96 protein-coding genes (1 of these 96 running past the window's edge) are annotated in these 115,343 nt (G+C 66.6%); 39 read left to right on the top strand and 57 right to left on the bottom strand.

Annotated elements, in window-relative coordinates:
* The 28 genes from ABE424_RS06020 to ABE424_RS05885 form a co-directional block, all read right to left on the bottom strand.
* Positions 1-1,335: the 5' portion of a FliI/YscN family ATPase gene (locus ABE424_RS06020; protein ID WP_179458998.1), read on the bottom strand. 45 nt of this gene lie to the left of the window's left edge; 1,335 of the gene's 1,380 nt are visible here — the first part of the coding sequence; it begins with the start codon at positions 1,333-1,335; its stop codon lies off the left edge, out of view.
* Positions 1,332-1,967, bottom strand: a complete 636-nt coding sequence (locus tag ABE424_RS06015) for a FliH/SctL family protein (protein WP_176989032.1) — start codon at positions 1,965-1,967, stop codon at positions 1,332-1,334. Before ABE424_RS06015 ends, ABE424_RS06020 begins: the two co-directional genes overlap by 4 nt.
* Positions 1,964-2,950 carry a flagellar motor switch protein FliG gene (gene fliG / locus ABE424_RS06010; RefSeq protein ID WP_176989152.1) on the bottom strand — a complete coding sequence of 329 codons (987 nt, stop codon included), beginning with the start codon at positions 2,948-2,950 and terminating at the stop codon, positions 1,964-1,966. The genes ABE424_RS06015 and fliG overlap by 4 nt, the downstream gene beginning before the upstream one ends.
* 13 nt (positions 2,951-2,963) lie before the next feature.
* On the bottom strand, positions 2,964-4,604 hold the full coding sequence (gene fliF, locus ABE424_RS06005) for a flagellar basal-body MS-ring/collar protein FliF (RefSeq protein WP_346479826.1): 1,641 nt from the start codon (positions 4,602-4,604) through the stop codon (positions 2,964-2,966).
* A 12-nt stretch (positions 4,605-4,616) separates the two neighbouring features.
* Complete coding sequence (fliE, locus tag ABE424_RS06000) at positions 4,617-4,979, bottom strand: flagellar hook-basal body complex protein FliE (RefSeq protein ID WP_346492157.1); 363 nt, start codon at positions 4,977-4,979, stop codon at positions 4,617-4,619.
* A 271-nt stretch (positions 4,980-5,250) separates the two neighbouring features.
* On the bottom strand, positions 5,251-6,747 hold the full coding sequence (locus ABE424_RS05995) for a sigma-54 dependent transcriptional regulator (protein WP_346492158.1): 1,497 nt from the start codon (positions 6,745-6,747) through the stop codon (positions 5,251-5,253).
* Positions 6,744-7,121: a response regulator transcription factor gene (locus ABE424_RS05990; RefSeq protein ID WP_346492159.1), complete on the bottom strand. Its 378-nt coding sequence runs from the start codon at positions 7,119-7,121 to the stop codon at positions 6,744-6,746. The genes ABE424_RS05995 and ABE424_RS05990 overlap by 4 nt, the downstream gene beginning before the upstream one ends.
* Positions 7,122-7,135: 14 nt before the next feature.
* Entirely contained in the window at positions 7,136-8,548 is a 1,413-nt protein-coding gene (gene rpoN / locus ABE424_RS05985; RefSeq protein WP_346492160.1) for an RNA polymerase factor sigma-54, read from the bottom strand.
* 263 nt (positions 8,549-8,811) lie between these two features.
* The gene (locus ABE424_RS05980) at positions 8,812-9,444 is read right to left on the bottom strand and encodes a response regulator transcription factor (protein WP_121036749.1); all 633 of its coding nucleotides are present in this window, start codon (positions 9,442-9,444) and stop codon (positions 8,812-8,814) included.
* Positions 9,445-9,531: 87 nt separating this feature from the next.
* Positions 9,532-10,113, bottom strand: coding sequence for a PilZ domain-containing protein (locus ABE424_RS05975; RefSeq protein WP_346492161.1), 582 nt, complete (start codon positions 10,111-10,113; stop codon positions 9,532-9,534).
* Positions 10,110-10,406, bottom strand: a complete 297-nt coding sequence (locus ABE424_RS05970) for a hypothetical protein (RefSeq protein ID WP_176989026.1) — start codon at positions 10,404-10,406, stop codon at positions 10,110-10,112. Before ABE424_RS05970 ends, ABE424_RS05975 begins: the two co-directional genes overlap by 4 nt.
* Positions 10,403-10,819: a flagellar export chaperone FliS gene (fliS, locus tag ABE424_RS05965; RefSeq protein WP_179458989.1), complete on the bottom strand. Its 417-nt coding sequence runs from the start codon at positions 10,817-10,819 to the stop codon at positions 10,403-10,405. Before fliS ends, ABE424_RS05970 begins: the two co-directional genes overlap by 4 nt.
* 128 nt (positions 10,820-10,947) lie before the next feature.
* Positions 10,948-12,330, bottom strand: a complete 1,383-nt coding sequence (gene fliD, locus ABE424_RS05960; protein ID WP_346492162.1) for a flagellar filament capping protein FliD — start codon at positions 12,328-12,330, stop codon at positions 10,948-10,950.
* A 453-nt stretch (positions 12,331-12,783) separates the two neighbouring features.
* Positions 12,784-14,031, bottom strand: a complete 1,248-nt coding sequence (locus ABE424_RS05955; protein WP_346492163.1) for a flagellin — start codon at positions 14,029-14,031, stop codon at positions 12,784-12,786.
* Positions 14,032-14,116: 85 nt separating this feature from the next.
* On the bottom strand, positions 14,117-15,352 hold the full coding sequence (locus ABE424_RS05950) for a flagellin (protein ID WP_346492164.1): 1,236 nt from the start codon (positions 15,350-15,352) through the stop codon (positions 14,117-14,119).
* 72 nt (positions 15,353-15,424) lie between these two features.
* Entirely contained in the window at positions 15,425-16,657 is a 1,233-nt protein-coding gene (locus tag ABE424_RS05945; protein ID WP_346492165.1) for a flagellin, read from the bottom strand.
* A 370-nt stretch (positions 16,658-17,027) separates the two neighbouring features.
* Entirely contained in the window at positions 17,028-18,230 is a 1,203-nt protein-coding gene (gene flgL / locus ABE424_RS05940) for a flagellar hook-associated protein FlgL (RefSeq protein WP_346492166.1), read from the bottom strand.
* Complete coding sequence (gene flgK / locus ABE424_RS05935) at positions 18,227-20,107, bottom strand: flagellar hook-associated protein FlgK (RefSeq protein WP_346492167.1); 1,881 nt, start codon at positions 20,105-20,107, stop codon at positions 18,227-18,229. Before flgK ends, flgL begins: the two co-directional genes overlap by 4 nt.
* 8 nt (positions 20,108-20,115) lie before the next feature.
* Entirely contained in the window at positions 20,116-21,330 is a 1,215-nt protein-coding gene (gene flgJ, locus ABE424_RS05930; RefSeq protein ID WP_346492168.1) for a flagellar assembly peptidoglycan hydrolase FlgJ, read from the bottom strand.
* Position 21,331: 1 nt separating this feature from the next.
* Positions 21,332-22,450 (bottom strand): flagellar basal body P-ring protein FlgI, encoded by a 1,119-nt coding sequence (locus tag ABE424_RS05925; RefSeq protein ID WP_346479159.1) that lies wholly within the window; start codon positions 22,448-22,450, stop codon positions 21,332-21,334.
* Between the two features lie 43 nt (positions 22,451-22,493).
* Complete coding sequence (gene flgH / locus ABE424_RS05920; RefSeq protein WP_176989016.1) at positions 22,494-23,186, bottom strand: flagellar basal body L-ring protein FlgH; 693 nt, start codon at positions 23,184-23,186, stop codon at positions 22,494-22,496.
* A gap of 22 nt (positions 23,187-23,208) precedes the next feature.
* Positions 23,209-23,994, bottom strand: coding sequence for a flagellar basal-body rod protein FlgG (gene flgG, locus ABE424_RS05915; RefSeq protein ID WP_102788470.1), 786 nt, complete (start codon positions 23,992-23,994; stop codon positions 23,209-23,211).
* Positions 23,995-24,098: 104 nt separating this feature from the next.
* Positions 24,099-24,854 (bottom strand): flagellar basal body rod protein FlgF, encoded by a 756-nt coding sequence (locus ABE424_RS05910; protein WP_176989015.1) that lies wholly within the window; start codon positions 24,852-24,854, stop codon positions 24,099-24,101.
* A 32-nt stretch (positions 24,855-24,886) separates the two neighbouring features.
* Positions 24,887-26,110, bottom strand: coding sequence for a flagellar hook protein FlgE (gene flgE, locus ABE424_RS05905; protein ID WP_346492169.1), 1,224 nt, complete (start codon positions 26,108-26,110; stop codon positions 24,887-24,889).
* Positions 26,111-26,141: 31 nt separating this feature from the next.
* A complete protein-coding gene (locus ABE424_RS05900) occupies positions 26,142-26,828 on the bottom strand; it encodes a flagellar hook capping FlgD N-terminal domain-containing protein (RefSeq protein WP_176989013.1) in 687 nt (228 codons plus the stop codon).
* A 26-nt stretch (positions 26,829-26,854) separates the two neighbouring features.
* Complete coding sequence (flgC, locus tag ABE424_RS05895; RefSeq protein WP_088435081.1) at positions 26,855-27,262, bottom strand: flagellar basal body rod protein FlgC; 408 nt, start codon at positions 27,260-27,262, stop codon at positions 26,855-26,857.
* A 3-nt stretch (positions 27,263-27,265) separates the two neighbouring features.
* Positions 27,266-27,661 carry a flagellar basal body rod protein FlgB gene (flgB, locus tag ABE424_RS05890; RefSeq protein ID WP_176989011.1) on the bottom strand — a complete coding sequence of 132 codons (396 nt, stop codon included), beginning with the start codon at positions 27,659-27,661 and terminating at the stop codon, positions 27,266-27,268.
* A 79-nt stretch (positions 27,662-27,740) separates the two neighbouring features.
* Positions 27,741-28,685 (bottom strand): chemotaxis protein, encoded by a 945-nt coding sequence (locus tag ABE424_RS05885; protein WP_176989010.1) that lies wholly within the window; start codon positions 28,683-28,685, stop codon positions 27,741-27,743.
* Between the two features lie 105 nt (positions 28,686-28,790).
* Between ABE424_RS05885 and flgA the strand changes: the two genes are divergently transcribed.
* The 4 genes from flgA to ABE424_RS05865 all read left to right on the top strand — a co-directional run bounded on the left by flgA (position 28,791) and on the right by ABE424_RS05865 (position 31,494).
* The gene (flgA, locus tag ABE424_RS05880; RefSeq protein WP_179458976.1) at positions 28,791-29,438 is read left to right on the top strand and encodes a flagellar basal body P-ring formation chaperone FlgA; all 648 of its coding nucleotides are present in this window, start codon (positions 28,791-28,793) and stop codon (positions 29,436-29,438) included.
* Between the two features lie 109 nt (positions 29,439-29,547).
* The gene (flgM, locus tag ABE424_RS05875; protein ID WP_319209369.1) at positions 29,548-29,850 is read left to right on the top strand and encodes a flagellar biosynthesis anti-sigma factor FlgM; all 303 of its coding nucleotides are present in this window, start codon (positions 29,548-29,550) and stop codon (positions 29,848-29,850) included.
* 2 nt (positions 29,851-29,852) lie between these two features.
* Entirely contained in the window at positions 29,853-30,185 is a 333-nt protein-coding gene (locus tag ABE424_RS05870) for a flagellar protein FlgN (RefSeq protein ID WP_172407607.1), read from the top strand.
* A gap of 85 nt (positions 30,186-30,270) precedes the next feature.
* Positions 30,271-31,494, top strand: coding sequence for an ATP-binding protein (locus tag ABE424_RS05865; protein WP_179458974.1), 1,224 nt, complete (start codon positions 30,271-30,273; stop codon positions 31,492-31,494).
* A gap of 141 nt (positions 31,495-31,635) precedes the next feature.
* On the opposite strand, the gene ABE424_RS05860 is transcribed toward ABE424_RS05865, so the two are convergent.
* On the bottom strand, positions 31,636-33,387 hold the full coding sequence (locus ABE424_RS05860; protein WP_346492465.1) for an EAL domain-containing protein: 1,752 nt from the start codon (positions 33,385-33,387) through the stop codon (positions 31,636-31,638).
* A gap of 4 nt (positions 33,388-33,391) precedes the next feature.
* Positions 33,392-35,497: a PAS domain S-box protein gene (locus tag ABE424_RS05855; RefSeq protein WP_346492466.1), complete on the bottom strand. Its 2,106-nt coding sequence runs from the start codon at positions 35,495-35,497 to the stop codon at positions 33,392-33,394.
* 149 nt (positions 35,498-35,646) lie between these two features.
* On the opposite strand from ABE424_RS05855, the gene ABE424_RS05850 reads away from it, so the two are divergent.
* A complete protein-coding gene (locus ABE424_RS05850) occupies positions 35,647-38,430 on the top strand; it encodes an EAL domain-containing protein (RefSeq protein ID WP_346492467.1) in 2,784 nt (927 codons plus the stop codon).
* A gap of 87 nt (positions 38,431-38,517) precedes the next feature.
* On the opposite strand, the gene ABE424_RS05845 is transcribed toward ABE424_RS05850, so the two are convergent.
* From ABE424_RS05845 to ABE424_RS05815, 7 genes are all read right to left on the bottom strand, one after another.
* On the bottom strand, positions 38,518-39,690 hold the full coding sequence (locus ABE424_RS05845; protein ID WP_346492468.1) for a crosslink repair DNA glycosylase YcaQ family protein: 1,173 nt from the start codon (positions 39,688-39,690) through the stop codon (positions 38,518-38,520).
* 46 nt (positions 39,691-39,736) lie between these two features.
* Positions 39,737-40,042, bottom strand: a complete 306-nt coding sequence (locus tag ABE424_RS05840) for a hypothetical protein (RefSeq protein ID WP_346492469.1) — start codon at positions 40,040-40,042, stop codon at positions 39,737-39,739.
* Between the two features lie 98 nt (positions 40,043-40,140).
* The gene (locus tag ABE424_RS05835) at positions 40,141-41,331 is read right to left on the bottom strand and encodes a methyl-accepting chemotaxis protein (protein ID WP_346492470.1); all 1,191 of its coding nucleotides are present in this window, start codon (positions 41,329-41,331) and stop codon (positions 40,141-40,143) included.
* Positions 41,332-41,464: 133 nt separating this feature from the next.
* Positions 41,465-42,079 (bottom strand): high frequency lysogenization protein HflD, encoded by a 615-nt coding sequence (hflD, locus tag ABE424_RS05830; RefSeq protein ID WP_179458968.1) that lies wholly within the window; start codon positions 42,077-42,079, stop codon positions 41,465-41,467.
* The gene (gene mnmA / locus ABE424_RS05825) at positions 42,076-43,215 is read right to left on the bottom strand and encodes a tRNA 2-thiouridine(34) synthase MnmA (RefSeq protein WP_179458967.1); all 1,140 of its coding nucleotides are present in this window, start codon (positions 43,213-43,215) and stop codon (positions 42,076-42,078) included. The genes hflD and mnmA overlap by 4 nt, the downstream gene beginning before the upstream one ends.
* Positions 43,212-43,673, bottom strand: a complete 462-nt coding sequence (locus tag ABE424_RS05820; RefSeq protein ID WP_346492471.1) for an NUDIX hydrolase — start codon at positions 43,671-43,673, stop codon at positions 43,212-43,214. Before ABE424_RS05820 ends, mnmA begins: the two co-directional genes overlap by 4 nt.
* Position 43,674: 1 nt before the next feature.
* Entirely contained in the window at positions 43,675-44,139 is a 465-nt protein-coding gene (locus ABE424_RS05815) for a hypothetical protein (protein ID WP_176988997.1), read from the bottom strand.
* Positions 44,140-44,234: 95 nt separating this feature from the next.
* On the opposite strand from ABE424_RS05815, the gene clpS reads away from it, so the two are divergent.
* Positions 44,235-44,567 (top strand): ATP-dependent Clp protease adapter ClpS, encoded by a 333-nt coding sequence (clpS, locus tag ABE424_RS05810; RefSeq protein ID WP_176988996.1) that lies wholly within the window; start codon positions 44,235-44,237, stop codon positions 44,565-44,567.
* Here clpS and ABE424_RS05805 read toward each other — a convergent pair.
* The gene (locus tag ABE424_RS05805) at positions 44,503-44,901 is read right to left on the bottom strand and encodes an aminoglycoside phosphotransferase family protein (RefSeq protein ID WP_346501859.1); all 399 of its coding nucleotides are present in this window, start codon (positions 44,899-44,901) and stop codon (positions 44,503-44,505) included. The genes clpS and ABE424_RS05805 overlap by 65 nt on opposite strands.
* 130 nt (positions 44,902-45,031) lie before the next feature.
* On the opposite strand from ABE424_RS05805, the gene clpA reads away from it, so the two are divergent.
* Entirely contained in the window at positions 45,032-47,311 is a 2,280-nt protein-coding gene (clpA, locus tag ABE424_RS05800) for an ATP-dependent Clp protease ATP-binding subunit ClpA (RefSeq protein WP_346492473.1), read from the top strand.
* Positions 47,312-47,387: 76 nt separating this feature from the next.
* Here clpA and ABE424_RS05795 read toward each other — a convergent pair whose 3' ends face one another.
* From ABE424_RS05795 to trxB, 5 genes are all read right to left on the bottom strand, one after another.
* On the bottom strand, positions 47,388-47,756 hold the full coding sequence (locus ABE424_RS05795; protein WP_346492474.1) for a hypothetical protein: 369 nt from the start codon (positions 47,754-47,756) through the stop codon (positions 47,388-47,390).
* Between the two features lie 214 nt (positions 47,757-47,970).
* Positions 47,971-48,189, bottom strand: coding sequence for a translation initiation factor IF-1 (gene infA / locus ABE424_RS05790; protein ID WP_005409596.1), 219 nt, complete (start codon positions 48,187-48,189; stop codon positions 47,971-47,973).
* 86 nt (positions 48,190-48,275) lie between these two features.
* Positions 48,276-49,025 carry a leucyl/phenylalanyl-tRNA--protein transferase gene (aat, locus tag ABE424_RS05785; RefSeq protein WP_346492475.1) on the bottom strand — a complete coding sequence of 250 codons (750 nt, stop codon included), beginning with the start codon at positions 49,023-49,025 and terminating at the stop codon, positions 48,276-48,278.
* On the bottom strand, positions 49,022-50,158 hold the full coding sequence (locus tag ABE424_RS05780; protein ID WP_346492476.1) for a GNAT family N-acetyltransferase: 1,137 nt from the start codon (positions 50,156-50,158) through the stop codon (positions 49,022-49,024). The genes aat and ABE424_RS05780 overlap by 4 nt, the downstream gene beginning before the upstream one ends.
* Positions 50,159-50,272: 114 nt before the next feature.
* Positions 50,273-51,235: a thioredoxin-disulfide reductase gene (gene trxB / locus ABE424_RS05775; RefSeq protein WP_346488057.1), complete on the bottom strand. Its 963-nt coding sequence runs from the start codon at positions 51,233-51,235 to the stop codon at positions 50,273-50,275.
* Between the two features lie 255 nt (positions 51,236-51,490).
* On the opposite strand from trxB, the gene ABE424_RS05770 reads away from it, so the two are divergent.
* The 6 genes from ABE424_RS05770 to ABE424_RS05745 all read left to right on the top strand — a co-directional run bounded on the left by ABE424_RS05770 (position 51,491) and on the right by ABE424_RS05745 (position 58,828).
* The gene (locus tag ABE424_RS05770) at positions 51,491-53,848 is read left to right on the top strand and encodes a DNA translocase FtsK (RefSeq protein WP_176988989.1); all 2,358 of its coding nucleotides are present in this window, start codon (positions 51,491-51,493) and stop codon (positions 53,846-53,848) included.
* Between the two features lie 78 nt (positions 53,849-53,926).
* Positions 53,927-55,891, top strand: a complete 1,965-nt coding sequence (locus tag ABE424_RS05765; RefSeq protein WP_346492514.1) for a DUF3857 domain-containing protein — start codon at positions 53,927-53,929, stop codon at positions 55,889-55,891.
* A gap of 108 nt (positions 55,892-55,999) precedes the next feature.
* Positions 56,000-56,638 (top strand): outer membrane lipoprotein chaperone LolA, encoded by a 639-nt coding sequence (lolA, locus tag ABE424_RS05760; protein WP_346492477.1) that lies wholly within the window; start codon positions 56,000-56,002, stop codon positions 56,636-56,638.
* A 121-nt stretch (positions 56,639-56,759) separates the two neighbouring features.
* Entirely contained in the window at positions 56,760-58,061 is a 1,302-nt protein-coding gene (locus tag ABE424_RS05755) for a replication-associated recombination protein A (RefSeq protein ID WP_257018593.1), read from the top strand.
* Positions 58,061-58,459 carry a fluoride efflux transporter CrcB gene (gene crcB / locus ABE424_RS05750; RefSeq protein ID WP_346492478.1) on the top strand — a complete coding sequence of 133 codons (399 nt, stop codon included), beginning with the start codon at positions 58,061-58,063 and terminating at the stop codon, positions 58,457-58,459. The genes ABE424_RS05755 and crcB overlap by 1 nt, the downstream gene beginning before the upstream one ends.
* 96 nt (positions 58,460-58,555) lie before the next feature.
* The gene (locus tag ABE424_RS05745) at positions 58,556-58,828 is read left to right on the top strand and encodes a hypothetical protein (RefSeq protein WP_019184750.1); all 273 of its coding nucleotides are present in this window, start codon (positions 58,556-58,558) and stop codon (positions 58,826-58,828) included.
* Here the strand turns inward: ABE424_RS05745 and ABE424_RS05740 are convergent.
* Both ABE424_RS05740 and ABE424_RS05735 read right to left on the bottom strand, forming a co-directional pair.
* Positions 58,821-59,714 carry a LysR family transcriptional regulator gene (locus tag ABE424_RS05740; protein WP_346492479.1) on the bottom strand — a complete coding sequence of 298 codons (894 nt, stop codon included), beginning with the start codon at positions 59,712-59,714 and terminating at the stop codon, positions 58,821-58,823. The two genes, ABE424_RS05745 and ABE424_RS05740, sit on opposite strands and share 8 nt — an antisense overlap.
* 51 nt (positions 59,715-59,765) lie before the next feature.
* Positions 59,766-60,761, bottom strand: a complete 996-nt coding sequence (locus tag ABE424_RS05735; RefSeq protein ID WP_346492480.1) for a WYL domain-containing protein — start codon at positions 60,759-60,761, stop codon at positions 59,766-59,768.
* Between the two features lie 114 nt (positions 60,762-60,875).
* Between ABE424_RS05735 and ABE424_RS05730 the strand changes: the two genes are divergently transcribed.
* Both ABE424_RS05730 and ABE424_RS05725 read left to right on the top strand, forming a co-directional pair.
* Entirely contained in the window at positions 60,876-61,481 is a 606-nt protein-coding gene (locus tag ABE424_RS05730; protein ID WP_346492481.1) for a glutathione S-transferase family protein, read from the top strand.
* A 112-nt stretch (positions 61,482-61,593) separates the two neighbouring features.
* Positions 61,594-63,045: an amidohydrolase family protein gene (locus tag ABE424_RS05725; RefSeq protein ID WP_346492482.1), complete on the top strand. Its 1,452-nt coding sequence runs from the start codon at positions 61,594-61,596 to the stop codon at positions 63,043-63,045.
* Positions 63,046-63,067: 22 nt separating this feature from the next.
* Here ABE424_RS05725 and ABE424_RS05720 read toward each other — a convergent pair whose 3' ends face one another.
* On the bottom strand, positions 63,068-63,673 hold the full coding sequence (locus ABE424_RS05720) for an NAD(P)H-dependent oxidoreductase (RefSeq protein WP_346492483.1): 606 nt from the start codon (positions 63,671-63,673) through the stop codon (positions 63,068-63,070).
* Positions 63,674-63,748: 75 nt separating this feature from the next.
* On the opposite strand from ABE424_RS05720, the gene ABE424_RS05715 reads away from it, so the two are divergent.
* The 7 genes from ABE424_RS05715 (at position 63,749) to ABE424_RS05685 (ending at position 70,748) form a co-directional block, all read left to right on the top strand.
* Positions 63,749-64,357 (top strand): TetR/AcrR family transcriptional regulator, encoded by a 609-nt coding sequence (locus tag ABE424_RS05715; RefSeq protein WP_346492484.1) that lies wholly within the window; start codon positions 63,749-63,751, stop codon positions 64,355-64,357.
* 85 nt (positions 64,358-64,442) lie between these two features.
* Complete coding sequence (locus tag ABE424_RS05710; protein WP_346492485.1) at positions 64,443-65,198, top strand: hypothetical protein; 756 nt, start codon at positions 64,443-64,445, stop codon at positions 65,196-65,198.
* Between the two features lie 112 nt (positions 65,199-65,310).
* A complete protein-coding gene (locus ABE424_RS05705) occupies positions 65,311-66,318 on the top strand; it encodes an alpha/beta hydrolase-fold protein (RefSeq protein WP_176988977.1) in 1,008 nt (335 codons plus the stop codon).
* 121 nt (positions 66,319-66,439) lie between these two features.
* A complete protein-coding gene (locus tag ABE424_RS05700) occupies positions 66,440-67,822 on the top strand; it encodes an ATP-binding protein (protein WP_346479128.1) in 1,383 nt (460 codons plus the stop codon).
* A gap of 69 nt (positions 67,823-67,891) precedes the next feature.
* On the top strand, positions 67,892-68,926 hold the full coding sequence (locus ABE424_RS05695) for an ABC transporter substrate-binding protein (RefSeq protein ID WP_346492486.1): 1,035 nt from the start codon (positions 67,892-67,894) through the stop codon (positions 68,924-68,926).
* A gap of 11 nt (positions 68,927-68,937) precedes the next feature.
* Entirely contained in the window at positions 68,938-69,981 is a 1,044-nt protein-coding gene (locus ABE424_RS05690) for an iron ABC transporter permease (protein ID WP_346488068.1), read from the top strand.
* Positions 69,978-70,748, top strand: a complete 771-nt coding sequence (locus ABE424_RS05685; RefSeq protein ID WP_346492487.1) for a heme ABC transporter ATP-binding protein — start codon at positions 69,978-69,980, stop codon at positions 70,746-70,748. Before ABE424_RS05690 ends, ABE424_RS05685 begins: the two co-directional genes overlap by 4 nt.
* A 38-nt stretch (positions 70,749-70,786) precedes the next feature.
* Here ABE424_RS05685 and ABE424_RS05680 read toward each other — a convergent pair whose 3' ends face one another.
* The gene (locus ABE424_RS05680) at positions 70,787-72,985 is read right to left on the bottom strand and encodes a TonB-dependent siderophore receptor (protein WP_346492488.1); all 2,199 of its coding nucleotides are present in this window, start codon (positions 72,983-72,985) and stop codon (positions 70,787-70,789) included.
* A 568-nt stretch (positions 72,986-73,553) separates the two neighbouring features.
* Between ABE424_RS05680 and fusA the strand changes: the two genes are divergently transcribed.
* Both fusA and ABE424_RS05670 read left to right on the top strand, forming a co-directional pair.
* A complete protein-coding gene (gene fusA, locus ABE424_RS05675; RefSeq protein WP_346492489.1) occupies positions 73,554-75,596 on the top strand; it encodes an elongation factor G in 2,043 nt (680 codons plus the stop codon).
* 122 nt (positions 75,597-75,718) lie between these two features.
* Positions 75,719-76,639 (top strand): M14 family metallocarboxypeptidase, encoded by a 921-nt coding sequence (locus ABE424_RS05670; RefSeq protein WP_346492490.1) that lies wholly within the window; start codon positions 75,719-75,721, stop codon positions 76,637-76,639.
* 5 nt (positions 76,640-76,644) lie between these two features.
* On the opposite strand, the gene ABE424_RS05665 is transcribed toward ABE424_RS05670, so the two are convergent.
* Positions 76,645-78,198, bottom strand: coding sequence for a thioredoxin family protein (locus ABE424_RS05665; protein ID WP_346492491.1), 1,554 nt, complete (start codon positions 78,196-78,198; stop codon positions 76,645-76,647).
* A 199-nt stretch (positions 78,199-78,397) separates the two neighbouring features.
* On the opposite strand from ABE424_RS05665, the gene ABE424_RS05660 reads away from it, so the two are divergent.
* The 3 genes from ABE424_RS05660 to ABE424_RS05650 all read left to right on the top strand — a co-directional run bounded on the left by ABE424_RS05660 (position 78,398) and on the right by ABE424_RS05650 (position 80,746).
* Positions 78,398-79,093, top strand: coding sequence for a hypothetical protein (locus ABE424_RS05660; RefSeq protein WP_346501856.1), 696 nt, complete (start codon positions 78,398-78,400; stop codon positions 79,091-79,093).
* Positions 79,094-79,331: 238 nt separating this feature from the next.
* On the top strand, positions 79,332-79,883 hold the full coding sequence (locus ABE424_RS05655; RefSeq protein WP_346492493.1) for a hypothetical protein: 552 nt from the start codon (positions 79,332-79,334) through the stop codon (positions 79,881-79,883).
* A gap of 74 nt (positions 79,884-79,957) precedes the next feature.
* Positions 79,958-80,746, top strand: a complete 789-nt coding sequence (locus ABE424_RS05650; protein ID WP_346492494.1) for a hypothetical protein — start codon at positions 79,958-79,960, stop codon at positions 80,744-80,746.
* A 54-nt stretch (positions 80,747-80,800) separates the two neighbouring features.
* Here ABE424_RS05650 and ABE424_RS05645 read toward each other — a convergent pair whose 3' ends face one another.
* A complete protein-coding gene (locus ABE424_RS05645; RefSeq protein ID WP_346492495.1) occupies positions 80,801-81,061 on the bottom strand; it encodes a hypothetical protein in 261 nt (86 codons plus the stop codon).
* Positions 81,058-89,622, bottom strand: coding sequence for a glucoamylase family protein (locus ABE424_RS05640; RefSeq protein ID WP_346492515.1), 8,565 nt, complete (start codon positions 89,620-89,622; stop codon positions 81,058-81,060). The genes ABE424_RS05645 and ABE424_RS05640 overlap by 4 nt, the downstream gene beginning before the upstream one ends.
* Before the next feature lie 327 nt (positions 89,623-89,949).
* On the opposite strand from ABE424_RS05640, the gene ABE424_RS05635 reads away from it, so the two are divergent.
* Both ABE424_RS05635 and ABE424_RS05630 read left to right on the top strand, forming a co-directional pair.
* Positions 89,950-91,218 (top strand): hypothetical protein, encoded by a 1,269-nt coding sequence (locus tag ABE424_RS05635; protein ID WP_346492496.1) that lies wholly within the window; start codon positions 89,950-89,952, stop codon positions 91,216-91,218.
* Positions 91,219-91,519: 301 nt separating this feature from the next.
* Positions 91,520-95,026, top strand: coding sequence for an autotransporter outer membrane beta-barrel domain-containing protein (locus ABE424_RS05630; RefSeq protein ID WP_346501854.1), 3,507 nt, complete (start codon positions 91,520-91,522; stop codon positions 95,024-95,026).
* Positions 95,027-95,071: 45 nt separating this feature from the next.
* Here the strand turns inward: ABE424_RS05630 and ABE424_RS05625 are convergent, their stop codons facing one another.
* Positions 95,072-96,073 (bottom strand): NADP-dependent oxidoreductase, encoded by a 1,002-nt coding sequence (locus ABE424_RS05625; RefSeq protein ID WP_346492498.1) that lies wholly within the window; start codon positions 96,071-96,073, stop codon positions 95,072-95,074.
* Positions 96,070-96,852 (bottom strand): SDR family oxidoreductase, encoded by a 783-nt coding sequence (locus tag ABE424_RS05620; protein WP_346492499.1) that lies wholly within the window; start codon positions 96,850-96,852, stop codon positions 96,070-96,072. The genes ABE424_RS05625 and ABE424_RS05620 overlap by 4 nt, the downstream gene beginning before the upstream one ends.
* A 220-nt stretch (positions 96,853-97,072) precedes the next feature.
* On the opposite strand from ABE424_RS05620, the gene ABE424_RS05615 reads away from it, so the two are divergent.
* The 6 genes from ABE424_RS05615 (at position 97,073) to ABE424_RS05590 (ending at position 104,563) form a co-directional block, all read left to right on the top strand.
* Complete coding sequence (locus ABE424_RS05615) at positions 97,073-97,654, top strand: TetR family transcriptional regulator (RefSeq protein ID WP_346492500.1); 582 nt, start codon at positions 97,073-97,075, stop codon at positions 97,652-97,654.
* Positions 97,655-97,768: 114 nt separating this feature from the next.
* Positions 97,769-98,395 carry a TetR/AcrR family transcriptional regulator gene (locus ABE424_RS05610; RefSeq protein WP_346492501.1) on the top strand — a complete coding sequence of 209 codons (627 nt, stop codon included), beginning with the start codon at positions 97,769-97,771 and terminating at the stop codon, positions 98,393-98,395.
* Between the two features lie 65 nt (positions 98,396-98,460).
* On the top strand, positions 98,461-99,573 hold the full coding sequence (locus tag ABE424_RS05605; RefSeq protein WP_346492502.1) for an efflux RND transporter periplasmic adaptor subunit: 1,113 nt from the start codon (positions 98,461-98,463) through the stop codon (positions 99,571-99,573).
* Positions 99,570-102,635, top strand: a complete 3,066-nt coding sequence (locus ABE424_RS05600) for an efflux RND transporter permease subunit (protein WP_346492503.1) — start codon at positions 99,570-99,572, stop codon at positions 102,633-102,635. The genes ABE424_RS05605 and ABE424_RS05600 overlap by 4 nt, the downstream gene beginning before the upstream one ends.
* Before the next feature lie 36 nt (positions 102,636-102,671).
* The gene (gene fabF / locus ABE424_RS05595) at positions 102,672-103,949 is read left to right on the top strand and encodes a beta-ketoacyl-ACP synthase II (RefSeq protein ID WP_346492504.1); all 1,278 of its coding nucleotides are present in this window, start codon (positions 102,672-102,674) and stop codon (positions 103,947-103,949) included.
* A complete protein-coding gene (locus ABE424_RS05590) occupies positions 103,946-104,563 on the top strand; it encodes a helix-turn-helix domain-containing protein (protein ID WP_346492505.1) in 618 nt (205 codons plus the stop codon). Before fabF ends, ABE424_RS05590 begins: the two co-directional genes overlap by 4 nt.
* On the opposite strand, the gene ABE424_RS05585 is transcribed toward ABE424_RS05590, so the two are convergent.
* The gene (locus ABE424_RS05585) at positions 104,536-105,096 is read right to left on the bottom strand and encodes an isochorismatase family cysteine hydrolase (protein WP_346492506.1); all 561 of its coding nucleotides are present in this window, start codon (positions 105,094-105,096) and stop codon (positions 104,536-104,538) included. The genes ABE424_RS05590 and ABE424_RS05585 overlap by 28 nt on opposite strands.
* 123 nt (positions 105,097-105,219) lie before the next feature.
* Positions 105,220-105,717 (bottom strand): DUF892 family protein, encoded by a 498-nt coding sequence (locus ABE424_RS05580; protein ID WP_176988952.1) that lies wholly within the window; start codon positions 105,715-105,717, stop codon positions 105,220-105,222.
* Positions 105,718-105,912: 195 nt separating this feature from the next.
* On the opposite strand from ABE424_RS05580, the gene ABE424_RS05575 reads away from it, so the two are divergent.
* Positions 105,913-106,722 (top strand): OBAP family protein, encoded by an 810-nt coding sequence (locus ABE424_RS05575; protein WP_346492507.1) that lies wholly within the window; start codon positions 105,913-105,915, stop codon positions 106,720-106,722.
* Between the two features lie 238 nt (positions 106,723-106,960).
* Here the strand turns inward: ABE424_RS05575 and ABE424_RS05570 are convergent, their stop codons facing one another.
* Positions 106,961-108,520 (bottom strand): hypothetical protein, encoded by a 1,560-nt coding sequence (locus tag ABE424_RS05570; RefSeq protein ID WP_346492508.1) that lies wholly within the window; start codon positions 108,518-108,520, stop codon positions 106,961-106,963.
* A gap of 1,299 nt (positions 108,521-109,819) precedes the next feature.
* On the opposite strand from ABE424_RS05570, the gene ABE424_RS05565 reads away from it, so the two are divergent.
* Positions 109,820-110,530, top strand: a complete 711-nt coding sequence (locus ABE424_RS05565; RefSeq protein WP_346492509.1) for a hypothetical protein — start codon at positions 109,820-109,822, stop codon at positions 110,528-110,530.
* A gap of 516 nt (positions 110,531-111,046) precedes the next feature.
* Here the strand turns inward: ABE424_RS05565 and ABE424_RS05560 are convergent.
* Both ABE424_RS05560 and ABE424_RS05555 read right to left on the bottom strand, forming a co-directional pair.
* Positions 111,047-111,352: a hypothetical protein gene (locus tag ABE424_RS05560; RefSeq protein ID WP_346492510.1), complete on the bottom strand. Its 306-nt coding sequence runs from the start codon at positions 111,350-111,352 to the stop codon at positions 111,047-111,049.
* Between the two features lie 35 nt (positions 111,353-111,387).
* Complete coding sequence (locus ABE424_RS05555) at positions 111,388-112,866, bottom strand: NAD-dependent succinate-semialdehyde dehydrogenase (protein WP_346492511.1); 1,479 nt, start codon at positions 112,864-112,866, stop codon at positions 111,388-111,390.
* Between the two features lie 68 nt (positions 112,867-112,934).
* Between ABE424_RS05555 and ABE424_RS05550 the strand changes: the two genes are divergently transcribed.
* Both ABE424_RS05550 and ABE424_RS05545 read left to right on the top strand, forming a co-directional pair.
* On the top strand, positions 112,935-114,488 hold the full coding sequence (locus ABE424_RS05550; RefSeq protein WP_346492512.1) for a DUF1254 domain-containing protein: 1,554 nt from the start codon (positions 112,935-112,937) through the stop codon (positions 114,486-114,488).
* Between the two features lie 54 nt (positions 114,489-114,542).
* A partial coding sequence (locus ABE424_RS05545; RefSeq protein ID WP_346492513.1) for a DUF1254 domain-containing protein occupies positions 114,543-115,343 on the top strand: 801 nt, incomplete at its 3' end.

Genomic DNA, 115,343 nt, shown 5'->3' with positions numbered 1-115,343 from the left:
CGGCAGGTCGGCGGCTTTGCCGACGTCCTGGCCGAGGAATTCAACAATGTCCGACCAGCGCTCCAGCGCCTCGTCGGTCGCCGGGTCGTTGCCGCGCTGGTAGGCGCCGATGGCGATCAGGTCGCGGTTGGACGAGTACGCCGAGACCAGCCGCTTGAGCTTGCGGATGCGCAGCCGCCACGGTTCGTCGGCGATTTCCGTGACCACGCGGCTGACCGAGGATTCCACGTCGATGGCCGGGTACAGGCCGCTGTCGGCGACGCGGCGCGAGAGCAGGATGTGGCCGTCGAGAATGGCGCGTGCGGCATCGGCGATCGGATCCTGCGGATCGTCGCCTTCGGTCAGCACGGTGTAGAAGGCGGTGATCGAGCCGCGGCCCTTCGCGCCATTGCCGGCGCGTTCGACCAGCGCAGGCAGCTTGGCGAACACCGACGGCGGATAGCCGCGGGTGGTGGGCGGCTCGCCGACCGACAGACCGATTTCACGCTGGGCCTGGGCGAAGCGGGTCAACGAGTCCATCAGCAGCAGGACGTTCAGGCCCTGGTCGCGGAACCACTCGGCGATCGCGGTGGCGCGGTAGGCGCCGTGCAGGCGGGCCAGCGGCGGGCGGTCGGCCGGGCTGGCCACCACTACCGCGCGGCGCAGGCCTTCTTCGCCGAGCGTGCTTTCCACGAAATCACGCACTTCGCGGCCACGTTCACCGATCAGGCCGACCACGATGACGTCGGCGGCGGTGTAGCGGGTCATCATGCCCAGCAGCGTGGATTTACCCACGCCGGAGCCGGCGAACAGGCCGACACGCTGGCCACGACCGATCGGCAGCAGCGCGTTGATCGCGCGCACGCCGACGTCCAGCGGCTGGGTGATCGGCTCGCGCGCCAGCGGATTGATCGATACGCCGGCCATGCCGACCGTGCCTTCGGCGCGGATCGGGCCCTTGCCATCCAGCGGCACGCCGTCGCTGTCGATCACGCGGCCCAGCAGGCCTTCGCCCACCTCCACGCCGCCGCGGCCGAGCGAAGGCACGACCCGCGCATTCGGCAGCAGGCCATGCAGTTCCGCGCTCGGCATCAGGTAGGTGCGTTCACCGGCGAAGCCGACCACTTCGGCATCGACCCAGCCCCCATCGGCCACTTCGACCTTGCAGCTGGCGCCCATCGGCGCCTCGCAGCCGACCGCTTCCAGCGTCAGGCCGACCGCGCGGCGCAGCACGCCTTCACGGATCAGGCCACGGCCATGGGCGGTGTCCGGACGGATGTTGTCCAGCCGCGAGGCCAGCCGCAGGTTGCGTGCGGCGGTCCAGTCGGCGGGCGGGGGCAGGGGCTCGGTATTCATGGGGTGGTTCCGGCTTTGCGGATGACCGCATCCAGGGCGCCGCGCAGGCGTGCATCCAGCGTGCCGTCGATGCGCACGGCTTCAGCGTGCACGCGCAGGTCGCCGCGGCTCAGGCTCAGATCCGGCGTCAGGCGCTGGTTCGGGGCCAGGTTGAGCACCGGGGCCAGCGCGGCGATGTCGTCGGGGTGCAGTCGGACTTCCACGTCGCGGCTTGCACCGCCCACGGCGTCCAACGCCTCGTTGACCAGCTGTGCGAGCAGCTCCGGTTCGGCTTCGTAGGCACGGCCGACCAGGTTGCCGGCCACGCGCACCGCCAGCTCGCCGAGCGCGGCGACCACTTCATTCTCCAGCCGCACCAGCGGCCGGCTGAAGTTGTCGAGGATGCCTTCGATCTGCGCGATCAGGCGGCGCACTTCGGCCTGGCCCTGGGCCAGCCCCTCGGCGTGGCCCTGGTCGAAGCCGTCTTTCTCGGCGTTGTCCTGGATCGCCTGGATTTCCTCCAGGGTCGGCAGCTGCAGCAACGGCTCCGGCTCGAACTCCAGATCCGGTTCGGTGAGTTCGAACTGTTCTTCCGGTGGCGGCTCGGGCACCGCCAGCAGGTCCGGGGCAAGCCAGCGCACGGCGTTGTTCACAGCATCGCCTCCGCGTTGCCACCAATGGTGACGGTGCCTTCATCGGCCATGCGCTTGACGATCGCCAGGATCTCGCGCTGCGCCACTTCCACGTCGGACAGGCGCACCGGGCCACGCGCTTCCATGTCTTCCAGCAGGATTTCAGCTGCACGCTGGGACATGTTGCGGGTGATCTTGTCGCGCACCTTGATGTCGGCACCGCGCAGGGCCAGGCCGAGGCGTTCGCCGCTGACTTCGCGCAGCACCAGCTGCAGTTCGCGATCGTCCAGGTCGACCAGATCGTCGAACACGAACATCAGGTCCTGGATGCGGCCGCTGAGCGGGGCGTCGATGCGCGCGATCTCGCCCAGGATCGCCTGGTCCTGGCCGCTGTCCATGAAGTTCAGGATGTTGGCCGCGCACTGCACGCCACCGATATTGGACGACTTCAGGTTCTGGTTGCCGGCGAACTGGCGCTCCATGATCTCGTTGAGTTCATTGAGCGCGTTCGGCGGGATGCCATCCAGGGTCGCGATGCGCAGCAGCACGTCTACCCGGGTGCGCTCGGGCAGCAGCTTGAGCGCATCGGCGGCCTGGTCGGTTTCCAGGTGGGCCATCACGATGGCGATGATCTGCGGGTGCTCGTTGCGGACCAGGTCGGCGACGGCGCGCGGATCCATCCACTTCAGCGCGTCCAGGCCGGTGGTGTTGCGGCCGAGCAGGATGCGGTCGATCAGGCTGCCGGCCTTTTCGGTGCCCAGGGCCTGCACCAGCATGTTGCGGATGTAGTCGTCCGAGCCGACGCCCAGCGAGGTCTTGGAGCCCAGCTCGCTGCCGAACTGGTCCATGACGCGCTCGACCTGCTCGCGGGTGATGTCGGTCATGGTGGCCATGGCGATGCCGATCTTCTGCACCTCCTTGGGTTCCATGTGGCGCAGCACTTCGGCCGCGTCCAGTTCGCCCAGCGAAAGCAGCAGCACGGCGGCGCGCTGCACGCCGGTCAGCGGGGGAGGTGCATCAATCATTGGCCACCCAGCCCTTGACCACCTGGGCCACGCGCTTGGAATCGGTCTTTACAGCTTCACGCGCCATGCGCAGTCGTTCCTCGTAAGAGTCCACCGGCAGCGCCAGGGGTTCATGTCCCGCCGCGTGCAGGCGTTCGCTGCCGATCGCAGGCAGGCCCTCGCCATCGTCGACCAGCTGCACATCGGCACTGTGGGGTTCAAGTTCGTCGTCTTTCGGCTTGGTCTGCCCGGTGATCGAGCGCAGCGCCGGGCGCAGCACGCCGAACACCAGGGCCAGCACCACGATCGCGCCCAGCAGCAGACGCAGTGCGTCCTGTACCTGTGGCAGCTCCCACCACTTCGGCCCTTCGACCGGGGTGACCTCACGCACGAACGGGGCATTCATCACCGAGACCGTATCGCCACGCTCGGCATCGAAACCAACCGCCTGCTTGACCAGCGCTTCGACGCGCGTCAGCTCCGCGGCCGAGAGCGCCTGGTCGGCCATCTTGCCGTTGGCGCCGGCGCGCGGCACGTTGTCCACCAGCACCGCCACGGAGACGCGCTTGATGCGGCCGGCCGGCTGGCGGGTGTGCTGCAGGGTGCGGTCCAGCTCGTAGTTGCGGGTGGCGTTCTTCGAGGTCTCGGTCGGTGCCTGGGCGGTGGCCGGGGCGGCCGCCGGACCGGGCGGGGTATTGCTGGCCGCACCGGGCACGCCCTGCGGGCCGGGCACGTTGCTGCTGTTCTCGCTCATCTGCTCGCTGCGCAGTTTCTGCGGCTCGCCGTTGTAGAGCTCACGGGCTTCTTCGATCACCGAGAAGTCCATGTCCACGCTGACTTCCGGATTGACGCGGCCGGGGCCGGTCATCGGTTCGAGCAGCTCGCGGATGCGCTGGTTGAAGGAGGTTTCCTGGCGGCGGACCTGCTCGAACTGCGCGGCATTCATGGCCGCATCGCTGTTCGGGTCGGAGACGCTGAGCATGCGACCGCTCTGGTCGACCACGGTCACGCGCTCGGGGGCAAGGTCCGGGATGCTGGCCGCGACCATGTGCACGATCGCATCGATCTGGCCGCGTTCGAGCTGCTGCCCACCGCGCAGTTCCAGCACCACCGAGGCGCTGGCCACGTCACGCTGGCGGGTGAAGGCGCTGGGCTTGGGGATGGCCAGGTGCACGCGCGAATCGCGGACCGGGCGCAGCGTGTTGATGGTGCGCGACAGCTCGGTTTCCAGCGAGTGCTGGTAGCGGGCGTTCTCCATGAACTGGCTGACGCCGAAGCCCGGGTCGCGCTCCATGAGTTCGAAGCCGAGGCGGCCGCTGTCGGTCAGCCCGGAGCCGGCCAGCTTGAGGCGGGCATCGTGCAGGTTCTTCTCCGGCACGGTGATGCCGCCGGTGGCGGGGTCCAGTTCGAAGGGGATCTGTGCCGCGCGCAGCAGGTCGGTGGCCTCGGCCGTGGCCTTCTGGTCCAGCCCGGTGTACAGCGGCACCATGCCCGGCTTCTGCGACCAGAAGAACACGAACAGCCCTGCCGCCACGGCCACGGCGATCATCGCCATCAGCCCGAGCCGACGGGTGATCTGCAGGCTTTGCAGCCGGTCGAACCACTGCCCAGCCTTTTCGGTGTTCAGCGATTCTTTGGAGAGCGACAGGGCCATGCGTTTCTATCCTTACAGCGGCATGTTCATCACGTCCTGGTAAGCCTGGACGAGACGGTTACGGACTTCCACGGTGGCGCGGAAGGCGATCTGGGACTGCTGCGAGGCGACCATCACTTTGGCCAGGTCCGCACCGGGTTCACCCAGTTCGAAGGACTTGGCCAGCGCGCCGGATTTCTGTTGCGCATCGTTGACGCCGGCGATGGCGCTACGCAGGGTTTCGGTGAAGCTCGGGCCCTGGATCTCCTGGGGGGCCACCAGGCCCTGGATGGCATTGCTGCGCGGCACCTCCGTCAGCGGACTGACGGCGGGCTGCCCCATCTGGGTCTGGAAGGTGCGGATCTGAGAAAGGATCGAGGTGACGGAGTGCGACATCTGGAACGTTCCGAAGCAGGGGTGGGTTACGGGTGAATACGTTGCAAGTGCCGTGCCGAAACCGATGAGCGATTCAGTTTTGTAAGGGGGGCGGGGGTTTGCGTATTCAGCCGTCCCTGTGCACAGGGCGGGCGCGGTGCGACGGCATGCGCCAGCGGCAGTGTGTTGCGCTGGCGTGCCGGAGAGTCGACGCCGGAAAACCGGCGGAGTGGGGGGTCAAAAAAAAAGCCCGGGGCGTGCCCGGGCTTCTGCTTTCCAGCTGCCAATCCGCTCAGCCGGCCAGTTCGGTCTGGTCGCGCTCGATGCCGTACTTGCGCAGTTTTTCCACCAGCGTGGTGCGGCGCAGGCCGAGCAGCTGGGCGGCGTGGGCGACGACGCCCTGGGTGCGTTCCAGTGCTTCGTTGATCAGGTTCAACTCGATGCTGGCCATGTGGTTGCGCAGGTCCATGCCGTCGTCCGGCAGGGCCGGCGCGCGGGCGGCCGGGCCACTGCCGTTGTCCGCTGCCGTGGTGCCCTGGGCGCCCGGGGTATGGAACGAGAAGCTGCGCAGGTCCAGGCGCTCGTCGGCGGCCGCCGCCGGTACGGCCGCCACGACCGGGGCCGGGACGGCGAAATCGCCGCGGTAGCGCGCCGGCAGATCCTGCACGCGCACGTTGCCGCTGGGGTGCAGCACGGCCAGGCGCTCGACCAGGTTGGTCAGCTCGCGCACATTGCCCGGCCACTCGTAGGTGGCCAGCGCCTGCAGCGCTTCGCCGGTGAAGCGCACTTCGCCGCGCCCGGTGCGGGCCAGCTGGCCGGCAATGGTGGTGACCAGCGCGGGCAGGTCTTCGCTGCGCTCGCGCAGGGCCGGCACGTCGATCGGGAACACGTTGAGCCGGTAGAACAGATCTTCGCGGAACTTGCCGTCGGCGATGCGCGATTCCAGATCGCGATGGGTGGCGGCGATCACGCGCACGTTGCAGCGGATGGTCTGGTTGCCGCCGACCCGCTCGAAGCTGCGCTCCTGGAGCACGCGCAGCAGCTTGACCTGCATCGGCAGGCTCATGTCGCCGATTTCGTCCAGCAGCAGGGTGCCGCCTTCGGCCATTTCGAAACGGCCCTTGCGGGCGCTCAGCGCGCCGGTGAAGGCGCCCTTTTCGTGGCCGAACAGTTCGCTTTCCAGCAGGTCGGCAGGGATCGCGCCGCAGTTGATCGCCACGAACGGACCGTCGCGGCGCGGCGAACGCTGGTGGATCGAGCGCGAGACCACTTCCTTGCCGGTGCCCGATTCGCCCAGCACCAGCACGGTGGTGTCGAACGCGGCGACCTGCTCGATCATGCGGCGCAGCTGGGTGACGGCCGCGCCCTCGCCGGTCGGACCCTGTTCCTGCACGGCGCCGGCCTGGTGCTCGGCATCCAGGCGCTTGAGGCTGGCACGGCGCAGCAGGCCTTCCATCTGCGCGTGGCGCAGCGGGGCTTCCAGCGGCCACACATTGGCTTCGTGCAGGCCGTACTGCCGGGCGAAAGCGGTGGTGTCACCATCGATCAGCATCACCGGCGGCGGCAGTGCGCCCTTGCCCAGCCAGGCGAACAGCGCGTCGCTGCGCTCGGAGCCGTCCAGGCCGCCGATGATCGCGGCCATCCAGTCGTTCGGGCGATGGCGGGTGATGTCGAAATCGTTGGCGTCGGCCACCCAGCGCGGGTTGAAGTCCATGAACTCCAGCAGGGCGACGGTGCGCTCGGCGCGGACCGCGTCGTTGTCCACGACCAGGATGCGTGATTCGCTCATGATCCGTCCCCCTTCAGGCCTTCCAGGATCGGCATCACTTCCTGGATGTAGGACAGCTTGCTGACGAAGTTGTCGGCCCCGGCGCGCAGGGCGTGCTCGCGGTGTTCGGCGTCATCGAAGTGGCTGGCGATGACGATATAGGGTGCGTCGTCCTGCGATTTGATCAGGCGGGTCGCCTGCAGGCCGCCCATCTCCGGCATGGCCAGGTCCATCAGCACCACCTTCGGGCGCAGCGACTCGGAGCGTTCGATCGCTTCCAGGCCATTGGCGGCGCTGCCGATCACATCGAGCCAGTCGACCTTGCGGAAGTGGCGCATGGCGGCGTTGATGAAACCTTCGTGGTCGTCGACCAGCAGGACGGTGAGCTTGTTCATGTCTTCCATTTCCTTCAGCCCACCCGGGCCAGGAGGTGCGGGGTGCTGGCATGGCTGCGGCGGCGTTCGCGCGCCGGGGCGATGTCCAGTTGTTCGCGGTATTTTGCAACGGTACGGCGGGCGATGTTCACCCCTTGGCGCGAGAGCAGGCCGGCGATGGCTTCATCGGCCAGCGGGCGCGCGGCCGGCTCGGACTCGATCAGGCGACGCACCATGGCCTTGACGGCCTGGCCGGAGACGCTGGCGCCTTCCAGGCGGACCGCGAAGAAATGCTTCAGTTCCAGCGTCCCGCGCGGCGTCTGCAGGTACTTGCCGGTGGTGATGCGCGAGACGGTGGACTCGTGCATGCCGATTTCGTCGGCCACTTCCTTCAGCGTGAGCGGCGCCATGGCTTCTTCGCCACGGGTCAGGAAGCCGGACTGGCGCTCGATGATCACCCGCGCGGTGCGCAGCAAAGTGTCATAGCGCATCGACAGGCCACGGGTCAGCCAGCGCGCTTCCTGCAGCATGTCGCGCAGCGGCTGGGCCGCTTCGGTGGTCTCGGCCAGGGCCTGTTCGTAGTGCGGGTTGATGCTGAGGCGGCGGCTGGTGGCCGGATTGAGCGCCACGCGCCACTGGCCATCGGCGTGCCAGGCCACCACGTCCGGGATGACCACGCCATTGCTGTCCGGCAGCAGGCTTTCGCCCGGGCGCGGCTGCAGCGACAGGATCAGGCGGACCGCTTCATGGATATCGGCGACTTCGGCATCCAGTTGCCGGGCCAGGGCCGGGTAATCGTGTGCGGCCAGTGCGGCCAGGCCGTGATCGAGCACGCGCTGGGCCAGATGGCGGGCGGGGACCCGGCCGGGCAGGGCGCGCAGCTGGACGCTCAGGCATTCATGCAGGTCCTGCGCGGCCAGGCCGACCGGGTCGCCGTGCAGGATCTGCTGGCGGACCGCTTCCACGCCCGCGGCATCGACATCGCAGCGGGCGCTGGCCAGCAGGGTCAGCTGGGCGAGCGGGGCATCCAGATAGCCGGCGTCATCGCAGTGCTCCAGCCAGAAACCGGCCACGGCCAGTTCGCGGGCATCCAGTTCGATGGCCAGGCGCTGCAGGGCGCGCAGCTGCGGGTCGGAGGATTCGCCCGCCGCCACGCGCTGCATGCGGTCATCGTCGCCATCCTGCCAGCCGGCGCCGGCGACGTCCCACATGGTGCTCTCGGGCAGTTCGTCGAAGGCGGCCACGTCCTGGCTGGTCGTGGCTTCGGCGGTCTCCGCCGCCACCGGCTCCGGCGCTTCCTCGAGCTCGAGCAGCGGGTTGCTGTCCAGTGCGCGGCGGATTTCCAGTTCCAGCTGCATCCCATCAAGCTGCAACAGGCGGATGGACTGCAGAAGCTGCGGCGTGAGGTGAAGCTGCTGACCCATCTGGGTCGACATGGAGGCTTTCAAGGTGGTTCCCCGTTCGCACCGACTCCCCGGCGCGTTATGGAACACATCTTGCTTCTGTTCCCGTACGCCGGGAATCAGGGGGTTCCTGAGCCGGGTCGTCAAATGCCTGACAGCGTGTAGGGAGAACCCCTACACCGGCGCGGTATTTTGACGGTGCGGGACGGCCGGGCCTTGCACTGTGGTCGCCAGCACCGCCGGCCTGGCTTCAATAATCCGTCACCGATCGGCCGGCTGCCCGCTGTGTGTCGGAGAACCGGCGCACTTCACTCCAGCTCGTGCTGGTGGCGGGCGGCGAGCAGCACCAGATCGTTGGCGCGGCGGCAGCCCAGCGATTCCATCATGCGGGCGCGGTGGGTCTCCACCGTCTTGACGCTGATGCCGAGGTCGGCGGCGATTTCCTTGTTGCTTTCGCCCTTGCCGATCTGGCGCAGGATCTCGCGCTGGCGCGGCGACAGGGCCGCCACGCCGACCGGTTTTTCCCTGCCCAGCATGGGCGCCAGCATCTTGGCCGAGATCTGCGGGCTCAGGAACACCTGGCCGGCATGGGCGGCACGCAGCGCCAGTTCCAGCTCCTGCGGGGCAGCATCCTTGACCACGAAGCCGACCGCACCCCGGTCAAGCGCATCGCGGACGTGCACGGCATCGTCGTGCATGGTCATCATCACCACGCGCGAGCCGGGCGTACGCAGCAGGATGTCGCTCAGGGCTTCCAGGCCGGTGCGGCCGGGCAGGGACAGGTCCATCAGCACCACGTCCGGCGAATGCTGCACGCTCAGTTGCAGCGCCTGTTCGGCGTTGCTGGCCTCGGCGATGACCTCGACGTCGGCAAAGCCCTGCAGCAGGCGGCTGAGGCCGGCACGGACCAGGGTGTGATCATCGACGATGAGAACGCGCACAGGCTGCTAGGGAAGCGGGGAGGTCGTCACCTTAACGGAGTGAAGGCCTACCGCCAAGCCGATTGGGTCACAGTCGGGAGCGTATGGTCAGCGCAGACGACGTGCTTCGGCGATCTGGCGGCGGTGCAGGCGGAACAGATGACGTTCCAGCGCCATCTCCAGCGCGTCGCTGAGCCCTTCGAACCGCAGCCAGAGATAGTGCGCGCCCGAGCCGTTGGCGGCTTCGGCGACAATGACCACCGGCAGGTCGATATGGTCGGGCAGCCAGTCGCAGGGCTGCAGGCGGATCACGCCCATGCTTCCCGGGGTGGCGCCGCTGCGCGTGCCCTGTTCCAGGCGGATGCCGCGGCGCGACCAGCGCAGCGGACGCAGGGGCAGGTCCTGGGTGGTCTGGCGCACCAGCCGGCCCAGCAGCACCATGACCAGATCCAGCTTGGCTTCCAGGCGCTGCACCTGCAGCGTCGCATCGCTGCGGTCGTCATGGCCGTCGTCGCCGCGCGCGTCTTCGACCAGGGCCACGCTGCGCAGCAGGGTCTCGGCGGTGCCGGCGCGGATCACCGCGCTGCCGATGCGGAACTCGGCCGGCAGCGCCAGTTCGCAGCTCAGCGTCTCATCGAACAGCTCGCTTTCGGCCGGGTGATGGATGGCGCTGGTGCGAAGGTCGGTCATGACAGGGATTCTGCGGTCAGGTACGCCTGCGCGGCGCGAAGGGACTGGTGGCCATTGTGGATGTGGCGGCTGGCATCTTCGCGCTGACGCATCATGAACAGCATGATGCGCTGCTGGCGCGCCTGCAGCGAGGACAGGCCCGGCACATCGAACAGGGCCGACGGGCCGGCCAGGTAGTCCTGTTGGGCGGCATCGAGGGCGTCCAGCTGCAGCCCGGCCTCGTCGAAATTCTCGTCGTGCAGCGCGGTTTCCAGTGCATCCAGCCGGGCGTTCAGCGCGCCGAGCGAACTCACGGAGCAGCCTGCGCAGTCTGGCGCTGCTGCTGCGGGATGGCATTCCACGCGGCGTCGATCTCGCCGAGCAGCTCGAGGGCTTCGGTCAACGCGGCCGGATCGTTGTGCAGGTTGGCTTCGGTAAGCCGGTGCATCACGTAGTCGTACAGCGAGGACAGATTGCCCGCGATCTCGCCGCCGGCCTCATGGTCCAGCGAGCCGTTGAGATGGCCGACGATCGCACAGACCTCGCCGATCGCCTTGCCTTTGCGTGCCTGGTCGCCACGTTCCAGGCAGGCCAGGGCGAGACGAAGGCGTTCGCAGGCACCGGCCAGCAGCAGCGCCACCAGCTTGTGCGGGTCGGCATCGGTAACCGAACTCTGCACGCCGACCTTGCGGTACTGCTCGGTGAATTGACGGTTGGAACCGTACATCAATCATGTCTCCTTCATGCGGGGCCGCGAGGTTCGCGACATCGTCGGCACCGGGTGGAGCCTGCGGGGTGTCCTGCCAGTGATATCGGCAGCGGGCCGGTTCAACTTGAGTCCGCTGCCGCGATCGATCAGCCGCTGAGCTGCGAGAGCTGCGAGGTGAGGCTGGACATGGTCTGGCTCATCTTGCTCATCAGCGCGTCGAGCGCGAGGAACTGCTTTTTGTAACGCTCGGACACGCCTTCCATGCGCACATCCAGCGCCTTGCGGCGCTTGTCGATGTCGGTCAGCGTGGTGTTGATGCTCTTGGTGCGCGAGACGAACGCGCCTTCCTTGCCTACGGTGGTGCTGACATAGCCGTCGACCATGGCGAACAGCTTGGCCGCTGCACCGTCATCGCCGGTGAAGGCTTCGCGTACCGCGCCACCCTGATTGACCAGGGCCGCGTCGAACTTGGCGGTATCCAGCACCAGGCTGCCATCGGCGTTGGGGTAGGCGCGGGTCTGCAGGCCGATCTTCTTGGGGTCCAGGCCGGCCGCCGAGAGATCCTTGAGGATGCCGCCCATCATGCTGCGCAGCTGGCTGGAGGCGCCGCGCATCTGCGCATCGCCGGTCAGCGCGGACGGTTCCTTGTTCTCGATGTCGTACTTGGTCGCGGTGTTGATCGCCGCGATGGCGCCGTTGTAGGCGGTGACGAAGTCCTGCATCACCTTGCGTGCGGCCGCCACGTCGGTGCTGATCGTGACGGTGCTTTCGCCTTCCTTCTTCAGGTTCAGGGTTAAGCCGGGCACCACGTCAGTGACGGTGTTTTCGCTGCTGGTGATTGCCACGCCGTCGATGGTCAGCTTGGCATCTGCGGCCGGTGTACGCTCTTTCAGACTGGCAGCGAGATCGGCCAGCTTGGTGTTGCCTGGTGCGGCAGTCAGCGTAATGGCGTTGGCGGCGCCCGACTTCTCCTGCGAGAGCGACAGAATCTGGTTATCGCCAGACGCGATGAGCGTGGCCTGCACGCCCGAGGCGCGGCCGGCCTTCTCGATCTTGGTGCGGATCGAGCTGAGCGTGTCATCCGCTTCGACGTTGATGTTCAGCGTCTTCTGCTTGTCGCCGACGCCAACGGTGAGCGTCAGGGTTCCGGCGCCAAAGGTGTCTGTTTTTGGTACTTCGGCGTTTGAGATCAGCTTGTGTGCGGTAGCCAGCTTTTCCACGTTGACAAGATGCGTGCCCGCCGCCGCAGAGTTGGTCCCGGAGACCGTCAAGATTTCGTCAGTGCCGACTTTGCTGGCGGTGAACGTGCGTGCGTCGAACGCCGTATTGGCCTTCAGTGCCTTCAGCGCCGTGTTCAGGGTGTCGAACGCGGATTTGACCGTGCCGATCGCCGAGAGCTGCATCTTGGCCTTGGACTGCTGCAGGTTCAGTGCGTTGTCCGCCGGCTTGCGGTCGGCGGCCACCAGGCTGCTGACCATGCCGGAAATATCCAGTCCTGAACCGATGCCGCCGTAACCGAAGTCCGCCACGTTGTATCTCCTGTTTGTTGCCACTGCAGTGAAGTCGCAGGGCGATGCCATCAACGAAAGTAGCGGCCGTAGCCGCCGGGTCTTTAGAACCACGTTGATGCAGGAGTTGTGCCAGCCAGGGCGGGGCGGGTTTGGCACGCCGGTTGCAGGAGCCCTGGGGCAGGGGCGGCGGTCCGCGCCCTTGATAGGGGGTCTGTAAAAAACCCTCCTCCAATGCAGAGGAGGGGCCAGGCTACTGAAAAGCGGGGGGAGACGAAGCCACCCGGGGTGTTCAGTCAAACAAACAGCGCTGATAACAGTTCTGCCGCAGGGGCGGGCCATGGCCACGATGATGTGGCGACCGGGAGAGAGTCCGGTTCCATGGCCATGGCCCGTTCCTGCGCGTGCTTTGCGATGCCTCCGGTTGCCCGCGCCGCCGGCCGAAGCCGGCGGCGGGGACGATGCAGGCGTGGATCAGCGCAGCAGGCTGAGCACGTTCTGCGGCACCTGGTTGGCCTGGGCCAGCATGGCCGTACCGGCCTGCTGCAGGATCTGGGTGCGGGTCAGTTCTGCGGTTTCCTTGGCGAAATCCGTGTCCTTGATGCGGCTGCGCGACGCGGACAGGTTTTCGGTCGAGGTCTGCAGGTTCGCAACCACCGAGGTGAAGCGGTTCTGGATCGCACCGAGGTCGGCGCGGGTGTTGTTGATCGATTCCAGCGCGTTGTCGACCAGCGACAGCGCCTTCTGTGCACCGGTCACGGTGGATACGTCCAGATCGGTCACGGTTTCGCTGGCAGAGGTCACTGCGCTGGTGGCGAAGGCCGCGGCGCCAGCGCCGGTTGCCCAGTCGCCGGTCGCATCGTCCCATGCCTTGGTGGTCAGTGCGATGGTGCCGGCAACGTCGGCGTCAACGCCGGTTGACAGGTCGCCGCCCGACTTCACCTGGGTGATGCTGATGCCCAGCCCATCTTCGCTCAGCGTCGCCAGGACGCCGGTTTCGCCCAGCTTGGCGTTGACTGCGGTCACCGCGGCACGGTTGAAATCGGCTGCGCTGGAACCCGCGGCCACGTCGACCTTGCCCACGTCCACGGTGCTCACGGTGCCATCGGCGCCCTTGATGCTGATCGTGCCACCGACCTGGGTGCGGACGGTGGGCGGCGCGTTGGCGCCGTCGAACTGGGCCAGGGTGGCGCTGCTGAAGCTCGAATTGCCCAGCTTGTCGACGGTAGCGTCGACGACCTTGTCGATGGCGATCGCCTGGCCGGCGTTTGCGCCGACCTGGAACAGCTGGCTGGAGAACGAACCGTCCAGCAGCTTGGTGCCGTTGAACTCGGACTGCTTGGCGACGCGGTCGATTTCGCTGACCAGCTGGGTCACTTCGGCCTGCAGGGCCTTGCGGTCGCTGGCCGAGTTGGTGGCGTTGGAGGCCTGCACGGCCAGTTCGCGGACGCGCTGCAGGTTGTTGCCGATTTCGCTCAGCGAGCCTTCGGCGACCTGGGCCAGCGAGATGCCGTCGTTGGCGTTGCGGATCGCCACGTCGGTACCGCGGATCTGGGTGCCGAAACGCTCGGAGATCGCCAGACCGGCGGCGTCGTCCTTGGCGCTGTTGATGCGCGAACCCGACGACAGGCGCTGGATGGTGGTGGCCAGGGAGCTGCCGCTGGTGCTCAGGTTACGCTGAGCATTCAACGACATCGTATTGGTGTTGATGACTTGTGCCATGGTGCAATTCCTTCGGCGGAGGTGAGGCGTGATTCAGAATCCGGGCGCAGTCAGCGACTACGCCCGGCTGTCACTCTGGCGTGAATCAGCGCAGCAGGCTGAGCACGTTCTGCGGCACCTGGTTGGCCTGGGCCAGCATGGCCGTACCGGCCTGCTGCAGGATCTGGGTGCGGGTCAGTTCTGCGGTTTCCTTGGCGAAATCCGTGTCCTTGATGCGGCTGCGCGACGCGGACAGGTTTTCGGTCGAGGTCTGCAGGTTCGCAACCACCGAGGTGAAGCGGTTCTGGATCGCACCCAGGTCGGCGCGGGTGCTGTTGATCGATTCCAGGGCGTTGTCGACCAGCGACAGTGCCTTCTGGGCGCCGGCCACCGAGGAAATGTCCAGGTCGGCAACATTCTCGGTCGCGGAAGCGGTGCCGGTCACAGCGAAGGCCGCGGTACCCGCGTCGAACTCACCGGTGGTGTCGTTCCACGCGGCATGCGTCAGCGCCACGGTGCCGGCAGCGGTGGTGGTCGTGCCATCGGCCAGGTCACCGCCCGACTTCACCTGGGTCAAGGTGATTTCCTTGCCATCATCGCTGACGGTGGCGAGGACGCCGGTTTCGCCCAGCTTGGAGTTCACTGCGGTGACGGCGGCACGGTTGAAATCGGCTTCCGAACCACCGGCAGCGACTTCCACCTTGCCCAGGTCGATGGTGCTCACGCTGCCATCGGCGCCGGTGACGCTGACCGTGCCCGTGATCTGCGAGCGCGCGGTCGGCGGGGTGGCGCCGATCGACGCCATGGCCGCAGTCTTGAAGCTCGAATTGCCCAGCTTGTCGACGGTGGCGTCGACGACCTTGTCGATGGCGATCGCCTGACCGGCATTGGCGCCGACCTGGAACAGCTGGCTGGAGAACGAACCGTCCAGCAGCTTGGTGCCGTTGAACTCGGACTGCTTGGCGACGCGGTCGATTTCACTGACCAGCTGGGTCACTTCGGCCTGCAGGGCCTTGCGGTCGCTGGCGGAGTTGGTGGCGTTGGACGCCTGCACGGCCAGTTCGCGGACGCGCTGCAGGTTGTTGCCGATTTCGCTCAGCGAACCTTCGGCGACCTGGGCCAGCGAGATGCCGTCGTTGGCGTTGCGGATCGCCACGTCGGTACCGCGGATCTGGGTGCCGAAACGCTCGGAGATCGCCAGACCGGCGGCGTCGTCCTTGGCGCTGTTGATGCGCGAACCCGACGACAGGCGCTGGATGGTGGTGGCCAGGGAGCTGCCGCTGGTGCTCAGGTTACGCTGAGCATTCAACGACATCGTGTTGGTGTTGATGACTTGTGCCATGAGGAAGGGTCCTTGAGCAGTTGCACGTGAGTTGGGTTAGACGCCCCTGACGTGCTTCAGGAGCGGCTCATGTCAGCGCTGCAACAGGCTGAGCACGTTCTGGGGCACCTGGTTGGCCTGGGCCAGCATCGCGGTGCCGGCCTGCTGCAGGATCTGGGTACGGGTCAGTTCCGCCGTTTCCTTGGCGAAATCGGTGTCGCGGATGCGGCTGCGGGAGGCCGACAGGTTCTCCGAGGAGGTCTGCAGGTTGGCCACCACCGAGGTGAAGCGGTTCTGGATCGCGCCGAGGTCGGCGCGGACGCTGTTGACCGATTCCAGGGCCTTGTCGACGATTTCCAGGGCCTGCTGCGCGCCCTCGGCGGTGGTGACGTCCAGGTCCTTGACGAAGCTGCTGGTCACGCCGGTGAGGGTGCCGCCATCCGGATCCGCGGTATTCAGGCCCACGTTGGTGAAATCTCCCACCGGAGCCGGGACCGGATCCGTCGAGGTGGAGACCGGGCCGGCCGCGCCCAGCGCGAAACTCTGCCCGGCCTTGACCGAGGTCAGGCTGATCACGCCGTTGTCGACCGTCGCCATGACGCCGGTTTCGCCCAGCTTGCCGTTGATCGCGGCGGCCGTGGCCGCGGTGATCGATTCGCCGGCCTTGACCGTGATGTCGCCGATGTTGATCGGGGTCGCGGTACCACCGTCAGCGGTGACGACGACCTGCAGCTGCGAGAACACAGAGTCAGCCGTTGCCTTGTCGGCGGCAGCCAGGCTGGTGCCTTCATAGACATTGGCGAAGCTGGCGGCGCCGAGCGAGTCTGCCTTGGCATTGACCACGCTGTTGATGGCGATCGCCTGACCGGCATTGGCGCCGACCTGGAACAGCTGGCTGGTGAAGCTGCCGTCCAGCAGCTTGGTACCGTTGAAGTCCGCCTGCTTGGCGACGCGGTCGATTTCGCTGACCAGCTGGGTGACTTCCGCCTGCAGGGCCTTGCGATCGCTGGTGGAATTGGTGGCGTTGGACGCCTGCACGGCCAGTTCGCGGATACGCTGCAGGTTGTTGCCGACTTCGTTCAACGAACCTTCGGCGACCTGGGCCAGCGAGATACCGTCGTTTGCGTTGCGGATCGCGACATCGGTGCCGCGGATCTGGGTGCCGAAGCGCTCGGAAATCGCCAGGCCGGCGGCGTCGTCTTTTGCGCTGTTGATGCGCAGGCCCGACGACAGGCGCTGGATGGTGGTAGCGAGCGAGCTGCCGCTGGTGCTCAGGTTGCGCTGAGCGTTGAGCGACATCGTATTGGTGTTGATTACCTGTGCCATGGGTCGTCTCCCTTATTGGAATCCCGGTGGTGAATGGAACGAAGCGCCGCCGTTTATTTGTTTTTGGCTGTGTGCTTCGCTGTTGCCAAATCAATAACGGCGCTTTGTCAACAACCTTTAGGCGGAGATTCACGCGGATTTGCAGGGGCGGGGGAGGCGCCTGGCTTTCATGGGCCGCAGCGGGGCCGGGCGGGGCGTTTGGCCGCCGCAGGCCTGGAAATGCAGGGCAGGTCTCCCGCGGAGACCTGTGCCAAGGGCGTCCCGGCAGTGCCACGGGACGCCGGGCAGGGGGCGCGCCCGCCCCAGAACGAAAAAGGCCGCGATGCTCAGAGCATCGCGGCCTTCAGGCCAACCCAGGGTGCAGGAGCGGTCAGCGGATCATGTTGAACAGCGACATCGACTGCATCTGCGAGAACAGGGTCTGCGCCGCCTGCAGGGCGGTCTTCTCCAGCTGGTACTGGCTGAGCGCATCCGCATAGTCCAGGTCGCGCATCTGCGAGAGCGTGGTCTTGAGCGTGACGACGTTCGATTCGCGCATGTCGGACGCGTTGTCCAGCGCCTTGAGCTGGGCACCGCCGGCGGCGCGCGAGTCGATCATGCGCTCGGAGGCACGGGCCACGTCGCGCAGGCCGCTCTGCAGCAGGTTCTGCTGGGCCGCCTGCTGGGCGGGGGTGCCGGTATCCATCTTCAGTGCGCCGATCAGTGAATCCAGCGTGCCGAAGATGTCGCGGCTGGCGGCCGGGCTGACCTCGAAGGTGTCACCCGCTGCCGGCGCACCGTCGATATGCAGGCGCACCCCGTTGACCACCACGTCGTCGCCGGCTTTCAGGGTGCCGCTGGACACCACGTTGCCGCCGGCATCCAGCAGGTCGTAGGCATCGGCGGCGGTGAAGCGCACGCTGAAACCCTCGCCGTTCCAGCTGCCATCGCTGTCGCGGGTGACGTTGGTCAGCACGCCGCTGCCGGTGTTGCCAGCGCCAGCCTTGCCGTCCACATGCCCGTCGCCGGTGACGATGCGCATGAAGATCTCGCTGCCGGGCAGGGCATCCTGCACGTAGGTGTCCGGACCGACTTCGACCTGGCGCTGGTTCTGGTCGCCGTTGTAGACGACGCGACCATCGACCTGGCTGAACGGCGGGCTGCCATCATCCGTACCACCGAACAGATAGCGGCCGGTGCCGTCGGTACTGTTGGCCACCGCGAGCAGATTGCCGCGGATCGCCTCGATTTCCGTGACCAGGGACTGCTTGTCGGCCGCAGCCAGGCCTGGGTTGTTGGCGTAGATGGTCAGCTCGGTGATGCGGCCCATCATGTCGCCGACCTGGGCCAGCGCGTTTTCCTGCAGGCCGAGCCGGTTCTGCACGTTGCCGGCATTGAGCTGCATGCGGTCCAGCGAGGCCAGGGTACGGTCCAGGCCGACCGCGCTGCCGGCCGAGACCGGATCGTCCTTGGCCGAGACGATCTTGCTGCCGGTGGCGATCTGGCGCTCGAGGTGGCTCATCTTCGCCTGCGAGGCGAGCATCAGGGACACCGACTGATTGAACATCATCCCGGTGGAAATGCGGTTGTTCATCGCGAGACGGCTCCGAGGATGGTCTGGAACATGTTGTCGGCCGTGGAGATCAACTGCGAGGCGGCCTGGTAGGCCTGCTGCAGGCGGAGCATGTCCGAGGCCTCTTCATCCAGGTTCACGCCGGAGATCGAGTCGCGTGCGGCCTGGGCCTGGTCGGTGATCACCTGCTGTGCCTGCAGGGAATACTCAGCGGAACGGGCGGCCGCGCCGACCTGGGTGGTCAGGCCGCCCAGCGCGCCACTGAGCGTGACCGTGCCGTCATTGAAGGTCTTGGCCTGCTCGACCTTGGCCAGCAGCAGGGCGTTGCTGTTGTCCGAGGAGCCGGCCGGGGTCGGCCCGATGTTGAAGGTGTCGCCCAGCTTGGGCGCGCCATCCAGGACGAAGCTCCAGCCGTTCGCGGTGATGGTCTGGCCGGCGGTGTAGGTGTTCGGGCCGACCCCGTTGATGGTGTATTCGGTGGCACTGGTGAACACGATCGCCGCCGGAGTGCGAAGCGCGGCGTTGTCGGGATCGGTCACCTTGACGCCGGTCAGCTTGCCGCTGCCGGTGTTGGCCATCGCGGCGGTGCCCTTGATCGGTGCGGCGGCGGCGATGCGGGAGGTGTCGGTGATCGCCACTTCCATGCCGCCGGCCACGCCTGCGGTGGGCTGCAGCAGGAAGCGGTCATCCTTGGCCGGGGTGCCGCTCATGACCAGCGAGACGCCGTTGAGGACCAGCGGGTCGGCCGCCGTGCCGCTGCCGGTCATCGGAATGCTGGCGCCGGTGTCGGCGCGGGTGGCCTGCCACTGGGTGCCATCGAACTTCATCACGATGTTCTGGCCGTCCAGCTTGGACAGATCACCGAAGCTGGCACTCATGCTGGCCGTGCCGGTGTTGGCGCTGTTGGCGGTGATGCGCGGGTTGCCGATGGTGAAGAAGTCACCGCCCATGTTGCCGTACAGATCCGCGCCCTGGCGGTGGACATCGTTGAAGCTGCTGGCCATGCCGATCGCCAGCTTGCCCAGCTCGGCCTGGGCCGGGGTCAGCACCGTGTCGCGGAACTCCAGCAGGCCGCCGATCTGGCCGCCGAGCGTCTTGCCCTCGATGGTGATCTTCTGGCCCTGGCTCTCCAGCGCCAGCTGCAGCCGCTCGGGCTGGTAGGGGTCGGTCACGGTGGTGACCTTGGAGGCCGTCGTGCCGACCACCAGCGCCTGGCCACCGGCGGTGTAGACGTTCATCAGCCCGCCGTCCTGCATCACCGCGGTGCCGCCGGTGTAGCCGACGAGATTGGCGATCAGCTGGTCGCGGCGGTCGAGCAGGTCCGGTGCGGCGGTCGCCGCATTGCCGCCGATCGCGCCGTTTAGCTGGGCGATTTCCTGGGCCAGCCGGTTGATCTCGGTGGCACCGGCGATCAGGCCGTTGTTGACCTCGCCGTTGAGGTTGTTGAGCTGGGTATTGAGCTGCTGGAAGCGGCTGGCCAGGGTCTTGCCGCTGTCCAGCATGTTCTGCCGGTCGGCGCTGCCGGAGGCATTGGAGGAGAGCCCGCTGACCGAATCGAAGAAGTTCGACCAGACCCCGGCGACGTTGGTGGCTTTGTCCGAGAACATTGCATCGACACGGTCGGCCATGGTGGAGAGCTGCTTCAGGCGCGCCAGTTCGCCGCTGCCATCGAGCAGCCGCGAGATCGCCAGCTGATCGGCGACGCGGCGGACATCGGTGATGCGGGTGCCATTGCCCACGTCGCCGTACCCGTAGTTCTGCGGGTCGGCCGTGGCGAAGTCCACCTTCTGCCGGCTGTAACCCGGCGTTTTGATGTTGGCGACGTTATGGCTGGTGGTCGCCAGCGCCCGCTGGAAGGCGAGCAGGGCGCTGGTGCCGGTGGAGAGTACGCTGGACATGGATTACCTCAACGACGGATGACACCCAGCCCGGTCGGGCTGGCGGTGCTGGCAAAAGTGCGGCCCAGGCGCTGGCCGGCATCGCTCACCGCCGCGACGGCGCGCTCGATGGTCGGGCCGCCGGCGATCGCGGCGATCTTGGCTGCGTAGGTCGGGTCGGTGGCATAGCCGGCGCGCTGCAACCCTTGGGCGAAGCTGCGCACGTCGCTGCCGGCCTGCAGGGCATTCTGGTAACGCGGGCTGGTTTTCAGCAGGCGCACGTAGTCGGCGAAGCTCTCGCCCACCGAGTTGTAGGCGCGGAAGCTCGCGGTTTCGTTGCGGCGCACGCCGTTGACGTACTCGTGGGTGCCGCTGGTGGCGCGCTCGCCCTGCCAGCCATTGGCCTTGATCCCGAACAGGTTGTGCGAACTGTCGCCACCACTGCGGCGGACCAGCTTGCGGCCCCAGCCGGTTTCCAGTGCGGCCTGGGCGACCAGTGCCTTGGCATCCACGCCCAGTTCGCGCGCGGCCTGCTGGGCGTGACCCCAGATGCTGGCGACGAAGCCGGCCGGGGTATGCGGACCGAGTTCGGCGGCCGCGGTGGAGGCGGCCAGGTTGTCGACCGCACTGGGACCGGCCGCCGCGGTGCGGTTGACGCCGCTCCAGCGGTCATCGGCCATCGCCCAGTCGGCCGCGGCCGGATCGGTTTCCGTGACCGCCGCGTACGGATCATTGCGGCCGATGGCCTCATGCATCTGGCTGCTCTCCCGGCCGGCAATCAGGTCCAGGGCGCGTTCCATCGGCTGCAGCACGGCGGAAGGCTCGCCGCCACCCAGCTGCTGCAGCAGATCGACCTCGCGCGGCACCGACGGCGCGGCGCTGGCCGGCAGCGGCATGGCCGCGGCGGGTGCATTGAGGCGGTAGGCGCGCAGGGCGGCGGCCGGGTTGAGCGTGGTGTCGACCGGCTTGGCCGCGTCGCCTTCGGCGCCGCCCAACTGGCGCGCGATCATGCTCGACAGGCCGAGGCCACGGCCGCGGGTCATCGCGTCGGCGATCTTCTGGTCGTACATCTCGCGGAACATGGTGTTTTCGCCGGGGAACAGCGAATCGCCGAAGCTCGCCTCGCGCATGCTCTTGATCAGCATCTGCGCGAACTGGCCCTCCAGCTGGCGGGCGACCTTGTCGACCTTGGCCGGGCTGTTGGGCTGGGCGGGATTGAGTTCCAGGGCCGGTTGGATGCGCATATCAGATCACCTCGAGTTCGGCGCTGAGCGCGCCGGCCTGCTTGAGGGCTTCCAGGATGGCGATCAGATCGCCCGGGGCGGCGCCCACGGCATTCACCGCGTGCACGATTTCATCCAGGGTGGTGCCGCCGTTGAACTTGAACATGCGGCTGCCATCGTTGGTCGCGGTGATGGTCGACTGTGGCGTGACCGCCGTCTGGCCACCGCTGAACGCACCCGGCTGGCTGACGTTGAGGTTCTCGTTGATGGTCACCGTCAGCGAGCCGTGCGAGATCGCGGCCGCGCCGACGCGCACCTGCGAACCGATGACCACGGTGCCGGTCCGCGAGTTGACCACCACCTTGGCCGGCGCGCTGCCGGGCGTGAGCTCCAGGTTTTCGATACGGGCCAGCAGACCGATGCGGGCGCCCGGATCGGACGGCGACTGCACCGACACGGTGACGCCATCGATGGCGCGCGCAGCACCGTCGCCAAAGGCATTGTTCAACGCCGCCACCATCCGCGAGACCGTGGTGAAGTCGTTCTTGTGCAGGTTCAGGGTGATGTCGCCGCCGCCGCTGAACACATCCGGCAGGGCGCGCTCCACGGTGGCGCCGTTGGGAATGCGGCCGACGCTGGGCACGTTGACCGAGACCCGCGAGCCATCCTTGCCCTGCACGCCGAAGCCGCCGACGATCAGGTTGCCTTGTGCGATGGCATAGACCTGCCCGTCGGCACCGCGCAGCGGCGCCATCAGCAGCGAGCCACCGCGCAGCGAGACCGCGTTGCCCACCGATGAGACGGTGATGTCGATCGGCTGGCCCGGTTTGGCGAAGGGCGGCAGTTCGGCGTGGATGGCCACGGCCGCCACGTTCTTCAGCTGTGGATTGACGTTGGCCGGCACATTGACGCCCAGTTCGCCGAGCAGGTTCTTCAGGCTCTGCACGGTGAAGGGCGCCTGGCTGGTGCGGTCGCCGCTGCCATCCAGGCCGACCACCAGGCCGTACCCGACCAGCGCGTTGCCGCGCACGCCGCCGACCTGGGCGAGATCCTTGATGCGCTCGGCGGAAGCAGGCGCAGCCAGCGCGAACACGGCCAGCAGCGCCAGCACCGCCCGCGTCGTGTTGTAGCGCGACACCATGCGTCGCTGCCCGAACAGGGAGAGGAAGAAAGTCATGTCAGGCTCAGTACGGCGACAACGCCGAGTTGAAGAAGCGGCTCAACCAGCCCATCGCATTGGATTGGGCGATCGCGCCGCGGCCGCCGTAGACGATGCGGGCATCGGCAACACGGCTGGAGGGAATGGTGTTGTCCGGGAAGATGTCCGCCGCACGCACGATGCCCTGCACCTGCACCAGCTCATCGCCACGGTTCAGGCGCAGGTTCTTGGCGCCCTGCACGACGAGGTTGCCGTTGGGCAGGCGCTGGATCACGGTGACGGTCACGCTGCCCTGCAGGCGGTTGCTCTGCGCGCTGGTGCCCTTGCCGGTGAAATCGCGCGAACCGGCGGCGCTGGCGCTGAGGATGTCCTTGCCGCCCAGCGTCACCGGTGCACCGAAGATCGTCGGCGTGCCGATGCTCAGCTCCGACTCTTTCGAGGTGGAGGTGTTGGCGGTGGTCTGCGCGGTGGTGTTCTCGGTCAGGGTGATCGTGAGCAGGTCACCGACATCGCGTGCGCGACGGTCCGAGTACAGCTGCAGGCCCGGGCCGGCGGCGTAGATCGCGCCGGCCGTGGCCTGGGCCGACGGCGGCATGACCGGTTCGACCGGGGCCATGGCCGGGTAGGGACGCACATCGCCGGCGATCACGCAGCCACTCAAGGTGGCGACGATGACGGCGGCGGCGAGCAGGCGGAGGGTAGGGGCAAGACGCGACATGGCAGGTTCCCGGGTCGACCGATCAGACGTTCTGGTTGAGATAGCCGAGCATCGCGTCGGTGGTGGAGATCGCCTTGGCGTTCATTTCGTAGGCGCGCTGGGTTTCGATCATCGAGACCAGCTCTTCCACCACGTTGACGTTGCTGCCTTCCAGCGCGCCCTGCACCACGGTGCCCAGGCCGTTGAGGCCGGGATTGCCGTTCTGCGCGGGGCCGGAGGCGGTGGTTTCCAGGAACAGGTTTTCACCACGGGCCTGCAGGCCGGCCGGATTGACGAAGTCGGTCAGGGTCAACGCGCCGATTTCCACCGAGGCGGCGTCATCGGCCATCTTCACGCTGATGGTGCCGTCGGTGCCGATGGTGAGCGACTGGGCGCCTTCGGGAATCTGGATGCCCGGCTGCACCGGGTAGCCGCTGTTGGTGACCAGCTCGCCATCCTGGTTGCGCTGGAACGAGCCATCGCGCGTGTACGCCGAGGAACCGTCCGGCATCTGTACTTCAAAGAAGCCGCGGCCATTGACCATCACATCCAGCGCGCGGCCGGTCTGCTGCTGGCTGCCCTGCTCGAAATTCTTGGAGGTGGCCACCACGCGCACACCGGTACCCAGCTGCAGGCCCGAGGGAAGCTGGGTCTGCGCCGACGAGGCACCGCCCGGCTGACGGACCTGCTGGTACAGCAGGTCTTCGAAGCTGGCACGGTCCTGCTTGAAACCGGTGGTGTTGGTGTTGGCGAGGTTGTTGGAAACCACCGACATGCGCGTCTGCTGCGCATCCAGTCCGGTCTTGGCGATCCACAATGCCTGGTTCATGGCGTCATTCCTGTGTTGTAGCGGATGGCCGCGTGGTGCGGCCCTTGCGAAGGGCAATGCATGGCGCGTGCCACAACTGCGCCGGGATTACGTCACCGGGGCGATCAGCTGCCGAGGCGCAGCAGGCTGTTGGCGCTGCGGGCGTTGTCGTCGCCGTGCTTGATCACCTTCACCTGCATTTCGTACTGGCGCTGCAGCTGGATCATCTGCACCAGCGCACCGGCCGCATCGACGTTGCTGCCTTCCAGCTGGCCGCTTTCCAGCGACTTGCCCTGGGCCTGCACGAACGCCTGCTGCGGGTCGGTGTTGCGCATCAGCCCGTCCAGGCCGCGCTCCAGCCGCGCATCCTCGGCCTGCACCACGCGGATGCGGCCGATGTTGGCCATCGTCTGCGGGCCTTCGCCCAGCGGAATGATCGAGATCGTGCCGTCGTTGCCGATGTCCATTGCCTGGTGCGGCGGGATCGCAATCGGGTTGCTGTTCTCATCCAGGACCGGATGGCCGCCGGCGGTCACCAGCTGGCCATTGGGCGTGATCGAGAGGGCCGCACCGCGGGTATACGCCTCGCCGCCATTGGCGCCGGGCGCCTGCACGGCCAGCCAGTTGCCGGCCTGCAGGGACAGATCCAGCGGGTTGCCGGTGATCTGCTGGGCGCCCATGCGCCGGTTGAAGCCGGCGTCCACGTGCAGGGCATCCACGCGCGAGGCGTAGCCGGTCCCCTTGATCGGGAAGGCCTCGGTATTGGCGAGCGCCTCCTTGAAGCCGGGGGTGTCGGTGTTGGCCAGGTTGTGCGACAGCGTGCCCTGCGCCTGCAGGGACGCACGTGCACCGGTCATCGCGACGTAGAGTGCCTTGTCCATCGGTGTTTTCCCGTGTTGCGGTCAGTGGCTCATCAACGCAGGTTGATGATGGTCTGGGTGATCTGGTCCTGCGTGGAGACCATCTGCGAGTTGGCCTGGAAGTTGCGCTGGGCGGTGATCATGTTGACCAGCTGCTCGGTCAGGTCGACCGTCGAGGCTTCCAGCGAACCGGCCTGGATCTTGCCCAGGTTGGAGCTGTCCGGCGAACCGGTGCGCGGCGTGCCGGAGGCGAAGCTCTCGGTCCACAGGTTGTTGCCCTTGGCTTCCAGGCCCTGCGCGTTGTTGAAGGTGGTCAGCGCGACCTGGCCCAGCGGCTTGTCGTCGCCGTTGGAGTAGCGCGCGTAGACGATGCCTTCTTCGGAGACGGTGATCTCGTTGAGCTTGCCCGCCGCGTAGCCGTCCTGCTGGGTGTTGCGCAGCGCGAACTTCTCGCCGTACTGGGTCGAGCCACTCAGGTTCAGCGACATCGACAGCACGCCGGCGCCGGTGGTCGGGGTGAACGGATCCATCACGATCTGGCCGTTGGCCGGGCTGGTCAGTGCGCCGCCGTCGGAGAACTGCAGCGTGGTCGGGGTACCGGCCGCCTTGCCGTCCACATAGTTGTAGACCTGCCACTCGTTCGGGTTCTCGGTCTTCACGAAGTAGGAGGTCTGGGTGTGGCTCACGCCCAGCGAGTCATACACGGTGATGCCGCCGGTGGAGTGGTTGTAGCTGTTGGAATCGGTCGGGTCGAAGGTGTCGACCGTCGGTTCCTTGGCGTTGGCCGGCAGGGTGAAGCTGACATCGACCTTGCCGGTCTGCTTGGGCGGGCTGTCGGTGGTCAGCAGCTGCAGGTCGGTCAGGCGGCCGGCATCGAAGTTGGTGCCGTCGGCGTTGGGCGCGAACACCTGCAGGCGCGCACCCTGCGGGTTGGTCACATAACCGGCCTGGTCGGTCTGGAAGTTGCCGGCACGCGAGTACACGCGCGAGCCGTTCATGTTCAGGGTGAAGAAGCCCTCACCGGAAATGGCCATGTCCAGGCTGCGCCCGGTCTGTTCGTTGTTGCCCTGCGAGAACTGCTGGGCGACGTTGGTCAGACGCACGCCCGAGCCGACCGCATTCTTGGACAGGCCGTAGCTGGTGGCCGAGAACAGATCGGCGAACTCGGCGCGCGACTGCTTGAAGCCGGTGGTGTTGACGTTGGCGATGTTGTTCGCGGTGACGCTCAGATCGGCATTGGCTGCGTTGATGCCGGACAACGAGACGTTGAAGCCCATGGGATGCTCCTGTGGATGCGGGTGGGGCGGCTCAGCTGATGCGGAGCACGTAGTCGATCGGGGCCGTGCCCAGACCCTTGAGGTTGAGGTACAGGCCGTCCGTGCCGACCGTGACGCTCTCCACCGGGGCCTGCACGTAGGTGTTGAGCTTGGTCTTGGTGCCGGCGGTATCGGTGTGCGAGGCCGCGATGGTGTAGGTGCCTTCGGCCATGCGGTTGCCGTTGGCATCCTTGCCGTCCCAGTCGAAGGTGACTTCGCCGGAGGCCTTGGCTTCCACGCTGATCTGGTTGACCTTGACGCCGTTGGCGTCGGTGATGTCCACCGTCACGAAGCCGGCGCCGGGCGCGGCGACCATGCCGGTGACATCGCCTTCCTTCTCCAGCGCGAGCTTCTCCGACGGCACCAGCACTTCGTGGCCGACCAGGGCCGCGCCGCGCAGGATCTGGTCGCTGGACATCGAATCCTGGAAGCCCTTGACCGTGTTGTTGAGGTCGGTGATGCCCTGGACCTGCGACAGCTGCGCCATCTGCGCGACCATCTGGGTGTTGTCCATCGGCTTGAGCGGATCCTGGTGGCGCAGCTGCTCGGTCATCAGGCGCATGAAATCGGCCTGGTCCAGGGTGCTCTTCTTCTTGCTGGTATCGCTGTTGGGTGCGTTCAGGCCCAGCGCGGTGTAGATGTCGCTGCTGTTCTGGCCAACGCCGTTGGTGCTGCTCATGGGAGTGGATTCCTGCGGTAAGAGGGTCAGCGACCCATGGTCAGCGTGGCCAGCGCCAGTTCCTTGGCGGTGGTCAGCATTTCCACGCCCGCCTGGTAATTGCGCGAGGTCGAGATCAGGTTGACCATCTGCGCGACCGGGTCCACGTCGGGCTGGTAGATGTAGCCGTCGGCATCGGCCAGCGGGTGGCCGGGCTCGTAGCGCTGGATCGGCGCGGCGTTGCTCTGGCTGATCTCCTTGACCTGCACCGTGGTGATGTTCGGGTCGGTGCGGCTGGTCACCGACTGGAAGATCGGCTCCAGCGGCTTGTAGACCGCATCGGCCGAGCCGGCGACGGTGTCGGCGTTGGAGAGGTTGGAGGCGATGGTGCTCATGCGCACGGACTGCGCCTGCAGCGCGGAGCCGGCGATATCGAAGATGGGCAGGTTGCTCATGGCTTATTGCCCCGTGATCGCGGTGAGCATGGAGCGCACCTTGGATTCGACGAAGCTCAGCGAAGCGCGGTATTCCAGCGCGGCGCGGCCGTAGGCGGCACGTTCGGCATCCGGGTCGACGGTGTTGCCGTCGATGCTCGGCTGCACGCCGTCCTTGGCGATCTGGAACGGGTTCAACCCGCCGCCGATCTCATAGTGCTTCTCGCTGGTGGTCTTCATCAGACCATTGGCATCCAGTCCCTGGGCATTGCGCAGGGCGGCATCGAAGTCCAGGTCCTGGGCCTTGTACCCGGGGGTGTCGGCATTGCTCAGGTTGCTGGCGATCAGCTTCATCCGCTGCTCGCGCAACGGCATGGCCTGGGCATGGACACCCAGATAGTTCGAAATCAGATTGGGCATGACGCACTCCCACGGGACGATGCCTGGGGCAGTGCAAGCGGCGTGCCATAGGGGCGGCGGGCCGGTCCGCGGCGGCGTGTTACGCCGCCATCGCCACCTTGCGCAGGCGGTCCAGCAGGAAGTCGGCCAGCTCATGCGGGGAGTACTTGGCCACGAAGGCGTTCGCCCCGACCCGCTCGACCATCGCGTTGTTGAACACGCCCGACAGGGAGGTGTGCAGCAGCACGTACAGGCCGGCCAGGCCCGGGTGACGCCGGATTTCCGTCGTCAGCGTGTAGCCATCCATCGCCGGCATCTCGATATCGGAGATGACCATGGCGTAGCGCTCGGCGGGGTTTTCGCCCGACGCGTGGATCTGCAGCAGATGGTCCAGCGCCTGCTTGCCGTCCGAGAGCAGGGTCGCCCCGACCCCCAGCTGGTCGAGCACGCTGCGGATCTGCTGGCGGGCCACGCGCGAGTCGTCCACTACCAGCACCTGCATCGGCGGGGCATCGGCGGGCAGGGCCATGGAGGGGTCCAGCACCGCCTCGCCGCGGATCTCGGCGATGTCGGCCAGCACGCTTTCCACGTCGATCACCTGGATCAGTTCGCCCTGGAAGCGGGTGACCGCGGTCAGGTAGCTCGATTCAGCGCCCAGCTCCGGCGGCGGATGGATGTCCTCCACCGCGATGTTGACGATGCGTTCCACACCGCTGACCAGGAATCCCTGGATCGAGCGGTTGAACTCGGTCACCACCAGGTAGCCCGGCGCCTTGTCGGCATCGGGCTCACGCTCGGGGTGGCCGATCGCCAGGCCCAGGTCCAGCACCGGCACCGAACGGCCACGTACATCGGCCACACCGGCGAACTGGCTGGGCAGCCCGGGGACCTGGAACAGGCCCGGACGGCGCAGGACTTCCTGCACCTTGAAGACATTCACGCCAAAAAGCTGACGTCCACCCAGCCGGAACAGCAGCAGGGCCAGACGATTGTGGCCGGCCAGTCGCGTACGCTGGTCGATGCGGTTGAGCAGGTCATGGGACATGGGCTTGGTATCGGCGGCGGTGGCGATGACTTGAGCGCGGCGTGCGCGCCGGTTCGGCATGCGGCTTGCATCGTGCTGCGCATGTTCCTTGCCCCTGGAGTGCCCATGCGTTCTCTTGTCTTTGCCGCACTGCTGCTGGCGGCACCCGCCTGGGCCGCCGGTGGCTGGCAGCCGGTGGACAGCATCCGCCAGGCGGCGCTGGGCACCTTGCCGGCCGGCAGTGAAGGCGACACTACGCTGGACTCGGCCTTGCGCCTGCCCGCCTGTGGCCAGCCGCTGGCAGCCCAGCCGACCGGCACCAGCACCGTGGAGGTCAGCTGCCCCGATGCGGGCGGCTGGCGCCTGTTCGTGCCGGTAAAGGTGCGCCGCAACCAGACCGTGCTCATTCTCAACCGGGGCGTGGCCGCTGGAGAAACCCTGTCAGCGGCCGATATCACTACCGGCCAGCGTGATGCGGCCCGGATCGCCGGTGCTGCGTTGGCCGATCCGGCCGCCGCCGTCGGCCGCGTGGCACGCAGGACCCTGAGCGCCGGCAGCCTGCTCTCGGCCAATGACCTGGTCGCGCAGCGGCTGGTGCGCCGGGGCGACAGTGTCGCGCTGGTGTCGCGGCGGGGCGGGGTGGAGGTCCGGGTCGCCGGACGCGCCATGGCCGATGCCGGCGAGAACGAGCGGGTCTCGGTCGAGAACCTTTCCTCGCGCAAGATCGTGCAGGGCACCGTCGCGGCCAGTGGTGACGTTTTAGTGACGCGCTGAACACGAGTGTGAATACGGGCCACATTTCCCGTAAAACCTGCAATATTCCCCTAAAGATGGCGCCCGACCGGCCGTTATCCCTTGTGAACCGCATTCCCAGGACAACTCCATGAGCCAGAAAATCGACGGCAACCTGCAGGCCACCGCCCATCTGCGCAGCGTCGCTCCGGGCACCAAGCCGAGCGTCAGCACCGATGCACCGGCCCGCCCGGTGGAAGCCGCTGACAGCCTGCGCCTGACCGGCGAAGCCACCAGCCTGCAGGCGATGCAGCGCGAACTGTCCACCGCCCCGGCGATCGACGCGGCCCGTGTCCAGGCCGTGCGCGATTCGCTGCAGAACGGCACCTACAAGATCAACCCCGACGCGATCGCGTCGCGCATGCTTGAGCTGGACCAGCAGCTGCAGGGATGAAGCTGGCGATGAGCGAGCCGCTGCAGCGCCTCAGCGATGCCCTGGACGTCGAACGCCAGGCATTGGTCGAGCATGACGTGCAGGCCCTGATCCGCGCGACCGGCGCCAAGCTGGAGGCCCTGCGGGCCCTCGAGGCGGCCCTGCCGCTCGGCCAGGCCGAGCGCGTGCAGGAGCTGGCCGAGCGCAACCGCGCCAACGGCGTGCTGCTCTCGCGGCGCCGCCGCGAGGTCAACTGGGCGCTGCGCCAGCTCGGCCGCAGCGAAGATGCGGCGGCGTACGATGCCAAGGGCCAGTCGCACACGCTCAACACCCGGCGGCCGCTCGCGGTCGCCTGATCTCCCCCGTCTGGCGGCCCCGTGCTGCCGATGTGAACGTCACCGCGTATATTGAGCGCCTGTTTCCTGCTGCCTCGATGTGACCGTGACCGTAACTTCCGCCCTTGTCACCGCGCCGTTGCCTCCGCATCCGGTCCTGCTTGCCCTGTTCGAACGGATCAAGGAGGGCGTGCTGCTGTTCCGCGAGGATGGCAGCGTGGCCCTGGCCAACGCCGCGGTCAGCGAAATCCTCGGCCAGGACGAACGCGACGCCGAGCTGACCCCGGCGCAATGGCTGCGCCAACTGCTGCCGCCCGACGCGCTGGAACAGGCGCGCCTCAACGGCCACTGGAACGGCAGCCTGCCGGTTGGCGAGCGGATGGTCATCGCGCATGTCTACCATCACGACGATGGCGGCCAGCGGCATTACCTGGCGCTGTTCCGGCGCATCGAAGGCCAGGAAGACTACGAGCGCGAGCTGCAGCAGCGCCATGCCGAGCTGCGCCAGGCCTACCTGCGCCTCAACGGCACCCAGGAAAAACTGCTGCAGTCGGAGAAAATGGCCTCGATCGGCCAGCTCGCCGCCGGCGTGGCGCACGAGATCAACAACCCGATCGGTTACGTGCACTCCAACCTGGGCAGCCTGCAGGAGTACCTGCGCAGCCTGTTCACCGTGATCGAAGCCTACGAGCGGGCCCTGCGTGCGCCGGACCCGAAGGCGCTGATCCCGGAAATCGACGACATCCGCCAGCGCTTCGACATCGACTTCATCAGCCGCGACCTGCCGCAGCTGATGGCCGAATCGCGCGAGGGCATCGAGCGGGTGACGCGCATCGTTCGCGACCTGAAGGACTTCTCGTACTCCGGCCGCGATGAATCGTGGAAGCTGGTCGACCTGCATGCGGGCCTGGAATCCACGATCAACATCATCTGGAACGAGCTCAAGTACAAGGTGACCCTGCACCGCGAGTTCGGCCAGTTGCCACTGGTGGAGTGCCTGCCGTCCGAGTTGAACCAGGTCTACATGAACCTGCTGCTCAACGCCGGCCACGCCATCGCCGATCGCGGCACGATCAACGTGCGCACCGGGGTGGACGGCGACACGGTCTGGGTGGAGTTCGAAGATACCGGCGGCGGCATCTCGCCGGACCTGCGCCAGCGCATCTTCGATCCGTTCTTCACCACCAAGCCGGTCGGCAGCGGCACCGGCCTGGGCCTGTCGATCTCCTACAGCATCATCAACAAGCACCACGGCCGCATCGACCTGGACAGCACGCCGGGCGTGGGTTCACGGTTCCGGCTGGTGCTGCCGATCAAGCAGCCGCGCTGATCGGACACGGGTAGTGCCGGCCGCTGGCCGGCTCCTCGCAGCGATCGGACACGGGTAGTGCCGGCCGCTGGCCGGCTCCTCGCAGACATCAGCTATCCCTTGGAGCCGGCCAGCGGCCGGCACTACCGGGCCGCGCGCCTGTCAGTCGGCGGCCGGCGCGGCTGCCACCGGGGCGGTGTTCGCACGCCGCTGTTCTTCGTGCGTGCGGAACGCCTGGTGGATGTGCTTGCGCAGTTCGTCGTCGTTCCACGGCTTGGTCAGGAAGCGATAGATCGCGCCGCGGTTGATCGCGTCGGTCACCGTGTTGAGGTCGGTGTAGCCGGACAGCACCAGCCGGATCGTATCCGGATAAAGCATCTTCACCCGGCCCAGGAACTCGGTGCCGCTCATGTCGCTCATGCGCTGGTCGGACAGGATCACCTGCACGTCGTTGATCGCCAGCAGGTCGAACGCATCGCGCACGTTGCCCGCGGCCAGGATCCGGTAGCCATCGCGACGGAACAGGCGCACCAGTGAGCGCAGCACGTTCTCTTCGTCGTCCAGCAGCAGCAGCGTCCGGTCCGGGCGCGTCTCGGCGAAGGCCTCCGGGCGCAGGTAGCGCCGGCGCAGGGTCATGCCGGCCGCATCGGCCGACATCGGTTCGCCGAACAGATAGCCCTGGAACACATCGCAGTCGTTGCGGCGCAGGAAGCCGAGCTGCGCCTGGGATTCCACGCCGTTGGCGATCACCGTCATGCCCAGCTGGTGGCCCATGGCGATGATCGCGCGCGCGATCGCGGCCTCGCGGTTGCCGGCCGGTGCGCTCTTGATGAAGCTGCGGTCGATCTTGAGCTTGTCCACCGGATAGCGGACCAGCGCGCTGAGGCTGGAGTCGCCGGTACCGAAGTTGTCCAGGCTCAGGCTGATGCCTTCATTGCGCAGGTTGACCAGGGTTTCGTGGACGAAGTTGACGTTGTTGGTCAGCGCGCTTTCATTGATCTCCAGCGTCAGCATCTGCGCCGGGACGCCGGCGGCCTGCATCAGCGACATCACCTCGGCGAAGAAGTTGGGCCGCAGCAGCTGCAGGGTGGAGACGTTGACCGCGATGGTGAAGTCATCGAAGCCCTGGTCGCGCCACAGCCTGGCCTGCTTGAGCGCGCCTTCCAGCACCCAGGTGCCGATCTGCACGATGATGCCCAGGCGTTCGGCGGTGCGCATGAAGCGCTCCGGCACCAGCATGCCCAAGGTCGGGGACTGCCAGCGCAGCAGCGCCTCCATGCCGACCACATGGCCATCGCGGGCGCTGACCAGCGGCTGGTAGCGCAGCTTGAGCTCGCCATTGGGGATCGCGTCGACAATCTGGCGCGCGATGATGCTCTCGCTGTGCGCGCTGGAGGGCGTGTCCACCGCATGGATGCGCACCGCATTGCCGCCTTCGCGGGCCGCCTGGTACAGCGCGTCCTCGGCATGGTCGAGCAGGCGCGACACCCCGGTGGCATGCTCCGGGCACAGGCTCACGCCCAGCTTGCCGGTCATGAACAGCGTGTACGGCAGCACCGAGAGCGGCAGCTCCAGCTGCTGGCGGATCTCCTCGGCCAGGTCCTCCGGCAGCGGCATGTCGGCCGTGCGCGGCACCGCCAGCAGGAACTCGTCGCTGCCATGCCGCCACAGCTTGCCGCGGCCGCGCAGGTGGTGCTGCAGCCGCTGGGCGACCAGCACCAGTGCCTGGTCACCGACCTCGGCGCTCATGTTCTCGTTGACCGAGGCGAAGTGGTCGATATCCACGTGCATCAGCATCAGCGGCGTGCCGCCCGAGGCGGCCTCGGTCACCATCGCCTGCAGTTCGGGATTGCCGGCGCCCAGGCGGGGCGGGGCATCTTCGATGCTGACCAGGGGCAGAGAAGGGTTCCACATGAGCTCAGTGTTCCAGTGCGTCGTGAGCCGTCGCGCCGGTGGCGCGGTACGGCAGGTAAAGGTCGATCAGGGTACCGGCACCATGCGCCGATTCGATGCGCAGCGTGCCACCCACGCTCTGCGCGCGCTCGCGCATCACGATCAGGCCCAGCCCGCGCGGGCCGTCCGGGTCGAAGCCCTCGCCGTCGTCGCGCACCTGCAGGTGCAGGCCGTGGTCGTCGACATCGCGCAGGTGCAGGTTGACCTGGCTGGCGCGTGCGTGGCGCAGTACGTTGGTGAGGCTTTCCTGGGCGATGCGGAAGCAGGCCTGTTCGATGTCGCCGGCCGGCCGCCGCGGGAGCGACTGGATATCCGGCAGCAGCTCGATCGCCGCCGAGCGGAACAGCACGCCGGCCTGCCAGCGCAGGGCCGCTTCCAGCCCCAGCGCGTCCAGCTGCGGTGGGCGCAGCAGGGTGGAGATGTCGCGCAGCTTGCCGACGGTCGCGTCGGCCAACTGGATGATCTGGGCCAGGTCCTCGTCGCGGCGGGCGGCATCCTGCTCGTCCTGCGCGGCATACGCGGACAGTTTCATCGCGGTGATCGCCTGGCCGATGTCGTCGTGCAGATCACGGGAGATGGCCCGGCGCTCGTCTTCCTGCAGCGAGAACAACCGCCCGGCCATGGCCTGCAGCTCGCGGTTGCTGGTTTCCAGCGCCTCGCGGATGCGCTCGGGCTCGCTGAGGTCGCGCACGATCAGCAGCTTGCAGTCGCGCCCGCCGTAGCGTACGTCGCCGACTGCCAGCCCAGCCTGGAAGGCGTGGCCGTTGAAGCGCCGCATGCCGATCACCTCGCCAGCACCCGCGCTCTGCGGCGGCAACTGCGCGAACAGCTGGGCGCGCACGCGGGGCAGGTCATCGGCGGTGACCAGCGCGGCCAGGGGCTCGCCCAGCAGTGTGTTGTGGCCGTAGCCGAACTGGGTGGCCGCGCACGCGTTGGCATACAGCACGTGTTCTTCGGACAGGATCACCACGCCGTCGGGCAGCACCCGTACCAGCTCGCGGAACTGTTCTTCGCGCTCGCGCAGCAGGCGCCGCGACTGCTCGCGCTCGGTGACGTCCTGCAGCGTGCCCAGCACGCGCGGGCGCCCGGCATCATCCTGGCCGCTCTCGGCGCGCAGGTGCACCATCAGGGCGCGCCCGTCCATCGCCAGCAGCGGCAGCAGCACATCGATCTGCACCGGCTCGCCGGAGCCCATCTCCTGCAGCAACTGTTCGCTGAGCGCCGCCGTGGCCGGATCGGCCGGGACCAGCAGCTCGTCGAAGCGGTGCCAGCGCCGGGCTTCGGGTGGGCGCCGGCCGAGCAGGCGATAGACCTGGTTGGCGTAGCGGCCCAGGCCCGTGGCCGGGTCGATCTCCCAGGCACCGATGCGCGCCATTTCGTGCGCTTCCTCGACCCGGGCCAGGGCCTGGTCGCGGCGCAGCAGGGCCTGGTCTTCGCGGGTGCGGTCGATCGCGATCAACAGGCGCGCGCGGCGGCCGCCGTAATCGATGAAGTTGCTGCGCATCTCCATGCGCCGTGTGCTGCCATCGCTCAGGCGCAGATCGGCGGTGATCACGCACAGCTGCTCGGGATGGGCGCGGATATGCTCCAGCTTGGCCGCGAGCATGGCCTCGTGGCCGGGCGGCCACAACGCGGTGATCGGCATCGCGGTGAAGGCCTCGCGGCTGAAACCGAAGAACCCTGCGGCAGCCGGATTGACGTCCAGGATCGCCAGCGATTCCAGGTCATAGACCAGGATCGGGCCGGGGTTGCCCTCGAACATCTGCCGGTGGCGCGTTTCCGAATGCTCCAGCCGCGCGTGGGTATGCAGCACGTGCTGGGCCAGCGGGCGCAGCAGCAGATAGATCAGTGCCGCGCTGGCCACCACGAAGAACGTGCCCTTGAGGGTCTGCCACTGCGCGGCCGTCTGCAGGTCACCGGCCAGCACCTTGACCGCCGCGTCGCTGCACAGGATCCAGACCAGGGCCAGGACCAGGTAGGCCACGACCACGCGCCAGCGGTCGCGGCGCAGATCGCGGGCGAGAGGGGGTTCGGCAGCGCGTTCGGAAGGGCCTGGCAAAGGGGTGGACATGGGCAGGGCGGGGCCAATCGGACAAGGCAAGCGTCATCTTACCTGCCCCGGGTGAGGATGCAGGGCGCGAGGGAACTCAATAATCCGCAGCGCCCGCCGTTAACGATTGCGTTCCCCGGTTGTCGGGTGCGTTATCGGAGTTACAGGGCGTGGACCAAGGGATTATCGCGAGTCTGCTGCAGCACCCATTGGCCTCGGCGCTGGTGATCCTCGACCGTGCAGGTCGTCCGATCGCCGCCAACCCGGCCGCGCGCGAGCATGGCCTGCCGGCCACGATCGCTGCATACGGCGAGGTACTGGAAGACCTGCGCCTGCTCGCCGCCGACGGCGGCCTGGTGCCCTGCCAGCTTCCCGGCGGGCCCGGCGGCCGGTTCGATGGCTGGATGCGCGCCGTGCACGATCCGGATGGGCACCTGCTGGCCTTCACCCTGAGCGTGCCCGAGCCGGTCGCCGCCTACGCGGGCAGCCGCTGGGAACTGGCGCTGGACCATGCCGGGCATGGCCTGTGGGACTGGGACCTGCCCAGCGACAGCGTGCGCCGCTCACGACGCTGGGACGGCCAGCCCGTGGAAGACTCGCATGTGCGCGCCGAGGTCGTCAGTGCCCTGCTGGAGAACGTCCACCCGGATGATCAGCCGGCGCTGCGCGTGGCAATGGACGCGCACCTGCGCGGCGAGAGCGACGCCTATACCGCCCAGTTCCGCGCGCGCCACCCGGACGGCGGGTGGCGCTGGGTGCTGGACCGCGGCCGGGTGGTGACCCGCACCGCCGACGGGCAACCGCTGCGCATGGTCGGCACCCATACCGACATCCAGGCCCAGAAGCAGATGGAAGCCCAGCTGCGCGAGCAGCAGGTGCACCTGCGCGAAGCCCAGCGCATCGCCAGCATGGGCAGCTGGTCCTGGGATCCGGAGGCACGCCGGTTCTGGTGGTCGCCCGAGTTCCGGGCGCTGCTGGAGATGGGCGAGGATTCGATGCACGGCCGACGGCACTGGTTGCGGCAGCTGGAGCCGCAATCGCGTGGCCGGCTGCGCGGTGCCTGGCGCCGGATGTGGCGCGATGGCGCGGCGACCACGCTGGAGCTTGAGCTGGTCCGTGGCACCGGCGCGCTGCACCTGCGCGTGTGGATGCAGCCGCTGATCGGCCCGGACGGACGCATCCAGCGCCTGCTGGGCCAGGTCCAGAACATCACCGAACAACACCAGACCGATGCGCTGATCCGCTGGCGCACCGAGCTGCTCAACCGGGTCTCCGCGCTGGGCCGCATCGGCGGCTGCGAGATCGAGGTCGGCACCCGCCACATGCAGTGGACCGAGGAGTGCTACCGCATCCATGGGCTGCGCAAGGAGCCGATCAGCCTGGACCAGGCGCTGGGCCTGTACACCCAGGACTCGCGCGACGCCTTCGAGGCGGCCCTGCTGCGCATCGCCGACGGCGGGCTGCCCGAACAGCTGGACCTGTGCTTCTACCGCCAGTCCGGCTTGCGCATCTGGGTCCAGGTGCTGATCGAACTGGACAGGCGCGATGGCCTGCCGACGCGCTTCGTCGTGCTGTTCCGTGACATCACCCGCGAGCGCGAGGCCAACGAGCGCATCGAACTGCTGGCCCACTACGATCTGCTCACCGGCCTGCCCAACCGCATGCTGCTGCGTGAGCAGACCGCCGACGCCATCGAAGAAGCCCGCGACCGCGGCAGCCCGCTGGCGATGCTATTCATCGATCTGGACGGCTTCAAGACGATCAACGACACCTTCGGCCACGCCACCGGCGATGCGCTGCTCAAGGCGGCCGCCTCGCGGCTGCACCAGAGCCTGCGCAACAACGATCTGTTCGGCCGCTTCAGTGGCGACGAGTTCATCGTCGTGCTGCGTGACCTCGCGGCGCCGGAAGATGCAGGCCACGTGGCACGCAAGCTGATCGCCTCGCTGGCCGAGCCGCTGCACCGCGGGGAAAGCACGCTGAAGGTCGGTGCCAGCGTCGGCATCGCGATGCTCGATGACAGCCGCCAGGATTTCGAATCACTGCTGCGGGCCGCCGATGCGGCGATGTACGCGGCCAAGGAAGCCGGACGCAATACCTACCAGTATTACAGCCAGGACGCGCTGGCCAAGATCCAGCGCAAGCTGGAGATCGAGCACGCGCTGCTGGGCGCGATCGAACGCGAAGAGTTCACCCTGGCCTACCAGCCGCTGCTGCACGCCGAGAACGACCAGCCCCCGGCGATCGAGGCGCTGCTGCGCTGGCATCGTCCCGGCATCGGCTACTGCAGCCCGGCCGAGTTCATTCCGATCGCCGAGAAGTGCGGCGAGATCGTGCGGATCGGCGACTGGGTGCTGGCCGAAGCCTGCCGCCAGGCCGCCGCGTGGGACGCCGCCGGCCTGAAGTTCGACCGCGTGGCGGTCAATGTCTCGGCCGTGCAGCTGCGCGACCGCGGCTTCGCCGAGCGCGTGATCGATATCTGCCACGCCCACGGCTGGCCACCGCAGCGCCTCGAGCTGGAGCTGACCGAATCCGCCCTGATCCGCGACACCGATGTGCTGCGGCATTGCTTCGATGTCCTCGAGCGCCACGGCGTGCCGCTGGCGGTGGACGACTTCGGCACCGGCTTCTCGAACCTGCACTACCTCAACCGCTTCCCGGTCGGTCGCCTGAAGATCGACCGCAGCTTCGTCCAGGGCATGCTGCACGACGCCGGCACCGCCGAAGTCACCCAGGCAATCGTGCACTTGGGCCACGCGCTCGGCATGAAAGTCGTCGCCGAAGGCGTGGAGACCGAGCAGGAAGAGGCGATGCTTCGTCGCCAGGGCTGCGACGAGATCCAGGGCTACCTGTACTCGCGTCCGCTGGCGCCGCGCGATCTGGCGCAGTGGTTGAAGCTCGGTACCCAGACGCCCTCGCGCGAGAGCTATGTGGCGGTGACGCAAAGCGTGTGAGGATGGCCCGCGTCGCCTCCTGACGGGCCATGCGCCTGGCATGGCACTGCCGGCCAGGCGGAGGCGGAGGCGGCGCCAAGGGTGTCGCTAGCCCCGTTGCAGCGCCCTCGGCCGACCTGCGCGCTTGCTCAGGGCAGCGTCATCGAGCGTGGTACATCCATTGAACCCGGCGAAGCGCTGGAGCTCACTGGCGAGATGCGGCAGGACCTCATTCCGATCCGCGGCCCCTTCCCAGTGTGCGCTGATCACCTCGAACCGCGCTTCTCCGCGGTGGGCCTTGCAGTCGACCCGCGCCACCAGCCTGTCTCCGAACAGCACGGGCAGGCAGAAGTAGCCGAACGCGCGTTTAGGGGCGGCGGTGTAGCACTCGATCCGATAGTCGAAGCCGAACAGCGCACTGAGGCGATCACGGTGGATGACCAAGTTGTCGAAGGGCGAGAGAATCGTGACCGCCTTGCGGGAGGCAGGTGCGGATTCCAGCGCAGCACTGTCGACGTAGACGTCCAGACCCTTGAGATCTTTCAGCCGTTGGATGCTGCCTGCAGTGATCCGATCATGGACAACGTCGCGCATGGCGGCGCGGAGCGCCTTGCCGCTCCGGAGATGCAGCAGTTGGGTCGCGGTGAAGACGCCGTGTGCCCTGAGCGTGGTATCGAAAAGATGGGCGGCGTACTCGTGATCATCGGGGATGCTCAGGTCCAGATCATCCGGCAGGCAGCGCTCTGCAAGCTCGTAGCGCTTCTCGGCGCCGCGGCGCTCGCAGACCATCAGATCGCCGCGCATGAAGAGCGTTTCGACGGCACGACGGCCCGGACCGGTGCTCCACCAGCTGCCGCTGCCGGTGTCACCCGTCTCAAGGTCCCGCAGCCTGAGCGGACCCTCTGAGCGGATCCGCGCAAGGATCTCCTTCATAAGGCGTGGATCGCCGTTGCAGAAGTAGCGGCTTTCCCCCGTGCGTATCGAGGCCATTCGCGGCAGCGCGAAGCGATAGTCGCGCATCGGAAGGTAGGCAGCGGCGTGGAACCAGTACTCGAACAGCTTTTTCTCGCCGATGAGCTGGTTCAGGCATGCCGGGTCGTAGCCAGGGACCCGATTCCACAGTACGTGGTGATGCGCGCGCTCGATGACCGACAGGGTGTCGATCTGGACGTAGCCCAGATGCGAGACAGCTTGAAGCGCGCCATCGATCCCGGCACCGAAGCGAGAGGAGGACCCCAGTCCCTGGGCGTGCACTGCCAGTTGTCTCAGCCGAACTGTCATGCGCTCTCACCCGATGCAGGGCTGGAGGATATCGGGTTGTCGTGCCTCAGCGCGCAGCCGCGTCCAGATCATCACCGCTCAAACCCAGGTCCCACGCCAGGCCGGCGATGGCGGGATCGATGGCGGAGGGCAGGGCGGCAACAGCGTGCGAGGGATGCCTGGCCAGCTGCGCCAGTTCCTTCTGCGCAAGCTGCTCCAGTCGTTCAATGAGGGCGCGCCCCTGCAGCGGGGTGGCCGGCACCGCCAAGGCTGCAGGCAGGGCAACGGGAACAGCGCCGTCACTGCTCTGCACCGCCGGGTCCAGCTCGGCGGGGACAACGGATGCAACGGACAACACGGACGCATTCAACATCGGACGATCATCTGCAGCCAGGACGGGGAGTGCAAGCGCAACGGCCCCGGGGGTACCGGGGCCGCAGGGTGTGCCGCGTGCGGCACGTTACCGCTGGATCAGAACAGTTCGACCGCGCCGGCGGCCATGCTCTGCTGGGCGACCGCCTTGTGCGGCGGGCGCTCCCATTCGGTGCGCATGTCGCGCAGCCGGGCGCCGGTGCGCTGCAGGGCGGTCACGACCTCTTCGTCGAACACGCCGCCACTGCGGTGCAGCAGTTCCTGCAGGGCCACGGCCTCGCGGTTGATCGCGGTCAGGCGATCCAGGTGGGTATGCACGCCGCCCAGGGCCTGGGTCGCGATGTCTTCGAACTGGAGGGCGCGGACCGCTTCGGCGACGCTGCTGTCGATGGCGCGGCCGCAGTCGGAAATCTCGCGCATCCCATCGCCCAGCGAGGCGTTGATCTGGGCCACGTTGTCCAGCATCTGCGCGGCTTCGTGGCGCGCTTCGCGGGAACGGTCCATATCGCGCGAGGCCATGTGCGAAACCGTCTCGCGGACCTTGGCGATGGCGTCCTTGGAGCTGTGCGCCAGCTTGCGGATCTGCTCGTTGAAGGTGGTCGAGCGCTCGGACAGGTTGCGGACCTCGTCGGCAACCACCGCGAATCCACGACCGGCTTCACCGGCACGCGCTGCTTCGATGGCGGCGTTCAACGCCAGCAGGTTGGTCTGGTCGGCGATCGACTTGACGTCTTCCAGCAGCGCGAAGATGCCATCCAGGTGCTGCGCCATCTGGTCGATGTGCTGCACGGTGTTGCTGCTCTGGCCGCTGACCTGCTCCAGCGCTTCGACCAGCTGCTCCATGCGCTGGCTGGCATGCTGGGCGAAACGGGCCACGTCCACGCCGGCACCGCCGTCTTCACCGGCACGGTCGACGATGCGGGCCAATGCCTGGCTCTGCTGGCGCGACTTGCGGTTCATGGCATCGAAGCTGCTGCCCAGGCCGCTGACCGCGTGGCGGATCAGGTCGCGGGCACGTTCGACTTCGCCACGCGAGCCGTCGATTTCGTTGCCGACGAACGAGCGCAGCTCGGTCAGCAGCTGGTCCTGCTCGCGCAGGATGCGGGCCTGTTCAGGCGAACGCTGGGTCTGGGCGCGGGCCGACCACCAGGCAAAGCCGAGCCAGCTGAGCGTCATCGTGGTCAGGATCGCCCAACGCAGGGCGGCCGGCCACTCGAAGCCAATGGCAAAGGGAAGCAGAAGGGTCAGGACCAGGGGGGCGGCCAGGCGGATGAAGAGGCGTGAGTACATGGACGTTCTCGGGGAGGTGCACGGATGCTGTATCGGCCGTACCCCGGTTTGCTTTAGTCCTGCACCTCACATTCGATCAAAAACCGCGCGTTCCGGCCCCCATGTAGAGCCACCCCATGGGTGGCTGCACAGGTCAGCGCAGCTGGCGGGCGATCGCTTCCAGCATGGTCTTGCGGGAGAACAGGAAATCCCAGTACTGGCCGCCGGTCTGGCGCCAGAGCACCGCCGAACGGACCGCGGCGAGCAGCAGGGCACGGATCTCGGCGACCACGCCGGCCTGGCCCAGGTAGTGCGGGTTGCCCTGGACCATCACGCGCGGCTTGAGGTTGCTGATGGTGTCGGCGTACAGGCCGCCCAGCGCGGCGAGCACGTCGGGATGGGCGCTGTCGCCCAGCTCGCTGGCCTGCGCCTGGGCACGCTCGATGCCGGTGCTGACCTTGGCCACGAGCGCGTGCTCACGCACGAAGCGGCGCTCCAGCTGCAGGACCGAGAGCGCCAGCCGCGGCACGTGCTCGTCCTGGCCCTGGCTGCTCAGGTAGTTGTGCAGCAGGCGCAGGCCCGGGGCGACATTGCTGGCGCTGCCGTAGATCTCCTGCGGGCTGGCCGCGTCGATGCGGAATACACTGTCCACCGCAGTGCGGACCACGGCGGCTTCGGAGTGGCCGGTCTCGGCGATGCGGCGCACCTGCTGCAGGGCCTGAGCGATGCCGGCCAGAGCAAGAACGCGGTCGTCGACGGAAAAACTCATGCAGCAGATACCTCGAAAGGAGAAGGGGTGGCGCGCAGGCGCTGTTCCAGTGGCGCATCGGTGGCGGCGATGACAGCGCCGCCAAGGCAGACCTCATCGTCATACAACACCAGCGATTGACCAGGGGTGACGGCACGCTGCGGCCGGGCGAAGCGCACCTCCAGGGTGCCATCGTCGCGCACGGTGACCGTGCACGGTTCATCCGGCTGGCGGTAGCGGGTCTGGGCGGTACAGTCGAACCGGCGCGCGGGCGGAGCGCCGGCGATCCAGTGGGCGACTTCGGAATGCAGCCGGGTCGACTGCAGCCAGGGGCTCTCGCGATCCTGGTCGACATACAGCACGTTGCTGGCGACATCCTTGCCCACCACGTACCACGGCGCGGCCGGCCGGCCACGCACGCCGCCGATGTTCAGGCCCTCGCGCTGGCCGAGCGTGAAGTAGAACACGCCGGGATGTTCGGCGATCAGGGCGCCATCAGGATCGCGGATCTCACCCGTCTTTGCCGGCAGGTAACGGCCGAGGAACTCGCGGAAGTCGCGTTCGCCGATGAAGCAGATCCCGGTCGAGTCCTTTTTGGCATGGGTTGGCAACCGCGCGTCGCGGGCGATCCGGCGCAGGTCGTTCTTCTGCAGGTCGCCGATCGGGAACAGCGTGGCGGCCAGCTGTTCCTGGCCCAGCTGGTGCAGGAAGTAGCTCTGGTCCTTGCTGCGGTCGGCGCCGCGCAGCAGCGCCCAGCGCCCGCCGACCTGCGCGATGCGGGCGTAATGCCCGGTCGCGATGCGCTCGGCGCCGAGCTCACGCGCGGCGTCGAGGAAATGCTTGAATTTCACTTCGCGGTTGCACAGCACGTCCGGGTTGGGCGTGCGCCCGGCCGCGTACTCGGCCAGGAAGTGCTCGAACACGCCCTGCCAGTACTCGCCGGAGAAATCGCGGAAGTGGAACGGGATGCCGAGCAGGCCGCAGACCGCCACGGCGTCGCGACGGTCATCTTCGGCGCGGCAGTCGCCGCTGCCGTCGTCGGCCCAGTTCTGCATGAACAGGCCGGCCACCGGCTCGCCCTGCTGGACCAGCCGCCAGGCCGCGACCGAGGAGTCCACGCCGCCGGAGACCCCGACCATGATCCGTGGGGTGCTCATGCGACCTCCTTCACCAGCGACAGCGGATGGCGCTGGCCGGCGAGGTAGTCGGCGACCACCTGCCACACCAGCGGGCTGCGCAGGCGGGCCGGATCGGCCTTCAACTCGGCCGGAGTCAGCCAGAGCGCGCGCAGGATCCCGGTGTCGAGGGGACGCGCGGGATCGTGCGAGAGCACCTCGGCCGCGTAGGCAAAACGCAGGAACGGCGTGCCGTCCGGGGCGGTCCACTGGTAGGTGCCGATGAAGGCGCTCAGGCGCACCGTCCAGCCGGTTTCCTCCAGTGTTTCGCGGACCGCGGCAGCGGCCAGGCTTTCGTCCGGCTCCAGGTGCCCAGCAGGTTGGTTCAGCACCTGGCGACCGTCAATCGCCTCCTCGACCAGCAACAGACGCCCGTCACGGACCACCACGGTGGCCACGGTGACATGGGGCGTCCAGCGCGGTTCCTGCACGGCGCTCACCTCAGTACTCGTCCTGCTCGGTCAGCTCGAGCTCCATCGCATCGGCGGTGCGGACAGCGGCATCGATCGCGTCGCTGAGCGCCTCCGGCGTGGCGTTGGCGTCGACCTTGACCACGAACATCGCCAGCTGGTCCTGCTTCACCCAGGCGCCCATCTTGGCATCCTGGGAATCCTCGAGCAGGCGGTTGGCCACCGCGGCGGGGAACTGCTTGCCCGGCGCGTTGTAGGCCGGCGACCAGATCTCACGGATCGTGTGCTTGCCGAACTCCTCGACGGTGGAGCGCACGAAGGCCAGCTGGCTGCGGCCATCGTCCATGTCGAAGACCATCTTGTAGTCGCCGTCCTCGTCCACCTCGTAGGTGTAGTCGAGCGTGTCCAGTGCACGCCCGACAGCCTTGTCCGGCTCGGCCGCATGGGCGCCGGTGGCAGTCACGGCCAGCAGCAGTGCGGCAGCAATCCTTTTCATGAAATCCCTGTGAACGTCTGGTTGGAGAGTGCAGATTGTGAAGGGCCGCAGGGGGCGACGTCCAATCCGGCGGAGCGGGGCCCTATAATGGGGGGATGCCCCGCGAGACTTCCCACGAAACTCATCACGACCACGGCGTGCTGCTTGAGCCTGCACGTCCCGAGGTCGCGCCGCCGCCGCTGTACCAGGTGATGCTGTTGAACGACGACTACACCCCGATGGATTTCGTGGTGACCGTCCTGCAGCACTTCTTCTCCATGGACCTGGACAAGGCCACCCAGGTGATGCTCCACGTGCATACCCGCGGCCGCGGCGTGTGCGGGGTGTTCACCCGCGAGGTCGCCGAATCCAAGGTGGCCCAGGTCAACGAATTCTCGCGCATGAACCAGCATCCGCTGCTGTGCACGATGGAAAAGGCCAGCGGCTGAGGCCGAAAGCCCTTCGCGCGGGTCGGCCAGCAGCCGCTGCACCCGCGATCTGCACTGTTCCAGCAGCGGTCACAGCGCCGCCCGGCAGCCACAGCGCCCCAACGGGGCAGCACCTTGCTGAGCCCCCTGAAACCCGCGTACCCGCCCGCGTGGCGCCGTCGCCGTCCCACCAGTCCAGCAGCAGGTGGCCGTTGGGTTCTTCGGCATGCGTGCTCATCTTCAACATCGCCGGGGTGCCGTCGGGCAGGCGTACCGGCCAGAGCCGGCCCCGCGGGGTCTCGATGACATCGCCGTCACGGTGAAGCTGCCATTTCGTGGCCGGAAGTTCGTGCATGATGGAGGCTCGTCCAATACAGGGCGCGATCGGCGGAGTGCTAACGCCGTATGAACGCACTGATCCGCTAGGGTGATGGAAATCGTGATGGTTGGCCGCATATTGTTCCCAACAGCCGCCGGAGTTAATCATGTTCAGTAAAGACCTCGAACACACCATCGGACAGTGCTACAAGCGCGCCCGTGAGGCCCGGCATGAATTCATGACGGTGGAACACCTGCTGCTGGCCCTGCTCGACAACCCGTCCGCCCAGGCTGTCCTGAAGGCCTGCGGTGCGGATGCCGAGCGCCTGCGCCAGGAACTGGAACAGGCCATCGAGGCCTCGGTCTCCCGCCTGGCCGAAGATGACGGGCGTGATACCCAGCCGACCCTGGGCTTCCAGCGTGTGCTGCAGCGCGCCGTGTACCACGTGCAGTCCTCGGGCAAGAAGGAGGTCACCGGCGCCAATGTGCTGGTGGCGATCTTCGGCGAGAAGGACTCGCATGCGGTGTATTACCTCAACCAGCAGGATGTGACCCGGCTGGATATCGTCAACTACCTCTCCCATGGCATCGCCAAGCTGGGCGAGGAGGGCGAAGTGCCGCCTGCCGCCGATGGCGAGGGCCGCGCCGAGGGCGCCGAAGGCGAGGGCAAGGGCGATGCGCTGGCCGAGTTCGCCAGCAACCTCAACGACCAGGCCCGCAACGGCAAGATCGACCCGCTGGTCGGCCGCGCCGATGAGATCGAGCGCACCATCCAGGTCCTGTGCCGCCGCCGCAAGAACAACCCGCTGTACGTAGGCGAGGCCGGCGTGGGCAAGACCGCGATCGCCGAAGGCCTGGCCAAGCGGATCGTGGAAGGCTCCGTACCGGACGTGCTCGCCGATGCGGTGATCTACTCGCTGGACCTGGGCGCCCTGGTCGCCGGGACCAAGTACCGCGGCGATTTCGAAAAGCGCCTGAAGGGCGTGTTGACCGCGATGAAGAAGCTGCCGAACGCGGTGCTGTTCATCGATGAGATCCACACCATCATCGGCGCCGGCTCGGCCTCGGGCGGCACCATGGATGCCTCCAACCTGATCAAGCCGGCCCTGGCCTCCGGCGAGCTGCGCTGCATCGGCTCGACCACCTTCCAGGAATACCGCGGCATCTTCGAGAAGGATCGGGCCCTGGCCCGGCGCTTCCAGAAGATCGACATCGTGGAACCCACCGTGGGCGAGACCTACGAAATCCTGCAGGGCCTCAAGCCCAAGTACGAAGCGCACCATGGCGTGACCTACGCCGATGACGCGCTGCAGGCGGCGGTGGATCTGTCGGTCAAGCACATCAACGACCGCCTGCTGCCGGACAAGGCGATCGATGTGATCGACGAAGCCGGTGCCCGCCAGCGCCTGCTGCCGGACGGTGAGCGCAAGGAACTGATCGACATCGAGGAGATCGAGACCATCGTCGCCAAGATGGCGCGGATTCCGGCCAAGCAGGTCAGTGCGACCGACAAGGACGTGCTCCAGCACCTGGAGCGCAACCTGAAGATGGTGATCTTCGGCCAGGACCCGGCCATCGAGACGCTGTCCTCGGCGATCAAGCTGGCCCGCTCGGGGCTGGCCAATCCGGAAAAGCCGATCGGCAACTTCCTGTTCTCCGGCCCGACCGGCGTCGGCAAGACCGAGGTCACCAAGCAGCTCGCGCTGCAGTTGGGCATCGAGCTGGTCCGCTTCGACATGAGCGAGTACATGGAATCGCATTCGATCAGCCGCCTGATCGGTGCGCCTCCGGGCTATGTCGGCTTCGACCAGGGTGGCCTGCTGACCGAGAAGATCGTCAAGACCCCGCACTGCGTGCTGTTGCTGGACGAGGTGGAGAAAGCCCACCCGGACATCTTCAACATCCTGCTGCAGGTCATGGACCGCGGTGTGCTGACCGACACCAACGGCCGTGAGGCGAACTTCAAGAACGTGGTGCTGGTGATGACGACCAATGCCGGCGCGGCGCAGGCCTCGCGGCGGTCGATCGGCTTCACCCGCCAGGACCATGCCACCGACGCGATGGAAGTGATCCGCAAGAGCTTCACGCCGGAGTTCCGCAACCGTCTGGATGCGATCGTGCAGTTCCAGGCGCTGGGCTTCGAGCACATCCTGCGCGTCGTGGACAAGTTCCTGATCGAGCTTGAAATGCTGCTGCAGGAAAAGCACGTCAGCCTGTCGGCCACGGCGACCGCGCGCGACTGGCTGGCCCACCATGGCTTCGACCCGCTGATGGGTGCCCGCCCGATGGCCCGCGTGATCCAGGACAAGATCAAGCGTCCGCTGGCCGACGAGCTGCTGTTCGGCAAGCTGGTCAACGGCGGTCGGGTCAGCATCGATGTGCGCGACGACCAGCTGTTCGTCGAGACCGAGGCCGAGCCGGAGCGCCTGTTGCCGGCCACCGTGTAATCGCGCGGCCGAACCTGTCGAGGTGAAGGAAGAGCCCCCGCAAGGGGGCTTTTCTGTGCGCGGACCGGGTGCCTGCTCAGCGGCGGGCGCGGGCCTTGCGATTGAACTGTTCTGCAGTGAGGGGCTCGACCGCGGCCACGTCACAGCTCTGGCTGCTGGTCTGCAGCTTGCTCACGCCGCCACCGCACAGCTGGCCGTCCTGGCCCGGGGTGGCGAAGTCGAGCTTGGGCGACATGGCGGCGCTGCTGCAGGAGCGGGCAAAACGGACGAGATAGTGCTGGTCGCCATTGCGCAGCAGTACATCGCGGTCGGCACGGTTGCGCACTACCTGCTTGTCCGGGGACAGGGTGATGCAGTCGGCGGGCGCGGCCGGTTCGGCGGCCTGGACGGACGCGGCGGCGGCAAGGCAGGTGGCGAGCAGGAACAGGGAGGTCGGGCGCTTCATGGCGGGGGCCATCGGGTCGGGATCCGGATTGGATCGAGAGCCAGAGTGGACCGTTGCGTGCCAGGGTGAATCTGCATCAAGGCATCCTGACCGACGTCAGGGTGCACTGGGTCAGGGTGCCGCATGGCAGGGTGGGGCCCTCCGCACCGAACGACGCCCACGCGAAAAGGCCAGCACCTGGCTGGCCTTCTGGCGGGAACAACCCCCGGACCGCTTACTTCATGCGGTAGGTGATGCGACCCTTGGTCAGGTCGTACGGGGTCATTTCGACCTTGACGCGGTCGCCCGTCAGGATGCGGATGTAGTTCTTGCGCATGCGGCCGGAGATGTGGGCGATGATTTCATGCCCATTTTCCAGTCGTACGCGGAAAGTGGTGTTCGGCAGCGTCTCGCTGACGGTGCCCTCGAACTCGATGGAGTCGTCTTTCGACATGTAGTCCTGTGCAGTTCTGTAACCGGCCGAGCTGGCCTGAAGAGCGGGCATTTTACGCGCGTCGGGCGTTTGATGCAAAGTTTTGGTTAAGGCGCGTCAGGATCGAGCAGGGCGGCGGCGGCCAGCGTACCGAACAGATCGCTCCAATCGCCTGCGGCAGCTGGCTGTTGGACCTGTTCACACACCAACGCGAGGAAGCGTTGCCGCGGCCAGTGTTCGGCGCCCATGCGCAGCAGGTGGTCGTTTTCCACCTGCGCATCGATCAGCGGCCAGCCCCAGCCGGCCAGCCGATGGGCCAGGCCGGCCAAGGCAACCTTGGAGCCGCCGGATGCCGCACTGAACATGCTTTCCCCGAAGAACATCCGCCCGATCGCTACCCCGTAGATGCCGCCGACCAGCCGCGCGTCGTCGAACACCTCCACCGAGTGCGCGAAGCCGAGCCGGTGCAGGTGGACATAGGCATCGCGCATGTCCCGGGTGATCCAGGTGCCGTCCTGGCCCGGGCGCGGGCTCGCCGCGCAGGCATCGATCACCTGCTCGAAACAGGTATCGGCCCGCAGCGTCCACGTGCTCTGCCGCAACGCGCGACGGAAGCGGCTGGACAGGTGTACGGCGTCGGTGCGGAACACCATGCGCGGGTCCGGCGACCACCACAGCAGCGGCTGGCCCTCGGAGAACCACGGGAAGATGCCGCCCGCATACGCATTGAGCAGCCGCACCGGAGAGAGGTCGCCGCCGAGCGCCAGCAGGCCGTCGGGATCGCGCAGGGCGGTCTCCGCGGGCGGGAAGGGGGCGTCAGATGCATCGTCCAGGCGCCAGGGCAAGCGGCGGCTCATGCCGGGTCGACCTTGTCGGCCTTGAACGGGCTGTGCGCCGCCAGCAGCCGCGCATAGTGGGCGACCTCGGCGCGTTCCTGTGCGCACCACGCCACCAAGGCTTCGGCAAAGGCCGGTTCTGCAATCCAGTGGCGGCTGCGCACCGTGTGGGGCAGGAACCCGCGGGCCAGCTTGTGCTCGCCCTGCGCGCCGGGCTCGAAGCGGGCCAGGCCTTCGCGCAGGCAGTAGGCGATCCCTTGGTAATAGCAGGTCTCGAAGTGCAGCCCGGGCAGGGTGGCGCCGCCCCAGTAGCGGCCGTACAACGTATCCGCGCCACGCAGGCACAGCGCACCCGCGACCGGCTCACCGTCAATCAGGGCCAGGAAAATCACCAGCGCGCGCGGCATCGTGCGGGCGAGGTGCTGCAGGAACGGCAGCGTGAGGGCGGGGGAGTTGCCGTACTCGGCGAAGGTCTGCAGGTAGAAGCCGTGCATGGCACGCAGGTCGGCTTCGGTGGCCTCATCCCCCTGCACGATGCGATACGTGACGCCGCTGCGCGCGAGCTTGGCGCGCTCCTGGCGGATGTTCTTGCGGTGCTTGTGGTCCATCGCGCCGAGGAAGTCGTCGAAGGTCTGCCAGCCACCGGGGTTGTGCCACTGGAACTGGATGTCCTCGCGCAGCAGCCAGTCCGGGCTGAAGGCCGGGTCTTCGTCGGCAGGATGGAAATTGACGTGGGCCGAGGACCAGCCCAGGCGCGCCACTTCGCCTGCCAGCAGTGCCAGCAGGGCGCCGCGGTCTTCGGTCGTGCGCGCAAGCAAGCGGGGTCCGGTCACCGGGGAATACGGCACCGCGCCCAGCCACTTGGGGAAGTAGTCCAGCCCGTGCTGGGCATAGGCGTGGGCCCAGGCGTGATCGAACACGAACTCGCCGTGCGAGTTGTCCTTGAGGTAGCCGGGGATCGCCGCCACCAGGGCGTCGCCCTCCCACAACGTGAAGTGGCGCGGCCGCCAGCCCCACTCCGGGCGCAGGCAGCCGTGTTCTTCAAGGCCGGCGAGGAAGGCGTGCGACAGGAACGGGTTGCGTCCGTCGTGCAGGGCGTCCCAGGCAGCGGCGGGGACATCGGACAGGCGGTGCAGGAAACGTGGATCGGGCATGGACAGAGGATAGAGCAGCCGGGGCGGGCGCAGCGCGCGGGGACGGTCCCGCCCAGCAAAAAGGCCGGTGAATGATTCACCGGCCTTCGTGTGCTGCGCGGAACGGGCGTGGGATCAGCTCGCCTGGCCCTTGGCATCCAGGTAGCGCTCGGCATCCAGTGCGGCCATGCAGCCGAAGCCGGCCGAGGTGATCGCCTGGCGGTAATGCTGGTCGGCCACGTCGCCGGCAGCGAACACGCCTTCCACCGAGGTCTGGGTGGCGTTGCCGCCCAGGCCCGAACGGATGTCCAGGTAGCCGTTGTTCATGGTCAGCTGGCCATCGAACAGGCTGGTGTTGGGGTGGTGTCCGATCGCCACGAAGAAGCCGTGGGCCTCGATGTCGCGGGTGCTGCCGTCCAGGGTGGACTTCACGCGCACGCCGGTCACGCCCGCCTCGTTGCCCAGCACTTCCTCGACCTGGTGGTGCCAGACGGTCTCGATCTTGCCGGCGGCGACCTTGGCGAACAGCTTGTCCTGCATGATCTTTTCCGCCTTGAGGGTGTCACGGCGGTGGACCAGGTAGACCTTGCGGGCGATGTTGGACAGGTACAGGGCCTCTTCCACGGCGGTGTTGCCGCCGCCGACCACGACCACGTCCTGGTCCCGGTAGAAGAAGCCATCGCAGGTGGCGCAGGCCGACACGCCGCGGCCCTTGAAGGCCTCTTCGCTGGGGATGCCCAGGTACTTGGCGGTGGCGCCGGTGGCGATGATGAGGGCGTCGCAGGTGTACTCGGCGCTGTCACCGATCAGCTTGAACGGGCGCTGGGAGACATCGGCGGTGTGGATGTGATCGAAGATGACCTCGGTCTCGAAGCGCTCGGCGTGCGCCTGCATGCGGGTCATCAGGTCCGGGCCCATCAGGCCGTGCGCATCTCCAGGCCAGTTGTCCACCTCGGTGGTGGTCATCAGCTGGCCGCCCTGCTGCAGGCCGGTGATCACGACGGGCTTGAGGTTGGCGCGCGCGGCGTAGACGGCGGCGGTCCAGCCGGCCGGGCCGGAACCAAGGATCAACAGGCGGGAGTGCTTGGAGTTGCTCATGTAAGCTCGCAATAGAAGGTAGGACGGGGTGCCTGCACAGTGATTGCGCGGCATCCGAGCGAAGTCATAGAGTGGCGGCAGGGGCGGGGCGATTCAAGGCGCGCAGTGGAACGCGGCGACCCGCCGAGCGCGACTGACCTCCCTGCGCCGGTGTTTTGACGCGGGCCGTGCCGGCCGGCGGCCGACACCTACCGGGGTAGGGTCCAGTCGTTTATTATCAAGCACTAACAGTGCATTCCCAAGGTGTGGTCTAAGGTGGCGAAACAGGTCCCGGAACGAGCCAAGGCGTCCGACAGCAAGGCAGCGCCGCGCAAACCGGCCAGCGTGGACAATCCGCGCCGGCAGCGCCTGTGGCGCGATCTGGGGTTGATCGCGGTCGCCCCGGCATTGCTGTATCTGGTGGCCAGTCTGTTCACCTACTCGGCCACCGATCCGGGCTGGTCGCATACCGGCAGCGTGGTCGCGCCGGTCCACAACATGGGCGGCCGCGCCGGCGCCTGGATCGCCGACGTGCTGCTGCAGCTGTTCGGCTACATGGCCTTCGTGCTGCCGATCGTGCTGGGCGCACTGGCCTGGATCGCGATGTTCGGGCTCAAGCGCGAAGCCAAGGGCGAGCATGATCTCGATCCCGCGCTGCGCCTGGTGGGCCTGGTCGGCTTCCTGATCGCCGGCACCGGCTTCCTGCACCTGCGCCTGTTCGTCGCCGATGTGGCCCACGCCGGCGGCATCCTCGGCAAACTGGTCGGCAGCTCGCTCAGTGTCGGTTTCGGCGCCTTGGGCGCCAATCTGTTCGTGCTGGTGCTGCTGCTGGCCTCGATCACCCTGGCGACCGGTATTTCCTGGTTCGTGGTGATGGAGAAGATCGGCAACTGGGTGCTGGCATTGCCGCCGCTGTTCAACAAGAAGAGAGAGCAGGCCACCGAGTGGCAGCAGACCCGCGCGATGCGCGAGGAACGCCAGGAAGTGCGCAAGGTCGACGCCGAGGTCCGCGCCAAGCGCGAGCCGGTCAAGATCGAGCCGCGCCCGGAGCCGGTGCTGGAGAAGAGCGACCGCGCCAAGCGCGAGACCCAGATTCCGATGTTCCGCGGGGTCAACGGCGATGGCTCGGACGTGCCGCCGCTGGCGCTGCTGGACGATCCCAAGCCGCAGCCCAAGGGCTATGACGAGGGCACGCTGGAGACGCTGTCGCGCCAGATCGAGTTCAAGCTCAAGGATTTCCGCATCGACGCCCGGGTGGTCGGTGCGTATCCGGGCCCGGTGATCACCCGCTTCGAGATCGAGCCGGCCCCGGGCATCAAGGTCAGCCAGATCAGTTCGCTGGACAAGGACATCGCGCGCGGGCTGTCGGTGAAGTCGGTGCGCGTGGTCGATGTGATCCCGGGCAAGTCGGTGGTGGGTCTGGAGATCCCCAACGTGACCCGCGAGATGATCTATCTCTCCGAGCTGCTGCGCTCCAAGGAATACGACAAGTCGGCCAGCGTGCTGACCCTGGCGCTCGGCAAGGACATCGCCGGCCGCCCGACCGTGGCGGACCTGGCGCGCATGCCGCACCTGCTGGTCGCCGGCACCACCGGCTCGGGCAAGTCCGTCGCGGTCAATGCGATGGTGCTGAGCCTGCTGTACAAGGCCTCGCCGAAAGACCTGCGCATGTTGATGATCGACCCGAAGATGCTCGAACTGAGCGTCTACCAGGGCATCCCGCACCTGCTGGCGCCGGTGGTCACCGACATGAAGGAGGCCGCCAACGGCCTGCGCTGGTGCGTGGCGGAGATGGAGCGCCGCTACAAGCTGATGAGCGCGGTGGGCGTGCGCAACCTGGCCGGCTTCAACAAGAAGGTCAAGGACGCCCAGGACGCCGGACAGCCGATGATGGACCCGCTGTTCAAGCCGAACCCGGAGCTCGGCGAGGCCCCGCGCCCGCTGGAGACGCTGCCGTTCATCGTGATCTTCATCGACGAATTCGCCGACATGATGATGATCGTCGGCAAGAAGGTCGAAGAGCTGATCGCGCGCCTGGCGCAGAAGGCGCGTGCGGCAGGCATCCACCTGATCCTGGCTACCCAGCGTCCCTCGGTGGACGTGATCACCGGTCTGATCAAGGCCAACATCCCGACCCGCATCGGCTTCCAGGTCAGTTCCAAGATCGATTCGCGCACCATCCTCGACCAGTCCGGCGCGGAAACCCTGCTCGGCCACGGCGACATGCTGTACCTGCCGCCCGGCACCGCACTGCCGGACCGCGTGCACGGTGCGTTCGTCTCCGATGAGGAAGTACACCGCGTGGTCGAGCACCTCAAGGCCAGCGGCCCGACCGATTACATCACCGGCGTGCTGGACGAAGTGCAGATGATGGGCGATGGCGTGGTGGTCGGCCCCGGCGGCCTGCCGGAGGCGGGCGGCGGTGGCGGCGATGAGTCCGATCCGCTGTATGACGAGGCCCTGCGCATCGTCACCGAAACCCGTCGCGCGTCGATCTCCGGCGTGCAGCGTCGCCTGAAGATCGGCTACAACCGCGCCGCGCGCCTGATCGAAGCGATGGAAGCGGCGGGCGTGGTCAGCCCGCCCGAGCACAACGGCGACCGCAGCGTGCTGGCGCCGCCGCCGCCCAAGTAACGCCGGGCTCGGCCTGGCTGGATGGAACCCGGGCGCCGCCCGGGTGTTGCCGAGCACAAGGAACCTGCGATGAAGCCGATGATCTGGACGATGCTGGGCGCCATGACGCTCGCGCCGGTAGTGGCGTGGGCCGATGCCCAGCCCGTGCCGCCACCCGCGACACCCGTGGCCCCGACCACCCCGGGCGGGCAGGGCGGCGCGGCCGCCGGCGCTGACGCGCAGGCCAGCAACAATTTCAGTTTCGTCCGCTATCGCGCCGACTACGCGGTGCGCCCCGATGCGGGCAACACGCAGACCGAAGAGTACGAAATCCTGCTCAAGACCAAATCGGCGGTCGAGCAGTTCAGCCAGGTGCGGCTGAGCTACAGCGAGAAGATGGAAACGCTGGAGGTGCTGCAGGCCTACACCCTGACCGCCGATGGCCAGCGCCGGGACGTGCCGGCCGACCGCATCTACACCCAGGAAAGCTACTCCAGCGCGGCCGCGGCGATGTATGCCGACCGCAAGGTGCGCGTGGTCGTGTTCCCGAATCTGGCGCCCGGCACGCGGGTGGTCTACCAGACCCGCCGGACCCAGAACACGCCGTACTTTCCGGGTTACTTCGGCCTGTGGGAGACCTTCAGCGTGTTCACGCCGTACGACGACGCGCGGGTGACGCTGACCGCGCCGGCCAACCTGCCGATGCAGGTGGAGCAGCGCGGCGTGCAGGGCAGCACCACACCGCGCATCCGCGACGGGCTGGCGCGGTGGGAGTGGCAGTACCGGCGCAGCGAGCCGCTGAGCGCGCAGAACTGGTCGGCCGCGCCATGGGAGTACAGCCCGGGGATCATGGCCAGCACGTACCGGGATTGGGCCCAGGTGGCGCAGGCCTATCAACGCAAGGGCGGCGAGGCGGCCGCGGTGACCCCGCAGATCCAGGCACTGGCCGACGATCTCACCCGGGGCATCACCGACCGCCGCGAGCAGGCCGCCGTGCTCTACCGCTGGGTGTCGCAGAACATCCGCTACGTCGCCGTCTACCTCGGCAACGGCGGCCTTGAACCCAACCCCGCGCAGAGCATCCTCGACAACCACTACGGCGACTGCAAGGACCACGTCGTGATCCTGGAAGCGCTGCTGGCGGCGCGCGGCATCGAGAGCACGCCGGTACTGATCGGCGCCGGGGGCGGGCCGACCCTGCCGGCGATTCCGCTGCTGGGCCGCTTCAACCACGCGATCACCTACCTGCCCGAGTTCGACCTGTACCTGGATTCGACCACCGCCTATGCGCGGTTCGGCCAGTTGCCCGATGGCGACCTGGGTGCGCCGGTGCTGCACACCCGGCAGGCGAAGGTCGCGCGGACGCCTGCCAACGACGCCACCCGCAACGGCACCGGCCTGGAGGTGGATTTCCGCTTCGACGCCGCCGGCAACCTGGTCGGGCAGACCGTGCAGCAGCCGAGCAGCGTGGCCGAGATCGGCATGCGGGCGGCGTTCGCACGGCTCAACGCGCAGAACCGGGCGCGGGCCGAAGAGTCGATGATGGCGGCCTCCGGCTTCGATGGCAGTGGCGCGCTGACGCTGCTCGGCGATCCGCAGGACCTGACCCGGCCGTTCAATTTCCGCTACGACTTCCGGGCCAGCGATTACGTCGATTTCGGCGTGGTCGGCGGCATGGTGCTGCCCGACGCACCGGGTGGCGACTCGTTCCGAGATCTGTACGCCAGCACCTCGGCGCCGGACAATGCCACGCCGTTCTACTGCAACGACAGCCTGCGCGATGAGCGCTACCAGCTCACGTTCCCGGCCAACGTGCCGATCGTCGCGATCCCGCGCAGCCAGCGCTTCGACAATGCCGCCGGCGAGTACCGGGTGGACTGGTCGCGCGAAGGGCAGGTGGTCACCGTGCAGCACCGCCTGCACCAGCGCGCCGTGCGCGGGGCGGATGCGCTGTGCCAGCCGCAGGATTACGCCGCCTTCCGCGCGCTGTACCAGCAGGTCCGGCGCGGCTTCCGCGGGCAGGTGGTGTATGGCGACCTGAAGACGGTCCAAGCCGGGCCGTGACCGGCGTTCGGACCCGCTGGTTCCAGCGCATAATGTGCCCCTGATCGCCCATTCAGGATTGAATGGGCACACTCCCTTCCATCCTTCCCATTCGCTTGGATACCTCGCATGCACACCACCTTCCGCCGCTCCCTGCTTGCCGCCACCCTGGTCGTGGCCAGTGTTGGTTCGGCTTCGGCCTGGGCGGGCGCCCGTGATGAGCTCAACCGCTTCACCCAGGGCCTGAAGGGCCTGGACGGACAGTTCAGCCAGCAGGTGTTCGACAGCAAGGGCAAGGTCAAGGAAACCACCAGTGGCCGTGTCGCGCTTTCCGCGCCGCGCCTGTTCCGCTGGGAGTACATCAGGCCGCACGAACAGTTGATCGTGGCCGACGGCAAGAAGGTCTGGGTCTACGAGCCGGACCTGGAGCAGGCCAGCGTGCGCCCGCAGGGCCAGGAAGAGCAGAACAGCCCGCTGACCGCCCTGATCAATCCGGCGCTGCTGGACAAGCAGTACGACGTCAGCGAAGAAGCCGCCGTGCGCGATGGCCTGCAGTGGCTGGCGCTGAGCCCGAAGCGCGATACCGATACCGCCTTCCAGTATGCCGCGCTGGGCTTCAATGGCCAGGGCCTGGCCCGCATGGAAGTGGTCGATGCCGTGGGTCAGCGCACCGTGATCAACTTCACCGGCTGGAAGCGCAACCCGAGCTTCGCCTCGGGCACTTTCAGTTTTACCCCGGCCAAGGGCGTGGACGTCATCGGCGAATGACGGTGTAGTGCCGGCCGCTGGCCGGCATCCCCCCTGCAATCTGCCGCGATACAATAGACACGTGGCCAGAAACCGAACGACTTTCAATGGGCCTGATCTGCTGACCGTGGATCGGGACAACATGCGTCCGCTCGCCGAGCGGATGCGCCCGCAGACGCTGGATGAGATGGTGGGCCAGAAGCGCCTGCTCGCACCGGGCAGCGCGCTGCGCCGCGCGGTCGAGTCCGGCCATGTGCACTCGATGATCCTGTGGGGCCCGCCGGGCTGCGGCAAGACCACGCTGTCGCTGCTGCTCGCGCATTACGCCGATGCCGAGTTCCGCGCGATCTCGGCGGTGCTGTCGGGCTTGCCCGAGGTGCGCCAGGTATTGGCCGAAGCCGCCCAGCGTTTCGCCGAGGGGCGACGCACGGTGCTGTTCGTCGACGAGGTGCACCGCTTCAACAAGGCCCAGCAGGACGCCTTCCTGCCGCACATCGAGCGCGGCACGATCGTCTTCGTCGGCGCCACCACCGAAAATCCATCCTTCGAACTGAACTCGGCGCTGTTGTCGCGCTGCCGTGTGCATGTGCTCGAGTCGGTGTCGCCGGCGGACATCGTCGAGGCGCTGGAGCGTGCGCTGCAGGACACCGAACGCGGCCTGGGCGGCGAGCATCTGCAGGTCGCGCCGGAGGCATTGCTCGAGATCGCCACCGCCGCCGATGGCGATGTGCGCCGCGGCCTGACCCTGCTGGAGATCGCCGCCGAACTGGCGACCGGCGATGGCGGCCGGATCAGCCCGGAGATGCTGGTGCAGGTGCTGGCCGACCGCACCCGTCGTTTCGACAAGGGCGGCGAGCAGTTCTACGACCAGATTTCGGCCCTGCACAAGTCCGTGCGCAGCTCCAATCCGGATGCCGCCCTGTACTGGCTCACCCGCATGCTCGATGGCGGCTGTGATCCGTCCTATCTGGCGCGGCGCCTGACCCGGATGGCGATCGAGGATATCGGCCTGGCCGATCCGCGCGCGCAGTCGATGGCGCTGGAGGCCTGGGACATCTACGAGCGGCTGGGCAGCCCCGAAGGCGAGCTCGCGTTCGCGCAGCTGGTGTTGTATCTGGCCAGTACCGCCAAATCGAACGCCGGCTATGCCGCGTTCAACAAGGCCAAGCAGGAAGTGCGCGACACCGGCACCCAGGAGGTGCCGCTGCACCTGCGCAACGCGCCGACCAAGCTGATGAAGGAGCTGGGGTACGGCAAGACCTATCAATACGATCACGACGCCGACGGCGGGATCGCGCTGGACCAGACCGGCTTCCCGGATGCGATGGGCGAGCGGGTGTATTACGAGCCGGTGCCGCGCGGGTTGGAAATCAAGCTGAAAGAAAAGCTGGACCGCCTGCGTGCGGCGCGCGCACAGGCACGCGCGGACAAGGGCGAGGCGTGATGGACGGCATCGGTGTCTGGTGGCAACAGCTCGGCCTGGTGATGGCCGGCGGCGCGCTGGGCGCGGCGCTGCGGTTCATGGTCGGCGATGCGATGCTGCGCCAGTTCGGCCAGGGCTTCCCGTGGGGCACGCTGACGGTGAACCTGCTCGGCGCCTTCGTCGCCGGATACGTGATGATCTGGCTGCAGAGTCGCGGCAACGCGGCGGTGTACTGGCGCGCGTTCCTGATCGTCGGCATCGTCGGTGGCCTCACCACGTTCTCCTCGATGATGCTCGAATCGCTGGTGTTCACCCGCACGGATCGAAGCCTGATGGTGCCGCTGTACCTCGGCGTCAGCCTGGTGGGTGGCATGCTGCTGGTGTGGGCTGGAGCACGCGCGGCGGAGGCGCTGCGCTGAGCCGACGCTGCGCAAACGCAGAAATCCGCTGAAAACGCTGGATTAAAGTGATGTCTCACGATATCGTGCGCGCCCCCGTTTGCATCCTCGTCCGTCATGCGCGATGAACAAGACCCCGGAACACTGGAACTGACGCTGCCGCGCAAGCGCGGCCGTCCGCCCACGTTCGGCTACGCGATGACCGATGCACAGCGTGCTGCCCGCTACCGTGCGCGCCGCGCCGGCCAGGCCGGCCATGCGGACGTGCGCAACTGCAGCGACATGGTGCTGCTGGACAAGATCCGCGCATCGATCACCAGCAAGGACCCGGAACTGACCGGATTCCTGGTGCACGTGCTGTGGCAGCGCTACCCGCTGCAGCTCAAGTAATCGCGCCCGCACGTTCCTGGTCGATCAGGCCGGACAGCCGGGACGCCAGCGTTTTCACCAGCGGGTCGGCCGTGGCGCGGTGAAGCAGGGCGATCTCGAAGCTGTCGATCGGCTGCAGTCCCTGTTCGATGCCCAGCACGGTGTGCTCGCGACGCAAGGCGCGCGCCGGCAGCAGGCTGATGCCCATGCCATCGGCCACTGCGCCCTGGATGCCACTCAGGCTTGAACTGGTGAAGCCGATCCGCCAGCGGCGGCCCATGCCCTCGACGGCATCGATGATGTCATCGCGGTAGAGCCCGCGCGGTGGGAAGGTCACCAATGGCACCGGATCCAGCTCGATGCTCGGGTGGCGCGCACTGTCGATCCAGGCCATGGTTTCCGGCCAGCACCTCACGGCGGCACGGCTGCTGCGCCGCTGCTTGACCAGCACCAGATCCAGCTCGCCATGATCGTAGGCATTGGCCAGGTCACGGCTCAATCCGCTGGTGACTTCCAGCTTCACCTGCGGGTGGTCACGGTTGAAGGCGCCCAGCAGTTGGCTGGTGGCCTCGCTGACGAAGTCTTCCGGAACGCCCAGCCGTACCGTCACCGCAACGGTGGTGCCGGCAAGCGCTTCCAGCAGCTGGTCGTTCAGCGCGAGCAGCTGGCGGGCATGGCCGAGCACCAGCTGCCCCGCGTCGGTCGGGTGCACGTCGCGGTTGCCGCGGACCAGCAGCGGATGGCCGGCCATCTCTTCCAGCCGGCGGATTTTCTGGCTGATGGTGGATTGGGTGGAGTGCAGGCGCGCCGCAGCGGTGGTGAAGCTGGCGCAGTCGGCCACCATCACCATCGCGCGCAGCAGGTCCAGGTCGAACAGGGTGCGATTCGGTTTCTCACTGACAGTCATGCTGCCATTGTGAAGCGCGATGGCGAGGTCCGCCATGGCGGCGCCGGGCGGTTAAGCGCGCCCGGGCATCGGCGCGGCCTCGGCAGCATGCTGTGTCAGGCTGCGGGCCACCCGTTCGCCGGTCTCGCGAAGCCGCTCGATCAGCGCCGGCGGGCCCAGCACCTCGAACTCCAGGTCCATGGCCAGCAGCCAATAGATCACCGAGCCCATCGGGTTGGCGCCGCAACGCAGCAGGCAGCGCTGGCCGTCGACGGCTTCCAGCACGCCGGCCGACGCGGGAATGCGCTGGCGCAGCGCGGCCAGCGGTGCATGCAGGATGATCCGGGCCTCATCGGGGTACTGCCCGAGCGACAGCGAGCGGGCGACCCACCGGCGCAGATCGCCATCGCCAGGGCCCGCCCGGGGCGCGAAGTGCGCGCCCACTACCGGTGCGCTGGCGATGCGATCGATGCGGAAGGTGCGCCAGTCCGCCCGCAGGCAATCCCAGGCCACCAGGTACCAGCGTCGATCGGTGTGCACCACGCCCTGCGGCTCGACCTGGCGGGAACTGGGCTGGCCTTCGCGATCGGTGTACGCGAAGGCGAGCTGCACCTGGTCGCGGCAGGCGGTGGCCAGTGTGGTCAGCCGGCCGGCATCCACCAGCGGGCCGATCTGGTCCGTCGGCAGGATCGCCGAACGCAGTGCCTCCAACCGTGGTCGCAGGCGTGGCGGCATGGCCTGTTCGATCTTGACCAGCGCGGTGATCGCGGTCTGCTCGATACCGCTGATGGTGCCGGTCACCGCAGTGCGCAGGGCGATCGCCGCCGCCAGGGCTTCCTCGTCATCGAGCAGCAGGGGCGGCAGGGCACGCCCCGCGCGGAACGCGTAGCCGCCGGCCACGCCGGTGCTGGCGTGGATCGGATAGCCGAGCTGCCGCAGCCGGTCGATGTCGCGGCGCAGGGTGCGCGGGTGGATCTGCATGCGCTCGGCCAGCGTGGCGCCGCTCCAGTGCGGGCGCGACTGTAGCAGGGACAGCAGGCTCAGCAGGCGGGCGGAGGCGGTCAGCATGGGCAAAGCGTAGCAGCCATTGCGGGCGGGTTCTGTCCGCAAGGGTGGCTAGCCTTGAGGCGACGGTGCAGGACCGCTCCGGTCGCACCCCTCACCCCCCTCAAGGAGTTTCCGATGTCCCTCGTCTTCTATTGGCACCCGATGTCCAGCGCCACCCCCATCGCCTGCGCCCTGGCCGAACTGGCGGTGCCCCACGAGCGCGTCAAGATCGACATCCGCGCCGGCGAGCAGCGCACCCCCGAGTACCTGGCGATCAATCCCAACGGCAAGGTGCCGTGCCTGGTGGTGGATGGCACGCCGCTGTTTGAAGGCCTGGCGATCCACCTGTGGCTGGGCGAGCACTACGGCGTGGCCAAGGGCCTGTGGCCGCAGGACGGAACACCGGCGCGGCTGGAGGCGATGTCCTGGTGCACCTGGGCGTATGTCACCTATGGCGCGGTGATCGGCCGCGTGTGGCTGGCCACCATGGACGATGCGCTGCGCAGCGCCGACCATGCGGCGGCCGGCATCCGCGCCGCCAACGGATTGCTGGACCTGCTGGAGGCGCGCCTGTCGCAGCAGCCCTGGATGCTCGGTGACGCGTACTCGCTGGCGGATCTGGTCGTGGGGCAGGTAGTGGGTTACGGCACCTACATGGGGGCGGCGGTGGACGCGCATCCGGCCGTGGCGGCCTGGATGCAGCAGGTGCAGGCACGGCCCGCGATGCAGGGCGAGGTCTGACGCATCGCCTTGGATCGGGAATGTGCATGACGCGCATTCCAAAATTTAACTGGTGAATGCACCGGGCCCGACCGTAAGGTGGCCCGGTTCTTCATTTTCCGGTGCACTGCCCATGTCCCTGCGTCTTGCCATTCCGGTGCTGCTTGCACTGGCCCCCGCCGCGTTCGCGGCCGAGCAGGCCGATCTGATGATCCGCCATGCCACCGTCGTCGACGTGGAGCACGCCACCACGCGGGCCGACCAGACTGTCGTCGTGCGGGGCCAGGACATCGTCGCGGTGGGCAGCGACCGGGCCATGCGCAAGGCATGGCAGGCCAGGCAGCAGGTGGACGGCAAGGGGCGCTACCTGATCCCCGGGCTGTGGGACATGCATGTGCACTTCGGCGGTGGGCCGGCGCTCATCGAAGAGAACAAGGCGCTGCTGCCGCTGTACATCGCCCATGGCATCACCACCATCCGTGACGCCTCGGGCGATCTGCCCGGGCAGGTGCTGCAGTGGCGTGGCGAGATCGCCAGCGGCCAGTTGGCCGGCCCGCAGCTGTTCACCTCGGGCGCCAAGATCGAAGGCGTGAAGCCGGTCTGGAAGGGGACGATCGAGGTCGGCAGCCAGGCCGATCTGGATGCGGCCTTCGTGCGGTTGAAGCGAGACAAGGTCGACTTCGTCAAGATCACCGACAGCACGCTGACGCCGGAGCTGTTCCTGGCCGCGGTACGCGGAGCGCGTGCCAACGGCCTGCGTGCGTCCGGCCATATTCCGATGGCGCTGACCGTGCAGCAGGCCGTCGATGCCGGTATCAGTTCCATCGAGCACCTGGACTATGCCTACAAGGCGGGGGTCAAGGACGAAGCCGGCATCGCCGCGGACTTCGCTGCCAAGCGCATCGACCGCGCGCAGGCCACCGCACGACTCGATGCCGGCTTCGATCCCGATACCGCCATGGCCGCCTACCGCGGCTTCGCGGCCAAGGGGGTGTTCGTGACCCCGACCCTCAATGGCGGCCGCATCCTGGACTTCCTCGACCAGGACGATCATCGCGACGATCCTTACCTGGCTTACATCGGACCGAAACTGCAGGCGACCTATGCCTGGCGCGTCGAGCGCGCGGCGAAGGCGACGCCCGCGCAGGTCCAGGCCCGCCACCAGGAATACCACCAGGTCGCCGCCGTGCTGCCGATGCTGCAGCAGGCCGGCGTCACGATCATGGCCGGTACCGATGCCGGCTTCCTCAATTCGTTCAACTATCCGGGTATCGGCCTGCATGACGAGCTGTCGCTGTTCGTCAAGGAAGGGCTGACGCCGGCGCAGGCCCTGTCAGCGGCGACGCGCGCTGGCCCGGCCTGGTTCGGCACGCTGGATCGCTACGGCGCGGTCGCGCCCGGCAAGGCGGCCGACCTCGTGTTGCTGGAGCGCAATCCGCTGGAGGACATCGACGCCACGCGCAGCATCCAGTACGTGGTGCTGCGCGGCCAGGGCTATGACCGCAAGGCACTCGATGCGTTGCTCGACGAGACCAAGGCGAAGGTCGCGGCGTGGAAGGCAGAAGGCGCCAAACCGACGCCCTGATACCTGTCGGTACGCCCGGGCTTCAGTGCCCGGGTACGTCGGCGTTGCCTGCAATGCGTTGACCGAGTGAGAGCGCGGTCTGCAGGTGCGCGCGTGCGTCGCCCGTGTCCGTCTCCAGCAACAGCGTGGACGACCGCACCGGCGCGCCGCAGTAGTCAAAGATGCCGGTCTCGATCTGGGTCTTCATTGCACCGGTATAGCCGCGCTTCTGCCAGGTGCGGTCGTCGGCGCCGCCGAGCCCGACCAGGTGGACGGGCAGGTGGCCGAGCTTCTTGATTACGCCGTGGCGGCTGCTGTCGTCATAGGCCCAGCCATTGGAGAAGACCCGATCGATCCAGCCCTTCAGCAGGGCAGGCATGCCCCACCAGTAGACCGGGAACACCAGTACCACGGCATCTGCGCGGTCCAGCCGGGCCTGTTCGGCCAGGACATCGGCAGGGAAGGGGGCGTTGCGGTGGTGGCCCTGCAGGTCCGCCCGATTGAAGCGCGGGTCGAAGCCCTCTGCATCGAGGTCGGCGAGCTCGGCGGTGCTTCCGTCATTGGCGGTAATGCCTGCTGCGATCTCGGTTGCGACGGCGTGGGTCAGGGAGTCGGGATCGGGGTGGGAGACGACGAGGAGCGCGTGCATGGGATTCCTGGGGAAGGGAAGGGCTTGTATACTTTCGGTAAGTTACGAAACGTAAGTTACGATTGGTATATAGCCATGTCAAGTCCGCCCGATGCGCCTGCCCCCGTGGCACCCCGTCGCCGCATGACCCGCGATGACCGCCTGCGCCAGCTGCTGGCAGAGGCGTGGCGGCTGATCCGCGAGGAAGGCACCGATGCACTCACATTGGGGCGTCTGGCCGAGCAGGCCGGCGTGACCAAGCCGGTGGTGTATGACCATTTCGGCACGCGGGCCGGTCTGCTGGCCGCGCTGTACCGCGACTTCGATGCGCGCCAGGGCGTGGTGATGGAGGCGCGGTTCGCCAGCAGTGGCCCGACGCTTGCGGACAAGGCGCAGGTCATCGCGGAGGCCTACGTGGCGTGCGTGATGAAGCAGGGGCGCGAGATTCCGGGCGTGATCGCTGCGCTGGCGGGATCACCCGAACTGGCGCGTATCAAGCGCGAGTACGACGTCGTGGTTCTTGAGCAGTGCCGCGCGCTGTTGTCACCGTTCGCGCCCGCAGGCGCGTTGGCGCAGGCGGGGCTCTGGGGCATGCTCGGCGCCGCGGAAGGTCTCTCTTCTGCAGCGACCGCCGGCGACATCACGCCGCTGCAGGCGGAGCAGGAACTGGCGGCGACCATCATGGCGATGGTGGCGCGCGGCTGAGCGCTGCCTGCACGACAGGGCGATGACGTGCGAAGCGGTCGTCGAGTGGGCGCGTATGATGTCCCGCCCTTCTGGACTGGATGCCATGCGCGCTTTTTTCCCTGTGTTCGTACTCGCTGCCGCGATCGGCGCGGCCTTGCCCGCCGCCGCGACGACCGTGTCGTTGAATGAGCGCCTGAAAAGCGCGTCCCGTGTCGAGGTGAACCAGGTGCCGACGCGCGGCGCGTCATTGATCGGGCGCGTGCAGCAGTTCCACAACGGCGACAGTCTGATCAGCCTTGGCGAAGGCGAGGGTGAGCCGGTCGTGCTGACACTGTGCAGCGGCAAGGCCCATCTGAATCTCGAGGCGAGCTGGCCAGGTGCGCCCGCGGCGAAGACGGCCGAGGAGAAGCAGATGCGCGCGTACGGCATGTACATGGCGGTGATGGGTGGCATGGCGATGGTGCAGGGGCTCGCAGGCGATACGCTGGAACTGCCGGCCGATGGGCAGGCAGCCACGGTGCAGCGCGAGACCTCCTGGGCCTATGGCAAGGAGCAGTACGCGGTGACCGTTACCAACGGGGCCGGCGGCGAACTGCGGATCAAGGCGGTCAAGACCGCGAACACCACGAAGACGCCGCGCTCGGGGCCGGACGACTTCGTCAGCACCGACGGTGACAAGGCGGCGCGCCTGGCCGAGCTGGAGCCGGTCGGCACGTCGCGCGAACTGGTGATTTCGTCCGCCCCGATGGCGGCGGGAATACCGGATGCGATGTCCCTGGCAGGCTGGCTGTCGGCCAGTGGGAAAGGGGGCGCGACCGTGGGGGAGGCGCGCACGGCGTCGGGTGACTGCGCGCGCTGAGGCACCTTGAGGAAGAAGGCGCGCGGGCAGGGCGGTCAGCGCAACGTCAGTGATACCCATTCTCATTTGAGTTACACTGGCGCGATAGCACCGTCCCTCGCTCCGGGTAGTCATGATTGTTTCGTCGTCGCTGATCTCTTCCGTATCGCCGTGGTTGCGCACGCTTGGCGTGGCGACCGCCATCGGCATGGCGGCGCTGTCGCCGGCCTCGGCGCAGCAGCGCAATCCCGAGCAGAAAGTCGGTGAGACGGTGCTGGACCAGCCGGCGCAGAGTTATCGCTTCGAACACTTCGTGCTCGACAGTCCCGATCACGCCCGCCGCTGGCGGGTGAATGTCGGTGTGCCGGCGAAGGCCTCGGCTACGCCGGCACCGGTGCTGTACATGCTCGACGGCAACGCCGCGGCGATGGTGCTCGACCAGGCGATGCTTGCCGATCTGGCCGCGCATGCCGCGCCGGTGCTGGTGTTCATCGGTTACGACAACGACCTGCGCATCGATTCCGCGGCACGCACCCGCGATTACACCGCGTGGATCGATACCGCCGATGACGAGAACGGTACGTCGCAGTCCAGCGGTGGCGGTGCGTATGCGTTTCTCGATCTGATCGAGCGCCGGATCAAGCCGGAAGTGCAGCGCCGCGCCAGCATCGATCTGCAGCAGCAGTCGCTGTGGGGCCATTCGCTCGGCGGCCTGTTCGTGGTCAGCACGCTGTATACCCGCCCGGCCGCATTCCAGCACTACGTGTCGGCCAGTCCATCGCTGTGGTGGAGCCAGGGCGCGCCGCTGGGCGACATGGAGCGCCAGTTCATTGCCAACACCCAGGGTCAGCCGGCACAGGTGACGGTGATGCTCGGCGGCGATGAGCGCACCGGCAACCGCGGGGTGCGCGACATGACCAATCCGCGCGTGGTCGCGCACCTGCGCCGTATCGGCGGGGCGACGCCCGATGCCGCGCAGCAGCTGGCCACCCGCCTGGCCAAGGTGCCGGGCCTGACCGTGCAGTACCGCGAATTTCCCGGCCTTGGCCATGGGCCGATGCTGCCGGCGTCGCTCAAGGCCACGCTGAGCCAGTTGTATGGCATCGCCGATCGCAGCGGCACGCCCGCGCCGGCACCCTGATTTTTCGTTACCCAGGCAGTTCCGTGGCCCTGTGCCACCGCCGCAACGGACCGCGGCCATGCCAAGGCAAGCACTGTGACAACGCGCCAACCGGCGCGCCCCCAACAGAAGGAGTCTGCTGATGTACACCCTGAAAACCCTCCCGCGTGTCGCCGCCCTGGCCATTGCGCTGTCGCTGGCCAGCCCTGCCGTGTTCGCGCAGCCGGTGTTCGATGCGCCGGCCAACGGCTTCCGTGGTGAAGTGATCAGCCGTGGCCAGAACGTGGTGCCGGGCAGCGATGCCGAAGTGATCGGCCGCCAGTTCGTGCCGGGCCAGCAGGTCACCCTGCTGCGCGGCGAGACCGTGCTCAATGCCACCCCGTACGTGGTCGACGCCGAGGGCAACTTCAAGGGCAACGTCGCGATTCCCGCCGATGCCGTGCCCGGCCAGCAGCCGGTGATCGTGCGTGCCAGCCAGCCGTCCGCGGCAACGGTGCTGTCGCTGCGCGTCTCGCCGAACCTGCCGCTGAGCGGCCAGCAGAATTTCAACCAGACCTCGGCCAAGCTGGTCCAGGGCCTGTACCAGTCCGCCTACAGCGCGGCCAGCAACGCGGTGTTCGTCACCGCGGCGGTCGGTCGCCCGCCGGTGACCCAGTCGCAGCTGCTCAAGCTCGACCCGAAGACGCTCAAGGTCACCGCCAAGATCACCCCCGCTGCAGTGCCGGGCGGCAAGGGCGGTGCCGTGTTCGCGGTGTATGGCGTCGGCGTGGACGATGCCAACGGCAACGTCTGGGTCACCAACACCCGCCAGGACACGGTGGCCGTGTATCGCCAGAAGGACCTGTCGCTGGTGCGTCAGTTCGACGTCGGCGCCGTGCCGCACGCCCGCGACATCGTGGTCGATGGCCGCCATGGCAAGGTGTTCGCCTCGGCCGCCGGTGAAGACCATCTGTCGGTGTTCGATGCCCGCACCCTGCAGCCGCTGGAGCCGATCACCTTGGCCTCGGGCGTGGACGACAAGAAGTTCGTCCCGATGAGTCTGGTGCTGGATGAAGCGGCCGGCAAGCTGTTCACGGTCAGCATCGGCACGCCCGAAGCGGCGGTGATCGACACCACCACCGGCAAGGTGGAGAAGGTCATCGACCTGGGCAACTCGATCAGTGCCTCCGGCGTGGCCTACGACGCTTCGGCCGGTCGCCTGTACGTGGCCTCGCAGGGCACGGACAACCTGCTGATCGTCGATGTCGCCAGCGGCAAGGTGCTGCACGACGTGCCGGTCGGCGCGGGTGCGCTGAACGTGGCCTTCGAGCCGGTGTCCAAGCTCGCCTACGTGACCAACCGCGGTGCCGGCACGGTGACCGTGGTCGACGGCAACGGCAAGGTGGTCGGCAACCTGGATGGCGGCACCTTCCCGAACCATGTGCGTGAAGATGGCAAGGGCAACGTGTTTGCCGTCAACAAGTCGCGTGATGCCCAGGATCCCAAGGGCGACCGCATCACCCGCATCAGCACCCGCGCGAACTGAGCTGCGCGGAGAGCGTTGCACCGGCGGCGGGGCGTACAGCCCCGCCGTTCTGATTGAAGAGGAACTGCCATGAAGTCGATTGTTGTCCGCCGCAGCCTGCTGGCGCTGTCCCTGGTCGCCGTGATCGCCGGGTGCTCGAAAGAGCCCGCTGCACCTGCTGCCGACACCGCTGCCGCATCGGCCGCGCAGACTCCCGAAGCACTGCCGGAAGGCTGGCAGCGTGTGGTGGGCGTGGACGTGCCCGACATCGAAGGCGCCACCCAGCAGTTGCCGGCACAGGTCACCTCCGATGATGGCGTGGCCACGACGGTGACCGACACCTCGAAGATCATTGCGGGCGGCGATGACATCATCGCCGTGCTCGAAGCGCTTGGCCTGGACGATCAGGTGTACGCCGCGCCGCTGCGCTCGGCCACCGAATCCGGGCGCAAGGCCCCCAAACAATTCCTGTTCAACCGCACCACGGGCGTGGAAGGCGTGTTGAGCCTGCAGGGCACCCTGTTCCTCGGCAACAGCCTGCGCCGTCATTCCGATCTGGCCGCCAAGCTGCGCGGCGCAGGCGAAGCGGCGGTGATCGTCGATGATCTGCAGCCGGCGGCCGACAAGGTGCGCAAGGTCGCCGCCGCGGTCGGCATGGCGGAGCAGGGCGAAGCACTGGCCAGCAAAGTGCAGTCGCAGCTGGATGCGGCCAAGACCAGTGGTGCGGCGCTGGCGTGGCACCCGCGGGTGATCCATGTCTCCGCGACCGGTGCCGGCGGCGCACCGACGGTGGCGGGCTCGGACAGCGCCTCGGGCAAGCTGATCACGCTGGCCGGTGGCATCAACATCGGTGACGAGGCTGGCGTGGCCAACTATTCCGCGCTGAGCAATGAAGGCGTGGTGGCCGCTGCGCCGGACGTGATCCTGGTGACCGAGAACGACCTGGCCCTGTTCGGTGGCCAGGCCGGCCTGTGGCGCGCCTATCCGACTCTGCGGCAGACGCCGGCCGGTGCGGCCAATCGCGTGTGGGTGATGCCGGACGTGGAGTTGAAGTCCGCCAGTGTCGCCTCGGGCAGTGGCGCGGTCGCCCTGGCCGCGGCCTTCGCCACCGTGCCGCGTCCGTGAGGGCGTAAGGCATGGCGGTGTCGAGTCCTGCGCGTCGCCGTGGCGCGACCGTGTTGATCTGGGCCGCGGTGGGATTGCTGATCGCGGTGATCGCCTCCTTCGCGGTGGGCCCGTTGCGGCTGCCGCCGATGGACGTGCTGCAGGCGATCGGGGTGAAGCTGGGGCTGGCCGATCCGGCCAGTGTCAGCACCCGCGATCTGGCCGTGGTCTGGCAGCTGCGCATTCCGCGTGCCCTGCTGGGCGCGATGGTGGGCGCCGCACTGGCGATGGCCGGTGCGAGTCTGCAGGGTCTGTTCGGTAATCCGCTGGCCGACCCCGGCATCGTCGGCGTGACCCAGGGCGCGGCCTTGGGCGCGGTCTCCGCGATCGTGCTCGGCGCCGGCGCCTTCGGTGCATGGACGCTGCCGCTGGCCGCCTTTGCCGGTGCCGGTGGCGCGATCACATTGACCTACCTGCTGGCACGACCGGGGCAGGGCAGTGGCACGGCGACATTGCTGCTGGTCGGCATTGCCATCGCTGCGTTCTGCTCCGCGATGATCGGGTTCCTGACCTACATCGCCAGCGAGAGCGAGCTGCAGTCGCTGGTGTTCTGGCAGATGGGCTCGCTGGCCCAGGCCGACTGGCGGGATGTGATCGCAGTGGCGCCGGTGTTCGTGCTCGGCACGATCGCACTGCTGCGGCTGGCCACGCCGCTGGACATGCTCGCGCTCGGTGAGCGTCAGGCCCAGCACCTGGGGCTGGATGTGAAGCGCACCCGGCTCAAACTGATCGCCTTCAGCGCGCTGCTGGTCGGTGCGGCGGTCGCGTTCGCCGGCTCGATCGGCTTCGTGGGTCTGGTCGTGCCGCATGTCGTGCGCCTGCTGGTTGGCCCCGGCCATCGCTGGCTGCTGCCGGTCTCGGCCGTGGCCGGTGCGCTGCTGATCGTGGTCGCCGACACCGCCGCACGTACGCTGGATCCGCCGTCCGAAATCCCGCTGGGCCTGTTCTCGGCCGCGCTGGGTGCGCCGTTCTTCCTGTGGCTGGTGATGCGTCAGCGCCATCGGAGCGGTGCATGAGCGCGTTGCTGCAACTGCAGTCGGTGCAGCTCAGTCGCGGCGCACGGCGCATCCTGGATGACATCACGCTGGATTTCGTGCCCGGCACGGTGACGGCGCTGGTCGGCCCGAACGGTGCGGGCAAGTCGACGCTGCTGGCGGTGGCCGCAGGCGATCTGGAGGCGGAGCAGGGCCACGTGCTGCTGCGTGGACAGGCGCTGGCAGAGTGGAAGGCCAAGCCGCTGGCGCGCGAGCGCGCGGTGATGCCGCAGGAGCACGCGGTCAGGTTCGCCTTCCGGGTGCATGAAGTGGTCGCGATGGGGCGGCTGCCGCATCCGCCGGACCCGGTGAAAGACGCCACCTGCATCGCCGATGCGCTGGCGCGTGCCGACCTGCATGCGTTGATCGAGCGGGAAGTGGAGCATCTGTCCGGTGGTGAGGCGGCGCGGACGACCTTCGCCCGCGTGCTGACCCAGGACACGCCGCTGTTGCTGCTGGACGAGCCGACGGCGGCGTTGGATCTCCGCCATCAGGAACGCACGTTGCGCGCGGTCCGCGAGCTGGCCGATGCCGGCGCCTGCGTGATCGTGGTGCTGCACGACCTGAATCTGGCCGCGGCCTACGCGGATCGGATCGTATTGCTGGAACAGGGCCGCGTGGCCGCCGACGGGACGCCTACCGAGGTCCTGACCCGCGAACATATCGAACGGGTCTACCAGCAGCCGGTGCTGGTGCTGCGGCATCCGCAGCGCGATGTTCCGTTGGTGGTGGTGACCGACGCGTGGTGATGGGAGCCGGCCCATCGGCCGGCCCCGCCGTTTACGGATTACCAGCCGAATCTGGCGGTCGCCATCACCGTGCGGCCGCTGCCGTAGTAGCACGACGACACGCCGGTGCAGGTCGACACGAAACGCTTGTCGGCCAGGTTGCTGGCGTTGAGTGCCAGCTGCACCTGGGTGCCACCGATCCGGCCCAGGTCATAGCGGATCGCCGCATCGAACAGGGTGTAGGACGGAATCCGGTACAGGTTGGCGCTGTCGCCGTAGCTGACGCCGTTGTAGCGCGCGCCGGCCGCCAGGCTGAGACCCTGCAGGGCGCCGGCCTGGAAGGTGTAGTCCGCCCAGAACGAGGCGCTGTAGTCGGGCACCATCGCCAGTTCCTTGCCCTTGTACGGCGCCGAACGGGTCATCTCCGAGTCCATGCGTGACGCGGCGCCGATCAGGCTGAAGCCCTCGATCGGGGTGATCCGCCCTTCAAGTTCGATGCCGCGCACGCGGCCTTCGTCACCCTGGATCGAGCAGGTGGCGGTACCGGTCGCGCCGCAGTTGCGATGCGACGCCACCGGGTCATCCACGATCATGTTCTGCTGGCGCAGGTCGTACACCGACAGGGTGACCAGCCCATCCACCGAGGCCGGCTGGTACTTCAGGCCGGCTTCCCACTGCGACCCGGTCACCGGCTCGAACGCGGTCTGGGTGAAGCTGTCCAGCGGCGATTTGGTCGAAGGCTGGAAGGATTCGGCGTAGCTCACGTACGGGGTCAGGCCGTTCTCGAACACGTACAGCACGCCCGCGCGGCCGGTGAACGCCTCGCTCTTGATCACGTTGCGCCCGCCCGGGGTGGAGATGCCGGTGGCGATGTTGCGGTTGGCGCTGCTGCTGTCGTCCTTGGTCCAGTCGTAGCGGCCGCCGAACGTCATCCGCCAGTTGCCGAGCGCCAGCTGGTCCTGCAGGTACACGCCACTCTGGCGATTGATGCCAGCGGTCGGGGTTTCGGTGCTCACCGTCGGGCGGTAGGTCGAATACACCGGATTGAAGATGTCGATCGGGCGCGGGCTGCTCATGGCGCTGCGCACGCCTTCCCAGTCCGCACGCTGCCAGTCCCAGCCGAGCAGCACGGTATGGTCCACCGCGCCGGTGCTGAAGCGCGCCTGCAGGCGGGTATCGAAGGTGTCGCCATCGGAGTCGCCGGTGCCCATCACGCCGCGACGGTTCTGGGTGCGGCCATCGGCATTCAGTGCGCCGAAGGTGACCACGCTGCGGAACAGCGAATCGACATGCGTGCGGCGCGCGCTCTGGGTCAGCGTGAGGTGGTCGTTGAACTGGTGCTCGAACATCCAGCCGGCGGTCCACAGCGTGCGGTCGAAGGTGTTCCAGTCCGGCTCGCCGATGAAGGTGCTGTTCTTCATGTAGCCCGACGGCGTCGGATTGAGCGTGCCGGCCGCCGGCAGGAACTGGTAGGTCGAGCCGCCATCGTCCTTCTGGTACAGGCCCAGCAGGGTCAAGCGGGTGCGTTCGGCGAGCTGCCAGGTGTAGCTGGGGGCGAGAAACCAGTGCTCCTGTTCGGTGCGCTTGATCTGGGTCTGGCCGTCGCGGTACAGGCCGACCAGGCGGAACAGGTGATCATCCCCCGCAGTGCCGGCGCCCACGTCGAAAGCGGCGCTGTACTGGCCGTTCGCATCCACGCCCAGGCGCAGCTGCTGCGCCTGGTCCGGGGTGGGGGTCTTGCTGACCTGGTTGACCATGCCGCCCGGGGCCACCTGGCCATACATCACGGCGGACGGACCCTTGAGCACTTCCACCCGCTCCAGGTTCCAGCTGTCGAACATGCTGCGGTTCCACTGGCTGCCCTGCGGTGCGCGCATGCCATCCAGGGTGACGTTGTTGGACCAGCTGCCGGCATCGAAGCCACGGATGCGGAAATCGTCCACGCGGTTGTCGATGCCCGAGCTTTCCAGGCTGACGCCGGCGACATAGCGCATCGCATCGTTGAGCGACTGCACGCCACGGGCATCCAGTTCGGCGCGCTCGATCACCGAGACCGACTGCGAGGTTTCGGCCAGTGCGGTGCTGGTCTTGGTCGCGCCGCTGGTGCTGTTGGCAGCGCGGTAGGCATTGACGCGCACCGCATCCAGATCGGTGGCGGTCTGGGCATGGGCGGCAGGAGCAAGCGCGGCGGCCAGGCAGGCCAGGGCCAGCAGGTTGGGGCGCAACCTGCGCGGGTTCGGGGAGGAAGAGCAGGTCATGGGCAACAACTCGGCAACGCGGAAGGAGGGGCGCGAGCGCGGCTCGTTGCTTTCATGGGCGGAGCCTGACGCGCGGGCGTCGCCATTGGCGACGCATAGGCCGCTATTTTAAGGATTCCCGTCATATACGCAATTGCGACCCATTCGCATGTCGGGGGTGCTCATGGGGTCGTCGTGCTAACTATGAACGTTATCGGCGTGCATGAGGATCAGTGTTGCACTGGTGGTTGCAATCAGGGCTTGTAGCCGGCCACGGGAGGTCTACAATGCCGGCTACACCCCAGGTGACCCTCATGACTTCGATGCCGCTTCTGACGTTTTTTACCCTGACCCGCGATTACGCGGCACGGGCGCGTCTGCCACTCGGAGTGCAAGGCTGCTGACCGGAACACCGGTCACCCTGGACCCCAAGCAGAGCGCCCACCGGGCGCTCTTTTCGTTTCCACGCACCAGAACTGTTTGAAGGAGAACGTGCCATGCACCAGATCGCCGAGCCCCAAACCTGGCCGCACGCCCGTTAGCCAACGGCGGCGTGCGGCTCCCCGATGTTGGCAGCGAGACCCATCCCATGAACACCCATACCCAGACCCTGTCCCTCCGGCGCAACCTCGGCATCATTGCCCACATCGACGCCGGCAAGACCACGCTCACCGAGCGCCTGCTGTGGAAAACAGGCGAGATCCATCGCGTCGGTGAGGTCCACGACGGCGCGGCGACCACCGACTTCTCGGCGATCGAGCGCGAGCGCGGCATCACCATCGGCGCGGCCGCCGTGCAGGCGCATTGGGCGCCGCGCGACCAGCCGATCCACCACCTGACCTTGATCGACACTCCCGGCCACATCGATTTCGCGATCGAAGTGGAACGTTCCCTGCGCGTGCTCGACGGCGCGGTGGCGGTGTTCTCTGCCGTGGATGGCGTGCAGCCCCAGTCCGAATCGGTCTGGCGCCAGGCGCGTCGCCACGGGGTGCCGCTGATCGCCTTCGTCAACAAGATGGACCGCACCGGTGCTGCGTTCGAACGCGTGCTCGCGCAACTGCGCGAGAAACTGCGGGCCACACCGTGGGCGCTCGGCGTGCCACTCGGCACCGAAAGCCAGTTCAACGGCTGGGTGGACCTGGTCGACCGCAGTACCGTGCACTGGGACGACAAGGGCACCGCGTTGCGTCATGCCTGGACGACCGATGAGGCGGCCCAGTGGATGCCGCAGCGCGAGGCGCTGATCGAGGCCGTGGCCGATGCCGACGACGTGCTGGCGCAGGCGTGGCTGGAAGGCGCGGCGATCGACAACGCGCAGCTGCGCGCGGCGATCCGTCGCGGCACCCTGGCCGGTGCCGGCGTCCCGGTGCTCGCGGGCTCGGCGTTCAAGAGCAAGGGCGTGGAAACGCTGCTCGATGCCGTGGTCGACTATCTGCCGTCGCCACTGGATCGGCCGGCGGTGGTCGCTACCGAGAACGGCAACGACGTGCTGCTGCCCCCCGATCCGGATGGTCCGCTCGCGGCGCTGCTGTTCAAGATCACGCACCAGAACCACGGTGCGCTGAGCTTCGTGCGGGTGTACTCCGGCACGCTGAAGGTGGGCGACGCGCTGGCCAGCTCGCAGCATGCACACGGGCGGCGCGTCAGTCGCCTGGTGCGGGTGCAGGCCGATCAGACCCACGACATCAAGCAGGCCGTGGCCGGTGACATCGTCGCGGTGCTGGGCTGGAAGGATGCCGTCAGCGGTGAAACGCTGAGTGCGCCCTCGCGCCCGCTGCTGCTCGACACGATCCAGGCGCAGCATGCGGTGCTGGCATGGCGGTTGACGGCGGAGAAGGCCTCGGACCTGATCCGCATCAGCCAGGGACTGGCCAGCCTGGCGCAGGAGGATCCGTCGTTCCGTGTCGAGACCGATGCGGACAGCGGAGAGACTCTGATCTGGGGCATGGGCGAGCTGCATCTGGAGGTGATGGTCGAGCGCTTGCGCACGGAGTGGAGCGTCAACGTCCGCACCGGCCAGCCGCGCGTGGCCTACCAAGAGACGCCGAAGCGTGCCGTGCAGCGGGTGGAAGGCAAGGTCGCCAAGCAGACCGGTGGCCAGGGCCAGTTCGCCCAGGTGCTGATCGACATCACCCCGCGCGAGGACGGCGAGGTGAGCTTCGTCGACCGCACCGTCGGCGGCGCGATCCCGCGCGGGTTCGTCAACGCGGTGGAGAAGGGCGTGCGCGCGGCATTGGGCGAAGGTCCGCTGGGCCATCCGGTGGTCGGTATCGAGGTGACGCTGGTCGACGGCCAGACCCACGTCAAGGACTCCTCGGACATGGCCTTCCATCGTGCTGGCAGTGAAGCGGTAAAAGCGGCGCTGGCCCAGGCGGGCACGCAGCTGCTGGAGCCGGTGATGGAGATCGCCATCCACGCACCGTCGGGCAACGTCGGCGATGTGGTCGGCGACCTCAACCGCCGCAGTGGGCGGGTGGCCTCGATCGAGGACCAGGATGGGCAGGCCGAAGTGCTCGGCTATGCACCGCTGGCGCGACTGGGTGGCTATACCACCTCGCTGCGGTCGCTGACCCAGGGGCGCGCGTCCAGCGACATGCGCTTGAACGGGTACGAGGCGGCGCAGACGGTCTGATCGCTGATGTGGAAAAAGAAGGGGAGCCGGGCAACCGGCTCCTTTTTTCATAGAATATCCATCGCACTGTCGCGCGCAGCCCCAACCCGCGCTGCGACCGGATTTCACCTTGGAGTACCGCTATGAGCAACACGCATTTCTACCCGATCGGCACCCCCGGCCAGCCCTGGGGCGACGCGGAGCGCGCGCAGTGGCGGGCGGGGCAGCAACGGCAGCGCAGCTACCACGATGATGTCGTGGCCGCGCTGGAGCGCCTGGGCGAGCGCTTTGATGTCGTGCAGTACGGTCAGCTCGACTACGCCCCGGATCATTACCCGCTGTTCGCAGTGGTCAGCCACGACTGGGATCCGGCCTTGCCGACGGCGCTGGTCACCGGTGGCGTGCATGGCTACGAGACCAGTGGCGTCCACGGCGCGCTGCAGTTCCTCGACCAGTACGCCGAGGCGTACGCGGGCCGCATCAACCTGATCGTCGCGCCCTGTGTCAGCCCGTGGGGTTACGAGCGCATCCAGCGCTGGAATCCAGAGGCGATCGATCCGAACCGCAGCTTCCGCGGCGAGGGCATCATCGAGGAAGCCGCGTCCCTGATGCGCTGGATGGCGGCGCGCGGCGATACGCTGCTGGTGCACATGGACCTGCACGAAACCACCGACAGCGACCTGCACGAATTCGATCCGGCGCGTTGCGCGCGCGACGGCATCGCGCTGGTGCCCGACATCATTCCGGACGGCTTCTATGTGATCGGCAACAGCGAAGATCCGCAGCCGGCCTTCCAGCAGGCGTTGATCGCCGCGGTCGAGAAGATCACACACATCGCCCCGGCCGATGCGAACGGCGAGCTGATCGGCATGCCGCTGCAGTCACCGGGCGTGGTCTGGGGCGAGTCGCGCTCGATCGGGGCGTGCGCCGGCTTCACCGACGCGCGCTATGCCACCACCACCGAGGTGTATCCGGACAGCCCGCGCACGTCGCCGACCGAGTGCAATGACGCGCAGGTGGCGGCCATCTGCGCGGCACTGGATTACGCGCTCGCCCAGCGCTGACCGGGTCAGCTCTTCAGCCAGCGCTCGCAACCGGCCGTGCCCTCCGCGGACGACGCGGCCTTCGTGCAGGTTGCGGTCATCCGTGCCTGCAGGCGGGTCAGGCTCTCCGCACCGTGATGGGTGCGGCTCCAGGCCTGCAGCGTAGTGCCCAGCCGTTCGAAACGCTGGCGGGTGCGCTGGTGGTAGCCGGCCGGTTGCGCGGCCAGATCGGCGATCACCTCGCCGGTAGCCTGTTCGATGGCGGGGGCATCGTCCGGGCTCAGGCGCACCAGGCCTTCGACGTACAGGACACCCCACTGCACGCGCGTGGCGGGTCCCTGCGCGCTTTGGTACGCCTTGTGCAGCCACGAGAGGGCGGAGGCCTTGTCGCCCCGGGCCTCGGCGAGGTCGGCCAGCTCGGGCATGTAGTAGTACGGGGTCTGGCTGCGGTCGAGTTCGGCCAGCAGCAGCTTCTCGGCGGCGTCGTCTTCCTTGATCTGGCGCAGCACATACACGGCGGTGCTGATCGTGGCTTGGCGCTCGTGCGGGGTGGTCGCGGCGGCATCTGCAGCGGCGACGCGCTGCTGCGCTTTCTCCTTCAGTGCAGGCGGAATCTCCTCATCGGGATGCTGCTGGCGCTGCAGGGCCAGTTCGGTGATGACGGTACCCAGTCGCGCATCCGCCTTGTCGCCCAAGGCGTGGTCCGCAGCATCCAGCGCGGTCAGCAGCTGCTTGCCCAGTTGCTGTGCCTGCTCGGGTGTGGCGCCGGCCAGGCTCACCAGGGCCGGACCCTGGTAGCCCAGCAGGTCACGATTGGCACGGACCTCCGCCGGCGCGCTCAGCACGGCGTCGAGCAGGGTGCGTGTGGTGTCGCGTTGCGCTGGCGTCGGTGTCGCGTCGGGCTTGCCCGCGCCCAGGGCCAGCAGCGCGAACCGACGCTGCAGCGCAGGGTCGGGCGCTGACGTGGCCAACTGCTGCAGCAGCGAAGCGGCATCGCGCTCGCCGGCAAGGCGATTGGCATCCACTTCCCAGCCGTAGTCGCCCAGTACGCGCCAGTCTTCGGCGCTGACCTCCTTCGGTGTATTCAGTGCGTGCTGCAGCACTTCGCTCACCGCAGTGCGGCGGCTGGCAGCCAGGGTGAGTGCGCGGGTCAGGGCTTCGCTGTCATTGCCGCCGGCCAGGCGGGTAAGTTCATTGCGTTGGGGGTCGAGCACGATCAGGGTGGGGTAACCCCGCACCCCAAAGCGCTCGCCCCAGGCCTGCGCGCCGTCCTCGTCACCGTCCAGATAGACCGGAACATACTGGCGCGTGAGCGCGATGAAGGCGGGATCCTTGAACAAGGTGGCCTTGAGCTGGTTGCAGGGCGGGCACCACACCGCGCCCCAGTACAGCAGCACCGGTTTTCCACTGTCGCGGGCCTCGGCGAAGGCATCGTCGACGTCGCCATGGCGCCAGGCGATTTCCGTGGGTGCCGGTTGGGGCGCAGCGGGCGTCGCAGTGGCCGCGGGGGAGGGAGCGGGCGAGCAGGCCGGCAGCAGGGCGATCACGCCCAGCAGACCGAGGGACAGGGCAAGGCGCATCGAGGTATCCAGAGGGGAGAAGGCGGGGCGGAAGCCGTGCTCGATTGTAGGAAGCGCGGGAAGCTGCGGCCGCGTCTCCCTGATGCGGATTGCTCATGACGGCAGGCCCGGGCGTGATAAGGCGTGCGTCCGCCCCTCGACATGGCATGCCGTTCACGGACCGCGAGGCAGGCTGGGGTCATTGCCAGTGGAGCCTTTCATGCAGATGCAGAGCCGGAACAATGCAGGGTTGATGGCCGCCGCTTTGACGGTGTTGCTGTGTGCCTGTTCGCCGCAGGGCGAGGGCGGTGCTGCGCCGCTGGTACCGCCCAGCGGCGCGGATCCGGGGGCGGCGAAGGCGGCTGATCCGGGGGCCGCTGCGACCGCGGCCGGGCGGCCGGCACCGGTCTATCAGGAGGGCGCTTCGGGCATTGCGGTCGGTCCGGTCGCGGGGACGCGGGTGGCGCACGATTTCCAGCGCGACTACCTTGCCTCGCCGACGTGGAAGCTGTTCGCACCGCCGGACAGCGTGGGCACACCGCTGGTGGCGTTGGTACTGGACGGCTCGGATCGGTTGACCGCCGGTGAGCTCCGGATCGGGCGAAGCGATGATGCCGCGGCAATCAAGACCTGCCTGGAGATGCCTGCCGAAGCGACCGGTCCTGCGGTGGCGGCCACGGTCGATATCGGCGGCGTGCCGTTCACCCACTTCACCGCCGGCGATGCCGCGATGAGTCACTACGTCAACGCGGAGAGCTACCGCGCGGTCCATGACGGCGGCTGCTACGCGATCGATCTGGTCGTGGCGGGAACGCGTCCGGAGGTCTACGATCCGCCGCGCACGCCGCCGTTCACGCAGGAGGAGGCGGCATCGCGATTGGCGGAGGCGTTGAAGGCAGTGTACTGGGTGGAATGAGGGGCGTTCTTCCTGAGCTCGACTCTGGCGCTATGATCTGGTCCTGGCATGGAGACCTCAAGGATCAGGAATGGATGCCACGGCGGAATCACGAACATCTGGACAGCGGGATGCTGGGCTAGCGCTGAGTTTTTCCTGGCTGCACGATAAAATGGCAGCGTACGTTGCTCATAGTCGGTATCCGAAGCCATCCCGCGTGGAGCGTGCGTCGGTTTGGGTCGGGGCAGGTGCCGCTGGCGTGGGGTTGCTCGTTGCCGCTCTGTCGCCGCGTGTCATTGCCCCACAACTGGCGGCAGGGGTTCTGTCCGCCTGTCTGGCGGTGGAGCTTGCCGGGTTCGCGATCCACTTGATTCTCATGGCAAAGCGTGAACTGCCTCAGCTGCTCAAGCCGCGATTGGCGCATGCTGCCGAGATGGACTTCGATTTTGCGTACTGGCGCGAGCTCGTTGCAGAGCTGAGTGGGTTTCCGCGTGCGCAGAGGGAGGAGATGCTGAGATTTGCCAGCGCATTGCGCGATCGCATGAATGAGCGGATGGGCCTTGTTTACGGCGGCTTTCAGCGCCTGGGGATTTTCCCGGTGCTGGTCGCGCTCTATCTTCAGTTCCGCAACTGGAAATGGGGTGATTGGGCGTCGGCGTTCGATGTGAACCTGGTGGCTGGCCTGCTCATCTGGATGATGGTGCTTCTGTATGCGGCGGGCTGGCTGCTGATCGGGTTGCGCACCCGAGTAGACACTTACGTCAATCTGCTTGAGTCGGCCCTTCAGAGCGAACGCGCTCTCGGCAAGTAGCAAGACCCCCTTGCGCAGTTGGCGTGGGGGTTTGACAGGCAATGTGGCCGTACCAGACTGAGTTCCCTAACCTGATGAACGATATGACATCAGCTGAGCAGTTGGATACCTGCGAACACCTCATTCTTGCCGAGATCGGAGAGCCCGAAGAGAATGCGCTTCGCATCGTAGTTGATGAAGCGCTCGTTCTGGATCGGACGGAGTCAATTGAAATCAACGGCGTCTCGCTCAGCGGGATCCGGCCGATCGAGGTGACCACGGATTCTCGTCGTTTCGAGTTGATCTGGGTAACCTACGTAAGCTACGCGGTTCGAGATGAATCTTACTGCCGCTGGGATGACACAGAGGAATGGCAGGGCGAGCAACTGCGAATCTACTCCAAATCAACATTTTTGGACTTTGTCGCGGCTGGTACGTTCGCTGACGACGAGTACCCAGGACCGTTCAAGCACTACGCAGTGCACTGTGGTAACCACATCGTAGACGTGGCGTCGGAATCGGCGCCAATAGTACGCGGTACGACTCGGCAGCATGTTGGAGGTAGCCTGGGTGAAGGCTCGCAGCAATTGGCATGGCCTGCTGCTGGAGCAGGTAGAACCAGGAAGGCGTTGATGGACTACTTGAAGCGCTCTGCGCTTGCCGCATCCGGTGCTTTCCTTATTCTTGTGCTCTACACGCTGGCGGCGCAACCGCCATCGATGTGGGAAGCAAGCTCGCTTCTTCTACTTTTGCTTGTCGGCGCGGCCTGCGCCGTCGTGGCGGGTGTGATCGCAGCGGCATTCGTACGCAAACACCCGGTCGCCATGGTTCTGCTTGCCCAGGTACTGATCATTCTTATCGTCGGATTCATCTGGCAGCAGTAGATTCCGCAGTCATGAAATGTTGTTGCTGCTGGCCACGTTCGATAACACTGGTCATCACGCTCCTGGCTCTCTCGGCGGCACGCTGTCATCATGCTCGTGCCACGCCGGAAGCTCCAAGGCATGCTCTTTGAGCATGGCTTGGATGCACGCGCACGCCTGGTTTCTCTCCCCGTGCGCGCATTGATCGAGAATCTCTCCGGCGAGCATTTCGAACTGGGGCCAGAACTGCGCTGGATGGCGCACCTGCGCCATCCAGTGGACCAGCATCTCGCCCAGCGCATCAAGCTGCACCTGTATTTCGGGGCGCACGTTCATCCCGGCGGCGCCTCCAGGTCAAGCGCGACACGGTAGTAATGACCGTCGTCGCGGAGCTGGACGGTGAGGTCCGGCTGCAGGACGTCATCCACATGCAGCGTCGGCTGGCCCTGCGCAGTGCGGGTCACGACGAACTCGTACAGGCTGCGCCCGAAGCGGTAGCTCAGTTCGAAGGACGGCCAGTGATCGGGCAGGCACGGTTCAAGCGACAGACGATCACCGTCACGACGGATGCCGAGCAGGGATTCGACCAGCAGGCGATACATCCAGCCGGCCGAACCGGTGTACCAGGTCCAGCCGCCGCGGCCGACGTGCGGCGATACGGCATATACATCGGCTGCCAGCACATAGGGTTCGACGCGGTAGGTCTGCACTGCCTCCGGGTCCAGCGTGTGGTTGAGCGGGTTGATCATGTCGGCCAGCTCCCAGGCACGCACCGCATCGCCCTGCTGTGCGAATGCCATGGCCGCCCACACGGCCGCGTGGGTGTACTGACCGCCATTCTCGCGCACGCCCGGCACGTAGCCACGAATATAGCCGGGGTCCTCCGTCGTCTTGTCGAACGGAGGATCGAGGAGCTGGATCAGCTTGGCGTCCTTTCGCACCAGATGCCTATAGAGCGAATCCAGTGCTTCCCGGGCACGCTCCGGCGCGGCAACGCCTGACAGCACCGACCAGCTCTGGGAGATCGAATCGATGCGGCATTCCTGGCTTTGCGAGGAGCCCAACGGGGTGCCGTTGTCGAACCAGGCGCGGCGGTACCATGCCCCGTCCCAGGCGTGCTGTTCCAGGTTCTGACGCAGGCGCTCGGCCTGCTCCTGGCACCACTGCGCACGGGCTGCATCGCCCCGCGCGTTGGCCAGCACGATGAAGCGGCGAAGCGTGTCGTGGAGGAAGAATCCGAGCCACACGCTCTCACCGCGCTGCTGGTCGCCGACGCGGTTCATGCCGTCGTTCCAATCGCCGGTACCCATCAACGGGAGACCACGCTCGCCGAGCAACCGGCAACCGCGCTCCAGCGCGAGGACGCAGTGCGCATACAGCGTGCCGCGCTGTGTCGAAGGCGTGGGCATGTCGTAATACCCTTCCTCTTCCGGTGTCACCGCGCGTCCCTCGATGAAGCCGACCACTTCGTCCAGCACGCTGGCGTCGCCGGTGACCTCCAGGTAACGGCACGCTCCCTGGGGCAGCCACAGATAATCATCCGAGCAGCGGGTGCGCACGCCGCGACCCTGCGGAGGATGCCACCAGTGCATCACATCGCCTTCGGCGAACTGGTGGGCAGCGCAGAGCAGCAGGTGGTCGCGGGTCAGGTCCGGGCGAGCGTGGACGAGGGCGAGTGCGTCCTGCAGCTGGTCGCGGAATCCGAACGCGCCGCCTGACTGGTAATAGCCACTGCGCGCCAGGTAGCGGCAGCCGAGGGTCTGGTAGACCAGCCAGCCATTGGCCAGCGCGTCCAACGCCGGGTCCGGCGTGCGTACCTGCACGGTGGCCAGCACATTGCGCCAGTGGATGCGCACGGCGTCCAGCGCATCGATGGCCTCATGGGCGCCCTGGCGGCTTCGTGCCAACGCGAGCGTTTCGTCGCGGTCGCGCCCCGCGCCAAGGCGGAACGTCGTTTCACTGCGGTCGCCTGGCGCCAGCACCAGCGGCACCTGGATCGCCGCGCAGGGATCCAGGCCCGTACCCAAGCGTCCATCCAGACGTTCGCGACGCAACGCCGCGGGTGCATGCAGGCCACCATTGCGGCCGATGAACTCCAGGCGATCACAGGTCCAGCCGCAGCCCTCGGCATCGGTGTCGAAGAAGGCCATCCGGCCGCCGAACTCGGTGCTGTAGCTGTTGCGCGCCAGCAGCGCCCCGGTCTGCGGGTCGCGTTCCGTGACGACGTGCATGCGCGACTTCGTGCGCAGGTCGCCCATGACCCATTCAACGTAGCCGATGGCCGACAGCCGCCGTGGGCGGCCCGAGAGGTTGTGCAAGCGCAGGACCGAGAACTTCAGCGGCGCGGTGACATCGACGAAGACCCACAACTCGCTGGCGATGCCGTCTTCGATATGCTCGTAGACCGTATAGCCGAAGCCATGGCGGGTACGGTACGCACCGGTGCCCCTGCATGGCAGCGGCATCGGCGACCAGACACGGCCGGTGTCCTCGTCACGCACGTAGAAGGCCTCGCCGCCGGTGTCGGACACCGGATCATTGAGCCAGGGCGTCAAGCGGAATTCGTGTGCATTCTCGAACCAGGTGTAGCCCGGTGCACTCTCGCTGACGACCGTGCCCAGGCGGGCGTTCGCGATCACGTTGGCCCACGGTGCCGGGGTCGGGGCGCCTTCGCGCACCACCACGACGTACTCGCGGCCGTCCTCGCTGAAGCTGCCGGTGCCGTTGTCGAAACGGCCCGCGCCGCGGTACGGAAGGAACGGCCACGGGTCGTCCACTTCTTCGTCGTGCTCGGCACCCGGCGGCAGCCCGGGTTCGGGTCCCGGGTCGGCGACGACGGGCAGCCCGGGCGTCTCTTCCATCGCCAGGGCCAGCTCCTGTTGCTCCGCCTGCGGAACCAGGGCCGGAATCCGGCGCACCGGCAGCGGCTGGCGTCCGACCTGCGCGGCCAGCGTGCCGTCCTCGTCGCTGATCACAACGCGTGCGACCGCCTGCAACAGAATGCGGTCCTCGTGGCTCATGTTCTGCACCGGGCGCACGAAAATGCCGCCCGGGCGATCGAGCAGGCCGGTCTCCGAACTGGCGGCCACCATCCCCAGGATCTGGTCCTGGAGTTCCTGCCGATAGCCGGCCTTGCTGTCGTTCCAGATGACCAGGTCGGTGTTGAGGCCCTTCTGGCGCCAGTACGCATGCGCCTGCACCAGCTGCCTGACCAGTTCCACGTTCTCTGCGTCGGTGACCTTGAGCAGGACGATGGGCAGGTCGCCTGAGATGGCATGGCCCCACAGCCCGGATTGTCCTCGCTGGTTCTGCTGGAGGACGGCGGCGCCCGCGCGCAGCAGCGGATTGGAATACAACACGTGGCTGGCCAGACGCTCGTACAGCGACGCCTCTGCCTGGCTGGCGTTGATCTGCCGGCGCACCACCTGGCTGTGCGTCCAGGCCAGGTCGAAGACGCGGTCGGCCAGGCGGCGATCACGGTATTTGTCTACCAGTGACTCGCAACCGGAGCGGTCGGCGCCGATGCCGTACACCATGTCCAGCTGCACCGTCTGCTCGGGCTCAAGCACCACGCGGACGCGGATCGCCACGATCGGGTCGAGCACCGAGCCGTCCGTGCCGGAGAGCTCGGTATCGGTGGTCAACGCCTGCGGTGTCCGCGGCGTATTGCCACGACCGAGGAAGCGTGCGCGGTCGGTTTCGTAGGAGATCGCCACCACCTCGGCGTCATGCACCGCCGCCAGATGGAACATCCACGGCGGTACCTCGTCGTGCGAACGGGGCCGGCGCGTGCATAGCACGGCCTGCTTGGCCGACAGGATCTCGCTCTGCACGAAGAGGTTGCTGAAGGCCGGATGCGCATCGTCGGATGCGGCGGGGGCGAGCACCACTTCGGCATAGGTGGTGATTTCCACCGTGCGCTGGCGACGGCTGCGGTTGGTCAGGCGCAGGCGCCTGAGCTCGATGTCGTCCTCGGCGGAGATGGCGACCTGCAGGTGGCTCTCGCAGCCGCGGCGGGCACCGCGGAACTCTGCCTTGGCGTCGGAGAAGATCGCCTCGTAATTGTCCACTGCCACGCAGGTGGGCTGGTAGGCGGCAGACCAGAACTCGCCGCTGTCCACGTCGCGCAGATAGCAGAACGAGCCCCAGGCATCGGTGGTGCCGTCTTCGCGCCAACGGGTGAGTGACAGGTCGCCGTGGCGACTGTAGCCGCCGCCGGCATGGGTCAGCATGCCGTGGTAGCGGCCGTTGGACAGCAGCTGCACTTCAGGGCGCGGACCACCCGGATCGCGCAGGACGCGCAGGGAGGTCTCGTGCTCGGCCATGGCGGCGTGCTCGCCCAGGGATTCGACCTCATGGGGATGGAATACACCGATGCGCGGGATGCGTTCCTGCAGCAGCAGGAGGGTGGACTGGAACTCGACATCGGCAACGAAGCGGCGCTGCATCGGCTGGTCGCGCAACAGGTAATCCAGCGACAGCAGGCCCATGCCCTGGTGGTGGGCCATGAACGAACGCAACAGCACGTGATCCTGCCCCGGCGGTACACGGGCGGGGGTGTAGTCGATCGCTTCGTACATGCCGAAGCGTCCGGAGAAGCCCAATCCTTCGAGCGCCTGGAGGTTCTGGCACGCTGCTTCCGGCGCCACCATCAGCGCCATCATGCTGGCATAGGGCGCGATGACCCGATCCTGGCCCAGGCCGCGCTTGAGACCCAACCCCGGCACGCCGAACGCCCGGTACTGGTAGTTCAGGCGGGCATCGACGGCGTTGTAGCCGGACTCGGATACGCCCCACGGCAGGTTCAAGGTACGGCCGTAGACGATCTGCGCCTCGACCGCGTGACGTGCGGTCTGGTCGAGCAGGGTGTCCGGATAGCTCGGCATCACCAGCTGCGGCATGAGGTACTCGAACATCGAGCCACTCCATGACAGCAGCGTCGGCGTGCCGTTGACTTCGGTGAGCATCCGGCCGAGCGCGAACCAGCTCTCCTGCGCCAACTGACCCTGGGCAATGGCGACGAAGGCGCACAGCCGCGCTTCGGAGGCCAGCAGGTCGTAGAAGCTGTTGTCGAGGCGATGGTCGTCGACGTTGTAGCCGATCGAGAGCAGGTTGCGGGTACGGTAGAACAGGAACCCGTATTCCATCAGCGAGAACTGCCCGGCACGGTGCGCCAGAGCGTGCAGCTGCTCGATCCGCGCGCGCGCGTCCGCACCGGCCGTACCGGGCAGGGCGGCCAGCTGGCGCAGGCTGGGCACCGGCGCCTCGCCGTCCACGGCGGCAGCGGCAGGGAGGTCGGCGAGTGCCGCCTGGGCGGCATGGCATTCGGCAGCGAACAGGGCCGGCCAGTGCAGCTCACCCTCCTCGGGCGACTCCGGTGCCAGCCACTGCGCCAGCACGGCATCGGCCAGGCCGGCCAGCTCCTGCAACCGGGCGAGCAGCTGCGCCGTCCCGCGGGGACGGTCGCTACGCGTTGACGCCAGGCGCTGGCGGAGGTGGTTGAGCGCCTCGCCGAGCGGCGTGTCACCGGGGCGATGGCGCTGGCGTTCCTCTTCCAGCACGCCGAGCGTATCGGCCAGGCCGTCGAACGTGTGCGGCGCCAAGACAGGCGCGTCGACCAGCGCGAGCAGGCCTTGGCGCAGTGTCAGCAGATGGCCAGCCAGGTTGCCGCTGTCCACGGTGGAGACGTAGCGTGGCGGCAGCGGCGCCAGGGTTTCGGTGTCGTACCAGTTCAGGAAGTGGCCGCGATGGCGCGGCAGCTGGTCCAGCGTATCGAACGTAAGGGCGGTACGTTTGGCGACCGCACCCTGCTGGAGATACCCGAAATCCCACGCGGACAGATTGGCCAGCAGGGACAGGCCGATGTTGGTCGGCGACGTGCGGCGCGCGACGACCAGCGTCGGATGCTCCTGGATGTTGTCCGGTGGGAGCCAGTGATCCTGCTCGCGTACCCAGGCCTGGAAGAACGACCAGGTGCGCCGCGCCAGCCGGCCGAGGAAGGCCCGCTGGGTCACGGACAGTTCGGCCACGCTCGCCGCCGGCGGCCGGCCCAGCCACGCCATCAAGGCGGGCGCGAAGGTCCACGCCAGCAGCAGGGGCAGGGCCACAGGCAGCGCCTGCGGATGCACGCTGGCCACGACCGCCGCCAGCGCGAGCGCCAGCAGCGACGCCGGTGCCATCACACGCCATTCCGCGCCGCGGTCGCCGCCGAGACGGCGCTCGACCTCGCTGGAGGGGTTCCATTGCAGCAGGTGACGGCGGGTGATGGCCATGCGCCAGAGCGTGCGCAGGATCGCACCACCGGCCAGCAACGCCTCGTAGGGCAGGCAGGCGATCTGGGTGCACGCGCGCAGCAACGACTGCAACGTACCGCGCCCGACCATGATGTAGTGCGCTTCCAGCGGCGTGTCTTCCGGAACGCTCAGCGCATCGCGCAGCATGCCGATCAGCGGCGGCGCGAACCACAGCGCCAGCACCCACGCCGTCCATGCGGCCGGGTTTCCGGCATACAGCCAGCCCGCCATCAACAAGGCCAGCGCCGCGATCGGCACCAGGCTCCGGCGCAGGTTGTCCAGCAACTTGCCGCGCGACAGCAGGCTGAGCCGGTTGCGTTCCCATCCGGATCCCGGGCGCGGCGTCCACGGCAGCAACCACGGCAGCAGCTGCCAGTCGCCACGAATCCAGCGCGCACGGCGCTTGGCGTCGGCGGCGTAGCGTTCGGGATAGTCCTCGTACAGGCGCACGTCGCTGACCAGCCCTGCGCGTGCATAGCAGCCTTCCAGCAGGTCATGGCTGAGGATGCGGTTCTCGGGCAGGCGGCCCTCGAGCGCATGCTCGAAGGCTTCGACGTCATAGATGCCCTTGCCCACGAACGAGCCTTCGTCGAACAGATCCTGGTAGACGTCCGAGACCATGCGCGTGTACGGGTCGATACCCGGCTCGCTGCCGAACATCCGGGCAAAACGCGAGGTGCGGCGCCGGCCCAGGCTGGTGCCGACGCTGGGCTGCAGGATGCCGTAGCCTTCCACCACGCGTTGCAGCGTCGGATCGAAGCGCGGGCGGTTGAGTGGGTGCGCCAGGGTGGCGACGAAGGCGCGTGCCGCATCCCGCGGAAGTTGTGTGTCCGAATCCAGGGTGATCACGTAGCGGACGCCGATCAGAGCCGCCGCGTCACCGACGACGCGCATGAACGCGGCCGCATTGCCCTGGCGGAGCAGGGCGTTGAGCGCGGCCAGCTTGCCGCGCTTGCGCTCGTGTCCCATCCACACGCCTTCGCCCGGGTTCCATTGCCTGGGGCGGTGCAGCAGGTAAAAGCGATCGCCGCGCTCTGGCGCGTAACGACGGTTCAATTCCTCGATCCGCTCCACGGCATGCGCAAGCAGGGTGGCGTCCGTCGGCGTCTCGGCTGCCGCGGCATCGAGAAAGTCGGTCAGCAGCACGAAGCGCAGCTGGGGATCGCGGTTGGCCAGGAAGCGGACCTCCAGCGCTTCGGTCAGGACGTCGATGCCGTCGATGCTGGACAGCATCGACGGGACCGCGACCACGGTGGCGCAGGCGGCAGGGATGCCTTCGCTGAAATCGAGCTTGGGCAGCGGCCTGGGCGTGACCAGCACCGTCGCGGTCCAGTTGACCAGGACGATGCCCAGCTCGCTGAAGACCAGCAGCCCGAGCAGCGCGGCCAGCCAGACGGGCGCCGCGCCACTGCCGGTGGCCAGCAGGCCGCCGGTGGCCAGCACCGCAAGCAGGATGATCGGCAGCAGGTAAAGAGCCAGCGGCACGCGATGCGCCAGTCGCGGTGCCTTGCGGTGGCGCGGGGCTGCCTCGGCCACCGCGTCAATGGTGGCGTTCACGCCTTCGCCGACGAGCCAGTAGCCCACGTGCGTGCGCGGCCCCTCGAGCGGCGCAGCTCGTGCCAGGTCCAGCGCGATGGTCGCAACGCGCTCCTCGGCGACGCGGCTGCCGCGGGCAATCTTCTCCACCACGTGGCGATAGGCGTCGCGGGTGCCGAAATCCATCTGCGCATAGACGCCCATGGGGTCGTCCCGCAGCCGCTGCTCGACCACGCTCATATCTTCGACAAAGGTGCGCCAATCCATGGTGGAGAGGAAGCGCAGGCTGCCGATGCTGTTGCCGATCGAGACCTGGTCGGCCGCCTGTTGCTGCCCCTCGGCGGCGACCAGTTCGTCGATGCGCTGCCCGGCCGCGGCTGCCCACTGTTCCAGCCAGGCGACGGGCATGGCCCATGCGCCGCCGCGCCCCTGCAGCGAGCGGGTCAGTTCGGCAATGAAGGCGCCGGTCAGAGGTGGCTCGGAGCGTGCCATGTCGGCGACCACCAGGACCACATCGGTAGGGGTGTCGGAGGCAGCGCGATTGAGGTTGTCCGCCCATTGGGCGGCCAGGCCACGGTCTGTCCCGTCGCGCATCACCCGCGCCGCCATGCGCCGCAGATTCTCCAGCAGGGCCAGGCGCAGCATGATGGGCACGGCCCACAGTTCGCCCAGGCTCAGCGGCGCGAGCGACTGGTACGAGGCGATGAAGCGGCCCAGGGTATCGGCATCAATGCGGCCATCGCCGTGCGCGATGGCCTGCATCGACAGTTCATACACGCGCGGCAGCCCGGCGGAGGGGCCGCCGACAAGCGAGGGCAACTGCCGGCTGTAGCCGCGCGGCAGGTGGCGTCGCGCAGTCTGGATCTGTTCTTCGATCAGGTAGTAGTTGTCGAGCAGCCATTCCCCGGCCGGGGTCACCGGCCGCTGTTCGCGCACTACGTTGCTGAGCAGCGTGTTGGCGTCTTCGAGGACACGCTCGTTGGCCTGCAGGCGATCGAGCAGGCGCTCTGCGCCAGGTCGCATCCGCACCCGATGCTGGCGCGCCAGTGCGCGGCCGTACACCTCCATCTGTTCAACGCTGTACAGCGCGGCACGCAGTGGGACCTCGGTGGCTTCGATGGCCGGGACCGAGGCCTGGCGCTCACGCCAACGCCAACGCACGAGCCGACGCAGGCGGAGCCAACGACCAAAAAGACGACGAAAGTGGGGCATGGGTTACCGAGGGGGCAGGTCGCGGCCTTCATAGTTGCATTTGGGGTGCCTTGGTAGCTGTGAAGGTCGGGTGCGGCTGGCGGGGCCGGCCCTGCCGTCAAGCGTTGGCCGAAGTGCACTTGCTCTACACTGGGTTGAGCGGGTTCCCGCCGTCACGCCGATTCATCCAAGGGGATAAGCAAGATGCGTCTGAAGTCGATCGGGGCGGCACTGTCGCTCGCATGTCTGTGCGCCGCTTCCGCCAGTGCGGAGACCGCTGTGCCTCTCTCCTTCGCAGATCGCCTGGCGCAGGCAGGGTCGCCGCTGACCGTGCGGCCGGAGGGCTTCTCGGGCCCGGGCGCCGCCATTCTGTCGGACGCTGTAGAGGCCAGCCGGTACGTCCTCATCGGCGAGAGCCATTTTTCGCGTGAGATTCCCGCCTTCACCACGAACGTCTGTCGATTGATGGCGCCCGGCGGCCTGACCGCCATGGCCGTCGAGACCGGTCCGGAGGTCGCCACTGCAGTCGACGCACGGATGAGAGCGCCGGACCGCGAACAGCAGATTACCGACTTCATGACCACCTATCCCGACGCCATGGCGTTTCTCAACAGCCGCGCCGAAGGCCAGACGGTGGCCGAGTGCGCCGCTGTTGCCGGGCCGGACTTCACGTTGTGGGGGCTGGATCAGGAGTTTCTGGGGGTAAGCGGCTATCTGTTCGACCAGATGCTGGCGTCCGCCCCAGGGCCGCTCGCCCGTGCCCAGATCGAGGCCTTGGCCAGACAGGAGCGGACGGCCGTACAGGCCGCGCTCGCCTCCGGCTCACCCATGGACCTGTTCCTGTTGAAGGTCACCGATGCGACGCTGGATACGGCGGGGAAAGCCATCGACCAGGACGGCGGCGACCGGGCAAAGGCCCTGTTCGCCGCCTTGCGCGAAACGCGCGCCATCTATCAGGCCTCGCAGTCGGGTCGTGGCGATCCGAACGGACGCAGGGCGCGCCTGATGAAGCGGACGCTCGCGGCCCATTTCGACGCGGTGCCGCAGGCGCGCGTGCTGATGAAGTTCGGCGCCTTTCATCTCTACAAAGGCTACAACCCGCTTGGCCAGCGCGACGTGGGTAACTTCGTCGCCGAACATGCCGACGGACAGGGCGTGAAGGCCGTGCACCTGATGGTGGGTGGCGCGAAAGGTGTCGGCGCCGGATACAACGGGGTCGGTCGCCCGATGAAGGTGTACGACTTCGATGCGACCACCGGCAAGGACAGCGACTGGCGCAAGGATGTGATGTCGGCCCGCCCCTCGGGCATGGCACCGGGCGACTGGATCCTGGTGGATCTGCGCCGTTTGCGCAGCAAGGATATGGACGACCTGACGCCTGAGTGGCGCGAGCTCATCCTCGGCTACGACCTCGCCGTTGTGGCGCCGGAACTGTCTCCGTCGACCAAGCTCGGGCCGCCGGATGTCCGCTAGTGGAAGGCGGATGAGCGCCATGAAGACTGGTCGGAGACGCCGTTGGAGGGTGTCTGAGTGTCAGGCTCGCCAGCGTTCAAGTACTGAACGTCTGCTCCTGGCGGAGCGCGGACATGGGGCGGCCGCAGGTGATCAGGGTTCGCTATCAGGGGCAGGGTGGTCGCGTTTAGTCTCTGAGTCGCGTGTAGCAGCCTGTTGGCACTGTGGAATTCAGTAAACATACTGACGAGTAACCGGCAGTTGTGCGGATGCGCGTGGCAGCAGGCAAAAATAGACTCGATGCTCCCAAGTGGAGCTCGACATGTCATCTACGCCGATGGGTATGGCAAAGGGGACGGGGGATGTCCGGGGGCGCTCTCGAGAGGCGTTCCGGCTGACCGCGTTGGCATCCGCCTGCTTCATGAGCTACGCAACCTTTGCGGCCCCGCCTCCGGACCATGGGTTGGAACCCTTGCCCACGCTGTCGGGAACGACGCTGCTGACCGCACCGTCGGAGGGGGCTGGCTGCCAAGGCATCCAGACCAACCCTCGCGTGGTATCACTGTGCGACGGCGCCACGCACGCGCTACCCGATGCAACGATCCCCGGGACGACCTGGGACGTGGTCCGGGTGGGGTATGGCACCACGGCTACATTCAACGGTTACAACATCGTGGCCGAGATACCGACCGGCGGCGCGGGCTTCTTCAGCCCCATCACCGTGTTCAGTGGGCCGGATGGCGCCTATGCGGTCGCAACCGGCACGTTCACCAACACCACGATCTACATGGCACCCCAATCCCTGGCCAACGCCATCGCGACCACGGGGGGCGTACTCAACCTGGGGGCGGGCACGGTAGTGGGCCTCAATCCCGCCAACACCTACTCGCCGACCATGACCCTCGCAGCGCTGACGGCGTTCGGAGGCGGTGTGGTCAACGCCAACGGCACGGTGGTCAATCTGCCCACCACGTTGGCCACCGCGTTCCAGATCACGAACTCCGGACCTGGGGGCGGTCTGCCGGGTCAAAGTGCTCTGGGCCAGATCAATGCGTCGAACATGACCGTCACGTTGGGCGATGGAATCGCTGGCACCGGCCGGACCCGTGGAGCGCTGGTCGGCGGAGAGGCCGAGTTGAACCTGACCGACAGCACGATCACCGCAGGCAACTACTCGCTGGGCATCTACAACTACTTCGCCGGGTCCTACACAGGCGCCATCGCAGGCTCCCGATCAAATGTCCTCCGCAGCTCGATCACGCTCGGCAATGACAGCGTTGGGTGGTGGGGCAATGGCGCACTCGCACCGGCCCGCCTCACCGCCACCGACAGCCAGTTCAACGTCGGCACCGGAAGCTGGGGCCTTTTCATGGCCACGGGCGCTGTCGGGCGCCTTACGAACACGACGGTTTCAGCGGGCGCGAACAGCTTCGGTGCCCTGATGCATGACGGCACCAGCCTGACCATCGATGGAACCAGTGCCATCACTGCGACCGGAGCAGGGTCTGTCGGCATTCGGAACGACTCTGGAGCCGTCGTGTTTGGCTCGGGCACTCCGGGCATCACGGGCGGTGATCTCGGCTTGAACGGCATCGCCGCAAGCACCTTCGAGCTTCAGTCCGGGAGCACGCTTCGGGTAGGCGTCGGACAAAACGCGGCGACGGCCATCCAGTTGGATGCAAGCACGTTCATTGGTGCCGGGGGTTCGTCATTGGCCGTCTCGGCAAGTGGCTCAACGGGTACCGGCATTTCCCTCACCAATGCCGCTGTCTTCAACCATGCGGGCACCATCGCCGTCTCCGGTCCCGGCACCGCTCTCTCGGCGAACGGCAGCGGCACGAGCGCAGTGCTGTCGGGTGGAGGCACTGCCAGCGGTGGTGGGGCGGGCGCCCCGGTAATCCAGGTCAGCGATGCAGCAACCCTGGACGCGACCAACGTGGTGGTGAACTCTGCGGCTACTGGCGCGGCCGTGCCTGCCCTGTTGCTCACGGGAGCAGATGCCTCAGTCCGGTTCGCCCGCGGGAGCCTGGGCAATGCCCAAGGCGGCACGGTGACCATAGACGGGACTGGGGCGTTGGTTGATCTAAGCGATACCCAGGTAGGTGGCAGTGGGCAATGGCTGGACGTGGGCCCCGCTGCCGGCGGCTCCGCGGCGGCCGATGGCATCCTGACCATCGCCCGCTCCACGCTGACAGGCTCCGCTCAGACTGCCCTTGGCAGCACGTCCTCAGTCACGCTCATCGACAGCACGTGGTTCCTCACCGGCTCGTCGGTGCTGACCGACCTGGTCAACGACCCCAGCGTGATCGATTTCGCTCCCCCTGTCGGCCCACCCACATTGGCCAGCAGCTACAAGACGCTTACCGTGAACCGCTATGCCGGCGATGGGACGCTGGCGATGAACGCTTGGCTTGCTGCCGATGACTCGCCCTCTGATCGCCTGGTCATCCTCGATGGCACAGGGACGGGGCCGGGAACCATCCAGGTGCGAAACACCGGCGGGGGAGGCGCGCTTACCGCCGCTGACGGCATCTTGTTGGTCCAGGCGGTCAACTCGACCACAGCCGCTGACACGTTCGCACTTTCGGCCCCGGTCGTGGCCGGGCCGTATGAGTATTTCCTTTACCGCGGAGGTGCCAGTGGCGTCGGCTCCGCCGACAACCAGAACAGCTGGTTCCTGCGGTCGACGATCGACTGCGCCGCCCCCGGTGCTCCGGTCCCGCCATGCCCGGCACCGCCAAACCCTCCGCCCGTTCCGCCGCCGACACCCCCTGTGCCACCGGTGCCACCGACGCCTGCATATCGGCAGGAGGTGTCGCTTGCCGCCGCCTTGCCGGTCATGTCCGCGCTGTATGGCCGGGCGCTGGTGGACACCCTGCACGAGCGCGTCGGCGACCAACACCTGCTCAGGCAGCGCACCGATCTGGACGAAGACCGGACCGGCTTGAATGGCGCATGGGTGAGAGTGCTGGCCCACGACGGCGAGCGGGACGGCGGGAACCAGGGAATCTACGGAAACCGTGGCCCGGGCTTCGATTACCGATTCCAAGCGCTTCAGATCGGGTTGGACTTCTACCGCTCCATCGACTCAGAGGGCAACCGTCAGCACGCAGGTGGCTACCTGGCCTACGGCAAGGGCAAGGGAGACGTTCGCCACAACATTCTGGATCATGACTTCCACGCCGGCAGCGACGAGTTCGATGCCCGCACGATCGGCGCCTACTGGACCGGGTTCAACGCCCGCGGCGGCTACCTGGATGCCGTGGCCCAATACACGTCATATGACCTGCGCGCGCGATCGACACGGTTGCCCGACACCTTCACCAACGGCAATGGCACGGTTCTTTCGCTGGAGGGCGGGTGGCCCTTCGCCCTGGGTTCGGGTGACACCGCGGAAGATCTGACCGGTTGGAGAATCGAACCCCAGACGCAGGTGATCTGGCAGCGCGTGGACGTCGACGACTTGGTCGATGACATCGCGCGCGTACGCTACAGCGACGGCGATTCCACGGTGGGCAGGTTGGGCATCCGGCTCAACCGCATCGGCAGTGGCCAGGGCCGCAACGGCGGCGCCCGGGCCAGCGATGCGTGGCTTCGCCTGAACGCGTGGCACGAGTTCAACGGATCGCCCCGGACAGAGTTCTCCAGCGCGACCGGGTATGTGCCTTTTACGGCCGACCTCGGCGACAGCTGGGGCGAGGTCGGCCTGGGAGGTACGTGGCAGGTAAGTGATACCGGCTACTTGTTCGCGGACGTCGATTACACGTGGAGCTTCAACGGCGATGAGACATCCTGGAACAGCAAGGTGGGCATGCGTTGGAACTGGTGACTTGCCACCACGATCGCGTGAGGATGGCTTCAAGAAGCCCTCCCGCTACGGCAGTTCCACCACCACTTTGCCCTTCGCCCGACCGCTCTCCACATGCGCCAGCGCACCCTGGGTATCCTGGAACGGGAATACCCGATCAATGACGGGAGCGATTGCGCCGGACTCGACGAGTGATGTGATGGTGCTCAGTTGCGCCCCATCAGCCCGCATGAAGACGAAGGAGTACGTCACCCCTTTCAGTTTGGCCTTCCTGCGGATGCCAAGGCTGAGCAGGCGCATGACCTGCTTGAGCGGCCAGGCCAGCCCGCGCGCAGCGGCAAAGCTGGGCGTGGGCGGCCCCGAGATGGAAATAAGATGGCCACCCGGCTTGAGGATCTGCAGCGATCGCTGCAGTTCATCCTTGCCCAGGCTGTAGAGCACCACATCGTAGCCGTGCAGTTCCGTAGCGAAATCCTGCTGCCTGTAATCGATGACCACGTCCGCGCCCAAGTCCTTCACCCAGGCCACGTTCGGCGTACTGGTGGTGGTGGCAATGAACGCGCCGAGGTGCTTGGCCAGCTGGATCGCTACGGAGCCGACGCCGCCTGAGCCCGCTTGGATGAAGACCTTCTGCCCGGGCTTCAGCTGGGCGGTTTCGACCAGTGCCTGCCACGCGGTCAGCGCGACCAGCGGCAGCGAGGCCGCCTCCACCATGGTGAGGTTGTTGGGTTTGAGTGCCACAGACGTAGACTTGACGGCGATGAACTCCGCGAACGTCCCGATGCGGTCATCGTCGGGACGTGCGTACACCTCGTCGCCTGGCTTGAACTGGCGAACGCTGGCGCCGACGCGCTCCACCGTACCGGCCAGGTCGTTGCCCAGAATAAGCGGCAGGCGGTACGGCAGGATCACCTTGAACTCGCCCCGCCGGATCTTCGTGTCCAGCGCGTTGACGCTGGCAGCATGCACCCGGATGAGCACATCGTCATCGCGCAGCGACGGCGTCGGCACGTCATCGATGCGTCCTGTTTCGTTCTTGCCATAGCGGTCGATGAGGAAGGCCTTCATGCGCGATAGCGCTCCGCTGCCTGCGCCTGCCGGACGTCCGAGAGCAGGCCCTGGCGCGATGCCTCCAATGTGTCCCAGCGTTCGGCCACATGCAGCGGCGGGATGGTCACGGTCTCGCGACGATCAAAACCGACCAGGGCGGCATCCACCAGCTCGCCGACATCCATCACCTCCGACAACGTACTGATGTCGATGCCGGCACGCTCCCAGATCTCGGTGCGCGTGGCGGCAGGCAGCACGGCCTGCACATACACGCCCTTGGGCGACAGTTCCAGGCTGAGCCCCTGCGACAGGAACAGGACGAAGGCCTTGGTCGCACCGTAGACGGACATGCCGAACTCGGGTGCCAGACCCACCACCGAGCCGATGTTCACGATAGCGCCTTCGCCGGCGTCGCCCAGTCGCGGTGCAACGGCGGCGGCGAGGCGCGTCAGGGCGAGGGTGTTCAGTGTCACCAGCTGGTCGATGCTGTCGGCCGACTGCGCGGTGAAGCCGCCGGACTGGGCCATGCCCGCGTTGTTGATCAGGACGCCGATGCGGGCGTCGTCGCGCAGGCGGGTTTCCACGTTGGCCAGATCGGTGTGCTGGGTGAGGTCGGCCGGCAGGACGTCGACGGCGACCCCGGTGTCCTGGCGCAGGCGGGCGGCCAGTGTGTCCAGGCGCGCCTTGTCGCGCGCGACCAGCACCAGGTCGTGGCCGCGGCGTGCGAAGCGTTCGGCGTAAACGGCGCCGATGCCGCTGGAGGCGCCGGTGACGAGGACGGTGGGAAGCAGGCTCATGGTGTGTCTCGTGGAAATGGGTGGGCGAACGGCTACTGCGGCGTCGTATCTGTCAATGCGTTCAAGGTCGCGCGGTCTTCAGGACGGCGGAAGCCCTCGAGCGCGGCTGCGACACAATGATGATGATCGTAATCTTAGATGTCAACGGTTTGATGATGCACATAATCTAAGTGTGATAAAGTGCCTTACTTCCGCAGCACAGCGTTGCAGGGCATCGTTCATGAAGGTCACCAAGGCACAGGCGCAGGCCAACCGGGCGCACATCGTCGAAACCGCCTCCACGCTGTTCCGGGAGCGGGGATACGATGGCGTTGGCGTGGCAGACCTGATGGGGGCCGCGGGTTTTACCCACGGCGGCTTCTACAAGCACTTCGCCTCCAAGACCGACCTGATGGCTGAAGCTGCCACCTTTGGTTTTGAGGCATCCGCCGAGGCCTTGGCCGAGACCGATCTGCGTGCGTTCCTGACCTGTTACCTGTCCCGTGAACACCGGGATGCGCCGGGGCAGGGCTGCACGATGGCGGCACTGTGCACGGACGCCGCGCGTCAGCCGGCGTCGGTCAAGGCTGCGTTCGCAACCGGTATCGAAGCGCGGCTGGCAGCGGGAGCAGGTCCCGAGGGTCACGTGGATGCCGCTGCTGCTGAGCGCAGCCGTGCGCGGCGGATCGCCCTGATTGCGCAGGCGGTGGGCGCGGTGGTGTTGTCGCGGTCCTGCCCGGATGATGCGGCGCTGGCCGACGAGATTCTGGACGCCTGTCGGGACGACATACTGGCGCGGTTGCCGGATGCCCCTGTGGCCTGAGGCTGTCCTTCGGCGCTGAGTACCGTTGCGGTCACCACGGCAACAGGCTGGGGTGAACCCATACCCGATCGGTCACCGTTTGCCCGGTTCACTCCGCGGCGCTACCCTTGGCCCATGTCCATTTCACCCTCCGCAGCGCTTGACGCCGGGCGCGGCCCCGCTGAGCACGATGTGCGCACGCAGATCATCGAGGCGGCCACCGCGCACTTCAGCCACTACGGCTACGACAAGACCACGGTGTCCGACCTGGCCAAGGCCATTGGTTTCTCCAAGGCCTACATCTACAAGTTCTTTGCCTCCAAACAAGCCATCGGGGAGGTCATCTGCGCCAATTGCCTCGGGCAGATCGAAAGCGAGGTGCATGCCGCCTTGAAGGGCGTTCAAGCGCCACCTGAAAGGCTTCGTGTTCTGTTCACCGTCATCGTGGAGGCCAGTCTTCGCCTGTTCCTCCAGGATCGCCGGCTCTATGAAATTGCCGTGGCGGCCGCGACCGATCACTGGCCCTCGACCCAGGCCTACCAAGGTCGCATCCGGCAGCTTGTCGAAGAGATCCTGGCAGCTGGACGCGCCTCCGGCGCATTTGAGAACTCAACGCCGCTGGAAGAGACCAGCCGCGCGGTCTACCAGGTGCTGGTGCCGTATCTGAACCCGGTGACGCTTCCCCACCTGTCGGTCTGGCATGAGGAAGCGCCTACCGCACTGCAGGACCTGGTGCTTCGGAGTCTGTCCCCGCTGCGGTAGTGACTATTGACGTAAATGGTCACTAGGAACAGAATGCGTCCGGATACCCCACTCCGGAAGTCTGTATGCGGCGCCGTTTTGTGTTCACAGCCATCTCCTGTGTTGTTACGTTGTTCCTTGCAGCCTGCGGAACGTCGGATGACATCGACCCCCGGACTGCGCCGCCCATCGTCCGGGTTGCCACCGTGCAACCGGGCGCGGGAAACGCGCGCACATTCACCGGCACCATCGCGGCAAGGGTGCAGAGCGATCTGGCATTCCGGGTGGGAGGCAAGCTTACTGAGCGCCTCGTCGAGACGGGTCAGACGGTCAAGCGCGGCGATGTGCTCTACCGGATGGACCCCAGCGATCTGAACCTGGCCGCGGCCGCCCAGCAGCAGGCCGTCATCGCGGCGCGTGCGCAGAGCGCGCAGGCCACGGCCGACGAAGCGCGGTATCGCGATCTGGCGGCCCAGGGCGTCGTGTCACGATCATCCTACGACCAGATCAAAGCGGCGGCCGATGCGGCGGCCGCACAGCTCGGAGCGGCCGAATCCCAAGCCCGGGTTGCGCGCAATGCGAGCCAGTACACAGCGCTCGTTGCCGATGCCGACGGGGTGGTCATGACCATCAACGCCGAGCCGGGTCAGGTCGTGGCGGCGGGGCAGGTGGTTGCCCGGCTTGCCCGCGCGGGGAGCCGAGAGGCGGTCGTCCAACTGCCGGAAACGCTTCGTCCCCTGATCGGCTCGGTCGCCTTGGCGTCTTCGTTCGGGGGAAACGGCAGGATTCCCGCGCGGTTGCGCGTGCTCTCTGAATCGGCAGACGCCGCAACCCGGACCTTCGAAGCCCGTTACACGTTGGAAGAGGGCAGTGCCCCACTGCCGCTGGGTTCAACGGTGGCGGTCGAGCTTGCGGGCTCGGCACCTGCCGGTGTCCCGGCTGGATTTGAGGTTCCGCTGGGGGCGTTGTTCGATCCCGGCACCGGAACCGGCGTATGGGTGATCAGCGGTGAGCCGCTCAAAGCCAGCTGGATGCCGGTCGCCGTCAAGCAGTTGGGCGACGATCAGGCCTTGGTCGAGGGCAGGTTGAAGGCCTCGGATCGCGTGGCGGCGCTTGGCGCACACCTGCTGCGGGAAGGGCAGGTGGTTCGTCTGGCTGACACGGCCAGGAGCACCGCTGCAGATGGGGCCCATCAGTGAGTGGGTTCAACCTGTCCGCGCTTGCGGTGCGCGAGCGCGCCATCACGGTCTTTCTGATCTTTCTGATTTCCGTAGCCGGCATCGTGTCGTTCTTCCAGCTCGGCCGCGCGGAGGACCCCGCGTTCACCGTCAAGGTCATGACCATCGTAACGGCCTGGCCAGGTGCCACGCCGACGGAAATGCAGGACCAGGTCGCCGAGAAGCTGGAAAAGCGACTGCAGGAACTGCGCTGGTATGACCGCAGCGAAACCTACACGCGGCCTGGCTTGTCCTTCACCACGCTGACATTGCAGGACGGTACGCCGCCTTCGGAGGTGCAGGAGGAGTTTTACCAGGCGCGCAAGAAGATGGCCGACGAAGCGGCGAACCTGCCCGCAGGCGTGATCGGGCCGATGGTCAACGACGAATATGCGGACGTCACCTTCGCTCTGTTCGCACTGAAAGCGAAGGGTGAGCCGTTCCGTGTGCTTGCACGCGACGCTGAAACCCTGCGCCAGCGCTTGCTGCACGTGCCTGGCGTGAAGAAGGTCAACATCATCGGTGAGCAGCCCGAGCGCATCTATGTGGAGCTTTCGCACGAACGCCTGTCGAACCTTGGCATCACACCACAGCAGGTGTTCGGGGCGCTCAACGGACAGAATGCCCTGACGCCCGCAGGCTCGGTCGAGGCCATGGGCCCGCAGATCTTCATCCGCCTGGATGGGGCGCTGGACCAGCTGGAGAAGATCCGCGATACGCCGGTCATTGCACAGGGCAAGACGCTGAAACTGCGGGACATTGCGACCGTCAAGCGGGGTTATGAGGATCCGTCGACCTTCATGATCCGCAACGGCGGCGAGCCGGCGATGCTGCTTGGGATCGTGATGCGTGACGGCTGGAACGGCCTGGATCTCGGCGCCTCACTCGACGCGGAGGTCAAGAAGATCAATGCCGGCCTCCCGGTAGGGATGGCGCTGGACAAGGTCACCGATCAGGCGGTGAACATCAGTGCCTCGGTCGACGAGTTCATGATGAAGTTCTTCGCCGCGCTGCTGGTGGTGATGCTGGTGTGCTTTGTCAGCATGGGGTGGCGGGTGGGTGTCGTCGTGGCCGCAGCTGTGCCGCTGACGCTGGCTGCCGTGTTCATGGTCATGGCCGCAACCGGCAAGAACTTCGACCGCATCACGTTGGGCTCGCTGATCCTGGCGCTTGGCCTGCTGGTGGACGACGCAATCATCGCCATCGAAATGATGGTAGTGAAGATGGAGGAGGGCTACAGCCGGGTCAAGGCATCGGCCTACGCGTGGAGCCATACGGCAGCGCCGATGCTGGCTGGCACCCTGGTGACTGCGGTGGGGTTCATGCCCAACGGCTTTGCCCGGTCCACTGCGGGCGAATACACAAGCAATATGTTCTGGATCGTGGGCATCGCGCTGATCGTGTCGTGGGTGGTCGCGGTGTTCTTTACGCCTTACCTGGGGGTGAAGCTTCTCCCTGAACTCAAGACCGTCGAAGGCGGGCACAGCAGTCTCTACGACACGCCGCGCTACAACCGCTTCCGATCGATCCTGGCGCGCGTGATTGCACGCAAGTGGCTTGCTGCTGGGTCGGTGATCGCACTGTTCGTGCTCTCGGTAGTGGGCATGGGGCTGGTGAAAAAGCAGTTCTTCCCCATCTCTGACCGTCCGGAGGTGTTGGTCGAAGTGCAGATGCCCTACGGCACGGCCATCGAACAGACCAGCCTGGCGACCCGGAAGGTGGAGAAGTGGCTCTCGGCGCAGGAGGAAGCGAAGATCGTCACGGCTTACATCGGTCAGGGCGCGCCCCGGTTCTATCTCGCCATATCGCCCGAACTGCCGGACCCGGCGTTTGCCAAGATCGTGGTGCGCACCGACAGCCAGGAACAGCGTGATGCCTTGAAAGCCAAGCTTCGCCGAGCGGTGGCGGAGGGCTTGGCGCCCGAGGCGCGTGTGCGGGTGACGCAACTGGTGTTCGGGCCTTACTCGCCTTACCCAGTGGCGTATCGGGTCAGTGGTCCGGATCCGGACGTCGTCCGTGGCATTGCGGCCAAGGTCGAGCAGACCCTGCACGCCAGCCCGATGATGCGCACGGTCAACACCGATTGGGGCGTGCGCACGCCGACGCTGCACTTCATGCTGGATCAGGACCGCCTGCAAGCGATGGGCATGACGTCGGCCTCTGTCTCGCAGCAGTTGCAGTTCTTCCTGAGCGGGGTGCCCGTCACGGCTGTTCGTGAGGACATCCGCACCGTCGAGGTTGTCGCTCGATCCGGCGGGGACACACGCCTGGATCCGGGCCGGATTGCGGACTTCACTCTGGTCGGTGCGGCCGGCCAGCGCGTGCCGCTGTCCCAGATCGGCACAGTGGAGGTCCGGATGGAAGAGCCGGTGCTGCGCCGTCGTGATCGGGTGCCCACCATCACCGTGCGCGGTGACATCGACGATGCGTTGCAGCCACCGGACGTATCCGCCGCGATCAGCAGGCAGCTCGAGCCACTCATTGCCTCGCTGCCCGAGGGCTACGCCATTGCGCAGGCGGGTTCCATCGAGGAATCGGGCAAGGCCATGAGCGCCATGCTGCCGCTGTTCCCGATCATGCTGGCGGTGACCCTGCTGATCATCATCCTGCAGGTGCGGTCCATCTCGGCGATGATCATGGTGTTCATGACCAGCCCGTTGGGATTGATCGGCGTGGTGCCAACACTGCTGCTGTTCCAGCAACCGTTCGGCATCAACGCGCTGGTTGGATTGATCGCGTTGTCGGGAATCCTGATGCGCAACACGCTCATCCTCATTGGTCAGATCCATGAGAACGAACAAGCAGGGATGGAGACCCTCCACGCCATCATCGAGGCGACGGTTCATCGGGCGCGCCCGGTGATCCTGACCTCCCTGGCAGCGGTGCTTGCCTTCATTCCGCTGACCCATTCGGTGTTCTGGGGAACGCTTGCCTACACGCTGATCGGCGGCACCATCGCCGGCACCGTGATGACGCTGGCGTTCCTCCCGGCGATGTATGCCATCTGGTTCAAGGTCCGAGCGGAAAAGACCCCCGTTGCCTGACATTGGCCCGGACCTCTTTTATATGGGAAGTGATTCATGAGCATTGCTGACAAAGACCGCATCGTGGTGACCGGAATGGGCGTGGTCAGCCCACTCGGCTGCGGGGTTGAAACCGTCTGGTCGCGTCTCCTGGCCGGGCGCTCCGGGATCGGGGCGCTGGGTGCCGATCTTGCGGCGGGGACCGGCTGCGAAGTCGGCGGCCGCGTGCCCGACCGCGTTCAAGACCCGGAGGCGGGTTTTGATTCGACCGGCATCATCGCGCCGAAAGATCTCAAGAAGATGGACCGGTTCGTTGAGTTTGCGCTGGTCGCCGCGCATGAAGCGCTGGCGCAGGCGGGTTGGCATGATGCCGATGAGCGCGGGCTGCTGCGAACGGCGACCGTGATTGCCACGGGCATCGGCGGGTTTGGATCGATCGTCAATGCGGTCCACACCACCGAAAGCCGTGGGCCTGGCCGGCTGTCGCCCTTCACTGCGCCGACTTTCCTGGCCAACATGGCGGCAGGGCAGGCATCGATACGCTACGGGTTCAAAGGCCCGCAGGGCGCACCCGTCACGGCCTGCGCGGCGGGTGTCCAGGCCATCGGTGATGCAGCACGGCTGATCAGGTCCGGTGAGGCGGACATCGCGCTGTGCGGTGGGGCGGAAGCGGCGATGCACCGGGTCAGCCTGGGCGGCTTCGCGGCGGCCAAGGCGCTGAGCACCTGCTTCAATGCCACACCCCAGGCAGCCTCTCGCCCGTTCGATGAGCAGCGGGACGGATTCGTCATGTCCGAAGGGGCAGGGTTGCTGGTGATCGAGCGCCTGGACCACGCCTTGGCGCGCGGCGCCAAGCCGCTTGCCGAGCTGGTTGGCTACGGCACGACCTCCGATGCCTACCATCTCACAGCCGGGCCCGACTACGGCAGCGGGGCGCGCCGGGCGATGGAGATCGCGCTGGCACAGGCAGGTATTACGCCAGCGCAGGTCGACCACATCAACGCGCATGCCACGTCCACCCAGGTGGGCGACCGTGCAGAACTCGCGGCGATGCGTGCGCTGTTCGGTACCCGCCCCGAGCTTCTGATTTCCGCCACCAAATCCAGCACCGGGCATCTGCTGGGGGCGGCAGGGGGCATCGAGGCCATCTTCACCGTGCTCGCGTTGCGTGATCAGATCGCGCCCGCGACGCTCAACCTGATTCGGCCGGATCCATTGGCGGAAGGACTGACGATCGTAGGCGGCGTGCCGCGGAAGGCGGATATCGCGTTCGCCCTGACCAATGGATTTGGCTTCGGCGGAGTGAATGCCAGCGCGCTGTTCCGGCGACCGTGAACGCCGCGGCCTCAACCGGCGGCGCAAGCAGAACCACGCTGCGTTGGGAGCGGGCGAGGGCGCGTAGCCGAAGGAGCATCCTTGATGCCGCCGCCACCGTGTTTGCGGAGGAGGGCTTTGAGCGTGCGACGATGAAGCGCATCGCAGAGGCCTGTGGTATTACGAAGGTCACCCTCTACGCGCACTTCCGTGACAAGGAGCGTCTTTACAGGACGGTCATGGACGGCCACCTTGCATCGATGCCCTCAGGGACGCTGGATATGCATGGGGTTGCCGATCTTGGCGAGGCGTTGAAGCGTATCGCTGACGGCATCGGCAGATTGGCGGCGGACGCTTCGTGTCAGGCGTTCTGCCGGTCGTTGTCGCGCTCTGGCGCCGCAAGTGACGTCTACAGAGACCAGTGGAATGCGGTGCTGGAACCGTATCTGACGCTTGCAGACGATGTCTTCATGGAGGCTTCCACACGCCCGACCAATGCCGCTGACAGCGAGAATTTCCTGAGGCTGGTGCTCACGGAGCACGGCTTGCCTCAGGGGCCCAGGCGTGTCTCCAGAAGCGATGCAACCGTCGCGCTGTTTCTTCGGGCCTATGCGGGGCCGCCGCGGCGCAGGTAGCTGGCCAGTTTGAGGACGGTGGCTGCCCTGGATGCTTGGAGCAGTCGTAAGGCCGTGGTCTTCCGGGAGCCGATGCCGGCCACCGCTTCCTGTACCACGATCGTTTCATACTCCCTGGCGTTGCCATCGAAACACGTGGCCGTGATACAGGACTCCGCCGTCATTCCGGCAACGACGAGCTCCCTTACGCCAAGTTTGGCAAGCAGCACGGCGAGTGGGGTGGCGAGGAAGGCCGAGTGCTTGGGTTTGAGCACGAAGTAGTCGCCGTGCTCCGGTTGCAGGATTTTCGCGATCGCCGATGACGCGCCCTCCGTGGACAGGCAGAGCCTCACCAACTCTTTGAAATCCATCTGCCAGTTGGCGAAATTGTCATTGGCGTAGATGACCGGATGGCCGCGCTCGCGGAAATGCCGCGCGAGCCTTGCGATGTGCCGAGCTGCTTCCAGAGCACTGGGCTTCGCTTGAGCGGCTTCCGGGAAGTCGAACAACGTGAACATATCGATGATCACGAGCGCGGGGTTGGGAATACTCATGGCTCTCCTCCCACCTCAATCGTCCGTCTGGTCGTAAGGCGTCGGCAGCGGCTCGATCATGCAGTGAAGGAGCGGCGGTGCATGCCGCTCCTGGATCAGCTGCCGAATCCGGGGCGACGGGCCTCAAGCGGCCTTTGCCGCCTGGGCATTCCCACCCGACTTGGCCAGGATCGTCAGCTTCTCATCGGTTGCCTTTTCTTCTTCGAGGGTTTCAAGGAGAAGCGGCAGCGCGTCCTTGTAGCCCAGCTGCTTGGCAAGCGCTGCGATCGTGCCGTAGGACGCTATCTCGTAGTGTTCGACCTTCTGGGCGCCGCCGATAAGAGCCGCATCGCGCACCGGCCCCTCTTCGATGCTGTCGATGGCTTCCTTCCCTTCCTCAACCAGCCCTTCCATGGCGGCACACTTGATGCGCTTGAGACGGATGCCGAGCAATTCGACCACCTGGTCGATGCGCTCGATCTGGCCCTGGGTTTCCTCAAGGTGGGTTTCGAAGGCGGCGGCCAGGTCCGGGTTGGCAGCGGCGCGCGCAAGGCGGGGCAGCGCCTTGGTCAGCTGCTTCTCCGCGCTGTAAATGTCCGACAGTTCGTGGATGAACAGGTCTTCAGCGGTCTTGATCGCCATGATGGTCCTCCAGGTTGGTGGCGGGTGGAGCGCTGAAGCTAGGGGCTCTCCCGTTAGGTTCGTGCGCAGAGCTGTGAAGGTCTGCTACACGCCTGCCATGTCTTCTGCGCACGACATGCAGACCTGTTCACGGCCGCCCCACGGTCGAAGGGCTAGAACCAGACTGCGCGAGTGGGACGTTCAGGAGAAGCCGTAATGCATCGAAACGTAGTATGTATCGCTGTCATCTTCGCTCTGTCTGCGTGCGGGGGCGGGAACACCGAGTCCAGCGTCCAAGCACCCGGGGCTGAAGAAACCGCGAAGACCAAAGCGCTCGAGACCGGGGCCGCCTTGCTGCAGGACCGTCCGCCGGTCGACGCCATCAACGCCTATCTGGACGGGTTCCATTTCTACAACGGCCAGATGAAGGTCCAGATGGAAGCGCACCATTACTGCTCCATCCTCAACGAGGACGTCATCCAGTGCACGATCTACGACGGCAACGTGAAAGACGCCAAGTTGATGGGGGTGGAGTACATCATCAGCGAGAAGCTCTTCGCAGGCCTTCCCGAGCAGGAGAAGGCGCTCTGGCACAGCCACGTTCAGGAGGTGAAATCCGGTCAGCTCATCGCACCAGGGATCCCCGAGTTGGCCGAGCACGAGCTGATGGAGAAGCTCATCCACACATATGGCAAAACCTGGCACACCTGGCACACAGACCTGGACAAGGATCTGCCCCGAGGCATGCCGCAGCTGATGATGGGCTTCACCGCAGATGGCCAGGCGGATCCGGCGATGGTGGCTGCACGCGACGCACGGTTGGGCGTCAGTAGTGAGGACAAGCGACAACGCCGTGCCGACATCGCCGCGCCGCCCATCGATGCAGGGGCGGATGCGTGGCAGAAGGGGACAGTCATCCAGATCGAGGACCCGACCGGCGGACATGCTCACGTCGGGGACAAAGACGCTGACCCGCCGTCCGGCAGGGACAGGAATGCGACGTCCAAGGGCAGCTCAGGAAGGTGAGGGTGGACGTCGAGACCAAGGTCAAGACGTCCGCAGGTGCTGCCTGGTTGAGTCATCCTTCGGTTCGGCACGCGCCTACCTGTCCATGTCCATGGCGCAGGTGATCGCCCGGTTCGCTTCCAGCTCTGCCAGCCGATCGCGCAAGGCCGCGTGCACTCGCGTGTACGCACCGCACATCGTCGAACCAACCATCCAATCATCCGCCTTGGCCTGCACCCCACAAGTCGCCTGATCGATATCATGAGCTCGTTTGGCCGGCGCGACGCATGAGGCTTTCTCTGTCGTTGTGCTCGTCGTAGTAGACAAGAGCTCGGCCTTCGGGGCCGCCTTCCAAGCGTAGTCGGCTTGTCCCCGGAATAGGAACAATAGTGAAGTTCGGTAACTCAACTATGGCGGGGATGCTGCCAACTTCCCGTCCTGCAATGTCGAAGACAAAATTCGTTGTAATCAGCATCTGGAACTGCTTCGAGTAATCGATGTCAACCTTTGGCTCCACTTCGATTGGGCCCGGCACGATTGAAAGCTGATCACCGCGCAAGAGCCGGAACGCGAAGCTGATGTCGTCCATGTCGCGTTCGGTTAACTCGAAATCCCCTGGTAACGAGAACTCGGATTGCAGGACTCGAGTCACCGCGTGGAGGCGGCCGAGCGCCCACACCAAGCGAATGACGCCTTCGAAGTGATCAACAAATCCGGTTGGTAAAGAGAGGATGCCATGCCCGTCATTATCTTGAACTTCAAGGTGCGCCTCACGATGCGAGAGCATCTGTTCCGCCCAAGCAGGAAGCGAACTCAGTTCGTGGAACAGCCGTAGAGGACGGCCGGTTAACTCGTTGAACCGAAGGCCAAACGAGATGTCGATGTCTGAACAGCTGGAATACTGCTTGCCCGGTAGCATTGAGAAGTTGATCAGGCTCCTTAAACGCTCGTTGCTTATAGCCCCATATTGAAGGCCCTTAAACCGCTCGGCAGGCAGGGGCAGCGCGAGCGCCGTGATAGAAGGTTTGGCGCCCGGGTAGAGTTGCAGGTGCAGACGTTCGGCGTTCAGTGGGCTAAGGGTCAGTCTACCGGCCAAGGGGCCTACCTTGTTGCCGTGGACGCTCTGATCGGTTAGGTGGAGCTCTTTGACATCGATAGTTCGTGGAAGTCCAAATGCGATGGCCTCTCGCAATCGGGTTCGGTTTTCCGCCCCTTCTGCCGCACGGAAAGAAACGCGCAGTTTGGGTGGCCAATCTTGTAGGGAGGGCTCCTCACCACTCCGCTCGGAAGAATTTGGCGTTTCGCCCGATGCCCGCGCCAATAGGCTCGTCAGAGTTTCACTTAGGCGCCCTCGACCTGCTGTGTCTTCAATCTGCCGAGTCGCAGTGACAAGGAAGGCGCGATGCAGAAAATCCTCGAACCGTTCGCGGTCGGCCAACAACTGTCCGCGATCGAACTGGATCGAGCGGTCGCCAATGCCGGACAGCAATTCTTGGTGATTGGCGCACCATTGCTGGGCATCGAGCCAATAGAAATCAGTGTTGACCGCGCGAATCAATACCACGGGATGACTGGCCTCTGCGTACTGCCGTAGTCGCATCTTGGAGACCGGAGCCGAAATCACCCCCGAAGTCTCCCGAGCGGTGCCCTTCACCTGCACAAAGAAGGATCGATCCTTAAATGGTTCGCCAGGCGTGACAAACAGGTCGTAACCGCGATCAATGCGGTGGATGCCAGGGTTCCACCCCCAGCGCATGAATATCGTCTTGACTTCATCTTCGGCCAAGGCGCCAATGACTTGTGTGTCGGGTCGGTCCATAAATGTGTAGCACCTTACTGGCTGGGTTCGAGTGTAGCGAGGAGTACTGGGCTCTATAAGCCGGTCCCAGTGGCGCTCGCGAGCTGCTCCCAGTGCGGCTTCTACTGCGCTGCACAGTGATGGCACGTGGTCTATCGTGCTTCACGCTCGCCAAGCTGATGCTCGCACCCTTGGCGCATAGCTTCATAGGGGGGGCGCCGAGCCTTCGCTTCCCGCTTGCGGCGCTCGTGCTGCTTGCCCGTGGACCGAGTCGTTGCGTTTGTCGAAAGGCGCCATTTTCTCGTCTAGATCAACGTAATTCTCAAAGGCGAGCAGCAGCAAATAGATCTTTGTTCGCTGACTGCCCTTAGTGCTCAGCGGGTGCCGGGCTATATTGAATCATTCAGCCCTCAAGGATTGGAGCGGCCGGGTGCCGGCGGCGGCACCGCTCTGAACGCATCGCACCACACTCGACATCGCTGGATGCTACGTTAGCTGCATGAGCGCCGGCGGGCCACACCCTGGCGGCCTGCCACGCTCACGAACCCTGACCGCGGGCTGTGCCCACCAAAACTCCCTTCCAGGCCCGCCAAGCGTAGCCGTCGCCGCACGATCTCGCCCACGGTGGCCGAGGAGAGGGCAGAGCCAGCGCGCTGTTTCTATAGACGCCGGAAGATTGCCCCTTCGGTGATCGCACCCCCCCAGCCAGTCCTGCAGGGCGACGGCAGCCCGATCGAGCACCGGCTTCTCCGGCGTCCAGGTTGCCGTAACACCCGCCTGCTGCGTCTTCCTGTGCTCCAACCGGGTAAATATAGCTCTGGTCGCCGATCTGACGCGGATTCCGAAGGTCGGCGGCCGCGATCGCGCTGCGGCAACGGCCGTCACTATCACGCCCGAAGCAGAAGCACGCCCGAAGCAGAGCAGGGCGCGATCACGGATCGCCTCCAATCTTTCGTCGCAAGCGGTCGCGTAGGTTAGCCGCGGTAAACTCGTTAGCTCGCTATCGCCTCTGATAAATCCGAAGCAGAGCAGGGCGCGGTGTTGGCCAGACTCTTTACCTAGTAGGTAGTAGAGTGCACGGCCACCTGCCGGACCACAGTCGACAGCCTCAGAGGCTCGACCATGGGCTTAAGACCGGCCGTGAGCTGCCCTGGTTAATCGTCGGCGGCAGCATCCCTAAGGGCTCGCTCTCGGAAAGGTTCCGCTCGATAAGGTGGTCGGCGCTGCGCTGACCAGCTCGGGAGTCTCAGCCGATGAGACGATCTACTTTGATGATGTGTCCGACCATGAAGTGCCCATTATTGGGCTGAAGGAGCAGGGGTGGATGCGGTTGAAATTGCTAAGGTCGTAGAAGGTGGAGAGATCATCCCGATTGCCGTGCTAATTAGTATTGGGGCCGTGCCACTGGTTAAAGGCCTGTTTGCGCTGATAGCTGGACGCCATCAGAGACGAAGGGACTTTCTTGAGCTCTGGAACGAAGGTGCTCTTCGAAATGATGATCTCTGGCTGGAGGAGGCAATCCAACACCGCTATGGAGCCGCCATGCCTGCGCGGCTGATCCGCCATGTCGCGCAGTCCGAGTGGCCGTCACGCAAGCTCCGGAAGCTCGCGGTGACCTCTGATTTTTTCGAATTGGACGAGGCTCAGGATCAAGTGGTGTGGTCAGTACGCAGGCGTGGGCAAGCCCATTGGCTTGAATTTGAGATGGTTGTTTGTTTGATTGGCTATTTCCTGCTTGCTCCAGTCGGTGTCGGCCTCATCCTCAGTGCCAGCCGGCAGGGCCTTCTTGATGGGTTCATTCTTGTCGCTATCGGCGCGGTGTTCGTGCTCGTAGCATTCAAGACATTTTGGCACCTCATTTCTATTGTGGAGGCCCGCTCAACATTGACCCTAGTAAATGAAGCTGGGCGCCTTGGGTTTTGTGCGCGGCTCACGGGCAAGGTCGCGTCCTGGAAGCGAGAGAGGCTAGTCGGCCCTGCATGGCTGGGTGACACTGTTGGCAGTACAAGCGAGAAGCCTAGGCCAACGTAGTACCTAAGCGAGGCCTTGCCTCGTATTACATAATATACATTATGCGAAATGGTGTTTGGCAGACTGAAACTGCTCTGGCTGTGGATCAAGTCTTCCCTCTCTTCCCGGGAACCCAACAAAGACGAGATTGAGGCCACATGTTTACCGTGAGGGCCACAGCCTCGAACCATGCGACATGACCGGGTGGTCGTGACCTGCAACATCGCCCCCGAATGGCGGCTGATGATGCAGGAAGCCCGGCTACGGACGACGCGAGAATGGATTGCAGCGTCGTAGACCTGCGCGAGTGCGTCAGAATTCGCTGAGACCGGCTACTGCTCCCGGCAACGCTGCCAGCCGCCTTCATGAGCATGGATTTGCTCCCATCCATTCGGGAGCTTTCGGAACGCTTGACCGCCGATACATGCGGTTCCCGAGCGCTTGGAGGCGTCTGATCCCAAGGGCGGCAGCTTGATCACGTTGTCCGAAGGACCCGGGCGCCCAGCGCGCTGGGCCTCAGCTGACAGGGTGCGGGCCTCAACGCGTTCGCAATACGCCTTCATGCTCGGATGCGGGTGATTCGGCCATGCCAATTCTTGGCAGTTGAAGGGCGTGGTGCTCTTTGACATCGAGTTGTAGGCAGCCTTGGGCGCCGTAGGCAACGGCTTGGGTCTGGGGCCCGTTGCAGAGTGCAACTGAGCCTGCGAAGACCAGGCAACCGAAAAAAGCAGCAATCCTGCTGAAATCCTTTTGAGCATGAGCTTCCCCTTGTAGCTGGGGGAAGCTTACCGCCTCAAACGTACCGCTGGTGAGTTCCCTGCCCGGCTCGAACATCAGGCGCACGCGCAATCTCGACTCGCGCGGCGCCTGTGCTCAACTCAAGCCGACGCTGCAGCCGGAATCTTGATCGACTTGACGTTCACGAACTCCTTGAGACCTTCCGGACCGTGCTCACGACCATAGCCGGACGCCTTCACGCCACCGAACGGAAGCGCTGGGGATGCGACGTCGAAGGTGTTGATGAACACCATGCCCGTGTCGAAATACTTGCTGGCCAGTTCCCGGGCGCGCTGCACGTCACGGCTGAAGAGGCCCCCGCCCAGGCCGTAGCGGCTGTCGTTGGCGATGCGCAATGCATCCATATCGTCCTCGGCGCGGATGATGGCCGCTGCAGGACCGAACAGCTCATCCTCATAGGCCACCTGCCCTGGTGCTACATCTGCAAGTACGGTGGCCGGGTAGAACCAGCCGGTGCGGTCTGGCACTTCGCCGCCTACCACCAGACGCGCTCCCTGCGAGACGCTCTTGGTCACCTGTTCGTGCAGCTTGTCGCGCTGCGCCTTGGAGACCATCGGGCCGAGCTGGGTGTCGTCGGCATTCGGGTCGCCCATCCGGATTGCTTCGAACGCCTTTGCATAAGCGCTGACGAAGGCATCGTAGTTCTTCTTTGTCACGATGAAGCGCTTGGCGTTGACACAGGTCTGCCCGTTGTTGAACAGGCGGCCTTTGACACAGGTCGCCACCGCCAGATCGAGGTTGGCATCGTCGAGGACCAGATAGGCGTCGTTGGAGCCCAGCTCAAGCACCGTCTTCTTCAGGGCCGCGCCGGCCTTGGCTGCCACGGTGCGCCCTGCCGCCTCGCTGCCGGTCAGGGTCACCGCGCGTACCAGATCATTTTCCACGATGTCATTCGATTGATCGTGGCTGATCAACAGGACCCCGAACAGCCCCTTGGGCAGCCCGGCGCTTTCGTAGATATCACGCAGCAGCAGTCCGCTGCCGGTGCAGCTCTCGGCATGCTTGAGCAGTACACCATTGCCGGCCATCAGGCTGGCGATGGAATAGCGGATCGCCTGGTAGGCCGGGAAGTTCCACGGCTGAATACCGTAGACGACGCCGATGGGCGCGTGGGTCACGATGCCGGTGGCGCCTTCGACATCGCGCTCCTCGTCGGCGAGGACGACAGGCCCCTGCTTGGCGGTGTAGTCACAGATAGCGGCACACAGCTCGATTTCGGTGCGGCTGTCTTCAATGAGCTTGCCGACCTCGTCGGTCATCAGCTGTGCGAACTCTTCCTTGCGCTCGCGAAGCACTTTGGCGATGTTCGCAATCACCTTTGCTCGCTCATCCAGACTGCGTAGACGCCATTGGGTAAAGGCATCATGGCTTGCCTTCACGACGGCGGCGGCTTCGGCGTCAGACATGTAGGAATAGGTAGAGACCACTTCTTCGGTCAGCGGATTGATCGTGGTCAGGTGCTTGTTGGGCATGGAGGGAGACTCTGCACTGCAAAAGGAGGTCCATAGAGGGTCGTTGTCGTGCGGTTCCTCCACCGTGAATTCTTCAGCGATGCGCATCACTGGAGGTTCACTGGATCTCGTCAGTTCAGTGCGCGTCCGGGACGGAAGCATCAGGTGTGTTTCGCATGGACGCTGGGCATTTCAGTAGAAATACTGACCGCAGGACAGTGGATACGCGCTTGTCGCGGTGCGGCATGCAGATGACAGTGGCCATGGAACCTTATGAGCCCATTGCCATGCGCCTGATGCCTTGCGTGTCCTCGCTTTCGCTGATGATGTCGATCCTGCTGCTCCCCGCCTGCCAGCGCCAGGAGAACCCGCCTGCCCCGTCGGAAGCAGCGCCAGCGCCGTCACCGGAGACCCGCCCCGCCACAGCCGACGACCAGGATCAGGCAGAGGCGCGCGCGATCGCGAAGGAGGCCTATATCTTTGCGTTTGCGATGCTCGAGAATTACAACACGCTCTACAAGCAGGTGGCCTCGCCCGAGGCCCCGGAGTACGTCGGCGGCTTCGGCAGGTTCCGGCACTATTCCGAGCTGTACACTCCGGACAACCACGATGTGGTGACGCCCAACAACGACACGCCCTACTCCTGGGCCTGGCTGGATCTGCGCGCGGAGCCCTGGGTCGTGACCGTGCCCAAGGTGCCCGAGGGGCGTTACTACGTGCAGCAGTGGGTGGACCTGTTCACCTACAACTTTGCCTACATCGGATCGCGCGCGACCGGCAACGGGGCGGGCAGCTATCTGATTGCCGGGCCGGGCTGGAAAGGCGACAAGCCGGCAGGCATCAAGGAGGTGTTTCCATCCGAAACCTCGCTGGTCCTCACGCTCACCCGCACCGCGTTGAACAGCCCTGGGGACATCGCCAACGTCAAGAAGATCCAGGAAGGGATGAAGCTGCAGCCTTTGAGCAGTTACCTGAAGACCCCGGCGCCTCCAGCCGCTCCGCAGATCGTGTTCCCCCCGTATGACGCCGAAAAGGCGCACTCGCACGACTTCATCCGCTACCTGAATTTCCTGCTGCAGTTCACCCAGCCGACGAATCCGGACGAAGCCGGGCTGATGGCGCGTTTCGCCAAAATAGGTATCGGTCCCGGGCAGCCTTTCGATGCCACTGCGCTGAGCCCGGCCCGTCTGGCCGCCATCGATGCCGGCGTCGCCGATGCCAAGGCGGCGATGGCCGAAAAGGCCAAGGCGACGCTCTCGTCGAATGGCCTGTTCGGCTCGCGCGCGTTCCTGAAGAACGACTACCTCACCCGTGCCATCGGGGCCGAGAAGGGGTTGTATGGAAACTCGATCGAGGAGGCCTGGTACGGCGGGTATGTAGGCGACGGCAACGCGCTGTCGATGATCCACTTCAGCAAGGACGCTCTGCCCCCGGCGAAGTTCTTCTGGTCGGTCACGCTGTACGCGCTGCCGGACCGTTTCCTGTACGCCAACGACCTGAAACGCTACTCCATCGGTGACCGTACCCCCGGACTCAAGTACGACGCCGACGGCGGGCTGACGCTGTACATCGGCCACGCCTCCCCAGGGAAGGAGAAGGAGAGCAACTGGCTGCCGGCACCGGCCGGCCCCTACAGCGCGGTCGGGCGTGTTTACGGCCCGAGCCGTGCCGCCATCGAAGGCAAGTGGAACCTGCCGCCCCTGCAGCCGGTGCAGAACCCGACCCCCTGATTCAAGGAGAGATGCATGTACCACCATCGAATTCGATCGGCTACGGGAATCGGGATGCTGCTTGCCCTGGCCAGCGGCATGATGCTCAGCGCCTGCGGCGAGCGATCGTCCGGCAATGAGAAGGACCGCGACGCCGCGGCAGGTCACGCCCCCGCCGCATCCCCTGCTGCTCCCGCCGCATCGGCAGACACTGCTGCGCTGGAAGAAGCCAGGACCATCTCCCGCGATGCCTACGTCTACGGTGTCCCGATGGTGGACACGTACAAGACCGTCTATGCGTTCAACGTCGACACCTCCAACCCGCAGTACAAGGGGCCGTTCAACGCCATCCTGAACATCGCCCGCGTGTTCACTCCGGACGACACTGCCTTCGTGACGCCGAATTCGGACACGCCCTACTCCTTTGCCATGCTGGATCTGCGGGCAGAGCCGGTGGTGATCACCGTGCCCAGGATGGCGAAGGATCGTTACTTCGTCTTCCAGCTGATGGATCTTTACACCTTCAATTTCGACTACATCGGCAGCCGCACGACCGGCAATGACGGCGGCAGCTTCCTGATCGCCGGGCCGGGCTGGAAGGGGGAAGCGCCCAAGGGCATCACCAAGGTGATCCGCTCGGAGACCGACCTGGTCAGCGTGGTTGGCCGCACCCAGCTCTTCAACGCGGCAGACCTGGAGAGCGTGAAGAAGATCCAAGCTGGCTACAAGGTGCAGCCGTTGTCAGCCTTCGCCGGGACACCAGCACCGCCGCCGGCGCCCGCCATCGCATGGATCACGCCCACGCCGCCGGCGCAGGATCGGACGTCGCTGGAGTTCTTCAACCAGCTGGCGTTCCTGCTGCAGTTCGCGCAGCCG

Source organism: Stenotrophomonas sp. TWI1149, from assembly GCF_039673155.1.
GTDB classification, from domain to species: domain Bacteria; phylum Pseudomonadota; class Gammaproteobacteria; order Xanthomonadales; family Xanthomonadaceae; genus Stenotrophomonas; species Stenotrophomonas maltophilia_AA.
The sequence above is the reverse complement of the archived record's forward strand: the minus strand, read 5'-3'. Positions and strand labels throughout refer to the sequence as shown.

Bases quoted from the DNA above. Each gene is read 5' to 3' on its own strand.
- ABE424_RS05605 (WP_346492502.1), top strand. From the start codon at position 98,461: ATGCGGCGCCGTTTTGTGTTCACAGCCATCTCCTGTGTTGTTACGTTG.
- ABE424_RS05575 (WP_346492507.1), top strand. From the start codon at position 105,913: ATGCATCGAAACGTAGTATGTATCGCTGTCATCTTCGCTCTGTCTGCG.
- ABE424_RS05885 (WP_176989010.1), bottom strand. From the start codon at position 28,685: ATGTCCCATGACCTGCTCAACCGCATCGACCAGCGTACGCGACTGGCC.
- ABE424_RS05910 (WP_176989015.1), bottom strand. From the start codon at position 24,854: ATGGACAAGGCACTCTACGTCGCGATGACCGGTGCACGTGCGTCCCTG.
- ABE424_RS05705 (WP_176988977.1), top strand. From the start codon at position 65,311: ATGATTGTTTCGTCGTCGCTGATCTCTTCCGTATCGCCGTGGTTGCGC.
- ABE424_RS05700 (WP_346479128.1), top strand. From the start codon at position 66,440: ATGTACACCCTGAAAACCCTCCCGCGTGTCGCCGCCCTGGCCATTGCG.
- ABE424_RS05635 (WP_346492496.1), top strand. From the start codon at position 89,950: ATGCGTCTGAAGTCGATCGGGGCGGCACTGTCGCTCGCATGTCTGTGC.
- trxB (WP_346488057.1), bottom strand. From the start codon at position 51,235: ATGAGCAACTCCAAGCACTCCCGCCTGTTGATCCTTGGTTCCGGCCCG.
- flgH (WP_176989016.1), bottom strand. From the start codon at position 23,186: ATGTCGCGTCTTGCCCCTACCCTCCGCCTGCTCGCCGCCGCCGTCATC.
- flgL (WP_346492166.1), bottom strand. From the start codon at position 18,230: ATGAACAACCGCATTTCCACCGGGATGATGTTCAATCAGTCGGTGTCC.
- ABE424_RS05975 (WP_346492161.1), bottom strand. From the start codon at position 10,113: ATGACCGACCTTCGCACCAGCGCCATCCATCACCCGGCCGAAAGCGAG.
- ABE424_RS05695 (WP_346492486.1), top strand. From the start codon at position 67,892: ATGAAGTCGATTGTTGTCCGCCGCAGCCTGCTGGCGCTGTCCCTGGTC.
- ABE424_RS05855 (WP_346492466.1), bottom strand. From the start codon at position 35,497: ATGTCCACCCCTTTGCCAGGCCCTTCCGAACGCGCTGCCGAACCCCCT.
- ABE424_RS05610 (WP_346492501.1), top strand. From the start codon at position 97,769: ATGTCCATTTCACCCTCCGCAGCGCTTGACGCCGGGCGCGGCCCCGCT.
- fliS (WP_179458989.1), bottom strand. From the start codon at position 10,819: ATGTACGGTTCCAACCGTCAATTCACCGAGCAGTACCGCAAGGTCGGC.
- flgJ (WP_346492168.1), bottom strand. From the start codon at position 21,330: ATGCGCATCCAACCGGCCCTGGAACTCAATCCCGCCCAGCCCAACAGC.
- ABE424_RS05625 (WP_346492498.1), bottom strand. From the start codon at position 96,073: ATGAAGGCCTTCCTCATCGACCGCTATGGCAAGAACGAAACAGGACGC.
- ABE424_RS05845 (WP_346492468.1), bottom strand. From the start codon at position 39,690: ATGACAGTTCGGCTGAGACAACTGGCAGTGCACGCCCAGGGACTGGGG.
- ABE424_RS05745 (WP_019184750.1), top strand. From the start codon at position 58,556: ATGCGCGATGAACAAGACCCCGGAACACTGGAACTGACGCTGCCGCGC.
- ABE424_RS05835 (WP_346492470.1), bottom strand. From the start codon at position 41,331: ATGTACTCACGCCTCTTCATCCGCCTGGCCGCCCCCCTGGTCCTGACC.
- flgB (WP_176989011.1), bottom strand. From the start codon at position 27,661: ATGCCCAATCTGATTTCGAACTATCTGGGTGTCCATGCCCAGGCCATG.
- ABE424_RS05660 (WP_346501856.1), top strand. From the start codon at position 78,398: ATGCAGATGCAGAGCCGGAACAATGCAGGGTTGATGGCCGCCGCTTTG.
- ABE424_RS05630 (WP_346501854.1), top strand. From the start codon at position 91,520: ATGTCATCTACGCCGATGGGTATGGCAAAGGGGACGGGGGATGTCCGG.
- fliE (WP_346492157.1), bottom strand. From the start codon at position 4,979: ATGTCGCACTCCGTCACCTCGATCCTTTCTCAGATCCGCACCTTCCAG.
- ABE424_RS05615 (WP_346492500.1), top strand. From the start codon at position 97,073: ATGAAGGTCACCAAGGCACAGGCGCAGGCCAACCGGGCGCACATCGTC.
- ABE424_RS05585 (WP_346492506.1), bottom strand. From the start codon at position 105,096: ATGAGTATTCCCAACCCCGCGCTCGTGATCATCGATATGTTCACGTTG.
- ABE424_RS05945 (WP_346492165.1), bottom strand. From the start codon at position 16,657: ATGGCACAGGTAATCAACACCAATACGATGTCGCTCAACGCTCAGCGC.
- ABE424_RS05650 (WP_346492494.1), top strand. From the start codon at position 79,958: ATGAACGATATGACATCAGCTGAGCAGTTGGATACCTGCGAACACCTC.
- crcB (WP_346492478.1), top strand. From the start codon at position 58,061: ATGGACGGCATCGGTGTCTGGTGGCAACAGCTCGGCCTGGTGATGGCC.
- flgM (WP_319209369.1), top strand. From the start codon at position 29,548: ATGAGCCAGAAAATCGACGGCAACCTGCAGGCCACCGCCCATCTGCGC.
- ABE424_RS05570 (WP_346492508.1), bottom strand. From the start codon at position 108,520: ATGGACCGACCCGACACACAAGTCATTGGCGCCTTGGCCGAAGATGAA.
- ABE424_RS05995 (WP_346492158.1), bottom strand. From the start codon at position 6,747: ATGAGCGAATCACGCATCCTGGTCGTGGACAACGACGCGGTCCGCGCC.
- ABE424_RS05580 (WP_176988952.1), bottom strand. From the start codon at position 105,717: ATGGCGATCAAGACCGCTGAAGACCTGTTCATCCACGAACTGTCGGAC.
- clpS (WP_176988996.1), top strand. From the start codon at position 44,235: ATGCCCCGCGAGACTTCCCACGAAACTCATCACGACCACGGCGTGCTG.
- ABE424_RS05955 (WP_346492163.1), bottom strand. From the start codon at position 14,031: ATGGCACAAGTCATCAACACCAATACGATGTCGTTGAATGCTCAGCGT.
- ABE424_RS05840 (WP_346492469.1), bottom strand. From the start codon at position 40,042: ATGTTGAATGCGTCCGTGTTGTCCGTTGCATCCGTTGTCCCCGCCGAG.
- mnmA (WP_179458967.1), bottom strand. From the start codon at position 43,215: ATGAGCACCCCACGGATCATGGTCGGGGTCTCCGGCGGCGTGGACTCC.
- ABE424_RS05680 (WP_346492488.1), bottom strand. From the start codon at position 72,985: ATGACCTGCTCTTCCTCCCCGAACCCGCGCAGGTTGCGCCCCAACCTG.
- aat (WP_346492475.1), bottom strand. From the start codon at position 49,025: ATGAGCCGCCGCTTGCCCTGGCGCCTGGACGATGCATCTGACGCCCCC.
- ABE424_RS05710 (WP_346492485.1), top strand. From the start codon at position 64,443: ATGCGCGCTTTTTTCCCTGTGTTCGTACTCGCTGCCGCGATCGGCGCG.
- ABE424_RS05715 (WP_346492484.1), top strand. From the start codon at position 63,749: ATGTCAAGTCCGCCCGATGCGCCTGCCCCCGTGGCACCCCGTCGCCGC.
- lolA (WP_346492477.1), top strand. From the start codon at position 56,000: ATGCACACCACCTTCCGCCGCTCCCTGCTTGCCGCCACCCTGGTCGTG.
- flgA (WP_179458976.1), top strand. From the start codon at position 28,791: ATGCGTTCTCTTGTCTTTGCCGCACTGCTGCTGGCGGCACCCGCCTGG.
- ABE424_RS05860 (WP_346492465.1), bottom strand. From the start codon at position 33,387: ATGTGGAACCCTTCTCTGCCCCTGGTCAGCATCGAAGATGCCCCGCCC.
- ABE424_RS05550 (WP_346492512.1), top strand. From the start codon at position 112,935: ATGGACGCTGGGCATTTCAGTAGAAATACTGACCGCAGGACAGTGGAT.
- ABE424_RS05805 (WP_346501859.1), bottom strand. From the start codon at position 44,901: ATGCACGAACTTCCGGCCACGAAATGGCAGCTTCACCGTGACGGCGAT.
- clpA (WP_346492473.1), top strand. From the start codon at position 45,032: ATGTTCAGTAAAGACCTCGAACACACCATCGGACAGTGCTACAAGCGC.
- ABE424_RS05900 (WP_176989013.1), bottom strand. From the start codon at position 26,828: ATGAGCAGCACCAACGGCGTTGGCCAGAACAGCAGCGACATCTACACC.
- ABE424_RS05925 (WP_346479159.1), bottom strand. From the start codon at position 22,450: ATGGTGTCGCGCTACAACACGACGCGGGCGGTGCTGGCGCTGCTGGCC.
- flgE (WP_346492169.1), bottom strand. From the start codon at position 26,110: ATGGGCTTCAACGTCTCGTTGTCCGGCATCAACGCAGCCAATGCCGAT.
- flgG (WP_102788470.1), bottom strand. From the start codon at position 23,994: ATGAACCAGGCATTGTGGATCGCCAAGACCGGACTGGATGCGCAGCAG.
- ABE424_RS05755 (WP_257018593.1), top strand. From the start codon at position 56,760: ATGCGTCCGCTCGCCGAGCGGATGCGCCCGCAGACGCTGGATGAGATG.
- ABE424_RS05685 (WP_346492487.1), top strand. From the start codon at position 69,978: ATGAGCGCGTTGCTGCAACTGCAGTCGGTGCAGCTCAGTCGCGGCGCA.
- ABE424_RS05670 (WP_346492490.1), top strand. From the start codon at position 75,719: ATGAGCAACACGCATTTCTACCCGATCGGCACCCCCGGCCAGCCCTGG.
- ABE424_RS05720 (WP_346492483.1), bottom strand. From the start codon at position 63,673: ATGCACGCGCTCCTCGTCGTCTCCCACCCCGATCCCGACTCCCTGACC.
- ABE424_RS05620 (WP_346492499.1), bottom strand. From the start codon at position 96,852: ATGAGCCTGCTTCCCACCGTCCTCGTCACCGGCGCCTCCAGCGGCATC.
- ABE424_RS05815 (WP_176988997.1), bottom strand. From the start codon at position 44,139: ATGAAAAGGATTGCTGCCGCACTGCTGCTGGCCGTGACTGCCACCGGC.
- ABE424_RS05990 (WP_346492159.1), bottom strand. From the start codon at position 7,121: ATGAACAAGCTCACCGTCCTGCTGGTCGACGACCACGAAGGTTTCATC.
- ABE424_RS05730 (WP_346492481.1), top strand. From the start codon at position 60,876: ATGTCCCTCGTCTTCTATTGGCACCCGATGTCCAGCGCCACCCCCATC.
- ABE424_RS05555 (WP_346492511.1), bottom strand. From the start codon at position 112,866: ATGCGCATCGCTGAAGAATTCACGGTGGAGGAACCGCACGACAACGAC.
- fusA (WP_346492489.1), top strand. From the start codon at position 73,554: ATGAACACCCATACCCAGACCCTGTCCCTCCGGCGCAACCTCGGCATC.
- flgC (WP_088435081.1), bottom strand. From the start codon at position 27,262: ATGAGCAACCTGCCCATCTTCGATATCGCCGGCTCCGCGCTGCAGGCG.
- flgK (WP_346492167.1), bottom strand. From the start codon at position 20,107: ATGTCCAGCGTACTCTCCACCGGCACCAGCGCCCTGCTCGCCTTCCAG.
- ABE424_RS05640 (WP_346492515.1), bottom strand. From the start codon at position 89,622: ATGGAGGTGTACGGCCGCGCACTGGCGCGCCAGCATCGGGTGCGGATG.
- fliF (WP_346479826.1), bottom strand. From the start codon at position 4,604: ATGGCCCTGTCGCTCTCCAAAGAATCGCTGAACACCGAAAAGGCTGGG.
- ABE424_RS05950 (WP_346492164.1), bottom strand. From the start codon at position 15,352: ATGGCACAAGTCATCAACACCAACACGATGTCGTTGAATGCTCAGCGT.
- ABE424_RS05795 (WP_346492474.1), bottom strand. From the start codon at position 47,756: ATGAAGCGCCCGACCTCCCTGTTCCTGCTCGCCACCTGCCTTGCCGCC.
- ABE424_RS05690 (WP_346488068.1), top strand. From the start codon at position 68,938: ATGGCGGTGTCGAGTCCTGCGCGTCGCCGTGGCGCGACCGTGTTGATC.
- ABE424_RS05740 (WP_346492479.1), bottom strand. From the start codon at position 59,714: ATGACTGTCAGTGAGAAACCGAATCGCACCCTGTTCGACCTGGACCTG.
- infA (WP_005409596.1), bottom strand. From the start codon at position 48,189: ATGTCGAAAGACGACTCCATCGAGTTCGAGGGCACCGTCAGCGAGACG.
- ABE424_RS05780 (WP_346492476.1), bottom strand. From the start codon at position 50,158: ATGCCCGATCCACGTTTCCTGCACCGCCTGTCCGATGTCCCCGCCGCT.
- ABE424_RS05665 (WP_346492491.1), bottom strand. From the start codon at position 78,198: ATGCGCCTTGCCCTGTCCCTCGGTCTGCTGGGCGTGATCGCCCTGCTG.
- ABE424_RS05725 (WP_346492482.1), top strand. From the start codon at position 61,594: ATGTCCCTGCGTCTTGCCATTCCGGTGCTGCTTGCACTGGCCCCCGCC.
- ABE424_RS05735 (WP_346492480.1), bottom strand. From the start codon at position 60,761: ATGCTGACCGCCTCCGCCCGCCTGCTGAGCCTGCTGTCCCTGCTACAG.
- fabF (WP_346492504.1), top strand. From the start codon at position 102,672: ATGAGCATTGCTGACAAAGACCGCATCGTGGTGACCGGAATGGGCGTG.
- hflD (WP_179458968.1), bottom strand. From the start codon at position 42,079: ATGAGTTTTTCCGTCGACGACCGCGTTCTTGCTCTGGCCGGCATCGCT.
- ABE424_RS05765 (WP_346492514.1), top strand. From the start codon at position 53,927: ATGATCTGGACGATGCTGGGCGCCATGACGCTCGCGCCGGTAGTGGCG.
- ABE424_RS05645 (WP_346492495.1), bottom strand. From the start codon at position 81,061: ATGAACGTGCGCCCCGAAATACAGGTGCAGCTTGATGCGCTGGGCGAG.